This window comes from Mangrovibacter phragmitis (assembly GCF_001655675.1).
GTDB classification, from domain to species: Bacteria; Pseudomonadota; Gammaproteobacteria; order Enterobacterales; family Enterobacteriaceae; genus Mangrovibacter; species Mangrovibacter phragmitis.
On the sequence record NZ_LYRP01000012.1, the window covers coordinates 402401 to 517743 of the forward strand.

At 50.6% G+C, this 115343-nt stretch carries 104 protein-coding genes (1 of these 104 cut by a window edge); 58 read left to right on the forward strand and 46 right to left on the reverse strand.

The window, feature by feature from the left end:
- The 5 genes in view from A9B99_RS12060 to A9B99_RS12080 are tightly spaced (at most 54 nt apart) and all read right to left on the reverse strand, a layout consistent with a single transcriptional unit that may run on beyond the window.
- Positions 1-422: the beginning of an FAD-dependent oxidoreductase gene (locus A9B99_RS12060; protein WP_064597788.1), read on the reverse strand. 1666 nt of this gene lie to the left of the window's left edge; 422 of the gene's 2088 nt are visible here — the first part of the coding sequence; the start codon lies at positions 420-422; its stop codon lies beyond the left edge, outside the window.
- Positions 423-430: 8 nt separating this feature from the next.
- Entirely contained in the window at positions 431-1660 is a 1230-nt protein-coding gene (locus A9B99_RS12065) for an MFS transporter (RefSeq protein WP_082917866.1), read from the reverse strand.
- Between the two features lie 54 nt (positions 1661-1714).
- Complete coding sequence (locus A9B99_RS12070; protein WP_064597793.1) at positions 1715-2548, reverse strand: sugar phosphate isomerase/epimerase family protein; 834 nt, start codon at positions 2546-2548, stop codon at positions 1715-1717.
- A 9-nt stretch (positions 2549-2557) separates the two neighbouring features.
- Positions 2558-3709 (reverse strand): Gfo/Idh/MocA family protein, encoded by a 1152-nt coding sequence (locus A9B99_RS12075; RefSeq protein ID WP_064597795.1) that lies wholly within the window; start codon positions 3707-3709, stop codon positions 2558-2560.
- A gap of 15 nt (positions 3710-3724) precedes the next feature.
- Positions 3725-4513: a 3-ketoacyl-ACP reductase gene (locus A9B99_RS12080; protein ID WP_064597796.1), complete on the reverse strand. Its 789-nt coding sequence runs from the start codon at positions 4511-4513 to the stop codon at positions 3725-3727.
- 170 nt (positions 4514-4683) lie between these two features.
- On the opposite strand from A9B99_RS12080, the gene A9B99_RS12085 reads away from it, so the two are divergent.
- Positions 4684-5322 carry a TetR/AcrR family transcriptional regulator gene (locus tag A9B99_RS12085; RefSeq protein ID WP_231889175.1) on the forward strand — a complete coding sequence of 213 codons (639 nt, stop codon included), beginning with the start codon at positions 4684-4686 and terminating at the stop codon, positions 5320-5322.
- A 44-nt stretch (positions 5323-5366) separates the two neighbouring features.
- On the opposite strand, the gene A9B99_RS12090 is transcribed toward A9B99_RS12085, so the two are convergent.
- The 5 genes from A9B99_RS12090 to A9B99_RS12110 form a co-directional block, all read right to left on the reverse strand.
- Positions 5367-7661, reverse strand: coding sequence for an autotransporter family protein (locus tag A9B99_RS12090; RefSeq protein WP_064597800.1), 2295 nt, complete (start codon positions 7659-7661; stop codon positions 5367-5369).
- 26 nt (positions 7662-7687) lie between these two features.
- Complete coding sequence (locus tag A9B99_RS12095; RefSeq protein WP_197499271.1) at positions 7688-8455, reverse strand: alpha/beta hydrolase; 768 nt, start codon at positions 8453-8455, stop codon at positions 7688-7690.
- 327 nt (positions 8456-8782) lie between these two features.
- Complete coding sequence (locus A9B99_RS12100; RefSeq protein WP_064597802.1) at positions 8783-9235, reverse strand: GNAT family N-acetyltransferase; 453 nt, start codon at positions 9233-9235, stop codon at positions 8783-8785.
- Positions 9232-9969 carry a GNAT family N-acetyltransferase gene (locus tag A9B99_RS12105; protein ID WP_064597804.1) on the reverse strand — a complete coding sequence of 246 codons (738 nt, stop codon included), beginning with the start codon at positions 9967-9969 and terminating at the stop codon, positions 9232-9234. The genes A9B99_RS12100 and A9B99_RS12105 overlap by 4 nt, the downstream gene beginning before the upstream one ends.
- 63 nt (positions 9970-10032) lie before the next feature.
- Entirely contained in the window at positions 10033-10935 is a 903-nt protein-coding gene (locus tag A9B99_RS12110) for a LysR family transcriptional regulator (RefSeq protein ID WP_064597806.1), read from the reverse strand.
- A gap of 96 nt (positions 10936-11031) precedes the next feature.
- Between A9B99_RS12110 and A9B99_RS12115 the strand changes: the two genes are divergently transcribed.
- Entirely contained in the window at positions 11032-11565 is a 534-nt protein-coding gene (locus A9B99_RS12115) for a GNAT family N-acetyltransferase (RefSeq protein ID WP_064598065.1), read from the forward strand.
- On the opposite strand, the gene A9B99_RS12120 is transcribed toward A9B99_RS12115, so the two are convergent.
- The 6 genes from A9B99_RS12120 to A9B99_RS12145 are packed head-to-tail and all read right to left on the reverse strand — an operon-like array spanning position 11562 to position 16872.
- On the reverse strand, positions 11562-12398 hold the full coding sequence (locus A9B99_RS12120) for a VOC family protein (protein ID WP_064597808.1): 837 nt from the start codon (positions 12396-12398) through the stop codon (positions 11562-11564). The two genes, A9B99_RS12115 and A9B99_RS12120, sit on opposite strands and share 4 nt — an antisense overlap.
- A gap of 33 nt (positions 12399-12431) precedes the next feature.
- Positions 12432-13151, reverse strand: coding sequence for an ABC transporter ATP-binding protein (locus tag A9B99_RS12125; protein WP_064597810.1), 720 nt, complete (start codon positions 13149-13151; stop codon positions 12432-12434).
- Positions 13148-13927 carry an ABC transporter ATP-binding protein gene (locus A9B99_RS12130; protein WP_064597811.1) on the reverse strand — a complete coding sequence of 260 codons (780 nt, stop codon included), beginning with the start codon at positions 13925-13927 and terminating at the stop codon, positions 13148-13150. The genes A9B99_RS12125 and A9B99_RS12130 overlap by 4 nt, the downstream gene beginning before the upstream one ends.
- Positions 13924-14811, reverse strand: coding sequence for a branched-chain amino acid ABC transporter permease (locus A9B99_RS12135; RefSeq protein ID WP_064597813.1), 888 nt, complete (start codon positions 14809-14811; stop codon positions 13924-13926). Before A9B99_RS12135 ends, A9B99_RS12130 begins: the two co-directional genes overlap by 4 nt.
- Positions 14804-15697 (reverse strand): branched-chain amino acid ABC transporter permease, encoded by an 894-nt coding sequence (locus A9B99_RS12140; protein WP_064597815.1) that lies wholly within the window; start codon positions 15695-15697, stop codon positions 14804-14806. Before A9B99_RS12140 ends, A9B99_RS12135 begins: the two co-directional genes overlap by 8 nt.
- A gap of 47 nt (positions 15698-15744) precedes the next feature.
- Positions 15745-16872: an ABC transporter substrate-binding protein gene (locus A9B99_RS12145; protein ID WP_064597817.1), complete on the reverse strand. Its 1128-nt coding sequence runs from the start codon at positions 16870-16872 to the stop codon at positions 15745-15747.
- Positions 16873-17433: 561 nt separating this feature from the next.
- Between A9B99_RS12145 and A9B99_RS12150 the strand changes: the two genes are divergently transcribed.
- From A9B99_RS12150 to A9B99_RS12165, 4 genes are all read left to right on the forward strand, one after another.
- Complete coding sequence (locus A9B99_RS12150; protein ID WP_064597819.1) at positions 17434-18135, forward strand: GntR family transcriptional regulator; 702 nt, start codon at positions 17434-17436, stop codon at positions 18133-18135.
- A 115-nt stretch (positions 18136-18250) separates the two neighbouring features.
- Positions 18251-19429: a M20 aminoacylase family protein gene (locus A9B99_RS12155; RefSeq protein ID WP_064597821.1), complete on the forward strand. Its 1179-nt coding sequence runs from the start codon at positions 18251-18253 to the stop codon at positions 19427-19429.
- A 2-nt stretch (positions 19430-19431) separates the two neighbouring features.
- Complete coding sequence (locus A9B99_RS12160; protein ID WP_064597823.1) at positions 19432-20232, forward strand: pyrroline-5-carboxylate reductase family protein; 801 nt, start codon at positions 19432-19434, stop codon at positions 20230-20232.
- Between the two features lie 28 nt (positions 20233-20260).
- The gene (locus tag A9B99_RS12165) at positions 20261-20644 is read left to right on the forward strand and encodes a RidA family protein (RefSeq protein ID WP_064597825.1); all 384 of its coding nucleotides are present in this window, start codon (positions 20261-20263) and stop codon (positions 20642-20644) included.
- A 570-nt stretch (positions 20645-21214) separates the two neighbouring features.
- Here the strand turns inward: A9B99_RS12165 and A9B99_RS12170 are convergent.
- Entirely contained in the window at positions 21215-22009 is a 795-nt protein-coding gene (locus tag A9B99_RS12170) for an SDR family NAD(P)-dependent oxidoreductase (protein ID WP_064597827.1), read from the reverse strand.
- A gap of 681 nt (positions 22010-22690) precedes the next feature.
- Between A9B99_RS12170 and arnB the strand changes: the two genes are divergently transcribed.
- The 8 genes from arnB to A9B99_RS12210 all read left to right on the forward strand — a co-directional run bounded on the left by arnB (position 22691) and on the right by A9B99_RS12210 (position 31353).
- Positions 22691-23830, forward strand: a complete 1140-nt coding sequence (arnB, locus tag A9B99_RS12175) for a UDP-4-amino-4-deoxy-L-arabinose aminotransferase (RefSeq protein WP_064597829.1) — start codon at positions 22691-22693, stop codon at positions 23828-23830.
- 9 nt (positions 23831-23839) lie between these two features.
- On the forward strand, positions 23840-24814 hold the full coding sequence (gene arnC, locus A9B99_RS12180) for an undecaprenyl-phosphate 4-deoxy-4-formamido-L-arabinose transferase (protein ID WP_064597831.1): 975 nt from the start codon (positions 23840-23842) through the stop codon (positions 24812-24814).
- Positions 24811-26793: a bifunctional UDP-4-amino-4-deoxy-L-arabinose formyltransferase/UDP-glucuronic acid oxidase ArnA gene (gene arnA / locus A9B99_RS12185; protein ID WP_064597833.1), complete on the forward strand. Its 1983-nt coding sequence runs from the start codon at positions 24811-24813 to the stop codon at positions 26791-26793. The genes arnC and arnA overlap by 4 nt, the downstream gene beginning before the upstream one ends.
- Positions 26790-27680: a 4-deoxy-4-formamido-L-arabinose-phosphoundecaprenol deformylase gene (gene arnD / locus A9B99_RS12190; protein ID WP_064597835.1), complete on the forward strand. Its 891-nt coding sequence runs from the start codon at positions 26790-26792 to the stop codon at positions 27678-27680. The genes arnA and arnD overlap by 4 nt, the downstream gene beginning before the upstream one ends.
- A gap of 11 nt (positions 27681-27691) precedes the next feature.
- Complete coding sequence (arnT, locus tag A9B99_RS12195) at positions 27692-29341, forward strand: lipid IV(A) 4-amino-4-deoxy-L-arabinosyltransferase (protein WP_064598068.1); 1650 nt, start codon at positions 27692-27694, stop codon at positions 29339-29341.
- Positions 29341-29676, forward strand: a complete 336-nt coding sequence (gene arnE / locus A9B99_RS12200; protein ID WP_064597837.1) for a 4-amino-4-deoxy-L-arabinose-phosphoundecaprenol flippase subunit ArnE — start codon at positions 29341-29343, stop codon at positions 29674-29676. The genes arnT and arnE overlap by 1 nt, the downstream gene beginning before the upstream one ends.
- Positions 29676-30071 (forward strand): 4-amino-4-deoxy-L-arabinose-phosphoundecaprenol flippase subunit ArnF, encoded by a 396-nt coding sequence (gene arnF, locus A9B99_RS12205; RefSeq protein ID WP_064597838.1) that lies wholly within the window; start codon positions 29676-29678, stop codon positions 30069-30071. Before arnE ends, arnF begins: the two co-directional genes overlap by 1 nt.
- An 82-nt stretch (positions 30072-30153) precedes the next feature.
- Positions 30154-31353: an MFS transporter gene (locus A9B99_RS12210; protein WP_064597839.1), complete on the forward strand. Its 1200-nt coding sequence runs from the start codon at positions 30154-30156 to the stop codon at positions 31351-31353.
- A 10-nt stretch (positions 31354-31363) separates the two neighbouring features.
- Here the strand turns inward: A9B99_RS12210 and A9B99_RS12215 are convergent, their stop codons facing one another.
- Positions 31364-31924, reverse strand: a complete 561-nt coding sequence (locus tag A9B99_RS12215; RefSeq protein WP_064597840.1) for a DcrB family lipoprotein — start codon at positions 31922-31924, stop codon at positions 31364-31366.
- 72 nt (positions 31925-31996) lie between these two features.
- Positions 31997-32662, reverse strand: coding sequence for a 7-cyano-7-deazaguanine/7-aminomethyl-7-deazaguanine transporter (locus tag A9B99_RS12220; protein ID WP_064597842.1), 666 nt, complete (start codon positions 32660-32662; stop codon positions 31997-31999).
- A gap of 349 nt (positions 32663-33011) precedes the next feature.
- Between A9B99_RS12220 and tusA the strand changes: the two genes are divergently transcribed.
- On the forward strand, positions 33012-33257 hold the full coding sequence (gene tusA / locus A9B99_RS12225) for a sulfurtransferase TusA (protein WP_064597844.1): 246 nt from the start codon (positions 33012-33014) through the stop codon (positions 33255-33257).
- Positions 33258-33262: 5 nt separating this feature from the next.
- Here the strand turns inward: tusA and A9B99_RS12230 are convergent, their stop codons facing one another.
- Together A9B99_RS12230 and A9B99_RS12235 are read right to left on the reverse strand one after the other, a co-directional pair.
- Entirely contained in the window at positions 33263-35518 is a 2256-nt protein-coding gene (locus A9B99_RS12230; RefSeq protein WP_064597846.1) for a zinc/cadmium/mercury/lead-transporting ATPase, read from the reverse strand.
- A 132-nt stretch (positions 35519-35650) separates the two neighbouring features.
- A complete protein-coding gene (locus tag A9B99_RS12235; RefSeq protein WP_064597848.1) occupies positions 35651-36277 on the reverse strand; it encodes a lysoplasmalogenase in 627 nt (208 codons plus the stop codon).
- Between the two features lie 158 nt (positions 36278-36435).
- On the opposite strand from A9B99_RS12235, the gene A9B99_RS12240 reads away from it, so the two are divergent.
- On the forward strand, positions 36436-36795 hold the full coding sequence (locus A9B99_RS12240; RefSeq protein ID WP_064597849.1) for a DUF2500 domain-containing protein: 360 nt from the start codon (positions 36436-36438) through the stop codon (positions 36793-36795).
- A gap of 9 nt (positions 36796-36804) precedes the next feature.
- On the opposite strand, the gene A9B99_RS12245 is transcribed toward A9B99_RS12240, so the two are convergent.
- Together A9B99_RS12245 and rsmD are read right to left on the reverse strand one after the other, a co-directional pair.
- Positions 36805-37074, reverse strand: coding sequence for a DUF1145 family protein (locus A9B99_RS12245; RefSeq protein WP_036114227.1), 270 nt, complete (start codon positions 37072-37074; stop codon positions 36805-36807).
- Positions 37064-37660 carry a 16S rRNA (guanine(966)-N(2))-methyltransferase gene (gene rsmD / locus A9B99_RS12250; protein WP_064597850.1) on the reverse strand — a complete coding sequence of 199 codons (597 nt, stop codon included), beginning with the start codon at positions 37658-37660 and terminating at the stop codon, positions 37064-37066. The genes A9B99_RS12245 and rsmD overlap by 11 nt, the downstream gene beginning before the upstream one ends.
- Before the next feature lie 248 nt (positions 37661-37908).
- On the opposite strand from rsmD, the gene ftsY reads away from it, so the two are divergent.
- The 4 genes from ftsY (at position 37909) to rpoH (ending at position 42244) form a co-directional block, all read left to right on the forward strand.
- Positions 37909-39387 carry a signal recognition particle-docking protein FtsY gene (gene ftsY, locus A9B99_RS12255; RefSeq protein WP_064597851.1) on the forward strand — a complete coding sequence of 493 codons (1479 nt, stop codon included), beginning with the start codon at positions 37909-37911 and terminating at the stop codon, positions 39385-39387.
- 2 nt (positions 39388-39389) lie between these two features.
- Positions 39390-40058, forward strand: coding sequence for a cell division ATP-binding protein FtsE (gene ftsE, locus A9B99_RS12260; RefSeq protein WP_064597852.1), 669 nt, complete (start codon positions 39390-39392; stop codon positions 40056-40058).
- Positions 40036-41115: a permease-like cell division protein FtsX gene (ftsX, locus tag A9B99_RS12265; protein WP_369936959.1), complete on the forward strand. Its 1080-nt coding sequence runs from the start codon at positions 40036-40038 to the stop codon at positions 41113-41115. The genes ftsE and ftsX overlap by 23 nt, the downstream gene beginning before the upstream one ends.
- Before the next feature lie 271 nt (positions 41116-41386).
- Positions 41387-42244: an RNA polymerase sigma factor RpoH gene (gene rpoH, locus A9B99_RS12270; protein WP_064597856.1), complete on the forward strand. Its 858-nt coding sequence runs from the start codon at positions 41387-41389 to the stop codon at positions 42242-42244.
- Positions 42245-42307: 63 nt separating this feature from the next.
- On the opposite strand, the gene pdxR is transcribed toward rpoH, so the two are convergent.
- Positions 42308-43813, reverse strand: coding sequence for a MocR-like pyridoxine biosynthesis transcription factor PdxR (pdxR, locus tag A9B99_RS12275; protein ID WP_064597858.1), 1506 nt, complete (start codon positions 43811-43813; stop codon positions 42308-42310).
- Positions 43814-43942: 129 nt separating this feature from the next.
- Here pdxR and A9B99_RS12280 point away from each other — a divergent pair, with 129 nt between their 5' ends.
- The 4 genes from A9B99_RS12280 (at position 43943) to A9B99_RS12295 (ending at position 49339) form a co-directional block, all read left to right on the forward strand.
- Positions 43943-45223 (forward strand): 4-aminobutyrate--2-oxoglutarate transaminase, encoded by a 1281-nt coding sequence (locus tag A9B99_RS12280; RefSeq protein ID WP_064597860.1) that lies wholly within the window; start codon positions 43943-43945, stop codon positions 45221-45223.
- On the forward strand, positions 45220-46674 hold the full coding sequence (locus A9B99_RS12285; RefSeq protein WP_064597861.1) for an NAD-dependent succinate-semialdehyde dehydrogenase: 1455 nt from the start codon (positions 45220-45222) through the stop codon (positions 46672-46674). Before A9B99_RS12280 ends, A9B99_RS12285 begins: the two co-directional genes overlap by 4 nt.
- A 58-nt stretch (positions 46675-46732) precedes the next feature.
- Entirely contained in the window at positions 46733-47977 is a 1245-nt protein-coding gene (locus tag A9B99_RS12290; RefSeq protein WP_064597863.1) for an aromatic amino acid transport family protein, read from the forward strand.
- Positions 47978-48229: 252 nt separating this feature from the next.
- Positions 48230-49339, forward strand: coding sequence for a branched-chain amino acid ABC transporter substrate-binding protein (locus A9B99_RS12295; RefSeq protein WP_156519049.1), 1110 nt, complete (start codon positions 48230-48232; stop codon positions 49337-49339).
- Positions 49340-49409: 70 nt separating this feature from the next.
- Here A9B99_RS12295 and panM read toward each other — a convergent pair whose 3' ends face one another.
- Positions 49410-49796, reverse strand: coding sequence for an aspartate 1-decarboxylase autocleavage activator PanM (gene panM / locus A9B99_RS12300; RefSeq protein ID WP_064597865.1), 387 nt, complete (start codon positions 49794-49796; stop codon positions 49410-49412).
- 424 nt (positions 49797-50220) lie between these two features.
- Between panM and livK the strand changes: the two genes are divergently transcribed.
- The 10 genes from livK to ugpQ all read left to right on the forward strand — a co-directional run bounded on the left by livK (position 50221) and on the right by ugpQ (position 60415).
- Complete coding sequence (gene livK, locus A9B99_RS12305; protein WP_064597868.1) at positions 50221-51330, forward strand: high-affinity branched-chain amino acid ABC transporter substrate-binding protein LivK; 1110 nt, start codon at positions 50221-50223, stop codon at positions 51328-51330.
- Between the two features lie 62 nt (positions 51331-51392).
- Complete coding sequence (gene livH, locus A9B99_RS12310; protein ID WP_064597870.1) at positions 51393-52319, forward strand: high-affinity branched-chain amino acid ABC transporter permease LivH; 927 nt, start codon at positions 51393-51395, stop codon at positions 52317-52319.
- Complete coding sequence (locus A9B99_RS12315; protein ID WP_064597871.1) at positions 52316-53590, forward strand: high-affinity branched-chain amino acid ABC transporter permease LivM; 1275 nt, start codon at positions 52316-52318, stop codon at positions 53588-53590. The genes livH and A9B99_RS12315 overlap by 4 nt, the downstream gene beginning before the upstream one ends.
- Positions 53587-54354, forward strand: a complete 768-nt coding sequence (livG, locus tag A9B99_RS12320; RefSeq protein ID WP_064597873.1) for a high-affinity branched-chain amino acid ABC transporter ATP-binding protein LivG — start codon at positions 53587-53589, stop codon at positions 54352-54354. The genes A9B99_RS12315 and livG overlap by 4 nt, the downstream gene beginning before the upstream one ends.
- Before the next feature lies 1 nt (position 54355).
- Positions 54356-55069, forward strand: coding sequence for a high-affinity branched-chain amino acid ABC transporter ATP-binding protein LivF (gene livF / locus A9B99_RS12325; RefSeq protein WP_064597875.1), 714 nt, complete (start codon positions 54356-54358; stop codon positions 55067-55069).
- Positions 55070-55416: 347 nt separating this feature from the next.
- Positions 55417-56736 carry a sn-glycerol-3-phosphate ABC transporter substrate-binding protein UgpB gene (gene ugpB, locus A9B99_RS12330; protein WP_064597877.1) on the forward strand — a complete coding sequence of 440 codons (1320 nt, stop codon included), beginning with the start codon at positions 55417-55419 and terminating at the stop codon, positions 56734-56736.
- Positions 56737-56876: 140 nt separating this feature from the next.
- Positions 56877-57764 carry a sn-glycerol-3-phosphate ABC transporter permease UgpA gene (ugpA, locus tag A9B99_RS12335; RefSeq protein WP_064597880.1) on the forward strand — a complete coding sequence of 296 codons (888 nt, stop codon included), beginning with the start codon at positions 56877-56879 and terminating at the stop codon, positions 57762-57764.
- Positions 57761-58606, forward strand: coding sequence for a sn-glycerol-3-phosphate ABC transporter permease UgpE (gene ugpE, locus A9B99_RS12340; protein ID WP_064597882.1), 846 nt, complete (start codon positions 57761-57763; stop codon positions 58604-58606). Before ugpA ends, ugpE begins: the two co-directional genes overlap by 4 nt.
- A gap of 1 nt (position 58607) precedes the next feature.
- On the forward strand, positions 58608-59678 hold the full coding sequence (locus tag A9B99_RS12345) for a sn-glycerol-3-phosphate import ATP-binding protein UgpC (RefSeq protein ID WP_064597884.1): 1071 nt from the start codon (positions 58608-58610) through the stop codon (positions 59676-59678).
- The gene (gene ugpQ, locus A9B99_RS12350) at positions 59675-60415 is read left to right on the forward strand and encodes a glycerophosphodiester phosphodiesterase (protein ID WP_064597886.1); all 741 of its coding nucleotides are present in this window, start codon (positions 59675-59677) and stop codon (positions 60413-60415) included. The genes A9B99_RS12345 and ugpQ overlap by 4 nt, the downstream gene beginning before the upstream one ends.
- A 15-nt stretch (positions 60416-60430) precedes the next feature.
- On the opposite strand, the gene A9B99_RS12355 is transcribed toward ugpQ, so the two are convergent.
- Complete coding sequence (locus tag A9B99_RS12355; RefSeq protein WP_064597888.1) at positions 60431-60688, reverse strand: DUF2756 domain-containing protein; 258 nt, start codon at positions 60686-60688, stop codon at positions 60431-60433.
- Between the two features lie 76 nt (positions 60689-60764).
- A complete protein-coding gene (locus tag A9B99_RS12360) occupies positions 60765-61262 on the reverse strand; it encodes a GNAT family N-acetyltransferase (RefSeq protein ID WP_064597890.1) in 498 nt (165 codons plus the stop codon).
- Positions 61263-61680: 418 nt separating this feature from the next.
- Here A9B99_RS12360 and A9B99_RS12365 point away from each other — a divergent pair, with 418 nt between their 5' ends.
- From A9B99_RS12365 to gntU, 4 genes are all read left to right on the forward strand, one after another.
- On the forward strand, positions 61681-62376 hold the full coding sequence (locus tag A9B99_RS12365; RefSeq protein WP_064597892.1) for a pirin family protein: 696 nt from the start codon (positions 61681-61683) through the stop codon (positions 62374-62376).
- A 94-nt stretch (positions 62377-62470) separates the two neighbouring features.
- On the forward strand, positions 62471-63466 hold the full coding sequence (gene gntR, locus A9B99_RS12370; protein WP_064598072.1) for a gluconate operon transcriptional repressor GntR: 996 nt from the start codon (positions 62471-62473) through the stop codon (positions 63464-63466).
- 81 nt (positions 63467-63547) lie between these two features.
- Positions 63548-64138: a gluconokinase gene (gene gntK, locus A9B99_RS12375; RefSeq protein ID WP_369936970.1), complete on the forward strand. Its 591-nt coding sequence runs from the start codon at positions 63548-63550 to the stop codon at positions 64136-64138.
- Entirely contained in the window at positions 64135-65475 is a 1341-nt protein-coding gene (gene gntU / locus A9B99_RS12380; RefSeq protein WP_064597897.1) for a gluconate transporter, read from the forward strand. Before gntK ends, gntU begins: the two co-directional genes overlap by 4 nt.
- 106 nt (positions 65476-65581) lie before the next feature.
- Here gntU and A9B99_RS12385 read toward each other — a convergent pair whose 3' ends face one another.
- Positions 65582-66190, reverse strand: coding sequence for a YhgN family NAAT transporter (locus A9B99_RS12385; RefSeq protein WP_064597898.1), 609 nt, complete (start codon positions 66188-66190; stop codon positions 65582-65584).
- Between the two features lie 179 nt (positions 66191-66369).
- Here A9B99_RS12385 and asd point away from each other — a divergent pair, with 179 nt between their 5' ends.
- From asd to glgP, 6 genes are all read left to right on the forward strand, one after another.
- Complete coding sequence (gene asd / locus A9B99_RS12390; protein ID WP_064597900.1) at positions 66370-67476, forward strand: aspartate-semialdehyde dehydrogenase; 1107 nt, start codon at positions 66370-66372, stop codon at positions 67474-67476.
- A 262-nt stretch (positions 67477-67738) separates the two neighbouring features.
- Positions 67739-69940: a 1,4-alpha-glucan branching enzyme gene (gene glgB, locus A9B99_RS12395; RefSeq protein ID WP_064597902.1), complete on the forward strand. Its 2202-nt coding sequence runs from the start codon at positions 67739-67741 to the stop codon at positions 69938-69940.
- Complete coding sequence (gene glgX / locus A9B99_RS12400) at positions 69918-71894, forward strand: glycogen debranching protein GlgX (protein ID WP_064597904.1); 1977 nt, start codon at positions 69918-69920, stop codon at positions 71892-71894. Before glgB ends, glgX begins: the two co-directional genes overlap by 23 nt.
- 15 nt (positions 71895-71909) lie before the next feature.
- Positions 71910-73193, forward strand: coding sequence for a glucose-1-phosphate adenylyltransferase (gene glgC / locus A9B99_RS12405; protein WP_064597906.1), 1284 nt, complete (start codon positions 71910-71912; stop codon positions 73191-73193).
- Positions 73194-73248: 55 nt separating this feature from the next.
- Positions 73249-74682 carry a glycogen synthase GlgA gene (glgA, locus tag A9B99_RS12410; RefSeq protein ID WP_064597909.1) on the forward strand — a complete coding sequence of 478 codons (1434 nt, stop codon included), beginning with the start codon at positions 73249-73251 and terminating at the stop codon, positions 74680-74682.
- 18 nt (positions 74683-74700) lie between these two features.
- Positions 74701-77148, forward strand: a complete 2448-nt coding sequence (glgP, locus tag A9B99_RS12415) for a glycogen phosphorylase (protein ID WP_064597911.1) — start codon at positions 74701-74703, stop codon at positions 77146-77148.
- Positions 77149-77235: 87 nt separating this feature from the next.
- Here glgP and A9B99_RS12420 read toward each other — a convergent pair whose 3' ends face one another.
- The 3 genes from A9B99_RS12420 to glpD form a co-directional block, all read right to left on the reverse strand.
- Entirely contained in the window at positions 77236-77595 is a 360-nt protein-coding gene (locus A9B99_RS12420; protein WP_082917868.1) for a hypothetical protein, read from the reverse strand.
- Entirely contained in the window at positions 77592-78368 is a 777-nt protein-coding gene (locus A9B99_RS12425; protein WP_064597915.1) for a glycoside hydrolase family protein, read from the reverse strand. The genes A9B99_RS12420 and A9B99_RS12425 overlap by 4 nt, the downstream gene beginning before the upstream one ends.
- Positions 78369-78759: 391 nt before the next feature.
- Entirely contained in the window at positions 78760-80274 is a 1515-nt protein-coding gene (gene glpD / locus A9B99_RS12430) for a glycerol-3-phosphate dehydrogenase (RefSeq protein ID WP_064597916.1), read from the reverse strand.
- 225 nt (positions 80275-80499) lie between these two features.
- On the opposite strand from glpD, the gene glpE reads away from it, so the two are divergent.
- From glpE to A9B99_RS12445, 3 genes are all read left to right on the forward strand, one after another.
- On the forward strand, positions 80500-80829 hold the full coding sequence (glpE, locus tag A9B99_RS12435) for a thiosulfate sulfurtransferase GlpE (RefSeq protein ID WP_064597918.1): 330 nt from the start codon (positions 80500-80502) through the stop codon (positions 80827-80829).
- Between the two features lie 65 nt (positions 80830-80894).
- Positions 80895-81725 carry a rhomboid family intramembrane serine protease GlpG gene (gene glpG / locus A9B99_RS12440; RefSeq protein WP_064597920.1) on the forward strand — a complete coding sequence of 277 codons (831 nt, stop codon included), beginning with the start codon at positions 80895-80897 and terminating at the stop codon, positions 81723-81725.
- Positions 81726-81781: 56 nt separating this feature from the next.
- On the forward strand, positions 81782-82540 hold the full coding sequence (locus A9B99_RS12445; RefSeq protein WP_064597922.1) for a DeoR/GlpR family transcriptional regulator: 759 nt from the start codon (positions 81782-81784) through the stop codon (positions 82538-82540).
- Between the two features lie 47 nt (positions 82541-82587).
- Here A9B99_RS12445 and malT read toward each other — a convergent pair whose 3' ends face one another.
- A complete protein-coding gene (gene malT, locus A9B99_RS12450; protein WP_064597924.1) occupies positions 82588-85293 on the reverse strand; it encodes an HTH-type transcriptional regulator MalT in 2706 nt (901 codons plus the stop codon).
- A 547-nt stretch (positions 85294-85840) separates the two neighbouring features.
- On the opposite strand from malT, the gene malP reads away from it, so the two are divergent.
- Positions 85841-88243 carry a maltodextrin phosphorylase gene (gene malP, locus A9B99_RS12455; protein ID WP_064597926.1) on the forward strand — a complete coding sequence of 801 codons (2403 nt, stop codon included), beginning with the start codon at positions 85841-85843 and terminating at the stop codon, positions 88241-88243.
- Positions 88244-88268: 25 nt separating this feature from the next.
- On the forward strand, positions 88269-90365 hold the full coding sequence (gene malQ, locus A9B99_RS12460; RefSeq protein WP_064598074.1) for a 4-alpha-glucanotransferase: 2097 nt from the start codon (positions 88269-88271) through the stop codon (positions 90363-90365).
- 197 nt (positions 90366-90562) lie between these two features.
- Here the strand turns inward: malQ and A9B99_RS12465 are convergent, their stop codons facing one another.
- The 3 genes from A9B99_RS12465 to gntX all read right to left on the reverse strand — a co-directional run bounded on the left by A9B99_RS12465 (position 90563) and on the right by gntX (position 92397).
- Positions 90563-90775 carry a YdgH/BhsA/McbA family protein gene (locus A9B99_RS12465; RefSeq protein ID WP_064597928.1) on the reverse strand — a complete coding sequence of 71 codons (213 nt, stop codon included), beginning with the start codon at positions 90773-90775 and terminating at the stop codon, positions 90563-90565.
- A 304-nt stretch (positions 90776-91079) separates the two neighbouring features.
- On the reverse strand, positions 91080-91655 hold the full coding sequence (gene nfuA / locus A9B99_RS12470) for a Fe-S biogenesis protein NfuA (protein ID WP_064597930.1): 576 nt from the start codon (positions 91653-91655) through the stop codon (positions 91080-91082).
- Between the two features lie 58 nt (positions 91656-91713).
- On the reverse strand, positions 91714-92397 hold the full coding sequence (gntX, locus tag A9B99_RS12475) for a DNA utilization protein GntX (protein ID WP_074388800.1): 684 nt from the start codon (positions 92395-92397) through the stop codon (positions 91714-91716).
- A gap of 38 nt (positions 92398-92435) precedes the next feature.
- Here gntX and bioH point away from each other — a divergent pair, with 38 nt between their 5' ends.
- Positions 92436-93218: a pimeloyl-ACP methyl ester esterase BioH gene (gene bioH, locus A9B99_RS12480; protein ID WP_064597934.1), complete on the forward strand. Its 783-nt coding sequence runs from the start codon at positions 92436-92438 to the stop codon at positions 93216-93218.
- Positions 93219-93269: 51 nt separating this feature from the next.
- Here bioH and feoC read toward each other — a convergent pair whose 3' ends face one another.
- The 5 genes from feoC to greB form a co-directional block, all read right to left on the reverse strand.
- Positions 93270-93518 carry a [Fe-S]-dependent transcriptional repressor FeoC gene (gene feoC / locus A9B99_RS12485; protein ID WP_064597936.1) on the reverse strand — a complete coding sequence of 83 codons (249 nt, stop codon included), beginning with the start codon at positions 93516-93518 and terminating at the stop codon, positions 93270-93272.
- 24 nt (positions 93519-93542) lie between these two features.
- The gene (feoB, locus tag A9B99_RS12490) at positions 93543-95864 is read right to left on the reverse strand and encodes a Fe(2+) transporter permease subunit FeoB (RefSeq protein ID WP_064597938.1); all 2322 of its coding nucleotides are present in this window, start codon (positions 95862-95864) and stop codon (positions 93543-93545) included.
- 49 nt (positions 95865-95913) lie between these two features.
- The gene (gene feoA / locus A9B99_RS12495) at positions 95914-96138 is read right to left on the reverse strand and encodes a ferrous iron transporter A (protein ID WP_036111213.1); all 225 of its coding nucleotides are present in this window, start codon (positions 96136-96138) and stop codon (positions 95914-95916) included.
- A 537-nt stretch (positions 96139-96675) separates the two neighbouring features.
- Positions 96676-98997, reverse strand: a complete 2322-nt coding sequence (locus A9B99_RS12500; RefSeq protein WP_064597940.1) for a Tex family protein — start codon at positions 98995-98997, stop codon at positions 96676-96678.
- Positions 98998-99132: 135 nt separating this feature from the next.
- Positions 99133-99627: a transcription elongation factor GreB gene (gene greB / locus A9B99_RS12505; protein ID WP_064597942.1), complete on the reverse strand. Its 495-nt coding sequence runs from the start codon at positions 99625-99627 to the stop codon at positions 99133-99135.
- 221 nt (positions 99628-99848) lie between these two features.
- Between greB and ompR the strand changes: the two genes are divergently transcribed.
- Both ompR and envZ read left to right on the forward strand, forming a co-directional pair.
- Entirely contained in the window at positions 99849-100568 is a 720-nt protein-coding gene (gene ompR / locus A9B99_RS12510; RefSeq protein WP_036111203.1) for an osmolarity response regulator transcription factor OmpR, read from the forward strand.
- Positions 100565-101917 (forward strand): two-component system sensor histidine kinase EnvZ, encoded by a 1353-nt coding sequence (gene envZ, locus A9B99_RS12515; RefSeq protein WP_064597944.1) that lies wholly within the window; start codon positions 100565-100567, stop codon positions 101915-101917. The genes ompR and envZ overlap by 4 nt, the downstream gene beginning before the upstream one ends.
- A 96-nt stretch (positions 101918-102013) precedes the next feature.
- Here the strand turns inward: envZ and pckA are convergent, their stop codons facing one another.
- From pckA to A9B99_RS12540, 5 genes are all read right to left on the reverse strand, one after another.
- Positions 102014-103630, reverse strand: a complete 1617-nt coding sequence (pckA, locus tag A9B99_RS12520; RefSeq protein ID WP_064597945.1) for a phosphoenolpyruvate carboxykinase (ATP) — start codon at positions 103628-103630, stop codon at positions 102014-102016.
- A 329-nt stretch (positions 103631-103959) separates the two neighbouring features.
- Positions 103960-104838, reverse strand: coding sequence for an Hsp33 family molecular chaperone HslO (hslO, locus tag A9B99_RS12525; protein ID WP_064598075.1), 879 nt, complete (start codon positions 104836-104838; stop codon positions 103960-103962).
- A gap of 25 nt (positions 104839-104863) precedes the next feature.
- Positions 104864-105265 carry a ribosome-associated heat shock protein Hsp15 gene (hslR, locus tag A9B99_RS12530; protein ID WP_064597948.1) on the reverse strand — a complete coding sequence of 134 codons (402 nt, stop codon included), beginning with the start codon at positions 105263-105265 and terminating at the stop codon, positions 104864-104866.
- Between the two features lie 11 nt (positions 105266-105276).
- Complete coding sequence (yrfG, locus tag A9B99_RS12535) at positions 105277-105945, reverse strand: GMP/IMP nucleotidase (RefSeq protein ID WP_064597950.1); 669 nt, start codon at positions 105943-105945, stop codon at positions 105277-105279.
- A 58-nt stretch (positions 105946-106003) separates the two neighbouring features.
- Positions 106004-108139, reverse strand: a complete 2136-nt coding sequence (locus tag A9B99_RS12540) for an IgaA/UmoB family intracellular growth attenuator (RefSeq protein WP_064597952.1) — start codon at positions 108137-108139, stop codon at positions 106004-106006.
- Positions 108140-108474: 335 nt separating this feature from the next.
- Between A9B99_RS12540 and nudE the strand changes: the two genes are divergently transcribed.
- A complete protein-coding gene (gene nudE, locus A9B99_RS12545) occupies positions 108475-109035 on the forward strand; it encodes an ADP compounds hydrolase NudE (protein ID WP_064598076.1) in 561 nt (186 codons plus the stop codon).
- A 30-nt stretch (positions 109036-109065) separates the two neighbouring features.
- On the opposite strand, the gene mrcA is transcribed toward nudE, so the two are convergent.
- Positions 109066-111615 carry a peptidoglycan glycosyltransferase/peptidoglycan DD-transpeptidase MrcA gene (gene mrcA / locus A9B99_RS12550; RefSeq protein ID WP_064597954.1) on the reverse strand — a complete coding sequence of 850 codons (2550 nt, stop codon included), beginning with the start codon at positions 111613-111615 and terminating at the stop codon, positions 109066-109068.
- A gap of 117 nt (positions 111616-111732) precedes the next feature.
- On the opposite strand from mrcA, the gene A9B99_RS12555 reads away from it, so the two are divergent.
- The 5 genes from A9B99_RS12555 to A9B99_RS12575 are packed head-to-tail and all read left to right on the forward strand — an operon-like array spanning position 111733 to position 115098.
- Positions 111733-112554, forward strand: a complete 822-nt coding sequence (locus A9B99_RS12555) for a type IV pilus biogenesis protein PilM (RefSeq protein ID WP_064597956.1) — start codon at positions 111733-111735, stop codon at positions 112552-112554.
- Positions 112551-113096, forward strand: a complete 546-nt coding sequence (locus tag A9B99_RS12560; protein ID WP_064597958.1) for a PilN domain-containing protein — start codon at positions 112551-112553, stop codon at positions 113094-113096. The genes A9B99_RS12555 and A9B99_RS12560 overlap by 4 nt, the downstream gene beginning before the upstream one ends.
- Positions 113080-113610 carry a HofO family protein gene (locus tag A9B99_RS12565; protein ID WP_064597960.1) on the forward strand — a complete coding sequence of 177 codons (531 nt, stop codon included), beginning with the start codon at positions 113080-113082 and terminating at the stop codon, positions 113608-113610. The genes A9B99_RS12560 and A9B99_RS12565 overlap by 17 nt, the downstream gene beginning before the upstream one ends.
- Complete coding sequence (locus tag A9B99_RS12570; protein WP_082917869.1) at positions 113561-113884, forward strand: HofP DNA utilization family protein; 324 nt, start codon at positions 113561-113563, stop codon at positions 113882-113884. Before A9B99_RS12565 ends, A9B99_RS12570 begins: the two co-directional genes overlap by 50 nt.
- The gene (locus A9B99_RS12575) at positions 113881-115098 is read left to right on the forward strand and encodes a secretin N-terminal domain-containing protein (protein ID WP_064597963.1); all 1218 of its coding nucleotides are present in this window, start codon (positions 113881-113883) and stop codon (positions 115096-115098) included. Before A9B99_RS12570 ends, A9B99_RS12575 begins: the two co-directional genes overlap by 4 nt.
- Positions 115099-115343: the final 245 nt, after the last annotated feature.

Sequence of the window (115343 nt, forward strand, 5' to 3'; positions counted from 1 at the left end):
AATGGTAACCCAATGCTTTTCAAACCAATAAATGCTTCGATGGAACCAACCGCTTCGACATAAGCGGTATCTGCATCCATTGCACCACCCGCTCCTAACGCTCCCGCCAGCTTAACAAAGTCATCACCATGAAAACTGGTGGATGCCGTGTGCAGTGTCTGCTTATCTGAGCCCGAGCAGGCAGACGTTCCCCAAAACAAGGTTTGTGTGGCGACAACAACATCTGTTTTTCTGCGACGCAGTTCAACGGCGGCACGCAGGCCAGCCGCGCCACTGCCGATAACCAACGCCTCATGGCTATAAAGAGGAATGGAATAACCAGCAATATCCAGTGTGAGTGACGGGTTTGCTGCAGCCACATGCCGTGGCATCGTGACATCCGTTAAAGGTGTCAGGATGGATTGAGAGAGGGTCGTTGCCATATTTGCCTCTACTGTTTACTGGGGCTCAGACCAGGCTCTGCCGGGCTGGAATAAGCAGCCGGGGATTTTTGTACACCAAGCAACATGAGGGAGCTGAATACCATGACACAGGCAGCAACCCACCATACAGTACTTAAGGAATAGATATCAGCGAAGTACCCGGCTAACACAGGGGAAATACCACCGGCTGCCATGCCTATATTCATGACAAAGCCAATAGCCGAACCGCGTAATGCCTGCGGAACCAACTCAGCGGTAAAGGAAATCACCAGTGGCGTAACTGGGTAGCCTAAGAAGCCAAGCAAGAGAATGACTACTATCACGGCATATACAGGCATATTTAGCACCATTGCCGCCATGAGCAGGCTACTCAGTAAGGTGATACCAATCAGGATAGCGCGTTTACGGTTGAAGTTGCCTTTATCGCACAGGCGACCTGTCACAAGTCCCCCCAGGGCACCAGCAAGACCCAGCAGGCTGGCAATAGTGCCTGCGACACTTATCGATAAGTGCTTAACATTCATTAAAAATGTTGGTGCCCACAGCAGGACAATCCACCAGCCACTGAGTAACAGGAAGTAGTACAGTGCCATCAGTAAAACGGAAGGGTTGCGGAACAGCTGTTTGAGTGGCAACGACGCTCTATGTGCCTGGTGCGTTTTTTTCTCTGTCGGTTTTGGTTTTACCAATATGGCATAGGCCAGAGCGACCAGCAAACCCATGCCGCCCGCCACATAAAAAACCACTCGCCAGCCGAAGACAGGGCCAAGCATGGCGCCAAGCCAGGTACCCAAAAAACCGCCAATCGGGTAGCCCATCCAGTAGAGAGACATGACTGTGGTGCGTTGTTTCTCTGTGGTTACATTGGCCACTTCCAGAGAGGCGGCAGGCCAAAAGACACCTTCGCCTATCCCGGTCATCACCCGGTAAAAGAGGAGTGATGTCAGGCTACCTGCTATTCCGGTGCTCATCGTGGCAAGAGAGAAAATGACTAACCCCAGAATAAGAACCGGTTTGCCGCTGAGTTTGTCGGCGATAATGCCAGAAATAAACAAGAAGCCGATGAAGCCATAAAAAAAGGAGCTCATCAGAAAACCTGATTGTGCACGATCCAGATGAAAATCACTGGCCATAAGGCTGATGGCTGACGAAACTGTCATGCGATCAACGGAGTACATCATGTATCCCAGCCCACATAACACGGACACCAGGATCATTCTTTTTGTATCTGTGTGCATAATGCCCTCGACATATCGGATGTGACGAGAAATCAGATACCGCAAAAACTCTGATTAACAGTATTGCTGATGACGCTCCTTGCAGGTGGATAAGACGTCGTTAGGTTCCTGTTGCCACCAGTTCAGTTCCGAGAAAATTTCAACTTCATGTGCCCCCTGATAGCCCAGTGACTCAACGGCGAGACGGGCGCTACGAATATCGATAACACCATCTCCCATCATTCCCCGGTCAGAGAGCAAATCACGGGTTGGCACCAGCCAGTCGCAAATGTGGAATGCCAGAATGCGGTTACGCCCAGCACGTTCCAGTTGTGGGAAGAGCTTCGGATCCCACCAGGTGTGGTAGAGGTCAACGGCAATGCCCAGCCCTTTATCGCCCAGTTCATCGCACAAATCGTTAGCCTGCTCCAGCGTGTTCACACATGCGCGGTCGGCAGCATACATTGGGTGTAATGGTTCAATCGCCAATGGCATACCAACGTTACGTGAGTAATCAAGTAACCGGGATAGCCCGTCTTTGACTTGCTGACGGGCACCCGCGATATCTTTTGATGACCCGGGCAGGCCTCCCACGACCAGTACCAGGCAGGCTGCACCCAGCGCCAGCGCTTCATCCACTGCCCTGCGGTTATCATCACTCGCTACCTGTCTGGTAGCGTCATCGACACCCGGAAACATGCCGCCGCGACAGTAGCCGCTGACGGTTAACGCATTGCTACGGATTAACCGGGCTGTTTTCTCCAGCCCCAGCGCCTGTACTTGATCCCGCCATGGCGAGATCCCGCAGATCCCGTGGCGGGCACAACCATCAATTATTTTATCGAGTGTCCACTGTTTACGTACGGTTGCGGTATTAATGGAAAGCCGCCGTGGATCCGGGTGTTGCATATGCGCTCCTTATTTGATCAAAGACGGAACATCCAACCAGCGGCGTTCGCGCCAGCTTTGCAAAGCCAGTTCTACGAGTTGTACGCCTTTGGCGCCCTCAAGCAGATTCCAACGAAAATCGCTTTCACCGTGGACATGGCGTAAAAAACCTTCCCACTGCACTTTGAACGCGTTGTCATAGGTTGTGGTATCCGGTACCGGAACCCAGTCTTTGAAAAAGTCATGAGTCTGGCGCTCATCAGGATTCCAGACAGGTTTGGGGGTATTAACTCTGGCCTGGGTAAGGCAATCGGTCAGTCCGGCTACAGCGGAACCATTGACGCCATCGACCTGGAATGTCACCAGGTCGTCACGACGAACCCGCACACACCAGGAGCTGTTGATTTGTACGATGGTGCCATTATGCAGTTCGAAAGTGGCATACGCGGCATCATCTGCGGTTGCGGCGTAAGGATTACCTTGTTCATCGACACGTTGTGGGATATGGGTGGCACCAAGGCAACTAATACTCTTGATTTCGCCGAATAAATTGTCGATGACATAACGCCAGTGGCAGATCATGTCGAGAATGATGCCGCCACCCTCTTCCTGACGGTAGTTCCAGGATGGACGCTGCGCTGGCTGTAAATCACCTTCGAAGACCCAGTAGCCAAATTCACCTCGTACAGAAAGAACTTTGCCAAAAAAGCCAGACTCATTGAGAAGCTGTAATTTACGTAATCCGGGTAGCCATAATTTGTCCTGCACCACACCGTGGCAAACACCCTGTTGTTCTGCGTAGTGATAGAGTTCCATGGCTTCAGACAAACTCACCGCAACAGGTTTCTCACAATAAATATGTTTGCCTGCGGCAATCGCTTTTTTCAGTAAAGTGGGGCGTGCCTGAGTCGTTGCTGCATCAAAAAAGATAGTGTCGTTAGGATTTGCCAGTGCTGCGTCGAGGTCGGTTCCCCAACGTGCAATACCTGTTTCTTTAGCCAGAGCTGCGATTTTTTCTTCATTACGCCCAATCAAAATTGGGTCGGGCATCAGGTAATCGCCATTTGCCAGAGCAACGCCACCCTGATTACGGATAGCAACAATTGAACGAATCAAATGCTGATTTTTCCCCATACGGCCGGTGACGCCGTGCATGATAATGCCAAGAGAAATAGTGGCCATTGAAGTACCTCGTCTTCAAAAGTGGGATTTGTTCAGGCCACCATCAAGTTCGATGATCTGGCCAACAGTGAAAGGCAATTTACCGCTCGCCAGCGCATCAATAGCGACAGCGATGTCATCAGGTCGTCCCCAGCGTTTCATGGGAACTAACCCTTCTTCAATAAGCTGCGTATATTGGGGTTTAACGGTGCTGGTCATGTCTGTTGCGATAATGCCAGGTCGAACCTCATACACGCCAATACCGGATTCAGCGAGGCGCATGGCAAAAAGTTGTGTGACCATACTGGCAGCTGCTTTAGAGACGCAGTATTCACCACGAGAAATATTCAGGCTTTGGGCACTACAGGAAGTGACATTAATAATGGCGCGATGCTGATTACCTAATTGCCCTTGTTCAAGCATGATTTTTGCGCTTTTTTGGCAGAAGAAGAACATGGCGCGTGTATTTATATCCTGGCAATATTGATAATTCTCAGGCGTCACATCCAGTAAATCGCCGCGTTGTCTGGCTGCTGTTCCGGCATTGTTAACAACGCAATCAAGCCGCCCCCAGCGCGCGACCACAGCTTCCAGCATGGCAGACTGGCTCTCCAGTGCGGCAATATCACCGGGTACGGCCATGGCTTCTACGCCAAGGGTTTGGATCTGTGCAGCTATTACTTCTTGCCGTGTACGGCTTTCTTCGGTGTCGCGCCCATTGATGGCAACATTAAATCCGCTTTGTGCCAGTTGATATGCGCAGGCCTTGCCAATTCCACGCGTAGAACCGGTAACGAAAGCCACCGGACGTTGTGCACAAGTCATAATGCTGCTCCTTTTTTAATTTCAACCAACCAGTTGATTTAATATAAACAGTATAGGAAGGCGTAAAAAAGAAAAGGATGATCGACTTCTCAGATTCAACTAATTGGTTAATAATGATTGCAGTAAATTTAATTGAATGATTTTACGGGGGAAAAATGGTTAAGGAGAGTGTGTCTAAACGCCGGCATGATCCCGAACTGACTCAAAGACTGATCCTTAGTGCAGCTAAAACAGTCTTTGCAGATAAAGGATTTGATGGGGCCCGGGTAGACCAAATTGCCGCACTTGCTCAAGTGAATAAGCAACTGATTTATTATTATTTTGACAATAAAGATATGCTGTTCTCAAAGGTACTGGAAGCGGCATATCTGGACATTCGTACCAAAGAGGCTGCGCTTGATCTGGACGCATTACCTGCGCGCGATGCTGTATTAAGGCTGGTGGAGTTTACCTGGCATTATTATCTGGAAAATCCGGAGTTTATTCGCTTACTAAACAGTGAAAACCAATTACAGGCTCGTCACCTTAAAGCGTTGGATACTATTGTGCCCATTAACCGTAGCTGGTTGAGTATTACTGAAACTATCCTGTTGCGTGGTCAGCAAGATGGCAGTATTCGGCCTGGTATTGATGCGATGCAATTAAATATCAGTATCTCTGCTCTGGGTTTTTTCTACCTGATAAATCAATCAACGCTGTCGATTCTGTATCAAAAAGATTTAAAACAGGTCGCTGAGCTGGAGCAACGCCTGGTTGTTATGAAAGACACCATCTCATGCTGGCTTGCGCCACAGACGCCACCGGGGTGAACAGCCTGGTGTCATGTGCTGACACCAGGCCGGGTGCGTATTAATCAGAACAGCTGTTTGAACCGTAAGCTGACTGACTGGTTTGAATAGTGCGGTGCTGCACTAATATCGTAGTAGGCAGTAATGCTGGAGGTGCCAGAGTGAACCAGGGTAGCCCCAACGCTGAAATCACCGGTGTCTTTTTCTGGCGATGCGCCGCGGGTGGTAAATCCAGTTTCATCGATGGCCGCCGCATAGCTGGAGGAAATCTTCATCGGCTGGTTGTCATACTGGTGATACCAGAGCATTTGTAAGTAAGGTGTCAGCTCACCCACTGGTGTTGACGTGGTGACCTCAAATTTGGCACCAAGCCCGGACTTAATGGCATCTGAGTGGGCGGCATCTACCCGTAATGCAGCGCCATTACCGTTCGACTCGGTATAGCCATTTTGCTGCATAAAGCTATAGCTGAGATTGGCTAATGGCGTCACAGTGAATGCCTGAGTGACAGCTAAAGGGTAACCAAATTCGGCTTTTACCGCATACTGCTGTCCATCAAACTTGCCGTTGGCAATACCAGAATACCCGGTGAAATCTACGCTACGTTGTGTGTTGAAACGCTGAGTTGCAGCGGTTGCATACAGGTTTGTATACCAGTCCGGCGCGAGGTAACTGGCATAAGCCGTTAACCCCCAGGAATTTACATAGGCATTTGAACCGTTAAAGCTACTGTTGCCTTTAATATTGGTTGAGGTGTAGCTGAGCGCGCCACCTAAACGCCAGTTATCATTTATCGCGCGGTCGGCACCCAAAACCAGTCCACCATAAGTTGCCTTATAGCCGGACATTTCACTGGTGTTGCCCTGGTTGGCGCGCCCACCAAAAGTTTGCCCCCATACCGCGTTATTGAGTGATTCATCCCCGGCAGCAATACCACTTTGCCTGTTACGCCAGGCAAACTGCGTCGTGCTGATTCTTGAACCAATCACATTCAGCATGTCAAAAGTCGCGGTACTCGCCGCATTTGCTGCACTGGCATTCATGCCCGGAGAAAGCTGTTCTCCCACTCTATTGGCTTCACCAACAGAATTAATCGCTAACGAAGCATTGTATAAATTCAACAACCCTGCATTTGAAACACCAGTATAATTTTGCAGGCCATTTAAGGATGAAATGGCATTACCAATAGTGGGTTCCCAGGACGGCGTTGTCGGTGTCGTTGGGGTCGTTGGTGAGGTTGTTTGTGCCGCAGATAAATTCAGCACCAGCAATGCATCCCCTGAGCTGGCGTCTGTTGCTGCGCTGCCTTTTACGGTACCTGTAAAGCCTGATGCGTTATAATTCAGGGCTCCGGCATTGTATTGTGTGTTGGCTGCGTCTGAAGCATCGATAACCACATAACGCTGGCCTGCCGCAAACGCGTAACCCTGGCTGACCAGGTTGACAGATGATCCCGATGCCAGCGTAGCTGCCCCATTGACAATCAACCGGCCATACCCGGAATCGGAAGACAGGCTACCTGTAGTAACGGCATCACTGGCAACATTGAAATTCAGGGATGAACTGGCAGACTGGGTGTAGTTTCCAGTAATGGTGATGGGGTTGGAAATGTACAGATTAGCGCCGGTGTTCTTAAAAGAGCCCGATGAAAGCGTGACATTATCATTCAGCAGCATATTCCCGGAGCTGAGGGTCAAATCGCCGCTGGACAAATTAATCGCGCCAATTACGGGTGTGGATTCATCTGCAGTATAGCCAGTCAGCGTGCCGATGGTGCTGCCCGTGCCGCCAATAAAATCCAGACTACCTGATGAAGTGATATCGCCCTTAATCGTCCCGGTATTGGTGATGCTGCCAATCGTACCCGAATTATTCAGTACATTGGATGATGTGGTGCCAGCACTGAGTGTGCCTGAGTTGTTGATACTGTTGATGGTGCCATTGTTCAGGATAGTGTAACCCCATCCTGCGCTTATTGTTCCACTGTTATTCAACGCATCAATAGTACCCGTATTATAGAGGGCATAAGCGCGGTCAGAACTTATGGTCCCGAGATTATTGATAGTTCCAATATTTCCGCTTGAGCGGATACCGTAGTACCCGGCTCCCAGAAGGTTATTGTTGGTAATAGTGGTGATGGTACCGTTATTGTAGATTCCGTCGTTGGCTCCAGCAATTACACCGGTATCCGTCACTGTAATTGAGGTGTAGCTTTCACCGGATGAAACCTGAATATCACTGGATGTGTTTGAGATAACCAGTGTGTCGGTTGTCGCACCAGCAGAGCCAGCTACTGTCATGGCCGACAGCCCAGAAGCAATGGCCACTATCAGTGGTTTTACTTTAAATAACTTGTTCATACTTTACCCTGCTGATCTTATTCTGTTTATTTACCTCCCTTGCCACATTCAGGTTTCTGTTTGAGCAAGTGGAGCCACTGCGTTTCCCAGGGACCCTGATGCGTCATTCCGGGAACAAGAACAACGCGCGCACAACTATTACCCGTGTGCCGGATAAAGCGTAGAGCAACCTCTGGAGTAATCAATGTATCATGTGCACCACTAAAATGAATTTGAGGAATAAGCGCCAATTTATTCGCTTTATTGATGGGATTAAGCGAATCGGGCATCGGCGAAACATGGTGTAATTGGTTCACATATTCAATATCAAGATAACCCGCCACTGTGCGCAGGGATAATATATCTTTACGTTGTGCAGCTAATAATGCGGCAACCGCGCCGCCCCCAGAATAACCCACTAATTGAATTTTAGTTGCTGAGGTACTTTGTTTAATCTTGTCAATTGCTGCGGACATAGCGTTAATCACCTCTGCAGAGAATCGCCGGTTTGTCCAGTAAGGCACCTGGCAGGCGGGGTTGCTGCCCACACCAATGTACTGGCAGGGCCGGGCGATATACACCACATTACTTCCGGGATCCAGTGCCGCCAGCCGCAGTGCGACAGGATTTTTCGGCGTTGGGTCAGATGAGGGCTGGTAGCGTGAAATCCATGCCAGACCATCGCCTTCAATATAAATAGTAAGTGGTTGTGATGGTGCATTTATGCGTTGCCAGGTAAGAAAATTAAACTCAGGCGTCTCAATGATTTGTTCTGATAAATGTCCTTGTTTTGCTATATCCTGTGCAGTAGTCATTCGATTGGCAACACATCCGGTTGTCAATAATATAAAAAATACAATAAACAAACGTGTAATGGATATTGTAGTTTTAATAAAATACAGTTTTATTATCTTTGTAGTAATCATGAGTACTGCTCTGTGAAATGCATTAATGAAATTAGCCGGGAATGAAAAATAATTCTTTATCTTTCAGTTGTGCTAATGATGTTGAAATGATGCTTAACTAAGTGTTATCCGCTAAACCAGGTAATGCTAAAACATTTCCCGGAAAATTGAATCCTGAAAACCTGGCCTGCTAAAAACAATGCCAGGTTTGCATGCAGAAAACCACCCTATCAGGTATCAAGTATTTGTACCAATAGCTAACCGGTAACGCACATAATCATCGGCCTGAGTGAACTTGTCATACAATGCCCGGGCCGGGTTGCCTTCCCGGGTATGCCAGTAGAGCCTGGACCAGTTGTTTTGCTCAGCCAGATGGATAAGATCCTCGATCAGCGCCTGTCCCAGGCCCTGCCCGCGTACAGCAGGGTCAACAAATAAATCTTCGAGGTAACACACCGGGGTGGTGACCCATGAGCCTTCATGGAGCACATACAGGCTAAAACCAGCAACCTGTTCATTAAAAACTGCCAGCCGAATTCCGAATGGGGCTGCCGGGTCCAGAGCGCGTTGCCAGGTGTGGCGGGTAACCTGTTCAGGGATGTCACTGCCATAAAAGGTGGTGTAACCCTGCCATAAAACACGCCAGGCGGCTTCATCGTCCGGGCGGATGTCCCGAATTGTAGTGGTCACTTTTGTTGCTCCTGTGGGTTTTGCTGCCGGGCACGCAATACGCTCAGTGCCTGGCGTTGTTTCCCATGCTCATCAAAGTTACCCGGTGATAACCAGGCGCTCAGGGCATCACGAACTTGCGGCCACTCGCTATCAAGCAGCGAAAACCAGGCGGTATCCCGGTTGCGCCCTTTATAGACAATGGCCTGGCGGAAAATACCTTCAAAAGTGAAACCCAGCCGTTCCGCTGCCCGGCGGGAGGGGGCATTCAGGGAATCACACTTCCATTCATAGCGCCGGTAACCCAGCGTATCGAACACGTAATGCATCAGTAGCGCATGGGCTTCTGTAGCGGCGGTGGTATGTTGCAGGCGCGGTGAAAAAATAACGGAACCCACTTCGATAACGCCATTTTTCGGGTCGTGGCGCATTAACGCCAGGCTTCCCGTTGCTTCACCACTTGCGTTGTCAATCACCGCATAGTGCAGAGGATCCCGGCTTTCGGCAGCCTGAATAATAAATTGGTTAAATGAGGCGAAGTCTGCGAATGGCCCGGCGGGTAACCAGGTCCAGCCCCGGTCATCTTCTGCCTGAAGCCATGCGGCATAGAGTTGCTTACTGTGGCTCGCCGCATTCAGTGGGACCAGGTGGCAGTAATGGCCCTGCAGATTACAGTGTTGCGGTAACGGGCAGCCTTGCCAGCCAGTGAGTGGTGCGCCAACAGGTTGATTAAATTCATTAAGCAGCACAGTCATATTCAGCTTCAGTCCGGGGAACATTAAGCATAACCTAACGTGGTCATGCCCGGTTGTGAAGCTCTACACCGGGTTAACCGGCAGGACAGCGTTTTTTAGTGCGCTGAGCAGTGCATTCATACCGTGGTTCAGGGGCTTATCCTGGCGTAAGGCCAGCGCCAGCGTGCGCGAAAGCCGGGGCGTTAACGGCTGGCTGGTGATGCCGGGTTCTGGCTGAGTGATGGCCATCGCGGGAACAATGCTGTAACCCATACCAGCGCGCACCAGGCTTTTTATGGCCTCGATACTGCCTAATTCCATCACCGGCTGTAACCCGAAGCCTGCTTCGGAGAACCAGCCATCAATGCATTTGCGGGTACTGCTGCCTGGCTCGAAGATAATCAGTGGGTGTTGGCTCAGTGTTTCGGGCGTTAGCGGGGAAAGTACCCTGTCCCGAGCCTCTTCCGACGGGCCAATAGCGAAGAATTCATCGTCACATAATGGGGTCAGCGCTATGTTGCGGCTGTCGGCAGGGAGCGTCACTAATCCGGCATCCAGCCGGTTTTCTTCTACGGCGCGGATAATCTCCTGCGTATTACCGGTGCGGATACTGACGGTGAGTTGCGGGTGAGACTGGCGAAGTGCCTGCAGCACTGGCGGCATCAGGTGAATACAGGCGGTAGCCCCCATGCCCAGAGAGACAATGCCACGGGCAATACCACTACAATTGGCAACCTGAGCCTGAATATCGGCAACGATATGTTCCAGTTGTGGTGATAGCTCCAGTAAGACCTGGCCCGCGGGCGTAGGCTTCATACCTCTGGCAGTACGTTCAAGCAGGCGCGTGGCAAACCATTGCTCCAGTTGGCGAATTTGCTGGCTTACCGCAGGTTGAGACAACCCCAGAAGGTTGGCGGCTGAGGAAAAACTGCCGTAGCGGGCCACCAGGCAAAATGTATGCAGATGATCCAGATTAAGGGCGGTCATCAAAGGCTTCCTTATAGCGTGCATAAGCAATACAGGCTGTCTGGAATACCCGAAACATGGCACTCTGAAGGCCTGCATAATCCCTGTGAGCAAAACATGAAAATAATTCCCGCACAACAGCAACATGTTGCGCAAATTTGTGCAATTTACGCCTGGCATGTTGAACATGGTATCGCTTCATTTGAAACAACGCCGCCGGATGTTGCTGAAATGGCGGGCAGGCTGGCAAAAGTGCAGTCTCACGGTACACCCTGGCTGGTGGCACTGGAAGGTGAACAGGTGCTGGGTTATTGCTACCTGGCGCCATATCGCCCGCGCCACGCTTACCGTTTTACCCTGGAAGATTCTGTTTATATTCATCACCAACATGGTGGGCAGGGGCTTGGACGAGCGTTGTTATCTCATGCCATTAGCCTGGTAGAGCAGGCAGGTTACCGGCAGTTACTGGCGGTGATTGGTAATAGCGAAAATCAGGCATCTTTGCGCCTGCATCAGAGCCTGGGGTTTAACCTAGTTGGGACGCTGCAATCGGTAGGCTTTAAACATGGGCGCTGGGTAGATACCGTGTTAATGCAGCGCACACTGGGCGACGGTGCAACACTACCGCCCAGTGAAGCCACCAGGATTTAGAGATGGAAACGCATCGCCAGCCATTGCGCCTGCTGCTGCGTTACCAGCAGTGCGTTATCCTGCTCCTGCCACTGTATATCGCCCTGGGTAAGGCACTGCCTGAGTTGGTTCAATGAGGCAACCTGGAAACACAGCGCCACCATTTTAGCGGGGGCATTTTGCCCGGCTGGCGGCAGCGCAAATTCCCGGCCAGCCTGGTCATGGCTGATAACCCGCAGGCGGCAGGTGCCCGAATCAAGAACATAGCCACCCTGCGCATCCATACGAGGCACACAGTTAAACAACTGGCGGTATAACGCCAACGTTTGTACTGGCTGAGGTGCGGCAATCACAAACGCGGTCAGTGACTGCACCGTGTTTGGGTGAACCTGCCATGCGGGTTGCCACACGGCTTCAGGTGTTTGCTGTTCGCAGAAAAAACTGAAGCCATAATCCAGTGCACTGCCACGAATCCGGGTGATACAGAAGCGCGCTTCGGTGGTACTGCCGTCGGGCAGGGTAACTGGCCGGGAAAATGCTGTAGGAGGCTCTCCCTCCAGCCCGCATTGCTGCAAATGTTGCCATACGGCGTGGGCATCTGCCGTTTTCCAGACAAGGCCAGCAAGACCCGGAGCAACTTGCCACAAACCGCGCGACGAAGTTTGCCTGTCAGCTTCATAACCCAGCAGCTCCAGGTAGTTATCTTTGAAGATAGCCAGGTGGTTGCTGGAGCCCATAGAGTGATGGCCACGCTCACTGAGCTGGAAGCCCATCCGTTGAAACAAGTGTTGTGCCTGATTCAGTTCGTCATCGACATTGATTACTGCGTGGTCGATAACCGGGGTAATCGGCATGATGTATTCCTTCTGTTCTTGTTACTTTTCCTGTCAGGCGGCGCGGCCGCCAAAGTACAGTTCCCGCATCCGCGGATCGTTAAGCAGATCCCGGGCTTTACCCTGCATTGCCACTTTTCCCAACGCCAGCACATACGCCCGGTCAGAGATATGCAGCGCTTCCATGGCATTTTGCTCCACCATCAGAATAGTGACTTTCTCCTGACGGCGAATGGTTTGAATGGCGCTGAACACTTCGGTAAGCATTTTCGGTGACAATCCGGCTGAGGGCTCATCAAGCAGCAGCACGGAAGGCGATGGCATCAGTGCCCGGGCCAGTGCGAGAATTTGCCGTTCCCCACCAGAAAGCGCAGATGCCGGGGAGTGCCATTTCTTGTGCAACACCGGGTAATGTTCCGCCAGTTGTGCCATGCGCTGCCGACGCTGCCCTGGCGGTAAAAATTGCCCACCTGTTTGCAGGTTCTCTGCGACAGTGAGGTTATTGAAGACGTTATCCAGTTGCGGAACAAATCCCAGAGAACATTCGCGAATTTTGCGGTGTACCGGAATTTTTGCCGTTTCACGCCCTTCAATATCGACTCGTCCTTCGCGCGGCGAGACGAATCCCGCAATTGATTTCAGTAACGTAGACTTGCCGCAACCATTCGGTCCGAGCAGCGTGACAATTTCTGCCTGTGCAACATGTAATGAAATGCCGTGGAGAATATCGATACCTGGTGTGTAACCCGCCACCACGTTTTCCAGTGTTATCATACGGCCTCCTGCAGTGTCGCTGTGCTGCGCCCAAGATACGCATCCAGCACTTGCTGATTTTCCGCCAGTTCGTCCGGGCGGCAACTGGCGACAATCTGTCCTCTGTCCAGCACAATACAGCGCTGGCACAGGGTGTTGATAAAATGCATATCGTGTTCAATGACCAGTAAGGAAATCCCTTGCTGACTCAGGCGAACCAGGGTTTCTACCAGTTCCTGGCGCAGTTGTGGATGCACACCCGCCATCGGCTCGTCCAGCATCAGCAAAGCAGGGTTTCCCATCAGCGCGCAGGCAATCCCCAGCAGTTTTTTCTGCCCACCTGACAGCGCGGCGGCGGGAAGATCTTTGACTTTGGTCAGCAGTAAGGTATCGAGCAATTCACTGGCGCGGGCTTTGTCCTCCTGTTCAGCTTTGCGCCCGGAAGCCAGCCCCAGTAACCCGTTTATCAGCCCGTGTTGGCGGGTTCCTGCCGCCATCACCACTTCCATGACGCTCATCTTTTCTGGCATGACGGGCAACTGGAATGTCCGGGCAATCCCCGTCTGAATAATGCGGTGGCTTGCCATGCGGGCAATAGGGCGCCCATTAAACGTTATGCTTCCGCCATCTGGCCGGGTGAACCCGGAAATTGTGTTGAGCAGGGTGCTCTTCCCGGAGCCATTTGGCCCCAGCAGGCCGAGGATCTCACCTTTAACCACATTAAATGAGACAGACGACAGTACCTGGTTGCCTCCAAAGGCTTTGCTGACGCCAGCCACTTCGAGTAAATGCGTCATGACAGAATCCTTAACTTTTCGGGGAGCAGACCAGCAGGTCTGGTCAGCAGGCACAGTAGCAACGCAAGCCCTACCAGACCCAGGCGCAGCGCACCTGTTAAGTCCGGGCTAATGTGGAAATAATCTTTAGCAAAGGGAATGAAGTTATACAGGCCTTCCACTAACAGGACGCCCAGCAGAACACCACGGACATTGCCAATGCCACCAATCATCACCATGCTCCAGATAAGAAAGGTCTCTGAAGAGAGCAGGTAATCCGGGCTGACATAATCGGTGTACCAGGCCAGCAACATACCGGCGAGGCAGCACATAACTGCACTGCTCATCAACGCCCGGCATTTTAGCCAGGGCAGTGAATACCCCATGCACATGGCCAGCTGAGGTTGTTCGCGCATCAGGCGTAGGGCGCGGCCAAAGCGGCTGGAGCCGGTGCGCAGGCAGGCCAGTGTGGCGAGGATAACGGCCACCAGAATAATAACTGCGAAGATGCGGGTATCCACCACACTGTTACCGGTTGACCAGGGGGCAACCAGCCCACCGATGCCTTGCGCTCCGCCAGTCACGCTATCTTCGTTGACGATTGCGATGCGGATAATCTCCGCCAGCGCCAGAGTGGCTATTCCCCAGTAATCTGCGGTTAACTGGCGGCCCAACAGCGTCATCATGATGCTGATAACCATGGCGCACAGTATTCCGGCAGGCATCACTACCCACAATGGCAAACCAAACTGACTACCTAAGCCAATGGCATACGCACCAGTACCGACAAACACGATATGACCAAAGTTGAGCAACCCGGCATACCCCGCCTGTAAATTCAGCGCAAGTGCGACAATGGCATAGATGCCAGCCAGACAAAAAATATGCAGTAAAAACTCAGACACGGCGTACCTCGCGATTAAACAGGCCGTAAGGGCGTACCAACAGCGCCAGTAACAGAATGACAAACGAAGAGGCATTGACCCAGGTAACCGGAATAAACAGTAATTCCCCGCCGAACAGCCAGCTCCAGTCAATGTTAGTCACAAGGGTTTCGGTGCTGGCGATAAGTAACGCGCCGAAAATAGCTCCCATGGGGTTGCCCAGCCCACCCAGAATGGCAGCCGCCAGCACCGGCAGCATCAGGTCATTCCCCTGGTTGACCCAGGCACTGGCATTCATTGCCAGCATGCTTCCCCCCACGGCCGCCAGCATGCCTGCCACCAGGTTAACACTGTGGATAATGGCGCTGGCGTTTAATCCTGACGCTGCCGCCAGGTCGCGGTTGCTTGCCAGAGCGCGTATTGCGCGGCCTTGTGGTGTTTTGAACATCAGCACACTGAATACGGCAACCAGTACACCAGTGACCCCCAGGCTCCAGAGTTCATCTGAAGCGATGCGGGTATCACCAATTTGCCACAGTTCACCAATCGGCAGGGCGTAGTTGATTGGGGCTGATCCTTCGACCCCAAGCACCAGTGCAATCAGTACCATTGATACGGCCAGCGAACCAATCATGGCGTTAGCCGTACCGCCTTTTAACAATGGCTGAAATACCCAGTGATGCAACACCATGGAGAGCATGCCGCAAACGACCGCAGAAAAGACGATAGCCAGTGATAACGGCATACCCAGGTGAAGCCCGGCCGCTGTAATAAATGCGCCAACCATGGCGTATTGCATATGGGCGATGTTGGCAAACCGCACCAGCCCATACACCAGGCTTAATCCCAGCGCGACCAGTGATAAATCCGCTGTGCGAATCAATGTATCAATCAAAAACTGCAGCATGATTTCTCCCCAATGATGTAGCGTAAACAGGCATAAGAAACCGCCCGTTACCGGGGAACCGGTACGCCATTGCTGGCTTTAACTTTCAGGTATGGCTGGCTCTGGCGTTGGTTATCCGCATCCAGATCCAGTTTTCCGGTGATGCCGGTAAAACCGGGAGCTACCGCTTTCATGGCGGTAATCATTGCCGCCGGCTCAGCACTGTGTGCTTTGTTGATTGCAGCGGCGGCCAGCATGACGCTGTCCCAGGCATAACTGCCATATACTGATCGGGGTTTTTCATGGAATTTATTCTGGTAAAGCGTGGCGTAATTTACTCCGTTGCTGCCTGCCGCTTTCTGATCAATGCCCGCCACTTCCATTCCCATCTGGCCGTTAGTGTATTGTGCCGGAGAGCCGTCTATCGCCATGGTTAAATACATGCCGTACCAGGGGGTTTTATTCAGCCCCAGCTCCCAGGCTTCGCGGTTAAGCACAATGGCATCCTGGCCATAGCTGGTGTAAACGTAGGCTTGTGGGTGAGCGCGGGAAATTTGCTCCAGTTCGCGGCGATAAGAAGGCTGCCCACTGGTGTAAAGCACCTTAGCGACAACTTTGCCACCGGCTTTTTCAAATGCCTTAGTGAACTGTTCCGCCATACCCTGGCCATAAGCGCCATCCGGGGCAATAAAGGCCACTTTGTTGTAACCCAGTTGGTGCACGTCTTCAGCGGAGAAACGGGCTGAAAGGGAATCAAGGCCGATAACACTCCAGGAGGTTGCGCCAATGTTACGCACATCAGTGCTGGTGCCTGAAATATTGATATGCAGCAGGTGGTTTTTCACCAGGTATTGCCCAACAGGAATGGTGACACTGGAAGAAAAACTGCCAACCACCAAAGGGACGTGGTTAACCTGAGTCAGTTTACGTACGGCGTTAAGGCCGGTAACCGGGCTACCGGCAGAATCTTCAACGATAACGTGCAGCGGTTGCCCGTCCACGCCACCATGAGCGTTAATGTTTTCCACCGCCAGTTCAATGCCCCGGCGCTGGTCTTCACCAATACTGGCACTGGTACCGGTTAAGGGTAAAACTGCGCCAATATTCACATCAGCCAGTGCTGTGTGTGCCAAACCTAACAACGTCATGCCTGTTAATGCTGACAGAGTCATGCTCTGCCCAAAACGACTTTTCATGTTGGTTCTCCGGTTTATTGTTGCCGGCTCTTAAGGCCGGTGCTTTTCAGCCTTTGCAGCATTGCAAGGCTTCCCTGGTGAAGGCGAAAAGTAGTGCACCAAAAGTGAATGTAAAAGTGCATACACTTGTGTATTAAGCAAAGATAGTGCCAGGGAAGTTCATCACCGGATAACAGGCATGGTATTTTTATGGGTTCAGGAAGAAATTAATGAATAAATACAATGGAGAGAATGTAAATAATAAATTTTGGCACTTATGGTTTTTTACATTAGTGGTTAACTGGCAGGTAAAATATCTGTGTGCAAAAGTGAATACACTTTGAATCATTTTGGAGCAGTCTTGCTACAAAATGGTGCATGGTAATGATTTAACAAGGAAATAAAAATACAAAATGCTTAATAATCAAAGGTTATTAGGTTATGAATAAGTGTATTCAATTTTGTGTTGAGTTGTTTTTTTTGCTGTGCTATCAATAAAAATATTCGGTGAAATAACCTGTGCCGCTGGTTTATTTATTCACACGGTGTGCGGCTGCGTTAAGGGAAAAGTAAGGGGATAATGTGGTTACTATTAAAAAGAAATCCCGTAGCGCCGACAGCGTAGAAAAAGTCTACGAGAAAGTGAAAGGGCTGGCGATTGATTACCACTTTCGCCCGGGTGAGAGGGTGAATGAAGTTGAGCTTGCCGCACAACTGGGTGTGTCACGTACCCCGGTGAGGGAAGCACTGAACCGGCTGGCTAAAGATGGCTTCATGAACTTCGTCCCTAATAAAGGGTTCTATTCACGCGATCTGACACCTGAAGGCGTCAGAGAGTTGTACGAAGTGCGCATGGTCATCGAACAATCCACTTTTCGCTTTGCCTGCCAGCGGGCGACGGACGACGAGATTGCGGCGACAACGGCTATCTGGGAAGAAGTAAGCCAGCATCGCCCGCCACAAAATGACCAGGACTGGGCCAAAATTGCTGAAATTGATGAGCGCTTCCATATGGAAATCGCCCGTATTTCTCATAACAGCCGGTTATACGAAATGCTCGACAGCCTCAATTCATTGAGCCGCTTCTTTCGGCGCATTGATTTAGAAACTCCCGTGCGGCGCAATAACGCGTATGACGAGCATGTCGATATTATTGCCGCATTACGCCAGCGCGATATTGAAAAAGGCGTGGCACTGATTGAACAGCATATTTCATTGAGTGCTGAGCATGCCATTGAAGTAACCAAAGAAGGTCTGGCCCGGATTTATTTCGGCAAACCCTGATATCTGCAGGGAAATTTACTGACCTGATGATCGAGCGAATGGAGCATCTGTTCGCGACAGCGATTTTATTCCTGTGCAACGCGCTGGCGTTGTGCAGTGACAATGCAGAGGAAATATGCAGCCAATTCCCGAAGATATTATTCAGCAGGCGATTACCTGGCGGCGTGAAATTCATGCCTGCCCGGAAATCGGTCTGCAGGAGTTCCGTACTTCAGCCAAAATCAGTGAGTTGTTGGAAACCTTCGGGCTTGAAGTGCATACCGGTATGGCTGGCACCGGGATTATTGGGGTGTTGCGCAATGGCGAAGGACCGGTAATTGGTATTCGTGCCGATATCGACGCGCTTCCCATCCAGGAAAACAATACAGCGGCGTGGTGTTCGGCTTCCCCCGGAACCATGCATGCCTGTGGTCATGACGGGCACACAGCAATATTGCTGGGGGCTGCTCGTTATTTAAGCCAGACCCGGGCGTTTCAGGGAACTGTCTGTTTTATCTTTCAGCCAGCAGAAGAAAATGCCGGTGGCGGCCGCCTGATGGTGGAGGAAGGGTTGTTTGACCGCTTCCCGATGTCAGCCGTTTACGCATTGCATAACTGGCCCGGTTTGCCTGTGGGAGAAGTGGCGGTGAACCCTGGGCCAATGATGGCCTCACAGGATAACTTTTTTATTACTCTCACCGGTGTTGGGTGCCATGCCGCTATGCCAGAAAAAGGTGCCGACCCGGTGCTCGCCGGTGCGCACCTGATTACAGCGTTGCAAACTATTACCACGCGACGTCTTTCCCCGCTGGACAGCGCTGTAATAAGCGTGACACAACTCCAGGCAGGTGAAGCGATTAATGTCGTTCCACAAACGATGCAACTTTCCGGAACGCTGCGCTGCCTGAGCCAGCGTGCACGCGCGCGGTGCCAGGCACTGATGGCGGATTATGTGGAGCAGCTGGCCGGGCCGTTCGGGGTGCGTGGGGAAATTCACTGGGAATATGGCTACCCCGTTACTGTCAATCACGCGCAGCAGGCGGAAACCCTTGCCCGTGCAGCGCGCGGCACGCCAGGTATCACTCAGGTGCATACTCAACTTCCTCCTTCAATGGCTGCGGAAGATTTTGCCTACCTGCTCGAAGCCTGCCCGGGGGCTTACCTCTGGTTGGGGGCCGATGGCCCAACGCCCGGCGCTTCATTACATAACCCTTATTACGATTTTAATGACCAACTTATTGCCCCCGGTATTGGTCTTTGGGTATCGCTGGTTGAGCAGTCATTAAATCCTGTTGCTGTGAATTCAGAGGATTAACGATGAGCCAGATTCACTTTATTGGTGCCGGTCAGATGACCGAAGCTATTATTCGCGCGGCCCTGAAACGCGAAGCCGTCAACCCTGATGCAATTACGCTATCGGATATCGACCCTGAGCGGGTGGCAACGCTTAACGCACGCTATGGGTTAAGCAATACGCAGGCCTTGCCCGATGCGCTGGCAGCGGCAGATTACATCGTAATCGGCGTACGCCCACAGGATGATATCCCGGGTGTTGCTCAGTTGATTAACCAGCACGCAAGTCCTCGGGCAACCGTGGTATCGATTATCGCGGGTGTGACGCTGGCCCGCCTGGCATTACTACTGGGGGAAAACCGCCCTGTGGCGCGAATTATTCCTAACACGCTGACTGACACTGGTCTGGGATACAGCGGGGTGGCGTTTAACGCTCACGTTGACAGTGCGCCGTTAATGCCGTTTCTGGAAAGCTTTGGCAAGGTCATGTTGCTGGAAGAGCGCCTGATAGACACCTTTACCGGGTTCGCTGTCGCCGGGGTGAATTATGTTTATTACTTCGTTGAAGCACTGGCTGATGCAGGTGTGCTGGCCGGGTTAACCCGCGCCCAGTCAACGCAAGTGGTGTGGGAAAATCTGGTCGGCGCTGTATCCATGCTGAAATTAACGGGTTGCCACCCGCGCCAGTTAATGGATATCAACAATTCGCCAGCCGGAGTGGGTATTAATGGTTTATATGAACTGAATAAGAGCGATTTTGCCGCTGGTTTGCAAAGCAGTGTGCTGGCGGCGGTGCGCCGTACTACTGAACTCTCGGGTCAATAATAATCTCGTTTTTAACAAGGTCGTGAATATGTCAGCAATTTCAACGTCAAAGGCACCTGCCGCAATTGGGCCTTATGTTCAGGGTGTGGATCTTGGTTCACTGGTGATGACTTCCGGGCAAATCCCGCTTAACCCGCTAACAGGTGAGATGCCTGAAGATATACAGCAACAAACCCGCCAGTCTCTGGAAAATGTTCGGGCAATTGTTGAAGCCAGCGGTTTACAGGTGGCAGATATTATAAAAACAACTGTTTTTGTTAAGGATCTCAACCATTTTTCTTTAGTAAATGCAGAGTATGAATCCTTTTTTCGTGAGCATCAGGCACCTTTCCCGGCGCGCTCCTGTGTGGAAGTGGCCCGGTTACCGAAAGATGCGGGTGTGGAAATTGAAGCGATTGCAGTACGCCGCTAATGCACAAGCCATTAACGGTGGCGTTGAACTACACCTGTGCCTTTCCATAAACACACTTAAGGGACTGGGCGGGTAAAGGGCACACGCCTCACGTATTTCCAACTGGCCGTATTGGTACCGGTGAATAGCTGCGTGCTGGTGGATGCTGGTTTTCTGTCGTAGCCAGGGAAGGCTATGCTGGCGGGCTATATAACGAAAAAAGCCGCCCGCAGGCGACTTCTTCCGGCTGTTCCCTCAGCGACCATCTGGTGAGAGACAGGCCAGCCTGGCCTGACGTTAAAATTAAGAAGACTTATGCGTAAAACAGACAGGGTTGTTTTTTTTAACTCATACAAAAAAATTGATTAATTTGTGTGCAGGTTTTTTGTCTGTGATTTGTGAACCATCGGATAAATTCTGGTTGAAGTGATCATAATAAAATTTTATGGAAATGAAAATGACATTTATTTGAGATTAGCCCTCAATAATTTTGAATGGATTGCGGTGATGTGGCTCTGTGAGTTAGCAGGCACCCGAAAGTGCCTGTCAGTAGTTGCTGCGGGGGAACAGCGTGCTGTCCACGCTGTGCAATTACAGAATGTCGTCCACTACGCCGCCATCGACGCGCAGTGCGGCACCTGATGTGGCAGACGCCTGTTGCGAACAGATATACACCACCATATTAGCCACTTCTTCAACACTGGCTGCACGCTGAATCACGGAAGAAGGGCGGTGAGCCATGACAAACTCTTTCGCCAGTGTTTCCAGCGACTTGCCTGTCCGTTCAGCTTCATCTTTCATCATGGTGGCAAAGCCATCAGAAATCGTCGGCCCAGGCAGAACACTATTCACCGTAACGCCAGTACCGGCTACGTATTTTGCCAGCCCGCGCGCCAGAGCGAGTTGCGCGGTTTTGGTTACGCCATAATGAATCATGTCTGCCGGGATATTGCGGGATGATTCGGACGAAATAAACACCACTCGCCCCCAGCCTTGTTTTGTCATGGCCGGTAACAGCGCGCGTGACAGACGAACGCCAGACATCACATTGGTTTGCCAGTAATTTTCCCAGGTGGCGTCATCGGTTTCGTAAAAATCCTGCGGCCCGTAAATTCCTGCGTTATTCACCAAAATATCAACCGCGGGCAGTTGTTTCAGTAAGTTATCAACTCCGGTTGCATCCTGCAGATTAGCGGCCGCACCCTGTAATTTTGCACCAGGCACTGCATCCTGCAGCTTACGGGTAGCTTTCGCGACGCTCTCTTCACTGCGGCCATTCAGAATAACGGCTGCGCCGCTGGCAGCCAGTTCCCGGGCAATGGCAAAACCAATTCCACCTGTGGATGCGGTAACCAGTGCTGTTTTCCCCGAAAAATCAATTTTCATGGATTTATCTCCTGTGGTGAAAGTGCAGGGACGTTATGTCTGCAATGATGGTGCTGTTGCGCATGAGCGGGCATTGCGCGGGGCGGCATCGTGATAAAATCAATCTGGGATGTGGACGACGATGTGCGGGCCGGGCGTTTAATTGAGATTCTCCCTGGAGGGGAAATTTCTGCCGCACCGTTAAATGCCGTATATTTACACAGCCGCTTTTTAGCACCTTGCGTTAGGTTATTTGTTACTTTTTTTACTGAAAGAGTGTCAAAATTATCAAGATGGTAATTATGGTAGTGGAATGGCAAATTGATTAAATATCAATGATAAATGTGATGCCTGTCACGGTTTTTTTGCCATTCACCCCCGGGTTTTCAGTTAATTCTTTATATTTCCTTTAGTGTCATTTTATTACGTATGAAATATTTAAGAATACTCACAAATCATCTTGCAACTTTCTGATTTTTAATCAAACTTGATAGTGCTTGCATGCGGAGCTGGTCAGTTTGGTTGGTAGCCCTACCTTAAGTCTTTTCTAAGAAACAGCTGTTAGTTTACTCCTGTTGAGGTGTGGTTGATACACGGATGCGCTTTGTTATAGCGCCATTTATCTAACCTGGAACAAAATAATAACTACGCATGTCTAACAGCGCACTTCTTATTATTAGATGATAGTAAAGGAAACAATGCATGAGTGAGTTTCTGCCGTTCTCACGCCCGGCATTAGGCGAATCTGAACTGAGCGCAATTGCTGATGTACTTTCTTCGGGGTGGATTACCACTGGTCCGAAGAATGAGGCTCTGGAATCTGCTTTTTGCCGTTTGACAGGTAACCAACACGCGATTGCTGTCAGTTCGGCGACGGGTGGGATGCATGTCACCCTGATGGCTCTGGGTATTGGCCCGGGTGATGAAGTCATTACGCCTTCCCTCACCTGGGTGTCCACACTCAATATGATCTGCCTGTTGGGCGCTGAACCAGTAATGATTGATGTCGATAAAGACACATTGATGGTCACGCCTGAAGCGATAGAGGCTGCTCTGACTCCCCGTACCAAAGCGATTATTCCCGTGCATTATGCTGGTGCTCCGGCAGACCTTGACGCGATACGTGCATTGGGGAAAAAACATGGTGTTCCCGTGATTGAAGACGCGGCTCATGCGGCTGGCACATACTATCGGGGTGAACATGTTGGGCGCAGTGGTACGGCAATTTTCTCCTTCCACGCTATCAAAAACATGACCTGCGCGGAAGGTGGCCTGGTGGTCACCGATGACGAGCAACTCGCGCGGCAGATTCGCAGCCTGAAGTTTCACGGCCTGGGGGTCGATGCCTATGATCGCCAGACGCATGGGCGAGCTCCTCAGGCAGAGGTTATCAGCCCTGGTTACAAATACAATCTCACTGATATCAATGCGGCCATCGCTCTGGTTCAGCTTGACAAACTGCCGCAACTCAACCAGCGCCGCAAAGCCATTGCTGAACGTTACCGGCGTGAACTGGCGGATACACCGTATCAACCCCTGGCACTACCCGAATGGCCCCATGAACATGCCTGGCACTTGTTTATTTTGCGGGTGGATGAAGCACAGTGTGGGATTTCCCGTGATGCCTTAATGGCAGAGCTTAAAGCCCGCAATATTGGAACTGGTTTGCATTTCCGCGCCGCTCACACCCAGAAATATTACCGCGAACGCTTTCCAGAACTGGTGCTGCCAAATACCGAATGGAACAGTGCCCGTATTTGTTCTATCCCGTTATTCCCCGATATGACAGATGACGATGTCACCCGGGTGATTACTGCACTGCGCGACATTGCAGGTTGTTGAGGTTTAGTTATGTCCACAATACAAAAAGTCTCGGTGGTTATCCCAGTTTATAATGAACAGGAAAGCCTTCCCGAGCTTATCCAGCGCACAACAGCTGCCTGCCAGCAGTTGCCTTGCGACTGGGAAGTTTTATTAGTTGATGATGGTAGTAGTGATGACTCAGCCCGGTTAATGACCGAGGCCGCAAAGCAGCCCGGAAGCCATCTGGTGGCGGTATTACTCAACCGTAATTACGGCCAGCATTCCGCGATTATGGCCGGGTTCAGCCATGTGAGCGGTGATTTGATAATAACTCTGGATGCTGACTTGCAAAACCCACCGGAAGAGATTCCCCGCCTGGTAGCGAAAGCCAGCGAGGGTTATGACGTAGTGGGTACGGTACGGCAAAACCGCCAGGACAGCCTGTTCCGCAAAACGGCATCACGCATGATTAACCGTCTTATTCAGCGCGCTACCGGCAAAGCAATGGGGGATTACGGCTGCATGTTGCGTGCTTACCGCCGCCATATTATTGACGCCATGTTGCATTGCCACGAGCGCAGTACCTTCATTCCTATTCTTGCCAATACTTTTGCCCGCAAGACTGCGGAAATCCCGGTTCAGCACGCAGAACGCGAACACGGCGATTCTAAATACAGCTTTATGCGTCTTATTAACCTGATGTACGACCTGGTGACCTGCCTGACAACCACACCGTTACGTTTGCTGAGTGTGTTTGGCAGTGTTATTGCGTTGCTCGGTTTCCTGTTCGCTGTGCTGTTAGTAGCGCTGCGGCTGATCTTAGGCCCGGAATGGGGTGCAGAAGGGGTATTCCCGTTATTTGCCGTGTTGTTCATGTTTATTGGTGCCCAGTTTATTGGTATGGGGCTGTTAGGCGAATATATCGGGCGGATCTACAACGATGTCCGTGCCCGTCCCCGTTACTTTATTCAGCAAGTTGTGAGCAGTACTCATCAAGAATCTCAAGAGGATGAACAAGAATGAAAACCGTCGTGTTCGCGTACCATGATATGGGGTGTGTTGGGCTCAGCGCTCTGTTAGAGGCTGGCTATGAAGTCAGTGCTATTTTCACCCATCAGGACAACGCCGGAGAGAACCCGTTTTTTGGCTCTGTTGCGCGTATTGGCGCAGAGCGTGGCATCCCGGTATATGCGCCGGATGATGTGAACCATCCTCTGTGGGTTGACCGCATTCGGGCTTTGGCACCGGATGTGATTTTCTCATTCTATTACCGCAACCTGATTTGCCAGGACATTCTTGAATGTGCCCCGGCTGGCGCATTCAATTTACATGGTTCTTTATTGCCCAGGTACCGTGGGCGCGCGCCACTGAACTGGGTGCTGGTTAATGGCGAAACAGAAACCGGCGTGACACTGCACAAAATGATTAGCCGGGCTGATGCCGGGGACATTATTGCGCAGGCTGTTGTTGCCATTGCCCCAGAAGATAACGCACTGAGCCTGCATCACAAACTCACGGCTAAGGCTCGTGAGTTGTTGAACGATGTTCTGCCAAAAATTAGCGCGGGGAATGCACCTGGTCGCGCGCAGGATGACAGCCAGGCCAGTTATGTCGGTCGCCGCACACCGGAAGATGGCCGTCTGGACTGGAGCCGGGATGCCAAAGATTTACACAACCTGGTGCGTGCTGTTGCTCACCCCTGGCCCGGGGCATTCAGCTATGCCGGGATAACCCGCTTTGTGGTCTGGTCATCCCGTCTGGTTGATGGCTACCCTGCAGCGCGTGCGGGCAAGGTGTTATCTACCTCACCGCTGGTCGTCGCCTGTGGTTCCGGTGCACTGGAAATTGTCACCGGGCAGGCAGACAACGGGGTGTATATGCAAGGTGGGCAACTGGCCCAGACACTGGGTTTAGTTGAAGGCGCTATTTTAAGCCATGCGCCTGTCGTTGCTGCAAAACGTCGTACCCGGGTACTGATTCTTGGGGTTAACGGGTTTATTGGCAACCACCTGACTGAACGCCTGTTGCAGGATGAAAACTACGAAATCTTCGGGCTGGATATAGGTTCTGATGCTATCAGCCGCTTCCTCGATAACCCGCGTTTCCACTTTGTTGAAGGGGATATCAGTATTCATTCTGAGTGGATCGAGTACCACATTAAGAAGTGCGATGTTGTGCTGCCGCTGGTTGCAATTGCCACGCCAATTGAATATACCCGTAACCCACTGCGTGTATTTGAACTGGATTTTGAAGAGAACCTGAAAATTATCCGTGATTGCGTGAAATACAAAAAACGCATTATTTTCCCGTCTACTTCAGAAGTGTATGGCATGTGCACCGATCCGGTGTTCGATGAAGACCACTCGAACCTTATCGTTGGGCCAATTAACAAACAGCGCTGGATTTACTCTGTGTCCAAGCAATTACTCGACCGGGTGATTTGGGCTTACGGTGAGAAAGAAGGTCTGCGCTTTACCCTGTTCCGCCCGTTTAACTGGATGGGGCCACGTCTGGATAACCTGAATGCCGCGCGTATTGGTAGTTCTCGTGCTATCACACAGTTGATTCTGAACCTGGTTGAAGGCTCGCCTATCAAGCTTATTGATGGTGGTCGCCAGAAACGTTGTTTCACCGATATCAGCGATGGTATTGAGGCATTGTTCCGGATTATCCAGAACAAAGATGATAAATGTGACGGGCAGATTATCAACATTGGTAACCCGGAAAACGAAGCCAGTATTAAAGAACTGGCGGAGATGTTGCTGGCAAGCTTCGAGCGGAATCCACTGCGCAAACATTTCCCTCCATTTGCCGGTTTCCGTGAGGTAGAAAGCAGCACCTATTACGGTAAAGGCTACCAGGATGTTGAACACCGTAAACCCAGTATTCGTAACGCACAACGTCTGTTGGGGTGGACACCTGGCGTAGAAATGGAACGCACCATTGATGAAACGCTGGATTTCTTCCTGCGCACGGTGGAACTTCCGGAAGAGAAGGCATGAAACGCGTAGGTTTGCGAATTGATGTCGATACCCTGCGAGGAACCCGTGACGGGGTTCCTCGTCTACTGGAAAGCCTGGCCCGGTACCAAATACAGGCCAGTTTTTTCTTTAGCGTGGGGCCGGATAACATGGGCCGCCATTTGTGGCGGCTGGTAAAACCCAAATTTCTGTGGAAGATGCTGCGTTCACGCGCGGCTTCTTTGTATGGGCTGGATATCCTGCTGGCTGGTACCGCCTGGCCGGGAAAACTGATTGGTAAGGCTAACCAGCAAGTGATTCGTGAAACTGCCCGGCACCATGAAGTGGGTCTGCATGCGTGGGATCATTTTGCCTGGCAAACCTGGGCGGGTGTGTGGTCACAGGAAAAACTCGCAGACCATATTCGCCAGGGCAAAGACGCGCTGGAGCAGATTATTGGTGCGCCGGTTACCTGCTCCGCAGTGGCTGGCTGGCGTGCCGACCAGCGTGTAGTGGCCGCCAAACAACCGTTCGGCTTCCTCTACAACAGTGATTGCCGCGGTCGTATGCCGTTCACGCCAGTGCTGGATGATGGCTCCCGGGGGACAGTGCAAATCCCGGTCACCCTGCCAACCTGGGATGAAGTGGTTGGCCAGTCTGTTGATGCTTCAGGTTTTAACCGGTTTTTACTGGATAAAATTCACGCTGATAAAGGAGTGCCGGTTTACACCATTCATGCTGAGGTTGAAGGGATTATTTTTAACCCGCTCTTCGAACAACTTCTTGACCAGGCCCGGCGTGAGGGCATTGAGTTTTGCCCACTTTCCGCTTTATTGCCTGAAGATAGCTCGCTGTTACCTGCCGGGCAAATCTACCGAAATGAAATTGCTGGCCGTGAAGGCTGGCTGGGATGCCAACAACCTGTTTAACGGTAATCTTGATGAAATCAACAAAGACTCTGTTTGTGCTGCTGGCCTGCTACGCATTGTATTACCTGTTGCCCCTTGAGTTCCGCCTGTTATGGCAACCTGATGAAACGCGCTATGCCGAAATCAGCCGTGAACTGCTGGCGGCAGGAAACTGGGTGGATCCCCATTTTCTGGGAGTGCGTTATTTCGAAAAACCGATTGCCGGGTACTGGATCAATAACCTGAGCCAACTGTTATTTGGTCATAATAATTTTGCGGTGCGGTTTGGTTCGGTTTTTTCCATTACACTCAGTGCGCTGATGGTGGTCTGGCTGGCGAAACGAATCTGGAAAGATACCGCCACAGCCGTGATGTCCGGCGTTATTTTTCTCACCTGCTTTTTGGTGTATGGCATTGGGACCTATGCGGTTCTCGACCCAATGATAACGTTGTGGCTGACTGCGGCAATGTGCAGTTTCTGGATTGCCAGTGAAGCGCAGACCACCAGGGGAAAAATCGGTGGCTACCTGTTACTTGGCCTGACCTGTGGTATGGGCGTGATGACCAAAGGTTTCCTGGCACTGGCTGTGCCGGTGATAGGGGTTTTACCCTGGGTGGCTGTGCATAAACGCTGGAAAGAAGTGTTGATATTCGGACCGCTGGCAGTAATCAGCGCCACGTTAATTACACTGCCCTGGGCACTGGCCATCGCTCGTCTGGAGCCTGATTTTTGGCACTATTTCTTTTGGGTGGAACATATTCAGCGTTTTGCTGAGAGCAACGCCCAGCATAAAGCACCATTTTGGTACTATCTGCCTTTCATACTGGCCGGTACGCTGCCCTGGCTCGCTTATCTGCCAGGCGCACTGAAAGCCGGTTGGGTAAAGCGACACAGCCATTCTGGCGCGGTTTATTTGTTGGGCTGGGTGGTGATGCCGATTCTCTTTTTCAGTATCGCTAAAGGGAAATTGCCCACCTATATTCTCCCTTGCTTTGCCCCATTAGCCATTCTGCTGGCTCATTATGCCCAGGCGGCCTCGCCAGCTATTCGTCGTCTGAATGGCTGGATTAATATCGGCTTTGGGGGCGTGTGTGTGCTGGCGGTACTGGCAGTGCTGGCGCCTTTTGGTCTGGCAAAACACCCGCTCTACCAAACCACCGAGTTGTTTAAAGTGTTTTGTGCTGTGCTCGCCTTTGTATGTTGGGCGCTGGTTGGCTGGATTTCTTCCCGTGGCTGGCAACCACGCTGGCAACTGGCCGCATTATGCCCACTCGGGCTGGCGTTATTGATAGGTGCGGCGATCCCGGATCAGGTTATTGACTCTAAACAACCGCAAGCCTTTGTGGAAAATGTCCAAAGCGAACTGGCGGGAAGCCGCTATATTCTGAGTAATAATGTGGGAACGGCTTCTGCGATTGCCTGGAGCTTAAAGCGCAGTGATATCAATATGTATGGCTCTCCGGGTGAACTGCAGTATGGCATGAGCTACCCGGATGCCCAGGGGCGGTTGGTACAAACGGCGGACTTCCCCGCCTGGCTCAGCCAGCACCGCCAGCAAGGTAGTGTTGCACTGGTGATGCTGCTTTCGCGGCACGAAGTTGTTGGTGAGCAGGCTGTCCCCAAACCAGATGCGATTGTTCATCAGGGGCGCTTTGTCCTTTATCTGTATCACCAAAAATAATGGGTATTAGCGGAATAATTATTGCCAGCCTGCTCAGTTGCCTGGGGCAACTATGTCAAAAACAGGCAGCCTGTTTACCTTCAGGTTCAGCCGGGCGCCATCGTGCCTGGCTGTGGTTATTTATGGCGCTGGTCGCAATGGGGCTGGGGCTACTGGTGTGGCTGGTGGTACTGCAGTCAGTGCCGGTTGGCCTGGCTTACCCTATGATGAGCCTGAACTTTATCTGGGTTTCTTTGGCGGCACACTGGATCTGGGGCGAGCGTTTAACACCGCGGCACTGGCTGGGTATTGTACTGATTATTCTTGGAATTATTTTGCTGAGCGGTGGCGTGTAATGGGGTATTTGCTGGCTTTATGTAGCGTGTTATTAGTCACCGCGGCTCAACTGGCAATGAAGCTGGCTATGAGCCGTTTACCGGCCGTCTGGCCATTGCCTGATTTTCTTCTGGCTATGCTTCATATTGCACCAGGTAGCCTGTGGCTGGTGGCGGGGATTGGTGGCTATCTGGCTTCCATGGTGTGCTGGTATGGCGCACTGAAGAAACTGCCATTGAGTAAAGCCTATTCTCTGTTAAGCCTGAGCTACATATTAGTGTGGGCTGCGGCGATTTGGTTGCCCGGCTGGCACGATACCTTCTCCTGGCTCAATTTGCTGGGTGTGTTATCCATTATGGCAGGTGTTACGCTGGTTATCTGGCCGGGGAAAACTGTGGTGCGCCGCCAGCAGTAATTCACACCGAATAATCGAAGAAACCCATGTATTTTCAGGGTATAGTGAATTACCTGGTAACTTATATTTCCGGTAACCTGCCATGTCAGCCCCTGTTTCAGAAGCCCCGCTCAGTGGTGCGCGCCTGAATTTGCGCATCGGCTCCATCGTTATGTTCAACTTTGCCAGCTACCTTACAATTGGCCTGCCCCTGGCCGTGTTACCGGGCTATGTCCATGACGTTATGGGGTTCAGTGCTTTCTGGGCTGGCCTGGTTATCAGCCTGCAATATTTTGCGACCTTACTTAGCCGCCCGCACTCTGGCCGTTCGGCTGACCGCTTTGGCCCCAAACGCGTGGTTATTCTTGGGTTATGCGGTTGCCTGCTTAGTGGCGCATGTTACCTGCTGGCCGCTAATCTTGAACACCTGCCTGCCGTGAGCCTTGCCGCATTGTGCCTGGGGCGGGTTATTCTCGGCCTTGGGCAAAGTTTTGCCGGTACAGGGTCAACTTTGTGGGGCGTGGGGGTGGTTGGTTCTGCGCAAATAGGCAAAGTGATTTCGTGGAATGGTATTGCCACTTATGGCGCCATGGCGCTGGGGGCCCCGCTCGGTGTATGGATTTACCACTTGGGTGGGTTGTTTCTGCTGGCAGTGGTGATTATGGGCGTGGCATTGCTGGCAATCTTGCTGGCGCTTCCCCGTCCTCATGTGAAGGCCAGTAAGGGAAAACCGCTGCCTTTTCGCGCCGTGCTGGGCAAAGTATGGGTGTATGGTTTGGTTCTGGCACTGGGGTCGGCCGGTTTTGGGGTTATCGCCACTTTCATTACGCTGTTTTTTCAGGCGAAAGGGTGGTCTGATGCCGCCTTTGCTCTAACGTTGTTCAGCAGTGCATTTGTTGGGGCACGGTTGTTATTTCCCAATGCCATTAACCGCCGGGGTGGTGTGTTTGTCGCAATGTGCTGTCTGAGCATAGAGATTGTGGGTTTGGTGCTGGTAGGGTTCTCAATGTCCCCCTGGGTGGCGAACATGGGAGCTTTACTGGCGGGCGCCGGGTTCTCGCTGGTCTTTCCTTCATTGGGTGTGGTGGCGGTCAAAGCCGTGCCGCAACCAAATCAGGGGAGTGCGTTGGCGACCTATACCGTATTTATGGATATGTCTTTGGGGATTACCGGGCCACTTGCCGGATTAGTGATGGCATGGGCGGGTATTCCGGCTATCTACTTTGGTGCGGCCGGGCTTTCGGGAATCGGGTTGTTGCTAACCTGGCGAATGAAAAACCGGCCCGCATTACAGGCCGGCTAATCGTAAGGCGTTATTTCACTTCAACACTGCCGATAATATTATTCGCAACAACCTGCGATTGCTGCTGATTGTTTGCAGGCAGGGTTACTTGCATGGTGACCAGTTTATTGTCCACATTACCCAGCAGAACAGAAGACCAGGCTGTGTGGCCTTTTGCTGAGATAATGCTGTCGAGTTGCTGGAAAGTATGACCATGTAATTCTACAGACTTGTTGGCGATAACCTGTAGTTGCGGGTCGCGGTCACGTTGTTCATTTTCCAGGCGCTTGCCCAGTACATCCAGTGCATCCACACTCTTATCGCCCACAATCACAATGACTGCGGATTGCCCGGTTGGATCAGAGTACACATGCAAATTATTGGCCTGAGTGCCCAGTTTCCCGCTCTGGTCGCTCATATCCGCCGGTAAGGTGAAATTCAGCTTGCCTTCGAGTAACGAGACCGTGTTGCTCTGTGCTTTTTGACTCTGGGCAGCATTATTTGCTGTTGGCGTATTGCTGTCTTTATTGTCACAAGCTGCCAGCCCACAGACCAGCAGGCCAATACCGACATATTTTACCAGGTTGCGCATTGACATCTTCCTTTGAGTTAAACAGCCATGATGGCTATCCGCCCAGTTTACCACAAGAAAAAAGCGCGTCCCTTAATGGACTTGCAACACTGTTAAATCAGATTTGTCTGCCAGCTTTTTCAACACCACATTGAGCAGTACACCATAGGCGGGCAGGAAGAAGACCATACTGATAAGAACCTTGAAGCTGTAGTCTACCAGTGCAATTTCGACCCAGTGTTGTGCCATAAATGGATCCGGGCTGTGCCAAAACGCAATAAAGAAAAATGCCAGGGTATCGCTGATATTGCCTAAAAAGGTGGATGCCGTGGGTGCCAGCCACCAGTAATGGCTCTGGCGCAGGCGGTTAAAGACATGAACATCCAGAATTTGCCCCAGAGCGTAGGCCATAAAACTCGCGGCAGCAATACGGGCAACGAACAGATTGAAATGCCCCAGCGCACTAAACCCTTGCCAGGCACCATCGGCAAACAGCGAGGAGATAACATAGGAAATCAGTAATGAAGGAACCATTACAGCAAAAATAATCCGCCGGGCCAGTGGCGCGCCAAAAATACGCACGGTCAGGTCAGTTGCCAGAAAAATAAACGGGAAGGTGAAGGCACCCCAGGTGGTGTGAAAACCAAACACGGAAACCGGGAGCTGTACCAGGTAGTTGCTGGAGGTAATCACCAGCAGGTGGAACAACGAAAGCCAAAAAAGCGCATGCATGCGCTGGATTGCGGTAAAACGAATCATCAATGTCACCTTTTTGTTTGCTGGGGTGAGGGAACCCAGTCACTGGTTTGCCTGGCACAATATGCGCCATAGCGAGGAAAACCGCCGAATGATACGCAGTTGAGCAAGTTTTGCAATGGTTAATTTTAACGCAATCGTTCACGCTGCTTGCGCTGTTGCGTGCTCTGCGTAAACTAGAGCGCCTGAGACTTACAGGCAGAGACTCGCACGGTTTTGCTGTAAGGTGCATCGTAATAAATGGTAAATCAGAATCCTGATTTACCACTCTGTTCTTTTAAAAAACCATGATAGCTGGCTGGTATACTCTGGCTTATCAACTGCCTGGTTTTATGACTTTTTAGAGAAAACTATGTCAAATCTGTTTTCCAGCCCTGACCATACGCTTGATGCGCAAGGGCTGCGTTGCCCGGAACCGGTAATGATGGTGCGCAAAACGGTACGTGGTATGCAAACCGGTGAAACATTGCTGATCCTGGCCGACGACCCGGCAACCACTCGCGATATTCCCGGTTTTTGTCGGTTTATGGAGCACGAGCTGGTAGCCCAGAGCACAGAAACCCTGCCCTACCGCTACCTGCTGCGTAAACAACACTGATTCTGTTACCGGGCGCGCTGGCGTAACAGCCGCAAGGCATTTAATGTCACCAGCGCCGTAGCGCCGGAATCCGCCAGCACAGCCATCCACAACCCGGTAATACCCAATAAACTGGTGACCAGAAAGATACCCTTCAGGCCAAGGGCGAGGGTGATGTTCTGGCGGATATTGTTGTGCGCAGCGCGTGCCAGACGAATCATGTCGGGTAAAGCACTAAGGTTGCTGTGAGTTATGGCGGCATCAGCGGTTTCCAGCGCGACATCGGTTCCGTTCCCCATGGCAATGCCTGTCGTTGCGGCCTTCATTGCCGGAGCGTCATTGATACCATCTCCTACCATGGCGATGGTACCCTGTTCGCGCAGACGAGCTACCGCTGCCACTTTATCGGCGGGTAATAAACCAGCCTGAAATTCAAGCCCGGTTTCCTGGGCAATAGCGGCTGCGGCTCGTGGGTTATCGCCGGTTAACATCGTGCCACGGATCCCCATACTCTCCAGCCTGGCAATGGCATCACGGGCATCCTGGCGTAGGGTATCCTGCAGGGCAAAGTAGCCCAGTAATTGATGGGAAGTGAGTGCTACAACCAGAATCAATGTTCGCCCGGCTGTTTCCTGTGCAGTGATGGCTGCGCTGTGTTGTGGTGTGAGAACACCACCGGGTGCGGCATCTGGCGCGCACAGAAAATAATCTTCACCGTTAATCTGTGCCTGAATACCCTTGCCAGGAATGACCCGCTGATTGAGGGCTTCGGGAAGAACCAACTGTTGCTGTTGGGCGGCGGCTACAATCGCCTGTGCCAGTGGATGCGTGGCACCTTGTTCAACAGTTGCTGCCAGGCGCAATAATTCATTTTCACTGATTTCAGCGCAGATTTCAGTGTGAACAATTGATGGTTTGCCCAGGGTTAATGTTCCGGTTTTATCAAAGGCGATATGGCGTACGGTGCCCAGTTGCTCCAGTGCTGCGCCGCCTTTAATCAAAGCGCCAAAACGTGCACCTGCTGCCAACGCAGAGGTAATGGCCGCTGGAGTGGAAATGACCAGCGCGCAGGGGCAACCAATTAATAGCAAGGTCAGCCCTTTATAAATCCATTCCTGCCAGGGCGCTGCAAACAGCAAAGGCGGAAGTAATGTTGTCAGGAGTGCCAGCAGGATAACCAGCGGTGTGTAAACCCGACTGAAGCGGTCAATAAAACGCTCGACTGGCGCTTTACGGCTTTCCGCCTGTTCAATCAGGTTGAGAATTCGGTCGATGGCATTCTCTCCCGGGCGGGATACGACGGTGAGTGTTACCCGGTTCTCCACACTGGTACTCCCCGCAGGTACAACATCATGTTGCCGGTGAACGACAGGAACAGATTCGCCAGTAAGCGCACTTTCATCGAAGCTGGCGATATCATCATTTAATGTACCGTCTGCCGGAAGCCGCCCGCCTGCGGCGATTTCAATAATATCGCCTGGGCGCAACGATTCTGCCGGAACTGTCTCTCGCAGCCCATTTTGCAGGCGCGTGGCGGTATCGGGTTTTAACGCCATGAGCGCACTGACACCACTGCGGGCTCGTTGTGCGGCGTAACCTTCCAGGTGCTCGCCCAGCATAAATAGCAGCAGAACCATTGCAGCCTCAGCCGTGGCGCCAATAAATAACGCCCCAAGGGCAGCAACTGTCATCAGGGTTTCAATACTGAATGGACTGCCGGTTTTTATGGATTTAAACGCCTGGCGGGCAATTGGCCACAGGCCAACCAGCGTGGTCAGGATAAAGGCTACCTGTCCGGCTATGGGTGAAAATGCGCGAACAGCCCAACTACAGAGCATCATGGCGGTTAGCACAAACAATGGCAGATAATCGCGCCATGTGTGGGTTGACACGGCGGGACGGGTATTGCTGTGTAAACGGTAACCCGCGTTATTGACCACACGCTCAACCTGTTTGCGAATATCGCTATCGGCATCTACAACCAGTTTTTCACTGGAGAATACGACCTGCACCTGCTTTGCTTCACTGAGCTGGCGTACGGCCGTCTCAACTTTTCTGGCGCAGGCTGCGCAGTCCATTCCTTCCACTCGCCATTGAAAACGCTGGCTGGCTGCCTGCATTTTGCCGGCTTCGGATTCAGCATTTGCTGTTGCGGCACAACAGGCCGTTTTACCTTGGCAACAGGAGGATTGTTCTGCCGATGACGCAACAGGCTTAAGCCGGGCAGTACTCAATGACGGAACCTGGCGCTGGGATGAAGTGGGTGGCGGTGAAATACGCATACAGTCTCCGGTAAAAAAGCAGGGCCTGTATTAATGCTAAACTCTGGAGTCAACTCCAGAGTCAAGTAAAAAATGCGTTCACCTTTGCTAACGGAAAAGGGGAAAACTGTCTTACGCTTTCCCATTGCCATTTTACAGATAGAGCGAGCGAACAATTAAGAAATGCCCGGCGAAATAGAATGCCGCAGTTATTGCCCGGCCTGCAGTAAAACGCCGCCTGAAGTGGCTGAATAGCCAGATGCTATGGCTGATTAACAACAACGCTGTACCAACAAAGGCCGAAAAGCGGGTATCCACCGGGCGGGCAAAGTAGAGCTCTGCCGCCAGCCATACCATGACCAGTGTCATCCCCACAAACGCACAGACAGGCCAGCGCAGTTCTCCTAATTTGCTCCAGACAACTGCCAGTAACAGGGCACCCAAAACTGCCAGCACTACCGGCACTGGCCACCAAAAACTGAAGCTCATCTGGCTGGCGAACCAGACTGTATAGAGCAGGTGCGACAGAAAGAACGCACTAAGGGCATAAATAAAGCGCTGGGTGGGCAGCAGCAGTAAGGCATCTCCTGCCATAGAAGCCACCACTCCGGCCAGCACAAGGTAGCTCATTAAATTAAACATGGGAGCTTGCCAGGCCAGCAGTAGCAACAGTAACAACGTGACGGGTTTAAACAGCCAGCGTTGCCATCCAGGACCGCGGTAGGACGCATCAACATACAGCCAACCAGAAAAACACACTGCAATAAATGACCAAAGCATAGTCACTCTCCCTGTCTGGATTGATGGGCTAAAAAAAAAGGGCTGGCGCATATACCTGTGCGACCTTTCCTTGTTAAAGTCTGGGCGGCAAAGTGCCTGGCTGACAACGCCACTAAGCACAGAGTAGTCTGAAACTCGTTGTATCACTGGGGAAAGGTATGAGTAAACCGCCATTTTTTTTCGTTGCTGTTATTGCGGTAATCGTGGTTCTTGCTTCGTTACGTTACTTGCAGCAGCGCCGCCAGGATGCCGAAAATGACAGAGCGCCAGTCAGTCTTAAAACGATGGTGGTGTCCAGTAAGCGGGAAGTGCCGGTAACGAAACGGCGTTCACGCGAACAACAAGTTTCCTCGCCTGCGGATACTGTGCGCTATGAGATGGGGTTTCGTGCGCCGCAGGGTGGTGTGGAAATGCGCTTTCGGGTAACGGCGCAGCAATACCACGCCGTGTCCGTTGGCGACCATGGTACGTTGCATTACCAGGGCACCCGGTTTCTGGAATTTACGCCAGCCCCATGAATACAGGCATCATGGTTTTTTTTGTTGTTTCTTTTGCCAGGCCAGCAATTCGAATACGCCGAACAAAAAGATGCGTGTTTGCTGCAATGTGCCGATTTTTGGGGAGTCTTTACCCTGGCTTGCTTTCAACAAAGTGACTTGCAGGCCATGCATAAAAAACGTGAAAACCATCGCCACATTCATAAAGTAGTTCAGCGGCTTAGGAAAGGGGTGGATCAAGTTCAATACCATAAACCCCCACACGCCGAGCATCAGCAGGCGGCCCAGATTAATCAGCATTCTGTTCTCCTTGTGCTTTGCGCAAGTAAAGGCGATAGGCCACTTGCCCGGCCGTTTTTTCGCGGTGTAATTCCCAGTTACCAGGCACTGCGGGTAACCCATGCTCTGATTCGCTCTCAATATAAATCACTGCATCTGGGGCCAACCAGTTATTGTGTTCCAGTAATTGCAATGTCTCTTCCAGCAGCCCTTTACGAAACGGAGGGTCGACAAACACGATATTGTGCGGTGAACCGGGTTGTGCAAGGTGTGCCAGTGTATTGGCCGCCAGCACTTTACCGTTACTGGCATTGAGTGTTGCCAGGTTTTTTTGCAACTGTGTAGCTACGCTGCGTTCCAGTTCAAGCAATGTCGCACTGGCCGCGTAGCGGGATAACGCTTCAAGACCCAGTGCGCCACTTCCGGCAAAACAATCGAGGCAGTGCGCATCAACAATATAGGGTGCCAGCCAGTTAAACACTGTCTCCCGCACCCGGTCTGTGGTGGGACGCAGGCCGGGGCTGTCTGGCACCGGGAGTTTACGCCCCCGCCATTGCCCGCCAATAATACGTATCTGGCCGGCGCCGTTAGTTTGTTTTTTCTTCATAAATCGCACTGAGCTTAAGGATGTTGCGGCTATTCTAGCGGCGAGCGCGCAATGGGGAAACCTCCATCCATTCCGGCTATGTGATTAACCTGCTGCATTTTGCAGCCAGCCTTGCGGGATAGCATCTGCCGGAGTGCTCACTTGACGGGAAAGTGATAGACTGTCTCATTCAATTATTTCCATTTTGGGTCCCTGCTGAAGGCATGCGGGGCATCGCCATGAATCAGCAGCGAGGAGTGTGGTCGCCGATGGCAAAAGAAAAAAAACGTGGCTTGTTTTCCTGGCTGGGCTTTGGCCAGAAGGCTGCGGAAGAAGAACAAAAACAGGATGTTGCTGAGCAGGACGTAACCCCCCGGGAAGACGACGCAGCGGCTGCGCTACAGGGCAGTGACAGTGTGGTGGGCGCAGAGCAGGCGGCAGAGCCTGAAGCGGCTGCACCCGCTGAAGATGCACATGCGCGCAATGTGGCAGAACTGGCTACAGAAAGTGAAACCGGCGTATCTGCTGAACTGACGTCATCGCCCGATAATGCCAGTGAAGAACACCTTGTTGAAGAAAAGGTTGTTGAAGACGAGGCTGTTGAAAAGGATGCGGAAGATGCTGGTGTTGAGCATTCAACGCCAGTAACAACCGCTGAGGCAGTGGAAGATACCGACAACATGGTTGCTGCCGGTGTAGTTGAGCAGGTTGCGGAAGCCGCACAGCTTCCTGCAGAAGCAGAAGCAGAAGCAGAAGCAGAAGCAGAAGCAGAAGCAGAAGCAGAAGCAGAAGTACCCTCTGAACCCATTGAGCAGGAAAAACCCACTAAAGAAGGTTTCTTTGCCCGCCTGAAACGTAGCCTGGTTAAAACGCGCCAGAATCTGGGTTCCGGATTTATCTCCTTGTTCCGCGGCAAAAAAATCGATGATGATTTGTTCGAGGAACTGGAAGAACAACTGCTCATCGCGGATGTTGGGGTGGAAACCACTCGTAAAATTATCACCAACCTTACGGAAGGCGCTTCCCGGAAACAACTGCGTGATGCAGAAGCCCTGTACGGGTTACTGAAAGAAGAGATGGCGGAAATCCTGGTAAAAGTAGACCAGCCGCTGGATATCGAAGGGAAAACACCGTTTGTTATTCTGATGGTTGGGGTGAATGGCGTAGGCAAGACCACCACCATTGGTAAACTGGCGCGCCAGTTCCAGCAGCAGGGCAAATCAGTGATGCTGGCGGCAGGGGATACTTTCCGTGCGGCGGCTGTAGAGCAGTTGCAGGTTTGGGGTCAGCGTAATGATATTCCGGTGATTGCACAACACACGGGCGCGGATTCCGCTTCGGTGATTTTTGATGCCATTCAGGCAGCGAAGGCTCGTCATGTTGATGTGCTGATAGCCGACACCGCCGGTCGCTTACAGAATAAAGCGCACCTGATGGAAGAGCTGAAAAAGATTGTCCGGGTGATGAAAAAGCTCGATGAAAGTGCACCCCATGAAGTGATGCTGACAATTGATGCCAGTACCGGGCAAAATGCAGTCAGCCAGACGAAGCTGTTCCATGAAGCAGTAGGTCTGAGTGGCATCACGCTCACGAAGCTTGATGGTACTGCGAAAGGGGGAGTTATCTTCTCGGTTGCTGACCAGTACAGCATTCCAATTCGCTATATTGGGGTGGGTGAACGTATTGAAGACCTGCGTCCGTTTAAAGCGGACGATTTTATTGAGGCATTATTTGCCCGAGAGGATTAAAGATGATTCGCTTTGAACATGTCAGCAAAGCTTATCTCGGAGGAAGACAGGCGTTGCAGGGCGTATCGCTCCATATGCAACCAGGCGAGATGGCATTTCTGACCGGGCACTCTGGCGCCGGGAAGAGTACATTGCTCAAGCTCATTTGTGGCATTGAACGCCCGAGTGCGGGAAAGATCTGGTTTAGCGGGCATGAGATCAGCAGGCTGAAAAATCGGGAAATCCCGTTTCTGCGCCGCCAGATTGGCATGATCTTCCAGGATCACCACCTGCTCATGGACCGCACTGTGTTTGACAACGTCGCTATCCCGCTGATTATCGCTGGAGCCGGGGTGGAAGATATCCGCAGGCGGGTTAGTGCAGCGCTGGATAAAGTCGGTCTGCTGGACAAAGCGAAAAATTTCCCTATCCAGTTATCTGGTGGTGAACAGCAGCGCGTCGGTATTGCCCGGGCGGTGGTGAATAAGCCTGCCGTTTTGCTGGCGGACGAACCCACCGGTAACCTGGATAATGCATTGTCGGAAGGCATTCTGCGTCTGTTCGAAGAATTTAACCGCGTTGGGGTGACGGTATTGATGGCAACCCATGATACGGCGTTGATTGACAGCCGCCCTTACCGGGTGCTGACACTTAGTGACGGGCATTTGCATGGAGGCGTTGCGGGTGAATAAGCATGATGCGCTGAAGCGTATACGTCGCTTCGGCAATAAATTGCAGGACTTTAAGGACCGGGCGGCCAAAAGCGCAACACCGGCTTCCCGTAATGTGAAAGCCCGCCATAAAGGGGGCAATAAACGAGGGAAGCCGGGTAACCGTAATGTATTTAATGAACAGGTGCGTTACGCCTGGCAGGGGGCACTGGCTGACCTGCGCAGTAAACCTTTTGCCACATTTCTGACGGTAATGGTGATTGCCATTTCACTGACGTTACCCAGTGTATGCTATATCATTTACAAAAATGTCAGTGAAGCAGCAAGCCAGTATTACCCTTCGCCACAAATTACTGTGTATTTCGAGAAAACACTCGACGATAACGCGGCACAGCAAGTGGTGGGGCAAATCCAGGCAGAGCCTGGCGTCGATAAAGTCAACTATCTGACGCGCGATGAAGCGCTGGGTGAGTTCCGTAACTGGTCTGGTTTTGGTGGCGCGCTGGATATGCTAGAAGAAAACCCACTGCCAGCAGTGGCTGTTGTGGTGCCCAAAATTGATTTTCAGAATACGCAATCTCTGACTACGCTTAAAGACCGTATTTCCCGTATCCATGGTATAGATGAAGTGCGTATGGATGACGGGTGGTTTACACGCCTGGTCGCTATTACCCAGTTGGTAGGCAATGTTTCGGCCATGATTGGTATTCTGATGGTTGCGGCAGTCTTCCTGGTGATTGGTAACAGTGTGCGCCTCAGTATCTTTGCCCGGAGAGATACTATCAATGTACAAAAATTGATTGGTGCAACTGATGGTTTTATTCTGCGACCATTTTTGTATGGTGGTGCCTTGCTGGGCTTCAGTGGCGCATTTTTATCGCTGATACTGTCTGAGGTATTAGTGTTGCGTCTTGCGTCTGCTGCCGGAGATGTGGCGAAAGTATTTGGCACGACATTCAGTATCAGCGGGTTTTCCTTTGATGAAGCCCTGTTGTTATTGTTGGTGGCAGCAATGATCGGGTGGGCAGCGGCATGGCTGGCAACAGTTCAGCATTTACGCCACTTTACGCCCGATTAAAAAAATTCTGGTATACTCTCCCATTGCCTGCGAGAAATCGCAGCCGGGAGAGAGACGTAATGAATAACCCGGCGTCACTTTTCCGGATGTTCATACCTGTGTCACACTTTGTGTGTAAAATATTCACAAATCATATGTGAACTTGTGGATAACTTTATTGTCATAGCTAAGGTGTGAATGATAGTCTCGTTATTCAACACGCTTTGGTAAAAGCATGACTGCCTGACAGGGGTATGCTCAATACCAGGCGACAGGTGATGTGAGGATTTGAATGACCAAAGAAATGCAAAATTTAGCTTTAGCCCCGGTAGGCAATCTGGAATCGTATATCCGGGCGGCCAATACCTGGCCGATGTTATCGGCAGATGAAGAACGGGAGCTGGCTGAACGGCTGCATTACCAGGGTGATCTGGAAGCAGCTAAAAAGCTGATTCTGTCGCACCTGCGCTTTGTTGTTCATATTGCGCGCAACTATTCCGGTTATGGTCTGCCACAGGCTGACCTCATTCAGGAAGGCAATATCGGGCTGATGAAAGCGGTGCGCCGCTTTAACCCGGATGTAGGTGTGCGCCTGGTATCATTTGCAGTGCACTGGATCAAAGCTGAGATCCATGAATATGTGCTGCGCAACTGGCGTATCGTGAAAGTAGCAACAACCAAAGCGCAACGTAAACTGTTCTTTAACCTGCGTAAAACGAAACAGCGTTTAGGCTGGTTTAACCAGGATGAAGTCGAAATGGTTGCCCGCGAACTGGGCGTTACCAGTAAAGATGTGCGTGAAATGGAATCACGTATGGCAGCCCAGGATATGACCTTCGATATGCCAGGCGATGATGATTCTCATGACAGCCAGCCAATGGCTCCGGTCCTCTACCTGCAGGATAAATCTTCAAACTTTGCCGATGGCATTGAAGATGATAATTGGGAATCACATGCCGCCGATAAACTCACTCTGGCGCTGGAAGGCCTGGATGAGCGTAGCCAGCAAATTATTCGGGCTCGTTGGCTGGATGAAGACAACAAGAGCACATTGCAGGAACTGGCAGATCAGTATGGTGTCTCTGCTGAGCGTGTTCGCCAGCTTGAAAAGAACGCCATGAAAAAACTGCGAGCAGCTATCGAAGCCTGATTGGCACCGAACACAATCACCCCGTTTGCTACCCGGCAGACGGGGTTTTTTTATGCCGGTCATTCAGCCCCTGGTGGGTAATTCCAGTTCCGGACAAGCCCGGTGTATGCAGGGCAGTAACTTCAGAAATGCGCGTTCCATTTCCTCTTCGGGCACACAGGCAAACCCCATCAACAGCCCCTTATGTACCCGTGTTCCGAAGTAATAACGGGATAGCGGCCGCACCAGAATCCCCTGCGCGCTGGCGGCCTGGGCAATCGCCACGTCATCGGCCGTTAAAGGCAGGTTTAAAATCAGGTGCAACCCGGCATTATTGTTGAAATCCCCCAGTGCCGGTTCACCTAAATAGCGAGTAATCAGCCCTGCCAGAAAAGCCCGCCTGCGTGCGTACAGTAAGCGCATCCGGCGAATATGAGCTGTGTAGTGCCCCTGGGTAATAAACTGCGCCAGCGCATTTTGTGCCAGCAAATGCCCCCCGCGGTACAATTCCCCGTGTGCGGTTTTTAATGCACTGGCAATGGCTTTGGGAAGCACCACATAGCCAAGCCGCAAGGCCGGGTAGAGGGTTTTACTGAATGTTCCAATGTAAATAACGGGCGGGTCACGAACCAGACCCTGAAGGGCGGGAATCGGCTGCCCCGAAAAGCGAAACTCACTGTCGTAATCATCTTCCACAATCCAGCTGCCACTGTAGCGCGCCAGAGCCAGTAAGCGCTGGCGGCGTTCCAGGCTCATGACTGACCCCAACGGATATTGGTGGGATGGCGTTACGAAAATCAGGCGTGGTGGCCTGCCTGTGAGTGGTGGGTCTGGTGGGTTCATGCCGTACTGGTCAACACTGACAGGCGTAATCCGGACATCATTCATCCGCAAAATATTGCGAATTCCCCAGTAAGCGGGCTCTTCAATCCAGGCATTGTCGCCGGGATTGCACAGCATGCGGCTGATTAAATCAAACGCCTGATGTATTCCTTCAGTAATCAGGATCTGGTCTGGGGAGCAGTGCACTGAGCGTGCGACACGTAAATAATCCGCCAGGGCGAGTTGCAGGTCGGGGCTGCCTCCCTGGCAACTGTAAGTCAGTTGTTGGGCACCAGGGCGGCGGCTGATCCTGGCCTGGATTTTACTGAATAGTGCATGGGGAAATGCGGTTACATCCGGTACCCCAGGAATAAACGCTCCCCACTGCTGTGGGCTTGCACTACTGTGGTTCAGTAAGGTCTGACCACGCAATGAGAAGGCCTGAGACAGATCAGAGTCTTCTTCTGAGTTAAGTATTTCTGGAGAGGAAAAAAAAGTGTCTGGCAGGGTTTGTGCGATAAAAGTACCACTTCCCTGGCGGGAAACGATATATCCCTCGGCAAGTAATTGTTCATAAACTGTTAAAATAGTGTTGCGAGAAAAGCCAAGTTGCTGTGCCAAATCCCTGGATGGGGGCAAACGGCTCATTGGTACCAGACTACCATCAAGAATAGTCAGGCGTATCGCGTTGTAGAGCTGCTTATGCAGCTTATCTTCTGGCTGTTCTGCCAAACGTATTTGCAGTAAATCACCAATCAACGAGCGCAATTGGATCCCTCAATTTTTCTTAACTGGTACTAGATTATAGGGCCATACCCTGTGTAAATAAACGTCACTGTATAAGTTTTGTTGCACATACGTGAAAGGCTACCAGCCTCAGTGACAGGAGAATTCAGGGTGAAAAATCAGCAATTAGATAAACGTCGTCAGGATGCCACACCGCGTGGCGTAGGTGTTATGTGTGGTTTTTATGCCGAAAAAGCCGAAAACGCCACACTGTGGGATGTTGAAGGTAATGAATATATTGATTTCTCCGCCGGTATCGCGGTGCTGAATACCGGCCACCGTCATCCAAAAGTGATTGCCGCAGTAGAACGCCAGCTCCAGTCATTTACCCATACGGCCTACCAGGTGGTGCCTTATGAAAGCTATGTTTCCCTGGCCGAACGTATTAACGAGCGGGTACCTGTAGAGAAACCAGCAAAAACCACTTTCTTCTCTACCGGGGCAGAAGCGGTAGAAAATGCCGTAAAAATTGCCCGCGCTTACACACGCCGCCCGGGCATTATTACCTTTTGTGGTGGGTTCCATGGGCGTACTTTCATGACGATGGCGCTGACCGGCAAAGTGGCCCCCTACAAAATTGGTTTTGGCCCGTTCCCCGGTTCTGTATTCCATGCGCAATATCCAAATGCACTGCACGGTGTGAGTGTGCAGGATGCGATGGACAGCATTGAGCGCCTGTTTAAATCCGACATCGAGCCAACCCAGGTGGCAGCCATTCTTCTGGAACCGGTCCAGGGCGAAGGCGGTTTTATCCCTGCCCCTGCTGAATTTATGCAGGCGTTACGCACACTGTGTGATGAGCATGGCATTTTGCTGATTGCCGATGAAGTGCAGTCTGGTTTTGCCCGCACTGGCAAGTTGTTCTCCATGGAACATCACAGTGTTAAACCAGATCTGATGACTATGGCAAAAAGCCTGGCTGGTGGATTCCCGCTGTCCGGAGTCGCCGGACGCGCGGAAGTGATGGATGCGCCAGGACCGGGTGGGCTTGGTGGCACTTATGCCGGTAACCCGCTGTCTGTTGCCGCCGCTCACGCTGTGCTGGATGTGATAGATGAAGAACAATTGTGCCAGCGTGCCAGTCAACTTGGCCAGCACCTGGTAGAAGTACTGACTAAAGCCCGCGAAACCTGCCCGCACATTGCTGAAATCCGTGCACAGGGCTCCATGGTTGCCGTGGAATTCCTGGATCCCCAAACCGGTAAACCGTCTGCTGATTTCACTCGGGGTGTAATGCAGCGTGCAATGAAAGAAGGCTTGCTGTTGTTGAGCTGTGGTGTGTACGGCAACGTGATTCGTTTCCTCTACCCGTTAACAATTCCTCAAACACAATTCAGTAAAGCGCTGGATATTCTGAGCCGCGCTCTGCAACAGGAGGCCGCGGCACAATGAAACTGAATAATCCTGGCTTACTTTGCCAGCAGGCACTGGTCAATGGTCAGTGGTGCAACGCGCAGGATGGGAAAACAGAGGCTGTCACGAACCCGGCAACGGGCGAAGTGATAGCACATGTTCCCCAACTGAGTACGACTGAAACGGAGCGGGCCATTACTGCTTCTCAACAGGCACAGGCGGAGTGGAAAGCGCTGACTGCCAAACAACGTGCCGGTTATATGCAGGCCTGGGCCACCGCTATTCTTGAGGCTCAGGAAGACCTGGCGCAGTTAATGACAGCAGAGCAAGGCAAGCCGCTGGCGGAATCTCGTGGTGAAGTGGCCTATGCGGCATCGTTCATCACCTGGTTTGCTGAAGAAGCAAAACGGGTAGATGGCAGTGTATTGCAGGCTCCTCAGGCCACCCAGCGCCTGGTGGTTATTAAGCAACCCGTTGGTGTGTGCGCGGCGATTACACCATGGAACTTCCCGGCCGCCATGATCACTCGCAAGGCGGCACCCGCGCTGGCCGCAGGTTGCAGCATGATTGTCAAACCCGCAGAGCAGACACCACTTACTGCACTGGCTCTGGGTAAACTGGCGCAGGATGCTGGTATTCCGGATGGCGTGTTGCAAATCGTCACGGGCGATGCAGCCCAGGTTGGCAAAGTGCTGTGCGACAGCCCAGTAGTACGCAAGCTGAGCTTCACGGGTTCCACGGAAGTGGGCCGTATTCTGATGGCTCAATGCGCGCCGACCATTAAGAAATTGTCGCTGGAGCTGGGAGGTAATGCACCCATCATCGTATTTGACGATGCGGATATTGATAACGCCGTGGCTGGCATTATGGCGTCTAAATTCCGTAACAGCGGGCAAACCTGTGTATGCGCCAACCGTGTTTATGTGCAGGACGGGGTCTATGACCAGGTTATGGACAAGCTGGTGCAGCAAGTTGAAAAGCTGACTGTGGGCGAAGGCACCAAACCGGGTACCACTCAGGGGCCGCTGATTGATAGTCAGGCTATCGACAAGGTGCAACAACACATTGCCGATGCCGTGAGTAAAGGCGCACAGGTGGTGACTGGCGGGAAACCCCATGTACTTGGCGGAACCTTTTTTGAGCCGACGGTGGTGCGCGATGTGAACAAAACCATGCGGTTTGCCACTGAAGAAACATTCGGCCCTGTCGCGCCTGTATTCCGGTTTACCACTGAAGCGGAAGTGGTGCAGATGGCGAACGACACTATTTTTGGCCTTGCAGCCTACTTTTTTACCCGCGATGCCTCGCGCCAGTGGCGTGTTTCTGAAGCGCTGGAATACGGCATGGTCGGCGTGAATACCGGTCTTATCTCAAATGAAGTCGCACCTTTTGGCGGCGTCAAACAATCTGGGCTCGGACGCGAAGGATCGCGCTACGGAATTGAGGAATATCTGGAGCTTAAGTACCTGTGTATCGATGTGAGCTGTTAATCACCATTAAAACAACCTGGACCGGTGGGGGATGCCACCGGTTATTTAAGGAAGAACTATGTCTGAGAATACTTCTTTCTCCCGGGCCTGGTCGGCTCGAGAGCGGGTTTCTGCACCCTCCAAACCCTTAAGTTTCCTCGAAGGCGTCGCCATGATTGTTGGGACCAACATCGGCGCAGGCGTCCTGTCCATCGCTTATGCATCCAGCAAAGCTGGATTCCTTTCTCTCTTGTTCTGGCTGGTTATTGTGGGCGTGTTAACCACGATTACTATGCTCTATGTTGCTGAATCTACGTTACGTACTCGTGCCCATCTCCAGCTAAGCGGCCTGGCAAAACGCTATGTCGGTGGCGTGGGTTCCTGGTTGATGTTCCTCTCTGTGTGTGTCAACAGTGTCGGGGCATTAACTGCCTATATGACCGGCAGTGGTAAACTCTTGCATTCCCTGTTAGGGGTATCACCAGCGGTGGGCAGTTTGTGTTTCTTCTTGCCTGCTGCGGGTGTGCTTTGGCTGGGGCTGAAGGCGATAGGTCGTGGTGAAAAGTTTATCAGTGTCGGTATGGTTGTGATGATAACGGTGCTGGTGGCGGCTACGTTCCTGAAAGACACCACTCAAATGCGTTTTCTGTTGGAAGGTGACTGGCGCTATATGGTGCCGGTATTTAACGTGATCGCATTCTGCTTTTCTGCGCAATATATCGTGCCGGAAATGGCCCGTGGGTTCAGCGATAAACCCGCTCAGTTGCCCAAAGCCATTATGGTGGGAATGGGGCTGACATTCGTGTTATTAACGGTGGTGCCACTTTCAGTTATTTCACTAAATGGTCTGGATGCTGTCAGCGATGTTGCCACCATTTCCTGGGGTAAGGCATTGGGGGAATGGGCTTTCTTCTCTGCCAATATCTTTGCGTTATGCGCCATGCTCACTTCGTATTGGGGGTTGGGTGGTAGCTTTCTGACTAATATCTTCGACAAATTTTCACTTGGCAGTGATACCCAGTCACTCCGTCGGTTTGGCGTAATGCTGCTGGTGGTGGTTCCGCCGTTTATTCTGGCGTACAGCGGTATGGTGTCTTTTGTTAATGCACTTTATTTTGCCGGGGTATTCAGTGGCGTTATTTTGTCGATTATGCCGATTCTTATCCTCAAAGGTGCCCGGGAGAAAGGGGATATTACCCCGGCCTGGCAGTGTGCTGATGTGATTACACACCCGGTACTCAAAGGTGTAATTGTTCTGATGTACATACTAAGCGCTCTCTACGCTATCGTTTCGGCATTAGGTTATTTACCCGCAGGTTGGTGATTTTCCACTCTCCCACTTGCTGTGTAGTGCTGGCAAGTGGGCTTTTTGCATCACAAAAGTGTTGCAGTCTGTTGAAAAATGTTATTCCAAATCCACCAAAATAAGGTATGTTCAGGCAGAGTATGCTGCATGGGCACGGGCAGCCTTACCGACAATAAAACAAATGGTGTGACAGGCGCACTTAAGCTGGCCGTTACAAAAAAGTGCCAAATACAACAAACTGCAATCACAACAAGAATGGGGAAACTCAGGATGAATATGAAGGGTAAAGCGTTACTGGCAGGGTGTATTGCTCTGGCGATGAGCGGCGTGGCAGTGGCTAAGGATATTAAAGTCGCTGTTGTGGGTGCCATGTCCGGGCCGGTAGCGCAGTATGGTGACCAGGAGTTTACCGGTGCGCGCCAGGCTATTGCAGATATTAACGCAAAAGGCGGGATTAAAGGCGACAAGCTGGTTGCCGTGGAATACGACGATGCCTGTGACCCGAAACAAGCGGTAGCCGTGGCGAACAAAGTGGTTAACGATGGCATTAAATATGTTATTGGCCACCTGTGTTCTTCTTCAACTCAGCCCGCATCTGATATCTATGAAGATGAAGGTGTGCTGATGATTACGCCTGCTGCAACAGCGCCAGAACTGACTGCTCGTGGTTATAAACTGATTCTGCGTACCACTGGTCTGGATTCTGACCAGGGGCCAACTGCGGTGAAATACATTCTGGACCACGTTAAGCCAAAACGCATTGCGGTGATCCATGACAAACAACAGTACGGTGAAGGTCTGGCCACATCAGTTCGTGATGGCCTGAAAAAAGCCGGGGCCAATGTGGTGTTTTTTGATGGTATCACTGCTGGTGAGAAAGATTTCTCCACATTGGTTGACCGTCTGAAGAAAGAAGACATCGATTTTGTTTACTATGGTGGTTATCACCCGGAAATGGGCCAAATCCTGCGTCAGTCTAAAGCTGCCGGGCTGAAAATTCAGTTTATGGGCCCGGAAGGCGTGGCGAACGTTTCTCTGTCCAATATTGCAGGCCAGGCGGCAGAAGGCATACTGGTTACCAAACCGAAGAACTACGACCAGTTGCCGGCAAACAAACCGATTGTTGCCGCTATCAAAGCCAAAAAACAGGATCCAAGTGGTGCGTTTGTATGGACCACCTACGCTGCTGTTCAGTCTCTGGCTACCGCGCTGGAAAATACCGGTGGTGGCGATACTGAAGCTATGGCTGATTACCTGAAAGCCCACGGTGCAAATACGGTCATGGGGCCGTTGTCATGGGACCAAAAAGGCGACCTGAAAGGCTTTGAATTCGGCGTGTTTACCTGGCATGCCAACGGTACAGCAACAGACGCTAAATAACGGTTGTCAGTAAAAGCGCCCTCTGTGTGAGGGCCTTGTGGGCAGGGGCAGGTTATGCACCTGCCCATTTTTATTCGGGGATGTGCCAGCCGCCTTCACGTTCGGCAAAACCCTGCGCCTGCATGAACGCATTCATTGCTTCGTAGTTTTCCACACCAACATCCGTTACCCACCAGTCGGAAACTTCCGGTAGTGCATTCAGAACTTCTTCCAGCATATATTTCCCGACACCGCGGCGACGGGTGACATCTCTGACCCGAAACGAATCCATGGTTCCCTGTGTTCCGCTGAGCGTGACCCGTGTTGCACCGAGCAGGCGTTCATTAAAACGCGCGGCGTAGACACGGTTATTGTCATCAACATTCAGTGAGGCTTCGGAATATTCAGGCCAAATTTTTGCAAGATCGATTTTATCCTGTTCACTAAATGTCTCAAGACGAATGATAGTGAGTTTCATAAGCTGCATTTCCTGGAACGAAACAGTGAGTATGTAACGCTATTTTACTGGCAACCTCTCAACATCAAAGCAGAATGCGTTCAGTTGATTCATTTGTTGAATTCTTACTGAGCGGTTTTTAAACCGTGACAATAGAAATAATCCAGTCTATATCTCTGTAATGTGCGTTATTTTGCAACTTTTTATATCAGTATTTTGTGCTGTCGTATATGGTTTTTTTTGTTTATCTCGGCCGTAATACAGAATAAAATCTCCGGTTAATCACCTGAAATATAGAGTATTTGGTGGTGTTTTAAGAAAAAATACCCCTAACTCATTACAGGGACAGGTAAAAATAGCATCGTTTATAAAAATGACAGGTCTGTTTTTAACCATAACAAAACAAAATATTCACACACAACATCACGAATGGGGATTATAAAGGATGAAAATCAACGCGAAGACACTGCTCGCCGGCATGGTTGCGCTGGCGATGTCTCACGCGGCGCTGGCGAAAGAGATAAAAATTGCGGTAATTGGCGCGATGTCCGGGCCAGTGGCGCAATGGGGCGATATGGAATTCAATGGTGCCCGCCAGGCGGTTAAAGATATTAATGCAAAAGGCGGTATTAACGGCGATAAGCTGGTTGCGGTGGAATATGACGATGCCTGTGACCCGAAACAAGCCGTTGCTGTGGCGAATAAAGTGGTTAACGAAGGCATCAAGTATGTCATTGGTCACCTCTGCTCTTCTTCCACCCAGCCTGCATCTGATATTTATGAAGATGAAGGCATTCTGATGATTACTCCCGGGGCAACAAACCCGGAGCTCACGGCGCGTGGCTACCACACTATCATGCGTACTGCCGGTCTGGATTCCTCTCAGGCGCCAACCGCTGTCAGGTATATTGTCGATAAGGTGAAACCAACACGTATTGCGGTTATCCATGATAAACAACAATACGGTGAAGGCCTGGCAACTTCAGTGCGTGATGGCCTGAAAAAAGCCGGGGCCAATGTGGTTTTCTTTGACGGCATTACCGCTGGTGAGAAAGATTTCTCCACGCTGGTGGCTCGCCTGCAAAAAGAAAATATCGATTTTGTTTACTACGGTGGTTACTACCCGGAAATGGGGCAGATCCTGAGACAGGCAAGGGCATCCGGGCTGACCACGCAGTTTATGGGCCCGGAAGGCGTGGGCAACGCTTCATTGTCTAATATTGCAGGTAAGGCGGCAGAAGGCATGCTGGTGACTATGCCGAAACGCTATGACCAGGCCCCGGCAAACCAGGCGATCGTGGCAGCGCTAAAAGCGGAGAAAAAAGACCCTTCTGGCCCCTATGTCTGGATTACCTATGCCGCCGTACAGTCGCTGGCGAACGCACTGGCTCATGCTGGCAGTGAAGAACCGCTGGAACTGGCAAACTACCTGAAATCACACGGTGCTGACACCGTAATTGGGCCGCTGAATTGGGATGAAAAAGGCGATCTGAAGGGATTCGAATTCGGTGTTTTCCGCTGGCATGCTGATGGTTCGTCCTCCGTGGCGAAGTAAGGCTGACTGTAATCCCACCTTGCAGCTGAATTGCAGCTACAAGGACAGAAAAAGGCTATGTTATGTCTGAGCAGTTTCTCTATTTTTTACAGCAAATGTTTAATGGCGTGACACTGGGCAGCACTTATGCCCTTATCGCTATTGGCTACACAATGGTTTACGGCATTATCGGCATGATCAACTTTGCCCATGGTGAAGTGTATATGATTGGCAGTTATGTCTCGTTCATGATAATCGCCGCTCTGATGATGATGGGTATTGATACCAGCTGGATGTTGATTGGTGCCGGTTTTGTTGGTGCCATTGTCATTGCCAGTGCGTACGGCTGGTCCATTGAAAAAGTGGCGTATAAACCCGTGCGTAACTCCAAGCGACTGATTGCGCTGATTTCCGCTATCGGGATGTCTATCTTCCTGCAAAACTACGTCAGCCTGACTCAGGGGTCTCGTGATGTAGCGTTGCCCAGTCTGATTAACGGGCAATGGATTATAGGTGCTGGCGAGAATTTCTCGGCATCTGTTACCACCATGCAACTGGTGATTTGGGTGGTGACCTTTATTGCGATGCTGGCCTTGTCCTTATTCATTCGTTATTCCCGCATGGGGCGGGCCTGTCGTGCCTGTGCCGAAGATTTGAAAATGGCGAGCCTGCTGGGTATTAACACTGACCGCGTAATTGCACTGACCTTTGTTATTGGTGCTGCGATGGCTGCGGTTGCCGGTGTTCTGCTGGGCCAGTTCTATGGGGTAATTAACCCATTTATTGGCTTTATGGCCGGGATGAAAGCCTTTACCGCTGCGGTTTTAGGTGGAATAGGGAGTATTCCAGGTGCGATGATTGGCGGACTTATCCTTGGAATATCCGAAGCGCTGACGTCCGCTTACCTGAGTACTGAATATAAAGACGTGGTTTCTTTTGCCTTGTTAATCGTGGTGTTGCTGGTTATGCCTACCGGTATCCTTGGCCGCCCGGAGGTAGAAAAAGTATGAAACCAGTTACGTTTTTCTTTGCCATTTTGTCTGCCGCGATTTTCTTTGTGCTGGCGTCGGTCTTTATGGGCGTGCAACTGAATTTGAGTGGAACACGTCTGGTTGTTGGGAGTGCGGCAAATATCCGTTGGGAGTGGATCTATATTGGTACTGGGGTAGTCTTCCTGTTCCAAATCTTACGGCCATTGTTCCAGCAAGCGATGAAAAAGGTTGCCGGTCCACGCCTGACAATGCCTGCCATTGACGGTTCCAGTGCGAAACAGAAGTTGTTGCTTGGTGCCATTCTGGTGATTGCTGTTGTCTGGCCGTTCCTGGTTTCTCGCGGTACGGTGGACATTGCCACCATGACCATGATTTATATCATTCTCGGTCTGGGGTTGAACGTGGTGGTTGGTCTGTCTGGTCTGTTGGTTCTGGGTTATGGCGGCTTTTATGCTATTGGTGCCTACACCTTCGCATTGCTGAGCCACTACTACGGTTTAGGTTTCTGGGTTTGCCTGCCGTTATCTGGCCTGGTCGCCGCACTGTCGGGTTTCCTGTTAGGCTTCCCGGTTCTGCGCCTGCGTGGGGATTATCTGGCTATCGTCACCCTGGGGTTCGGTGAAATTGTGCGTATCCTGTTACTGAACAATACCTCAATCACTGGTGGACCAAATGGGATAAGCCAGATTCCCAAGCCGACACTGTTTGGCCTGGAGTTCAACCGCTCTCCACGCGAAGGCGGCTGGGATACGTTCAGCCACTTCTTTCATGTGAAATATGATCCCAGTGATCGCATTATTTTCCTCTACCTGGTCGCTTTACTGTTAGTGGTACTGACGGTATTCATTATTAACCGCCTGTTACGTATGCCACTTGGGCGTGCATGGGAAGCGCTGCGTGATGATGAAATTGCCTGCCGTTCTTTGGGCCTGAGCCCAACACGTATCAAACTGACAGCATTCACTATTAGTGCTGCTTTTGCCGGGTTTGCTGGCACGCTGTTCGCTGCCCGTCAGGGGTTTATCAGCCCGGAATCTTTCACTTTTGCTGAGTCAGCCTTTGTACTGGCGATTGTGGTGCTGGGTGGAATGGGCTCGCAACTCGCCGTTATTCTGGCAGCCATTTTGCTGGTTGTGTCTCGCGAACTGATGCGTGATTTCAATGAATACAGCATGTTAATGCTTGGTGCGCTAATGGTCCTGATGATGATCTGGCGCCCGCAGGGGTTATTACCTGTGACCCGTGCTCAGGTTAAATTGAAAAAGCGCAGTGAAGGAGAGCAGGCATGAGTCAGCCATTATTATCTGTCAGCGGCCTGATGATGCGTTTTGGCGGCTTGCTGGCGGTTAACGATGTTTCCCTGGAATTACATCCCCAGGAAATTGTTTCTTTGATTGGCCCTAACGGGGCAGGGAAAACCACGGTATTTAACTGCCTGACTGGTTTTTATCGCCCAACGGGTGGGCAGATCTTATTACGGGATAAACACCTGGAAGGCCTGCCAGGCCAGGAAATCGCCCGGCTGGGTGTGGTGCGTACTTTTCAGCATGTTCGCCTGTTCCGTGAAATGACGGTGATTGAAAACTTGTTGGTGGCACAACACCAGCACATGAAAAGTGGCTTGTTTTCCGGATTGTTGAAAACACCAGCATTCCGTAAATCGGAAAGTGCGGCACTGGACCGCGCTGCCGCCTGGCTTGAACGCATTGGCTTGCTGGAGCATGCGAACCGTCTTGCGGGTAACCTGGCCTACGGCCAGCAGCGCCGCCTGGAAATTGCCCGGTGCATGGTTACTCAACCAGAAATTTTGATGCTGGATGAACCCGCTGCAGGTCTTAACCCCAATGAAACCCATGAACTCGATGAGTTGATTATGGAGTTACGTAACCACCATAACACCACGGTATTGCTGATAGAACATGATATGAAACTGGTAATGGGTATTTCTGATCGTATCTATGTAGTAAACCAGGGTACCCCGCTGGCTAATGGTACACCAGAGCAGATTCGTAATAACCCGGATGTGATTCGGGCCTACCTGGGAGAAGCATAATATGGGCAATGTAATGTTATCTTTCGACCAGGTCAGTGCGCACTATGGGAAAATTCAGGCGCTGCATGAAGTCTCTTTGCACATCAACCAGGGGGAGATAGTTACCCTGATTGGGGCAAATGGCGCAGGGAAAACTACGTTGCTGGGAACCTTGTGTGGCGATCCGCGAGCCACTCAGGGAACCATTACCTTTGATGGTAAAGATATTACCCACTGGCATACCGCGAAAATCATGCGTGAAGCGGTGGCGATTGTACCGGAAGGGCGCCGGGTTTTTTCCCGCATGACGGTAGAAGAAAACCTGGCAATGGGTGGTTTCTTTGCGGACCGGCAACAGTACCAGGAACGTATTGAACGGGTTTATGACCTGTTTCCTCGCCTGAAAGAGCGCCGAATCCAGCGCGCCGGAACCATGTCTGGTGGTGAACAACAGATGCTGGCCATTGGCCGGGCATTGATGAGCCAGCCTCGTTTATTGTTGCTTGATGAACCGTCTCTGGGCCTCGCACCTATCATAATTCTGCAAATCTTCGATACCATTGAGCAGTTGCGTGAAGAAGGCATGACAATCTTCCTGGTAGAACAAAACGCTAATCAGGCGCTGAAACTGGCCGACCGTGGTTATGTTCTGGAAAACGGCCATGTGGTGCTGGAAGACTCCGGGGATGCTCTGTTGGCAAATGAAGCAGTGCGTAGCGCTTATTTGGGCGGCTAACATTTTTTTCTTGTTTGTCAGCACAGAACGAGAGTATGTCATCCAATAAAAAACCAGGAAAATCAATTCATTGATTTTCGCCCGCTAACTAAAAAGAAGGGAAAACCACGCTTTTCCCTTCTTTTTCATCACGCTGAGGGGGGCATTCTGGCCCCTTTTCATTTTCTCTCTTGTTTTACATGTCCTTTCACTAAAGTGTCTTGTTACTGAAATCCCGTTATCACTCGTTCGTCATAATTACGTCACGTAAAAGTTATTTTTCTGTCATATGGGCATGTCATGTTACTTCGCGAGCAAAAAACGCGTGATATCGCGCATTTCCCCATGGACACAAGAGAGATAACGGCATGAACGCTTTGCTACGACACACAGCTTTGGGCATTACGCTTGGTCTGGCTTTCAGCACCCAGGCGATGGCCGTCACAACTATTCAGTTTTGGCATTCCATGGAAGGTCAGTTGGGTAAAGAAGTGGATTCGTTAGCCCAGCGCTTTAACCAGACCCACCCGGATTACAAAATTGAGCCGGTGTATAAAGGCAACTACGAACAAAGCCTGGCAGCCGGGATTGCCGCATTCCGCACGGGAAATGCACCCGCCATTTTGCAGGTATATGAAGTGGGCACGGCAACCATGATGGCCTCTAAAGCTATCAAGCCGGTTTACCAGGTATTTAAAGAAGCTGGTATTCCCTATGATGAATCACAATTTGTGCCGACCGTTTCGGGTTACTACTCCGACTCAAAAACCGGGCACCTGTTGTCCCAGCCTTTTAACAGCTCCACACCAGTGCTGTATTACAACAAAGACGCCTTTAAAAAAGCAGGCCTGAACCCGGATCAGCCGCCAAAAACCTGGCAGGAACTGGCAATAGACGCAGAGAAAGTTCGTGCGGCAGGTATGCAGTGTGGGTACGCCAGTGGCTGGCAGGGTTGGATCCAACTGGAAAACTTCAGTGCCTGGCACGGCCTGCCGTTTGCCACTGAAAACAATGGTTTTGATGGCACTGATGCCAAACTGGAATTTAACCAGCCAGTGCAGGTGCGCCATATTGCCATGCTGGAAGAGATGCACAAGAAAGGGACATTTAGCTATTTTGGCCGCAAAGACGAGTCAACAGAGAAGTTCTATAACGGTGACTGCGCTATGACCACGGCATCTTCCGGCTCGCTGGCTGATATTCGCCACTATGCGAAGTTTAATTACGGTGTGGGCATGATGCCGTACGACGATACCGTGCCAAATGCACCGCAAAACGCCATTATCGGTGGTGCCAGCTTATGGGTGATGCAGGGTAAAGACAAGGCGACCTATAAAGGTGTGGCTGAGTTTATGAAGTTCCTGATGAAGCCAGAAATTGCCGCTGAATGGCACCAGAAAACGGGCTACCTGCCGATTACTAAAGCCGCTTACGAGCTGACACGCAAAGATGGCTTCTACGACAAAAACCCAGGGGCTGATATTGCCACGCGCCAGATGCTGAACAAGCCGCCATTGCCGTTCACCAAAGGGTTACGTCTGGGCAATATGCCACAGATTCGTACCGTTATTGATGAAGAGCTGGAAAGTGTCTGGACAGGTAAGAAAACGCCTAAACAGGCGCTGGATGCTGCCGTTGAACGTGGTAACCAGTTACTGCGCCGCTTTGAACAGTCTACGAAGTCCTGATTGCCCTGAAAACTGGCGCGCATAGTCGTGCCAGTTTTTCTCCTGGTGCAGTGAAGCTGCCCGGGAGTGGGATATGCGGCCTGTTTACTCTTTCACTGCCCGGATGGCAGTGAAGCATATTATCCTTGCCAGGTAATGCTATGTCATCATCACGCCCGGTTTTTCGCACTTCGTGGTTACCTTATGTACTGGTACTGCCACAAGTGGTTATCACCATTATTTTTTTCATCTGGCCTGCCGGTGAAGCTTTGTGGTATTCGGTCCAGAACGTCGACCCTTTCGGTTTATCCAGCACTTTTGCCGGGATGAGCAACTTCATTCAACTGGCACACGACAGTTATTACCTTGATGCTTTCTGGACCACTATCAAGTTCAGTGCTCTGGTGACTGGCTGTGGGCTGGTTATCTCTTTGTTTTTCGCCGCCCTGGTGAATCATGTTGTGAGGGGAAGCCGCCTCTACCAAACCCTGTTATTACTGCCTTATGCCGTTGCACCTGCAATTGCGGCTGTGTTGTGGATCTTCCTGTTCAACCCGGGGCGCGGGTTGTTGGTATGGGCGCTGGAACAACTGGGGTACCACTGGAATCATGCACAAAATAGTGGGCAGGCTATGTTTTTGGTGGTATTTGCCTCTGTCTGGCAACAAATAAGTTATAACTTCTTGTTTTTCTTCGCCGCACTTCAGTCTATTCCCCGTTCCCTGATGGAAGCTGCCGCCATTGATGGCGCCGGGCCTGTCAGGCGTTTTTTCCGAGTGTCACTGCCACTGATTACTCCGGTCAGTTTTTTCCTGTTGGTGGTTAACATTGTTTATGCCTTTTTTGACACATTCCCGGTGATTGACGCAGCAACAGGCGGTGGGCCGGTTCAGGCCACGACGACGCTGATTTACAAAATCTATCGGGAAGGCTTTGCCGGGCTGGATTTATCGGCTTCTGCCGCGCAGTCCGTGGTACTTATGGTACTGGTCATTATTCTGACGGTGATTCAGTTCCGCTACGTGGAAAACAAGGTGCGTTACCAATGATAGAGAACCGACGCGGGCTGGATATTTTCAGCCATATTATGCTGATGGCGGGAATCGTCGTTATTTTATTCCCACTGTATGTTGCATTTGTGGCCGCCACACTCGACAACAAAGCGGTGTTCAATACCCCAATGACCCTGTTACCTGGCGGACATTTGTGGGAAAACCTGTCGCTTATTTGGCACCAGGGCGTGGGGGGCAACACTGCGCCATTTGGGGTGTTATTACTGAATAGTTTTGTGATGGCACTGGGCATTACTGTGGGCAAAATCTCGGTGTCCATGCTTTCCGCTTTCGCCATTGTCTGGTTTCGTTTCCCACTGCGTAACCTGTGCTTCTGGATGATCTTTATCACGCTGATGTTACCGGTGGAAGTGCGTATTTTCCCTACCGTTGAAGTGATTGCCAACCTGAAAATGCTCGACAGCTACACCGGGCTGACACTGCCATTGATGGCCTCTGCGACGGCAACATTTCTGTTTCGCCAGTTTTTTATGACATTACCGGACGAGTTGCTGGAAGCGGCACGCATTGATGGTGCTTCTCCGCTGCGCTTTTTCCGCGACATCGTATTACCGCTTTCGCGCACTAACCTGGCTGCACTGTTCGTTATCACCTTTATTTATGGCTGGAACCAGTATCTGTGGCCGATTTTGATTACCAGTAAAGCGGATATGGGCACTGCTGTGGCCGGCATTAAAAGCATGATTTCAACCGGCGATGGAACCACCCAGTGGAATCAGGTGATGGCGGCGATGTTACTGACACTGGCACCGCCTTTAGTGGTGGTACTGGTGATGCAAAGAGCGTTTGTTCGTGGTCTGGTGGATAGTGAGAAATAACATGTCAGGATTAAAACTACAGGCCGTCAGCAAAAGCTGGGACGGCAAAACGCAGGTTATCCGGCCCTTGACGCTGGATGTCGCAGACGGCGAATTTATTGTGATGGTTGGCCCTTCTGGTTGTGGTAAATCCACTTTGTTACGCATGGTGGCTGGTCTTGAAAGGGTGACCAGCGGCGATATCTGGATTGACCGCCAGCGTGTGACAGAACTGGAACCCAGTGAGCGTGGTATTGCTATGGTGTTCCAGAATTATGCGCTTTACCCGCACATGACAGTGGAAGAGAACATGGCATGGGGCCTGAAAATACGTGGCATGGGTAAACAACATATTGCCCATAAAGTGCAGGAAGCAGCACGGATTCTGGAGTTGGATACGTTGTTAAAACGGCGCCCGCGTGAGCTGTCTGGCGGGCAACGCCAGCGGGTTGCCATGGGGCGGGCAATTGTGCGCGATCCGGCGGTCTTTTTGTTCGATGAACCCCTTTCTAACCTGGATGCCAAGTTACGGGTGCAGATGCGTCTTGAACTTCAGCAATTACACCGACGGTTAAATACCACCAGTTTGTATGTGACCCATGACCAGGTTGAAGCAATGACCCTTGCACAGCGGGTGATGGTGCTCAATAAAGGCATTGCTGAGCAAATCGGCACGCCAGTAGAGGTCTATGAAAAACCGGCCAGCCGCTTTGTCGCCAGTTTTATTGGCTCACCAGCCATGAACCTGCTGGAAGGGCAGGTCAGCAACGATGGATACCGTTTTGAGTTACCGGGAGGCATGGCTGTTCCTGTAGGTCGCAACCTGGCCTCACTTGCAGGTAAACCGCTGACACTGGGTATTCGCCCTGAGCATATTGCGTTAAGCTCTCAGGCTGAAGGTGGTCTGCCATTAGTCATGGATACGCTGGAAATGCTGGGCGCTGATAACCTGGCTCACGGGCGCTGGGGGGAGCAAAAAATGATAATCCGCCTGGATCACCAAAACCGGCCGCAGCGAGGTTCTATGTTGTGGCTACACCTGCCGGAAGACCGGCTGCATTTCTTTGATGGCGAAACAGGACAACGGTTATGAGTCACTGGCCTTATCCCCGCATTGTCGCACACCGTGGTGGGGGAAAACTGGCTCCAGAAAATACACTGGCGGCGATTGATTTGGGCATTGCTCACGGGTTCAAAATGTTTGAGTGTGATGCCAAGTTGTCTCACGACAGTGAAATTTTCCTGCTGCATGACGACACACTTGAGCGCACCAGTAACGCCTGGGGGGTTGCCGGGGAGATGAACTGGGATGTACTGAGTAAGGTTGATGCCGGGAGCTGGTTTGGTAAAGCATTTGCCGGAGAACCGCTGGCTCGTCTGAGTGACGTCGCGGAGCGTTGCCGCCAGCACTCTGTGATGGTTAATATCGAAATAAAACCGACCACTGGAGTGGAAACCCGGACAGGTAAAGAGGTTGCTTTGGCGGTACAACAACTGTGGTCGGGTATGGCGACACCGTTGCTTTCCTCATTCTCTGTTGAAGCGCTGGCTGCGGCTCAGCTTGCCGCACCGGAATTACCACGCGGGTTATTACTGGATGAATGGGAAGATAACTGGCAGGAACTGACTTCTCGCCTCGGATGTGTTTCCATTCACCTCAACCATAAATTGTTAAATAAAGAACGTGTTACCGCCCTGAAAGCCGCCGGGTTGCGTATTCTTGTTTACACTGTAAACCGCCCGGAACGTGCCAAAACCCTGATGCAATGGGGTGTGGATTGCATCTGTACCGATAACCTGGAACAAATTGGCCCAGGCTTTGGAGCCTGAGCCAGGTAATACAAATTAACGCGGTTGTTGCTGGGTGCGTTGCTGCGCTCCGTTTAATTGCTGGCGCAGTTTTTGTTGCTGCTGTTGCTGCTGGGCTGTTGCAGCCTGGTTTAACTGGCTTTTCTGCAGCATCTGCTGGGTACGCATTTCTTGTTGTACCCGTTGCTGGCTGGGGTTCACATACCCCGGCTGGTTAGGGTTATTTGTGGTGTTCAGCGGAACTGCCATTGCAGTAACAGGCAACAACAGCGCCAGAATCAGATAGCGTTTCATGGTGATTTCTCCTGAAAACAGACTATAAGTTTATCCTTTTCCTGGCCCGGACGCTGGTTTTTCCGTGTTATCTGAACTATGCCGGTTTATTGCGTGCCATGAATAATGCGTCAACATAAATGCCGTTACGCAACCCGAAGTTTTTCGCCCGGCCTTCCTGTTCAAACCCCACTCTTTGGTAGGCCCGAATAGCTGGCTGGTTATCGGCAAATACTGTCAATTCGATACGGGTGACACGCAGCCAGTTATCGCATAACCCTACGGCTTCCTGCATCAGTGCTCTGCCAATACCTTGCTGGCGAAAGCCGGGGTCAACGCACAGCCCTAATGTAGCGACATGGCTGCGCCGTGGGTTGGGGTTTACAGTGAGCCCCATATGCCCCACAACCTGGTTATCGACCAGGGCCACCAGGTGCCTTTGCCCCGGCTGAGGGTGGGTAATGCGCTCCAGCCAGTAAGCTGTGGAGGGGTGAGGAAGCTGAAGCAGGTTTTCATACACCTCTGGTTGGCGGTAAATGCCCAGTAATGCTGCTACGTCAGTGGGTTCAGCCTGGCGTATTTCTGGCCCGTTCATCTTGTTCCTCTCCATTGTTAGTTGATTTTCGTTAGCATTATTGTGATTTCCTGTGAGGTCAACTGCCATTTTTTGCAAAAAAAACTGGACAGATGCAAATGATAATGATTATTATTGCGTTGCGTTCAGGGGACACCTCGATGAAACCTGAAGCACGACATTGCTCACATTGCTTCCAGTATTACTTTAGCCAGCCGGGTGCTGGCTTTTTTTTATCCTGTTTTCACCTTCCGACCGTTTTTCACTGCTTCAGCAAAATTGATGACACTCAGCGATCCTGACGCCATTTATAACGGCTATCATCATGCCTCAAAGGGATTGTATTATTCATTTTTTTTGAACAGAGGCGTCAATTTTCACCCTCTATCTTCCCCGGCGGTTGCCCCCTAAACTGAATGCAACTGATGAGGAGGGCAACATGATCTATTTACGTAAAGCACAGGACCGTGGGCATGCAAACCATGGTTGGCTGGATTCCTGGCACACATTTTCGTTCGCAAATTACTACGATCCTGATTTTATGGGGTTCTCTGCTTTGCGGGTGATTAACGAAGACGTTATCGATGAAGGCCAGGGCTTTGGTACCCATCCCCACAAAGATATGGAAATTCTGACCTATGTCCTGGAAGGTGCAGTTGAACACCAGGACAGTATGGGCAACAAAGAACAAGTACCGGCAGGTGAGTTCCAGATTATGAGTGCGGGTACCGGTATTCGCCATTCTGAATACAACCCGAGTGCGACTGAAGCGCTGCGTTTGTACCAGATTTGGATTATTCCGGAAGTAACGGGAATTACTCCACGTTACGAGCAGCGCCGCTTTGATGCCGCTCAGGGCCGCCAGTTGGTGTTATCGCCGGATGCCCGTGACGGGTCGTTGAAAGTGTACCAGGATATGGAACTATGGCGCTGGGCGCTGGTGAAAGATGAGCAATCCGTGTTTCAGATTGCCGCTGACCGCCGTATCTGGATTCAGGTTGTAAAAGGTGAAGTCTCTATTAATGGCACTAAAGCGGTAACCAGTGACGGGCTGGCAATTTGGGATGAACAGGCACTTTCTGTTCATGCCAGCGAAGGCAGTGAAATTCTGTTGTTTGATTTGCCGCCAGTCTGAATCTGATTCGTGTTTTTTGGCCCGCCCTGTTTACGCAAGGCGGGCCTTTTTCATGGTAAACTTTACTGTCAATAACAAATTGTGTGCACAGGACATGAAAAAGAAAAGACCGGTACTACAGGATGTGGCAGATAAAGTCGGCGTGACCAAAATGACGGTCAGCCGTTTTTTACGCAACCCGGAACAGGTTTCTGCAGCGTTACGCGTCAAAATTGCCGCAGCGCTGGATGAACTGGGGTATATACCCAACCGGGCACCGGATATCCTTTCGAATTCAACCAGCCGTGCCATTGGTGTGATGCTGCCTTCATTAACCAACCAGGTGTTTGCGGAAGTCTTACGCGGTATCGAAAGTGTGATTGATGCCCATGGCTACCAAACGATGCTGGCACACTATGGGTATAAAGCCGAACTGGAAGAGGAACGCCTGGAATCCATGCTGTCGTGGAATATTGACGGCCTGATTCTGACTGAGCGCACACACACTCCACGTACACTGAAAATGATTGAAGTGGCTGGCATTCCTGTGGTGGAAATGATGGACAGCATCAGTCCTTGTCTCGATATCGCAGTAGGGTTTGATAACTTTGAAGCAGCGCGCCAGATGACGGCGGCGATTATTCAGCGCGGTCATCAACATGTGGCTTACCTCGGGGCAAGGCTTGATGAACGTACTTTAATGAAGCAGCGTGGTTATGAGCAGGCCATGCAGGATGCCGGCCTGGTGCCTTACTGCGTCATGGTTGAGCAATCTTCTTCGTATTCCACCGGGAGTGAGTTATTGCGCCAGGCGCGGCGCGAATACCCGAAGCTGGACAGTATTTTTTGTACTAACGATGACCTGGCAGTAGGGGCGGCATTTGAATGCCAGCGCCTTGGCCTGCGTATTCCTGAAGATATGGCTATTGCTGGTTTTCACGGTCATGATATTGGCCAGGTGATGGAACCACGTCTGGCCAGTGTGCTAACTCCGCGTGAACGCATGGGACGGATTGGTGCCGAGCGCCTGTTAGCTCGAATTCGTGGCGAAATAGTGTCGCCAAGGATGCTGGATCTGGGCTTTACCTTATCTCCTGGTGGATCAATCTGAAAAAATCAATATTTGATGTAGCTCACACTTATTAGCTTTCACTGATTGTGGTTATTGCTTATTGAGCAGCCAGAGCTGAAAATGTTACCGATAACAGTTACCCGTAACATTTTAGTCTGTGCCAGTCGGAGTTACGCTATGAGCACTATTGATCCTGAAAACCGTGTCTATGTCCTGATGGGCGTTTCTGGCAGTGGTAAATCCGCCGTTGCCAGTGAAGTTGCCCATAAATTGCAGGCTGCCTTTCTTGATGGCGACTTTCTGCATCCACGCCGCAATATCCTGAAAATGGCCTCTGGCGAGCCATTGAATGACGATGACCGTACCCCATGGTTGCAAGCGCTTAATGACGCAGCTTTCGCAATGCAGCGAACCAATGCTGTTTCACTGATTGTTTGTTCTGCTCTGAAAAAACGCTACCGCGATATTTTGCGCGAAGGTAACCCAAACCTGGCGTTTATTTACCTCAAAGGGGATTACCAACTGATCGAAAGTCGTTTAAAAGCGCGCAAAGGTCATTTCTTCAAACCCCAAATGCTGGTGACTCAATTCGAAGCTCTGGAAGAGCCTCATGCCGAAGAACGCGATGTGCTGGTGGTTGATATCGATCAGCCACTGGATGGAGTAGTAGCCAGCACAATTGCACAAATCAATAAAGGCAGTGCCAAGTGAGTACATTAACACTCGTTTTAACCGCGGTGGGCGCGGTTCTTTTGCTTTTGTTCCTGGTTATGAAAGCGCGTATGCACGCGTTTTTGGCATTGATGGTTGTGTCTGTGGGCGCTGGCCTGTGTTCGGGTATGCCGCTGGATAAAATTGCGGCTACCATGGAGAAAGGGATGGGCGGTACCCTCGGGTTCCTGGCGGTTGTCGTTGCGCTGGGGGCGATGTTTGGGAAAATTTTGTTTGAAACCGGTGCGGTTGACCAGATTGCCGTCAAGATGTTGAAGTCGTTTGGTCATAACCGTGCGCATTTTGCTATCGGCCTGGCGGGCCTGGTTTGTGCGTTACCCCTCTTTTTTGAAGTCGCTATTGTTTTGTTAATCAGTGTGGCGTTTTCTATGGCACGCCATACTGGCACTAACCTGGTTAAGCTGGTTATTCCGCTGTTCGCTGGTGTGGCTGCCGCTGCGGCATTTCTGGTGCCGGGGCCTGCGCCTATGCTGCTGGCGTCCCAGATGCATGCTGATTTTGGCTGGATGATCCTGATTGGCTTGTGTGCGGCTGTTCCGGGGATGCTGATCGCCGGGCCACTTTGGGGTAACTTCATCAGCCGTTATGTTGAGTTGAAAGTGCCCGATGATGTCTCTGAGCCACACCTGGGGGAAGGTAAACTGCCCTCCTTTGGTTTCAGTCTGGCTTTGATTCTGTTACCGCTGGTGCTGGTAGGCCTGAAAACCATTGCCGCACATTTTGTGGCGCAGGGGTCAACTGCCTATGAGTGGTTCGAATTTATTGGCCATCCGTTCACCGCGATTCTGGTTGCGTGCCTGGTTGCCATTTATGGCCTGGCTGTACGCCAGGGGATGCCGAAAGAGAAGGTTATGGATATCTGTGGCCAGGCCCTGCAGCCTGCCGGGATTATCCTGCTGGTTATTGGTGCCGGTGGTGTCTTTAAACAGGTACTGGTGGATTCAGGCGTTGGCCCGGCTCTGGGTGAAGCGCTGACCGGGATGGGGCTGCCCATTGCGGTAACCTGTTTTATTCTGGCAGCAGCAGTGCGTATTATCCAGGGCTCCGCGACAGTTGCCTGCCTGACAACAGTCGGCCTGGTAATGCCGGTTATCGGTCAGTTGAATTTTTCTGGAGCACAACTGGCCGCCCTGTCGATTTGTATTGCGGGTGGATCTATTGTGGTCAGTCATGTAAACGACGCAGGCTTCTGGTTATTTGGCCGGTTTACCGGTGCATCTGAAGCGCAAACCCTGAAAACCTGGACCATGATGGAAACCATTCTGGGAACCACTGGCGCGATTGTTGGTGCCATTGCTTTTACTTTGCTGTCGTAACGTGGTGCGCGGTATGGTTGTCAGCCAGCATTGACTGGTTTATTTGAAAAAAAGGGCCTTCTTTGAAGGCCCTTTTTCATAGAGATAATGACATCAACTACCTGTATTACCCATGCACCGGTATACCCTGCATCCAGGTGCGAATACCGTCCAGAAACATCTGAGTGGCGATCATCACCAAAATAAGCCCCATTAACCTTTCCAGCGCATTAACGCCTTTTTCACCCAACAGCCGTAAAAAGAGTGAAGACTGCAGCAAAATGATGAAGGTTCCTCCCCATGCAACCAACAGGGCGATAACTAAATGCCCCATTTGGTTGGGATACTGGTGAGAAAGCAGCATCAGTGTTGCCAGTAGCGATGGTCCGGCAACCAGCGGAATCGCCAGTGGTACAATAAAGGGTTCTTCACCAACTGGCAGGCCACTGGAGCTTCCAGCGGGGGCTGGGAAAATCATTCGAATGGCTATCAGGAATAAAATGATGCCACCAGAAATAGAAACAGTTTCAGCGTGTAAATTAAGTAAGGACAGAATTTTCTCACCTGCAAATAAGAAAATTAGCATAAACAGCAGCGCAATTAATAGTTCCCTTATCATTATCCTGCGACGCCGTTTTGGCTCAGTATGTTTTAGTACGGACATGAAAATGGGTAAATTTCCGAGAGGATCCATAATCAGGATCAACAAAACTGCTGCGGAAATGATTTCATTCATAAATAAATTTCCATAATAATGAATTCGGAATTTCTGCTAAATAAGTCGTACTTCTGATGAGATTGTCATCATTGATTAATTTCACTTGCGACTTTAGCTGCTTTTTGTAAGGTGAAAGGATAAACCGGTTCCCTCACGGGTACACAAAAACGCACACATCTTCGCAGGAAAGATAAGTTATGAAAAATGTTGGTTTTATCGGATGGCGTGGCATGGTTGGTTCCGTGCTCATGCAGCGCATGGTTGAAGAGCGCGATTTTGACGCCATTAACCCCATCTTCTTCTCTACCTCTCAAACCGGGCAGGCTGCACCTGCGTTCGCCGGGAAACCTGCTGGCACTTTGCAGGATGCCTGGAACCTGGACGCACTGAAGGCTCTGGATATTATCGTGACCTGCCAGGGCGGCGATTATACCAATGAAATCTATCCAAAGCTGCGGGAAAGCGGCTGGAAAGGCTACTGGATAGATGCCGCGTCTTCCCTGCGAATGAAAGACGATGCCATTATCATTCTGGACCCGGTAAACCAGAAAGTTATTGATGATGGCCTGAATAAAGGCATTAACACATTTGTTGGCGGTAACTGTACTGTCAGCCTGATGCTGATGTCCCTGGGTGGTTTGTTTGCCAATGACCTGGTTGAGTGGGCATCTGTTGCTACTTACCAGGCTGCTTCCGGTGGTGGCGCCCGTCATATGCGCGAACTGCTGGTACAAATGGGGCAGTTGCATCATGAAGTGGCGGCAGAACTGGCGGACCCGGCATCAGCTATTCTGGATATCGAGCGCAAAGTAACCGCGCTGACACGCAGTGGTGCATTACCGGTCGATAATTTTGGTGTGCCGCTGGCTGGTAGCCTGATCCCCTGGATTGATAAACAACTCGATAACGGTCAGAGCCGTGAAGAGTGGAAAGGCCAGGCGGAAACTAACAAAATTCTCGGAACCACATCAACGATTCCTGTTGATGGCTTGTGTGTGCGTATTGGCGCATTACGTTGTCATAGCCAGGCTTTCACGCTGAAACTGAAAAAAGACGTTTCAATTGCGACTATCGAGTCGATGCTGGCGGCACACAACGACTGGGTGAAAGTGGTACCGAATGATCGTGAAATCAGTATGCGTGATCTGACGCCTGCTGCGGTAACCGGTACATTGTCTACGCCGGTTGGACGCCTGCGTAAACTCAACATGGGCCCGGAATACCTTTCTGCTTTCACTGTAGGCGACCAGTTGCTGTGGGGCGCAGCGGAACCGCTGCGTCGTATGCTGCGCCAACTGGCCTGATTAGCATTTTATGCTTCGTGGGAGGGGATTCCCTCCCGTTTTCTTGCGCACTACATGGAGTAAACGCGATGTTCATTTTTTTCTCGGGAGTCAGCTAAACCATTGACTATGCTTAAAGAGAGCGTGCTTGCCACGTTTCTGCTTTTTGTGTGACAGAGTGGCAGGGAGAATGACTGCACTGTCAGGTTGATAAAATAAGTGGGCATGCCTGCGCACATGCGTAAATCGGACAGGTATGACACATAAAAACAGGATGCTTACCATGTCTGTGTGTATTGATAAGGACGTGATAACTGCGCTTTTTGCTGGCCAGAATTCGGATCCGTTTTCCGTGCTGGGTATGCATAAGACCGATGCCGGGCTGGAAGTTCGCGCATTGTTACCTGACGCCACGGAAGTGTGGGTGATTGAACCGAAAACTGGCCGGAAAGTTGGCCAGCTTACATGTCTTGATTCTCGTGGCTTTTTCGCCGCGGTGTTGCCTCGCAGAAAAAATCCTTTCCGTTACCAACTGGCTGTGTCCTGGCATGGGCAACAGAACCTGATAGATGACCCCTATCGTTTTGGCCCTTTATTGCCGGAAATGGACGGTTGGTTATTGTCGGAAGGTACTCATATGCGCCCTTATGAAGTGATGGGCGCGCATGCTGCAACCATGGATGGTGTGACGGGTACCCGGTTTACTGTCTGGGCACCAAATGCCCGCCGGGTTTCGGTGGTTGGGGAGTTCAACTTCTGGGATGGGCGACGCCACCCTATGCGCTTACGTCGTGAGTCGGGGATTTGGGAAATCTTTATTCCAGGAGCTCACAATGGGCAGCTCTACAAATTCGAGTTGCTGGACTGCCAGGGTAATTTACGCATTAAATCAGACCCGTATGCGTTTGAGGCGCAAATGCGACCGGATACGGCATCGATGATCTGCGGGTTGCCACCAAAACAGGTGATGAGTGAATCACGCCAGCGTGCGAACGATTTCGACGCGCCTGTTTCGATTTATGAAGTACACCTCGGCTCCTGGCGTCGCCATACTGATAATAACTTCTGGTTAAGTTATCGGGAGCTTGCTGAACAGCTTGTGCCCTATGTGAAAAGTATGGGGTTTACCCATATCGAACTGTTACCCATCAATGAGCACCCTTTTGATGGTAGTTGGGGTTACCAGCCCCAGGGGTTATATGCGCCAACACGGCGCTTTGGGACGCGTGATGATTTTCGCTACTTTGTTGACGCGGCCCATGCTGCCGGGCTGAACGTAATTCTTGACTGGGTGCCGGGGCATTTCCCGGTGGACGATGCTGGTTTGGCGCGTTTTGACGGTACTGCGTTATATGAACACCAGGATCCTCGCGAAGGTTACCACCAGGACTGGAATACCCTGATTTATAACTTTGGCCGCCGTGAAGTGCAGAACTTCCTGGTGGGTAATGCTCTGTACTGGATGGAGCGCTTTGGTATTGATGGCTTACGAGTGGATGCTGTGGCCTCAATGGTGTATCGCGATTACAGCCGTGCTCAAGGTGAGTGGATCCCCAACGAGTTTGGCGGGCGTGAAAACCTCGAGGCCATTTCGTTCTTACGCCAGACCAACCAGATAATTGGTAAGGAAGTGCCTGGTGCCGTCACGATGGCAGAAGAATCAACGGATTTTCCCGGCGTTTCCCGGCCCGATGGCCTCGCATTCTGGTTTAAATGGAACATGGGCTGGATGCACGACACGCTGAATTACATGAAACTGGATCCTGTTCACCGGCAGTATCACCACGACCAGATGACGTTCGGCATGCTGTATAACTACAGCGAAAACTTTGTACTCCCCCTGTCCCATGATGAAGTGGTTCACGGGAAACGGTCTATTCTTGATCGTATGCCCGGAGACGCCTGGCAAAAGTTTGCCAACTTACGCGCTTATTACGCCTGGATGTGGGCCTTCCCAGGTAAGAAATTGTTATTCATGGGAAATGAGTTCGCTCAGGGGCGTGAGTGGAACCATGACACCAGCCTGGACTGGCACTTACTGGAAGGTAAAGATAACTGGCATCACGGCGTACAGCGCCTGGTGCGCGACCTGAACCACACCTATCGCCACCATAAAGCATTACATCAACTAGACTTTGACTCTTATGGGTTTGAATGGCTGGTTGTCGACGATAAGGCCAACTCAGTATTCGCGTTTATCCGGCGTGACAAGCAAGGCAATGAAATTATCGTGGTGAGCAATTTCACTCCGGTTCCGCGCGAGCACTACCGGGTAGGGGTTAACCAGCCAGGACGCTGGCAAGAGGCCGTTAATACCGATTCTCAGTACTACCATGGCAGTAATATGGGCAATGGCGGCACTATCCAAAGTGATGCTATCCGAAGTCATGGGCGTGAACACTCATTGTGTTTAACCGTGCCGCCGTTGGCGACAATTTGGCTGGTACGTGAGGGAGATATCGATGACGCAACTACAGGCGGGTAATGCTTCGCCCCTTGGCGCGGCATTCGATGGTCATGGCGTGAACTTCACTTTGTTCTCGGCTAATGCAGAGCAGGTTGTGTTGTGCCTGTTTGACGAGGATGGCAACGAAGAGCGTCATTTATTACCTTCCCGTACTGGCGATATCTGGCATGGTTACCTGCCCGGTGCCCGCCCTGGTTTGCAGTATGGTTACCGCGTGCATGGTCCCTGGTCTCCGGCACTGGGGCACCGATTCAATCCGGAAAAATTGCTTCTCGACCCGTGTGCTCGTCAGGTCACTGGTGAGGTTCCCGATCACGCGTTGTTCCATGGTGGCCTGGATAACCCCGACCACCGGGATAACAGCAGTGTAATGCTGCGCTGCGTAGTTGCTTACTCTCATTTTGATTGGGAAGACGATGAACCGTTGCGTACTCCCTGGGGGGAAACGGTGATTTATGAAGCGCATGTACGCGGCCTTACGCGCCTTCACCCTGATATACCTGCGGAGTTGCGCGGCACGTATCTTGCGCTGGCTCACCCAGTCATGCTCGATTATTTCAGGCAACTGGGGATTACCGCGCTGGAGTTAATGCCAGTGATTCAGTTTGCAACAGAACCACGTTTGCAGCAGATGGGGCTCAGTAATTATTGGGGTTACAACCCTCTGGCGATGTATTGTCCGGAGCCTGGTTATGCCTCGCGGCCTGAAGCAGCCCGGGTTGAGTTGTGTACTGCGGTGAAAGCTTTACACCAGGCAGGGATCGAAGTGGTGCTGGATATTGTGCTTAATCACACGGCAGAAACCGATCTTTATGGGCCAACCTTCAGTTGGCGAGGAATCGATAATGCCAGTTATTACTGGCTACAGGACAACGGGGATTATCACAACTGGACGGGGTGTGGAAACACACTGAATCTGAGCCATCCGGCAGTGGTAGATATGGTGGTGGATAATCTGCGTTACTGGGTGTCGGAATTTCATGTTGATGGTTTCCGCTTTGATTTAGCGAGTGTGATGGGGCGTACTCCTGAGTTTCGCCAGGATGCTCCGTTGTTTGAAGCGATTCGCCAGGACCCGTTGTTATCACAGGTAAAACTGATTGCTGAACCCTGGGATATTGGTCCGGGTGGTTATCAGGTCGGGAATTTCCCACCACTGTTTGCCGAATGGAATGACCATTTCCGTGATGGTATGCGGCGCTTTTGGCTGAGTAGCGATTCAAATCCTGGCGAGTTTGCCTGCCGCTTTGCCGCTTCCAGCGATGTATTTCGTCACCAGGGGCGTAACCCTTCAGCCAGCATTAACCTGGTGACATCACATGATGGCTTTACGCTGCGCGATTGTGTCAGTTTCAACCATAAGCATAACGAGGCTAACGGTGAAGAAAACCGTGATGGCACCAATGCGAATTTCAGTAACAACCATGGTGAGGAAGGCCCAACAGGCAATATTCATATTCAGGAACGCCGTCGCCATTCAGTTCATGGCTTACTGACGGCACTATTGCTTGCTCAGGGGACGCCTATGTTGCTGGCTGGTGATGAGCACGGGCACACCCAGCACGGCAATAATAATGCCTACTGCCAGGACAACGAGCTGACCTGGCTGGACTGGGCCAATAAGAATGAAGGGTTGACGGCGTTTACCACCGAATTAATCAAACTCAGAAAGCAAATCCCTGCACTGGTCAATGATCAGTGGTGGGAAGAGGGCGATGGCAGTGTTGTCTGGCTTAACAGTCAGGCCAGTCCACTCAGTCCTGAAGCATGGCAGTCTGAGATAAAACAGTTGCAGGTGCTGCTTTCAGGGCACTGGCTTATCACACTGAATGCCACGCAGTCTGTGAGTGAATTTGTTTTACCTGAAGGGGAATGGCGTGCTGTCCCCCCATTTGCCGGAGAGGATAACCCGGTTGTAATGGCTGTATGGCATGGGCCTGCGCACGGAGTGTGCGTTTTTTACCGGTCATAAATAAAGGAGTCAGTCATGATAAAATTCGAGAAGAACGATTCGTTGATGTTGGCACGCGAGCTGCCAATGAAGTCTGTTGCCCTGATTCTTGCCGGGGGGCGAGGCACACGCTTAAAAGATTTAACCTCAACACGCGCCAAGCCTGCCGTTCACTTCGGCGGTAAATTTCGCATTATTGATTTTGCCTTGTCTAATTGTATCAATTCCGGTATTCGCCGCATTGGTGTGATTACGCAATATCAGTCGCATACACTGGTTCAGCATATTCAGCGCGGCTGGTCATTTTTCAATGAAGAAATGAATGAATTCGTTGATTTACTCCCCGCGCAGCAACGTGTTCATGGTGAAAACTGGTATCGTGGTACGGCCGATGCCGTAACGCAGAACCTGGATATTATCCGGCGCTATAAGGCCAGCTATGTGGTGATCCTCGCCGGTGATCATATCTACAAGCAGGATTATTCGCGCATGTTGATTGACCATGTTGAGAAAGGTGCCAAATGCACCGTTGCCTGCCTGCCAGTTCCTGTTGAAGAAGCCCGCGCGTTTGGGGTCATGGCTGTCGACGCCGAAGAACGCATTATTGATTTTGTTGAAAAACCAGAAAAACCGCCAGCGATGCCGAACGACGCGACAAAAGCACTGGCGAGCATGGGGATTTACGTGTTTGACGCGGATTATCTTTATCAGTTGCTGGAAGAAGACGATAAAGATGAGCAATCGAGCCATGATTTTGGTAAAGACATCATCCCCAAAATTACTAAAGCTGGTGAAGCATTTGCTCACCCTTTCCCGTTGTCCTGCGTGCAATCAGACCCGGAGTCTGAACCTTACTGGCGCGATGTGGGTACGCTGGAGGCTTACTGGAAAGCGAACCTTGATTTGGCCTCAGTAACCCCTGAACTGGATATGTATGACCAGAAATGGCCGATTCGCACCCATATGGAACCCCTTCCACCCGCTAAGTTTGTACAGGATCGTTCTGGTAGCCATGGCATGACACTGAACTCGCTGGTGTCTGGTGGTTGCATTATCTCGGGGTCAGTGGTGGTGCAGTCCGTGTTGTTTCCCCGAGTGCGAATAAACTCTTTTTGTAATATTGATTCCGCAGTGCTTTTGCCTGATGTGTGGATTGGCCGTTCGTGCCGTTTACGGCGCTGTATTATTGACAGGGCCTGTGTCATTCCTGAAGGAATGGTCATTGGTGAGAATGCCGAAGAGGATGCCCGTCGTTTTTATCGCTCCGAAGAAGGCATTGTTCTGGTAACGCGTAAAATGCTGGCCCGCCTGGAGGCCTGAACAACAGGGAGCCTTCACTGAGTCAGTGTGGGCCAAACATTGAACGGGAGCGACAATGCAGGTTTTACATGTATGTTCTGAAATGTTTCCGCTGCTGAAAACGGGTGGCCTTGCGGATGTTATCGGTGCACTACCGGCGGCACAAATTGCGGGTGGCGTGGATACGCGTGTTCTGTTGCCTTCTTTTCCGGATATTCGCAGGGGGATCGCTGACGCGCAGGTAGTAACCCGGCGGGATACCTTTGCTGGCCCTATAACATTGCTGTATGGGCATTTTAATGGCGTGGGCATCTACTTGATTGATGCGCCTCATCTGTATGAGCGCCCGGGCAGCCCTTATCACGATACCAATTTGCATGCCTATACCGATAACGTGCTACGGTTTGCCCTGTTAGGCTGGGTGGGAAGTGAGCTGGCTTGTGGTCTGGACTTATTCTGGCAACCAGATGTGGTTCATGCCCATGACTGGCATGCAGGCCTGGCACCGGCATACCTCGCCGCGCGTGGACGGCCTGCTAAATCCGTCTTTACTGTCCATAATCTGGCTTATCAGGGATTGTTCTACGCCAAACACATGGCAGAGATCCAGTTACCGGGTGAGTTTTTCAATATGCACGGTCTGGAATTTAACGGACAGATTTCTTTCCTGAAAGCGGGTCTCTATTATGCTGATCACATTACTGCTGTGAGCCCTACCTATGCTCGCGAAATAACCGAGTCACAGTATGGCTATGGTATGGAAGGTTTGTTAACGCAGCGGCACAGAGAAGGACGATTGAGTGGGATCCTTAACGGTGTGGATGAAAAAATTTGGGATCCGGCCCATGATTTATTACTTACCGCCGCTTATGACCGTGATTCTGTGGAAGCGAAAGCGGAAAACAAACGACAGCTCCAGATAGCCATGGGGTTAAAGGTGAATGACAAAGTACCGTTGTTTGCCGTTGTCAGCCGCCTGACCAGCCAGAAAGGCCTGGATTTGGTGCTTGAAGCGCTACCAGGATTACTGGAGCAAGGTGGCCAACTGGCGTTACTCGGCGCAGGTGACCCGGTATTGCAGGAGGGTTTTCTGGCCGCTGCCGCAGAGCATCCCGGGCAGGTTGGGGTACAGATAGGTTATCACGAGGCGTTCTCTCACCGAATTATGGGCGGTGCAGATGTGATTCTGGTGCCGAGCCGGTTTGAACCTTGTGGGTTAACGCAATTGTATGGGTTGAAATATGGCACGTTGCCGCTGGTGCGACGTACAGGAGGTTTGGCGGATACAGTTTCTGATTGTTCGTTAGAGAATCTGGCTGATGGTCTCGCCAGTGGTTTTGTCTTCGAAGACAGTAATGCCCTCTCGCTTCTTCGGGCAATTCGTCGGGCTTTTGTGTTGTGGTCACGCCCATCGTTATGGCGCTATGTCCAGCGTCAGGCGATGAGTATGGACTTTAGCTGGCAGGTAGCGGCGCAGTCCTACCGCGAACTTTATCAACGCTTGATTTAGTCTCCAGGAATCACTGTTATGAACGCACCCTTTAGCTATGCATCACCTACACTCAGCGTCGAGGCGTTGAAGTATTCCATTGCCTATAAACTGATGTTTACCATCGGTAAAGACCCGGCTATCGCCAATAAACATGAGTGGTTGAATGCTACGTTGTTTGCCGTAAGGGACAGAATGGTCGAACGCTGGCTTCGTTCCAACCGGGCACAGCTCTCCCAGGAAGTTCGCCAGGTATATTACTTGTCGATGGAATTTCTTATTGGCCGCACACTGTCAAATGCACTGTTGTCTTTGGGAATTTATGAAGACATTGACGGGGCATTGAAAGAGATGGGGCTCTCTCTTGAAGAGCTTATCGAAGAAGAAAATGATCCAGGCCTGGGTAATGGTGGGTTGGGTCGCCTTGCAGCATGTTTTCTGGACTCATTGGCAACACTTGGGTTGCCAGGCCGCGGTTACGGCATTCGTTATGACTATGGCATGTTCAAACAAAACATAGTCGATGGCCGCCAGAAAGAATCGCCGGATTACTGGCTGGAATACGGTAACCCATGGGAGTTCCGCCGCCACAATACGCGTTATAAGGTGCGGTTTGGTGGGCGCATTCAGCAAGAAGGTAAGAAAACCCATTGGGTTGAAACCGAAGAGATTTTGGCGGTTGCCACCGACCAAATCATTCCCGGCTATGATACAGACGCAACCAATACCTTACGGTTGTGGACTGCTCAGGCCAGTAGTGAAATTAACCTGGGTAAATTTAACCAGGGCGATTATTTTGCTGCAGTGGAAGATAAAAACCATTCAGAAAACGTGTGTCGTGTGCTCTACCCGGATGACTCCACCTATTCAGGCCGGGAGCTGCGTTTGCGCCAGGAATATTTCCTGGTGTCAGCCACTATTCAGGATATTCTGAGCCGCCACTGGCAAATGCATAAAACCTTCGACAATCTGGCTGATAAAATTGCCATTCATCTGAATGATACGCACCCGGTCTTGTCTATTCCTGAGTTGATGCGTCTGTTAATCGATGAACACGGTTATAACTGGGATGATGCTTTTGAGGTAACCTGCCAGGTCTTCTCTTATACCAATCACACGTTGATGAGCGAAGCACTGGAAACCTGGAATGTGGATATGCTGGGCAAGATTTTGCCTCGTCATTTGCAGATTATCTTTGAAATAAATGACTATTTCCTGAAAACGTTGCAGGAGCAATACCCTGAAGATGTGGGGCTGTTGAGCCGCGCTTCAATTATTGATGAATCCAATGGGCGCCGTGTGCGCATGGCCTGGCTTGCGGTGGTGGTCAGCCATAAAGTGAACGGTGTTTCTGAATTGCATTCAAATCTAATGGTGCAATCGCTGTTTGCTGATTTTGCGTCCATCTTCCCGATGCGTTTTTGTAATAAAACCAATGGAATTACTCCCCGGCGCTGGCTGGCGCTGGCAAACCCTGGTTTGTCTAAGGTGCTGGACGATAACATCGACCATAACTGGCGTACTGATCTGAGCCTGCTGCGTGAACTGAAGGAACACATTGATTATCCATCGGTAAACAATGATATTCAGCACGCCAAGCTGGAAAATAAAAAACGCCTTGCCGGCTGGGTTGCCCAGCAAATGGGGATTGTTCTGAATCCCCATTCGTTGTTTGATGTGCAGATAAAACGTATCCATGAATACAAACGCCAGTTGATGAATGTATTGCATGTGATTACGCGCTATAACCAGATTAAAGCAAACCCGGACGCTGACTGGGTACCACGGGTCAATATTTTTGCCGGTAAAGCGGCTTCTGCCTATTACATGGCTAAGCACATTATTCATCTGATAAATGATGTTGCAGCGGTCATTAATAATGATCCTCAGGTAAAAGATCTGCTGAAGGTGGTCTTTATTCCTAACTACAGTGTTAGCCTGGCACAGGTGATTATTCCTGCGGCTGATCTTTCGGAACAAATTTCACTGGCAGGTACCGAAGCATCGGGTACCAGTAATATGAAGTTTGCTCTGAATGGTGCACTGACTATTGGTACGCTGGATGGTGCAAATGTGGAGATGCTGGAACATGTGGGCGAAGATAACATCTTTATTTTCGGCAACACAGCAGAACAAGTGGAAGCACTGCGCCGCAAGGGATATAACCCGCGTGAGTATTACGAGAAAGACAAAGCGTTGTATCAGGTGTTGACGCAAATCGCGACTGGGGTGTTCAGCCCACAGGAGCCCGGGCGTTACCGGGATCTGGTTGATTCACTGATAAACTTCGGCGACCACTACCAGGTGCTGGCTGATTACCGTAGCTATGTGGATTGCCAGAAACGAGTGGACGAGCTTTATCGGACACCAGAAGAATGGACCACAAGGGCAATGCACAATATTGCCAATATGGGGTATTTCTCCTCTGACCGCACCATTCAGGAGTATGCCGATGAAATTTGGCATATAAAACCGGTAAGGCTTTAAATGATGATATGGGAAAGGGCACTCAATAGCCCTTTCCCTGTTTCTGAATGCTGGTGGCATTTAATGAAAGGATAAAGTTACAGATTTTCAGTTCTCTACACCTTTCTCCTGGAGTAACGTTTTATCACCCTTTATGACATAAAGCGACCAGGTATCGTCTTCTTCAGGGCGAAGTCTGTATAAATATTCTCCATTACTGAAGTCATATCCTCTAAAGTCCTCTGATTGTCCGATATTAATCGTATGGCCGCTCAATGTTAGTTCAGTGTGATTCTTTTTATTCACTGAATGATATGTAACATCATTACAGGCAATCTCACCTTCCTCACAATTATCTGTGATAGTTATCTGGTAGTTTTTAGTAGTGATAGATAATGTATCATTTTTATTTTGAGCAAATGATGATGCTGTTGTTAAAAGTAAAAGTGCAGTTAGTATTTTTTTCATAATTTTATGTACACACCTTCATTATATACTTTTAGTTCCGACATACGCCTTTTCAACAGCCCGCCAGACTCTTTTCCTCTAGATATATCATAAGCAGTCCAGGCTGAGTATAAATCTGCATTACTTTCTCCATTAACGATAGCTAATACAGATGACCAGTATAAACCTTTGTGTTTATGACTTCTTGGCGAACCAGGTCCGATATTGAAGGCGAGAATAAAAATTGCATCAAACTCATTTTGAGTAAGATCTACTTTTATATACTTTCTTACATCTTCTAAAATCCAGTAACTGTCTTTTTTGAAAATACTATCGGCTTGTTGATCCGTTATTCCATCTCTGTATTGGTTGAATTCTTCTGGGGTGTTAATAAGATGTCCATATCCAATTGTTGCTGTCTCATCCCACTTTGTGAGTTTCGTTTTGTGTTGCTTTGGATCTTTATCTGAATATGGATAGTTTATTTTTTGTTCATATTTTTTTAACAAATTATAAGCATTTATGCTTGGGTTCATATATCTAGAGTTTGATTTTTTTCCATTGGGGTTAGTACAAGTTGCTCCATCAGCTTTATTCAATGAATTGGACCTTGTGTTTTTATCTCCGGTGAGAAGTTGGAATGTCTTCTTGCCTGGTGATATAACACCATCTGGATAATGATAAAAGTGTTTTTGGTAAGTCAGAATGGCTTTTATAGTGTTTGGCCCGCAAATTCCATCTATATTTAGACTTGGGAAACCATTCTCTCTTAATAATTTTTGTATCTCTTTCACATCATTATAATTGTTTGTACCACCTTTCCCAACTGAGTTTTTATACTATTCATTTGTACATCTCAACTATTTTTATTCTTTATTTGTTTCAGACCATTTCCATTTATTTCAGATGGAATAAATGGAGTATTGCTGATAGGTCAATGAGTTAAGCATCGCATGCTACTCAGAAAATTAGAATCAAAAAGCAGAAAAATCTTAATATTTTTTGGTTGTCGAAACGGCTCTTACTGACGAGGTTGCGGTGTGCTCAGCAATTAACTTATGTAGTCAGGTATGAACAACACATCCGTTGGTTGGGAAATATGGTTTTTCAGGGAAATAATTATGGTGAATAGCTATGTTCAGGCACTTTTATGTGGGGGAAAGTGCCTGAACATCAGGGAAGCAATCAGGATGCCAGTGAAAGCCTGCTGTCTGACGATTGTTGGTGCTCAGACAACCACTGTGCAACACGGGCTTGTTGGGCTTCAGTTAACCACATACCTTGTTTGGTACGGCGCCAGATAGCATCGTCCAGTTCACGTACCCACTCGTGAGCGACCAAATAATGCAGTTCAGCCTCATAAAATTCATGGCCAAAATCTTCACCTAAATCTGCCACGCTGCTGGCATTACCAATGATTTTCTCACTGTTGCTGCCATATGTGCGGGCGAGATGGCGGGCGAGGGATTCAGTCAGGAAACTGAATTTACGCCGTAACTGCGCTGCATAATCATCCCGGTCACCAGAGAAATGGCCGCCAGGCAGGACTGCGCCTTTGGTCCAGGCGGGTTTAATATTGGGGTAATAGTGGCTGAGCTTATCCATTGCGTGTTCGCCCAGTTTCCGGTAAGTAGTCAGTTTGCCACCAAATACCGATAGCAACGGCGCTTTGCCTTGCTCGTCGTGAATATCCAGCGTGTAATCACGCGTAATGGCTTGTGGTGAATCAGATTCATCATCACACAACGGACGTACCCCTGAATAACTCCAGACAATATCTTCTTGTGTGAGTGTCTTTTTAAAGTGTTCGTTATAGGCATTCAGCAAGTAGCGAATTTCGTTGTCGTCAATCTGAACGCTTTTAGGGTCGCCTTTATATTCAACATCAGTAGTACCAATAATAGAAAACTCATCCATCCAGGGAATAACAAACACAATGCGTTTGTCTTCGTTTTGCAGAATATAGGCCTGCTTTTGTGTATGTACACGGGGCACCACTATATGGCTGCCTTTGATTAAGCGGATTCCGTAAGGTGATGGTAAGTGTAAGCCGTCATCAAAGAAATGTTTCACCCAGGGACCGGTTGCATTGACCAGCCCACGCGCTTGCCAGGTATGGCGCTTGCCGGTATCAGTGTCTTCAGCTTCAACCACCCACAAGCCATTTTCGCGGCGTGCAGAGGTGACACGAGTGCGGGTGAGAACCTGTCCCCCTTTTTCTTCCACCATTTGTGCGTTAGCCAGCACAAGCCTTGCATCATCCACCCAGCAGTCGGAATATTCGAAACCGCGCACAATCTCAGGTTTAAGCACGGAGTCTGCACCAAAACGCAAACCGCCAGAACCTGGCAGACTGGTGCGTTTACCCAGGTGATCATACATAAACAGACCAATGCGGATCATCCAGGCCGGACGCAAATGCGGGCGGTGAGGTAAGCGGAAGCGCATAGGGAAGGCGATGTGCGGTGCCATTTTTAACAGCACTTCACGTTCAGCCAGTGCTTCACTGACCAGACGGAATTCGTAGTGTTCAAGGTATCTCAGCCCGCCATGAATCAGTTTTGAACTGGCCGATGATGTGGCGCAGGCTAAGTCCTGAGCTTCTAATAACAGTACAGACAAGCCTCTCCCGGCAGCGTCTACAGCGATGCCAGCACCATTGATGCCACCACCAATCACAATCAGATCTTTGGTTTCCATTATGCCCCCACGCATTTTCGTTAAAGCTCAAAAATGTTCGATATCGCTCATAATAGCAAGAGAACGCGCTTTTGGTAACAAGAAAAAAACAATTTCGCGTGATATGCATAACACAATGGCGCATTAACGCGCAGCCACGTACACTGGGAGCCAGAGAATCAGGCCCCATGTTCCTTACCAGGAAACGGGTTTTATCCCCTATACAGAAAAGAGTAAGCGCAGATAATGGATAACTTTGAATGTATTAATGTTGAACAGGCCCACCAGAAATTACACCTTGATGGTGCGGTGTTAGTGGATATTCGTGATCCACAAAGTTATACCCTGGCGCATACCCCCGGTGCGTTTCACCTGACCAATGCATCTTTACCGACATTTATGCAGAATACGGATTTTGATACACCCGTATTGGTGATGTGTTATCACGGCAACAGCAGCAAAGGTGCGGCGCAGTACCTGCTGCAACAAGGCTATGATGAGGTTTACAGCATTGATGGTGGTTTTGAGGCCTGGCATCGCCAGTTCCCGACTGAAGTCGCTCAGGGTGAAGAGTAATTTTTGCCAATATCATTTAACCAGTATACTGCTATGACTATTATGGATAAGCAGGTTGTTACCCTATGTTGATGGTTGCCTCATTTGAAAACCCGCGTATGGCTCAGGCGTTTGTTGATTACATGGCAACTCAGGGTGTACACCTGAGCTTGCAACACCGGGTGAATATAGATATCTGGCTGGAGGATGAAAGTCAGGAGTCGCAAGTCAGAGAAGCGCTGGAACACTTCCTGGCAAACCCCAATGATCCTCGTTATCTCGCCGCCAGTTGGTCCACAGGCCATACTGGTAGTGGGTTGCATTATCGCCGTTATCCTTTTTTTGCGACACTACGCAGCAAAGCAGGCCCATTGACACTGGGTATGCTGGTCTTGTGTGTGGCCGTATATATTTTGATGCAGATAGTCGGTGATCAGCAGGTAATGCTGTGGCTGGCCTGGCCATTTGATCCCTCGCTCAAATTCCAGGTATGGCGTTATTTTTCGCATATCCTGTTGCACTTTTCGCTGCTACATATCGCATTTAACCTGGTGTGGTGGTGGTATTTGGGCGGCCCGGTCGAAAAGCGCCTTGGCAGTGGTAAATTGCTAACTATCACCCTGATTTCCGCCTTACTCAGTGGCTTTATGCAGCACTATTTTGGTGGGCCATGGTTTGGTGGTTTGTCGGGAGTGGTATATGCCTTAATGGGCTATGTGTGGTTGCGGGGCGAACGTGATCCAGCTTGCGGTGTGATGTTACCCCGTGGGTTGATGGTGTTTGCACTGCTCTGGCTGGTGATTGGCTGGTTTAATGTTATGGGGATGTCCATTGCCAATAGCGCACACCTGACTGGTTTGCTGGTAGGGTTGGCTATGGCGCTGGTTGACAGCAGCCAGACGCGAAAACGCGCATAACCGCTTTGGTCGCAAAGCGGCTCTTGTGACGCAAACAATAACAACAGGAGAGCAGGGTGAAGCAAACACAGCGGCATGATGCCATTATTGAACTGGTCAAAAAGCAAGGTTATGTCAGTACCGAAGAGTTGGTGGAACATTTTTCTGTTAGTCCGCAGACTATTCGTCGTGACCTGAATGACCTGGCTGACCAGAATATAATTATGCGCCACCATGGTGGTGCTGCTATTCCATCAAGCTCAGTCAACACGTCATGGCACGACCGGCGTGCGACGCTGGCTTCAGAGAAAGCGCGTATTGCGCAAAAAGTTGCCAGCCAGATCCCTGATGGGGCCACGCTGTTCATTGATATTGGCACTACACCGGAAGCCGTCGCTCATGCCTTGTTAGACCACAACCATTTGCGGGTGGTGACCAATAACCTGAATGTGGCAAACACCCTGATGGTAAAAGATGATTTTCGGATAATCCTGGCGGGTGGTGAGTTACGCAGCCGCGATGGTGGGATTATTGGCGAAGCAACGCTGGATTTTATTTCACAGTTTCGCCTGGATTTCGGCATCCTGGGGATTAGTGGCATCGACAGTGATGGCTCTTTACTGGAGTTTGACTACCACGAAGTACGCACCAAACGGGCAATAATTGATAATTCACGCCATGTGATGTTAGTGGTGGATCACACGAAATTTGGCCGTAATGCCATGGTTAATCTGGGTAGTATTGGCCTGGTCGATGCGTTGTATACGGACATTATGCCACCAGCCAGTGTCATGCAGGTGATTGCCGAAAATAACGTGCAGTTAGAGTTATGCTAAACCCGGCCAGCCTGGCCGGTTCTTAGCCAGGCTGGTAAACACAAGGCTTACACGCCGTACCCCATCATTTTTAATAATTCCTGTGCCTGTTGTACGGCTTCCCGGCGGTGCGCCACACCCATTTTCTGGTACAGGTTACGAATGTGGGTTTTGATTGTGGTTGCGGCGACATCCAGTTCTCCGGCTATCTGGTCGTTACTGTAGCCAGAGTAAATCAACCCAAGCACCTGCCATTCGCGTTGCGTTAGCGGGCTGGTACGGATTAATTCCGGTACATCCGGGTGGTTCAACAAGCGGTGTACAAAACTTTCATCAAAGTGAGCAAATTTATGCCGGTGATGCTGGTTTATCTCTTTGAGAATGCGTTGCGCGCGATGTTGCTCCAGTTCTGGCAACGTTGCCAGTTGGATTAACTGGCGTAACTGTTGCGCCATTGGCTCACCTTCAATAACAAAGTGGCTGATAAAGCCGGTACGGTTTGCCAGGGAAAGCGCTTCAACCAGTACCTGAAGGGCATCGCTCTTACGGTCTGCCTGCCAGTAAAGTTGGTTGAGCAGTAACAAGTTACGGTTCAAATCACTCATCAGGTGAAGTCGCCGCGCGTTCTCGTTCAGCTCTTCCAGAATCGTTTCTGCCGTGCCAAACTCTTCCAGCAGAATTTGAGCCCGGGCAATGTTACGCCACTGGCTTTGCAGGAAATGATTGCTCACTGTCGCCGGGCGCGGAGTCTGGCGTAACCAGTTTTCTGCCGCCTGCTTATCATTATTCATTTGCCAGTAAATGACGCGTACTTTGTCGGCATTGCTGACCCAGTCGATGTGATAGGAACCGTTGCCCAGCAAGTTTTCCAGGCGGTTGAGTAAACCGCGTGCATTATCTAAATCGCCCCGGGCCAGTGAGTTTTGAATCACTAATGACAGACACTGAAGTTGCTGCTGTGGCTGATAGTTAACCAGCACATCCATCCCCTGGCGGGCTGCCGCTTCGGATTCATCCAGCCGGGCCCACGCCCAAAGTAACTGCGAGCGGATACGTAGCAAAAATTCATGTAGTGGTAATTGTTCCAGGTGCTGAGCCTGAATCAGCTGGAAGGCTTTTTCCTGAATTTCCCATGCAGACTGCAGGAATCCCTGGGCAAATAAAATTTCGCTTTGTTGAATTTGGCTCCACAACACGTAGTGCCAGACTTCATTGACTTGCGCCATCTGCTCAGTTTGTTGCATTAAGGCCAGTGAGTGGTTCAGTTCGCCTTTGCAGTGCAGCACTTCCCCATGTACAGAGGTGGCGACAATGCGCCCGTAAAAACTGGAGAACGGCAAAGTTTCCAGCGCCAGCATCGCAAGGCGTTCTGCTTCTTCCGGGTTACCAGCGTTGATAGCTACCTGTGCCCTCAGAGCGTTGAACTCACCATGTAGCGATTCATCCGGCTCACGCGTCATCTCTTCTTCTGCACGGGCCAGCAGGGTGTTAACCTCCTGAAAACGGTGCTGGCTTTGCATCAGCCAGGCTTTCAGTAAAAGCAGGCGTGGGTTATCTAACAATACAGCCCAGGGCAGAGCGTTGAGGGATTCTTCCAACAGCGCCAGTTCGCTCTGGTTAAATAAATCCCAGGCGTGCTGATGCAGGATATCACGCAATAAAGCGGTATCGCCCGCCGCCACACCGTGGTGGATAGCTTCAGCAGGGTAGCCCTGTGCCATCCAGCCTTCTGCGGCTGCCCGGTGAATGGCTGGCAATTCAGTTGCCATTTCCCACTGGCAACGCTGGCGCAGGAAATTGCCAAATAGTGGATGGTAGTTGAACCACTCACCGTCGTCATCCATACGCTGTATAAACAACCCCTGGCGCTCCAGATCCTCCAGCCACATTTGCCCGTTTTCTTCTCCTGTCACTCGCACTATTAACGCATCATTCATTGAACGCAATAAAGACGTTTTCAGCAGGAACAGGCGCGTTGCTGGTGTAACAGTATCAAGCACTTCATCAACCAGGTAATCCGATAAATGGCTGGCGTTGATGCCGGCCAACCGGCGGGCAGAGTGTTGAGTAGCGGTATTTTTTTGCCGGGCAGACAAGGCGATTAGCTGTAATGCTGTAACCCAACCGGCGACATCTTCACAGATCTGGTAGCTTTCCTGTTCATCCAGAGGTGAACTTAACCGGCAGTCAAAAAATTGTTTTGTTTCCCGCTGGGTAAAGGCCAGTTGATGACTGCCTACTTCCAGTAGTTGATCCCGAACGCGCAGATTGGCTATCCCTAACTGTGGCAGATTACGGGACAGAACGACCAGCGTGAGATTATCGGGCTGGTGGCGCAGGAAAAAACGCATGGCGTCATGAATCACCGGGTTGGTGATGAGGTGATAGTCATCAATGACTAACTTGAAAGCATGCTGGCATTCAGCCAGTTCAATAAACAGTTGCCCAAACAGTGAAATCAGGCTGGCATACTGCCTTTTCTGCACCATCATTTCGGTGGTGACGCAATGCTTGCCGGTGGCCTGCTGAATAGCGGCTATCAGGTAACTGGCAAAACGCTCAGGCTGGTTATCTCCTTCATCCAGTGAAAACCAGCCTAAATGGGGTTGGCTGGCGGCCCATTGGGCAACCAGTGTTGTTTTTCCGTAGCCTGCCGGGCTGGTAACCAGAACCAGACGGTAATTTTTGGCCGAGGATAATTTTGCCAACAGGCGATCGCGCACGACTGTATTGTCGAGCCTCACCGGACGGCTAAGTTTGGATGGAATTAACATAGTCATTCACTTCACTGTGTCGAAACTACGGGATTACGAATTTTTTCGCGCTTCGTAATTAATTCTTAAGATAAATTCGGACAGATTAGTCTTTAATGCAAGTTAACCCCGTATAAAAGACCTTTAAAGGTGCACCTGGTCACATTTCTGAAACTTATTGGATGATTTGGGGGCGTAGCCAGGGTTAGTCGTCCTCCTTTGTTTCACTCCTTTGACCTCCACACCATTCTTCTCTTTCAAGTAAAAACAAAGGGTTTAGTTTTATTTTTACATAACGCACAGATAGTGTGTCTGTCTTTATTTGCATCTAATAGTAATTATTTCAATTAATTAAAGTGTTTCATCGTTTGAAGTTTCACCTGTTTCATTAAAATTTCACATTATGCTTTTACGTGGTTTACGGCTAATTTGAGTGTCATGGATCACAGTTTCTCCTACTCCCCGCTACTCCTCCCTGCCTAATCCAGGGCGGGATGAGGTATCAGCCGGGGGGCCCAGGCACACTAATGTAAACTTTGTCTAATTACTTGAAGGACACCGATTACCTATGTCACAGCCTACATTCGATAAAGCACAATTTCAGGCTGCCCTGACACGTCAGTGGCAGCATTTTGGATTACATGCTGCCGCAGAAATGACGCAACACCAGTGGTGGCAGGCTGTTAGCGGGGCGCTGGCGGAACTTTTGGCAGCACAGCCTCTGGCAAAGCCAGAAAAAAAACAACGCCATGTAAACTACATCTCAATGGAATTTCTGATTGGCCGCCTGACAGGTAATAACTTATTGAATATGGGTTGGTATCAGTTGGTGAGTGATACGCTGGCCGATTACAACATTGTGCTGAGTGATTTACTTGAGCAAGAAACCGACCCGGCGCTGGGAAATGGTGGATTGGGGCGGCTTGCCGCCTGTTTCCTGGATTCCATGGCAACCGTTGGGCAGTCTGCAACCGGTTATGGCCTGAATTACCAGTACGGCTTATTCCGCCAGTCGTTTGTTGATGGTCAGCAGCATGAAGCCCCGGATGACTGGTTGCGTGGCAGTTACCCATGGTTCCGCCATAACAGTGCCCTGGATGTGCAGGTTGGCATCGGTGGTAAAGTGGTGACTGTCGAGGGTAAACCGCACTGGGAACCCGCTTTTGTAATGCAAGGGGAAGCCTGGGACTTACCGGTTATTGGTTACCGAAATGGCGTTTCGCAACCTTTGCGTTTATGGCAGGCGAAACACGCTCATCCTTTCGATTTGGGCAAGTTTAACGACGGTGATTTTCTGCGTGCCGAGAAACAGGGTATTGATGCAGAAAAACTGACCAAAGTGCTGTATCCCAATGACAACCATCTGGCGGGGAAAAAGCTGCGCCTGATGCAGCAATATTTCCAGTGTGCCTGTTCCGTTGCTGATATTTTGCGTCGCCACCACCAGGCTGGCCGAAAACTGGCGCAATTACCTGATTTTGAAGTTATTCAGTTGAACGACACTCACCCTACTATAGCCATTCCGGAATTACTGCGAGTGTTGATTGATGAACACCAGTTGAGCTGGGATGACGCCTGGGCGATTACCAGCCGCACTTTTGCTTACACCAACCATACCCTGATGCCTGAAGCACTGGAGTGCTGGGATGAGCGCTTAGTAAGAACATTGCTGCCACGCCATATGCAATTAATCAAAGAGATTAATGCCCGCTTTAAGAAGCTGGTTGAAGCGACCTGGCCGGGCGATGGCGCCGTGTGGGCGAAACTCGCTGTGGTACATGATAACCAGGTACGTATGGCGAATCTGTGCGTGGTAAGTGGCTTCGCAGTAAATGGTGTGGCGGCACTGCACTCTGAGCTGGTTGTGAAGGATCTGTTCCCGGAATACCACCAGTTATGGCCGAACAAGTTCCATAATGTGACCAACGGCATTACTCCCCGTCGTTGGATAAAGCAGTGCAATCCGGCTCTGGCTGCATTGTTAGATAAGACATTGAAAAAAGAGTGGGCAAACGACCTGGATGTCCTCGAAGGTATCGAAAAATATGCTGACGATGCCAAATTCCGCAAGGCTTACCGGGAAATTAAACAGCAGAACAAAGTTCGCCTGGCGGAGTTTGTTAAGCAACGTACCGGGATTGAGATCAACCCCAATGCTTTGTTTGATATCCAAATTAAACGTCTGCACGAATATAAGCGCCAGCATTTGAATCTGTTACATATTCTGGCGCTTTACAAAGAGATTCGCGAAAACCCGAAAGCAGACAGAGTTCCACGCGTATTCTTGTTTGGGGCAAAAGCCGCACCTGGCTATTACCTGGCTAAAAATATTATCTTTGCCATTAACAAGGTGGCTGAGGTTATCAACGCTGACCCGGCGATTGGCGACAAACTGAAAGTTGTCTTCCTGCCAGATTACTGTGTGTCTGCTGCAGAAGTAATGATCCCGGCAGCAGATGTCTCCGAGCAAATCTCAACGGCCGGGAAAGAGGCTTCAGGTACCGGGAATATGAAGCTGGCGCTGAATGGTGCACTGACTGTCGGCACACTGGACGGTGCGAATGTTGAAATTGCTGAGAAGGTTGGTGCGGAGAATATCTTTATTTTTGGCCATACCGTGGAACAAGTGAAAGCGCTGAAAGCCGCTGGTTATGAACCGCAAAAATGGCGTAAAAAAGACAAACTGCTGGATGCCGTTATGAAAGAGCTGGAACAGGGTAAATACAGCAACGGCGATAAACATGCGTTCGACCAAATGCTGCACAGTTTGGGGAAACAGGGAGGCGACCCATATCTGGTCATGGCAGATTTTCATGCTTATGTTGAAGCACAGAAACAGGTCGATGAACTGTACCGCGATCAGGAAGCCTGGACGCGTGCGGCGATTCTGAATACAGCACGTTGCGGTATGTTCAGTTCGGACCGTTCTATTCGCGATTACCAGGCTCGTATTTGGCAGGCAAAGCGCTAAGGACATCAAGGTAGGTGAAAGGATGATGGACAAAAAACGTCTTGAACAGGCCGCCCTGGAAGCGGGGATCGCATCGAGTTATATCAATGCGCATGGTAAACCTGAAAGCATTGGTATGGACACCCGCCAGCAGTTGCTGGCGGCAATGGGTGATGCTCCGGCACTGGCATACCAACACAGCCAGCGCGTAGTACCTCCTGTACATGTGCTGGTTTCTGGTAAACGCCTGTCTGTGCCTGTAAAAGGGGAAGGTCGTTTCCAGTGGTTGCTGACAACAGAAACTGGCGAATTACACCATGGCACAATCCAGGGCGGCAAGCCCATGCGTTTGCCTGTTAGCCTGCAACCCGGATATCACTCACTGACTCTCACTCAGGATGAACAGCGCTGGCACTGCCAGGTGATTGTTGCACCGCCTCGTTGTTATGAACCTGCAGCCCTCTTACAAGGGGAGAAGCTCTGGGGGGCTTGCGTACAGTTGTACACATTGCGCTCAGCAACCAACTGGGGTATCGGTGATTTTGGTGACCTGAAACGTATGCTGCCAGAAATTGCCGCACGGGGTGGGGCTTTTATTGGCCTGAACCCGGTTCATGCGCTGTACCCGGCGATTCCTGAAAGTGCCAGCCCGTACAGTCCGTCATCACGTCGCTGGCTGAATGTTTTATATATTGATGTTCCCGCTGTGGCTGATTTTGCTGCCAGCGATGCCGCGCAACACTGGTGGGAAAAAAAGACGACACAGCAAGCGATAGCCCAGGCCAGAAGTGCCGGGCGGGTGGATTACACCACGGTAACGGAACTTAAAATTGCTGCATTGCGCCTGGCCTGGGATACCTTCTGCGCCCGGCCTCATGATGATGATACGGTTGCATTGTTTGATGCCTTTGTGCGTGATGGTGGAGAGAGCCTTTACTGGCAAGGCGCTTATGATGCAGTGCATCACCATTTGCTGGCGCAAGATGCTCAGCATTGGGGGTGGCCGGCCTGGCCTGAAGCCTGGCGTGATCCGCAAAGCGCTGTCGTCCTGGCGTTTTGTGAAGAAAATGCTCAGGAGGTCCGCTTTTGGATGTGGTTACAATGGCTGGCAGCCACACAGTTCTCGGCTTGCTGGGACGAGTGCCTGAAAGCGGAAATGCCAGTGGGGCTGTATCGTGATTTGGCTGTTGGCGTGGCAGAAGGTGGAGCCGAAACCTGGAGTGATCGTGCACTGTACAGCCTGCGGGCTTCTGTGGGCGCTCCGCCAGATATTCTGGGCCCTCTCGGGCAAAACTGGGGATTACCACCGATTAACCCTCATGTAATGTTTGAGCGCGCCTATGAGCCGTTTGTTGATTTATTGCGAGCCAACATGACGCATTGTGGCGCATTGCGTATTGACCATGTGATGTCGCTACTGCGTTTATGGTGGATCCCATATGGCGAAACGGCAGATAAAGGCGCGTATGTTCACTACCCGGTAGACGACCTGCTGGCCATTTTGGCACTGGAAAGCCAGCGCCACCAGTGCATGGTGATTGGCGAGGACCTGGGGACTGTTCCGGCAGAAATTGTAGGGAAACTGCGTAGCAGTGGAGTGTATTCGTACAAAGTGCTTTATTTTGAGCATGACAGCGAAAAGCAGTTTAAAGCCCCTGATATCTGGCCGGAACAATCTATGGCTGTCGCCACTACCCATGACCTGCCAACTCTACGGGGATACTGGGAATGCGGGGATCTGACGCTTGGCGAATCTTTAGGGTTATATCCTGACAAGGTGATTCTGAAAGGTTTATATCAGGAACGTGAAGCGGCGAAACAAGGGTTACTCAATAGTTTGCACCAGTATGGTTGTGTACCGAAACGTACCGGAAAGCAGGCGCGTCTTATGCATATGTCACCTGTTCTTAACCGGGGATTGCAGCGTTACATTGCTGACTCAAACAGTGCGTTGCTCGGTTTACAACCGGAAGACTGGTTGGATATGGCAGAGCCAGTGAATGTCCCTGGCACCAGTACACAGTATCCCAACTGGCGGCGCAAACTGAATCGCGAAATAGAAGCAATCTTTGCGGATGATGATATTAACCGGTTACTGAAGGATTTAACTGCCAGGCGTAAAAAAGCGGGCCAGTATAAATAATCCGGACGAACTAAAGCTGAAACAACGCCCTGTACTCGGTAGTACAGGGCGTTTTTTTATTGCAAGGCCGTTACTGGGGGGCAAACAAAAAAAGGCGACAGATAACTGTCGCCGAATCAGAGTCAGAGTTCAAGCAAGTGTGTTGGCATGGGCAGTAAATGGCAATACATCAAAGAGCGATTATGGCCTGTTGCGGTTTATTTATTCAGTTCCGCAGTCATATGAACCTGGTTACCGCTGAATGCTTCTGTGATGTTGTAAGAAGATGCCCCGGCTTGTTTTGCCTGTACTGCGATTTTTGCTTCGGCACCATCGAGTGTGGATGCTGTTGCGCTAACTGTTTGAGCAAATGCGCCAAATGAAGCCAGGGAAAGAGCAGTGACTACAACTAAATATTTGATGGATTTCATGGTCGTATTCCTTAATGGTTTTGGTCTTTTTAAAGGCTTTCGCCTTCGATGAAGTAATAATAGGCTGGGGGTGGAAGAAGTAAAAGCTGAAGGATTTGCTTGTATTGGTCAAATTATTTGAATAATAAAATGGCGTAAACAGGCAGGCAGCATATTCCTGAACCGGTTTTGCTTTGCCTGGCTGGCACCTGATGTTTTCGGGAAAAGTAATCGGGAGATGAAAGAAGAAAACAGAAAGGCCTGCGGTTTATAAACCGCAGGCCTTTACAAAAACACCAGGGCAGAAAGAGTGCGCCTGCTGTTTTTAATAGTACGAGTGTTCGCCGCGCTGGTGTTCCGTGAGGTCACGCACACCTTTAAGTTCGGTAAACTCGGCTAAGAGCTGTTTCTCAATCCCTTCTTTAAGGGTGTAATCCACCATGGAACAACCGTTACAGCCACCACCAAATTGCAGAATAGCGTAACCTTCTTCAGTGATTTCCATCAGGGAAACGCGCCCGCCATGACCAGCCAGTTGCGGGTTGACCTGGGACTGCAGGAAGTATTCCACGCGTTCAATTAATGGTGCGTCATCTGCCACCTTGCGCATTTTCGCGTTGGGTGCTTTAAGGGTTAACTGTGAGCCTAACTGATCAGTAACGAAATCAATTTCAGCATCTTCCAGGTACGGTGCGCTCAGTTCATCAACGTAGGCGGTCAGTTGCTCAAACACAAGAGCTGTGTCCGTAGCCTCAACAGCATCAGGCGGGCAGTATGAAACACCGCACTCAGCATTTGGCGTGCCGGGATTAATAACGAACACGCGAATCTGTGTCCCTTCCTCCTGATTTGCCAGCAGTTTGGCAAAGTGTGCTTGCGCAGCATCGGAAATACGGATCATAACAAAGGCCTAATAGTTGACTATTTTAGTCGGTTATTATACGCCCATCATCGAGGCTCTACAAGGTTCGACACAGGCACCAGATCTGAATGCTTGCAGCACCAGCTTTGTTAAGCTGGCGGGCAATTTCACCGGCAGTGCTGCCAGTAGTTACGACATCATCCACTATAGCGATGTGGCGTTGCTTTACCGGAATTTCAAGCGTAAACGCATTATTGAGATTGTGCCTGCGTAACCGCGCTGAAAGCCGGTGTTGAGTTACTGTCGGAATTCTTCTCTGCAATCCTGCCGGTTCCCAGACACATTTTAGCCAGTGTGCCAGCGGGCGGGCCAGCAGGTCACTTTGGTTAAACCCCCGTAACCAGTGCCGCCGTTGAAATAACGGCACACTGAGTATTGTGTCAGGTAATTGCCAGTTCGTTGTGTACTTCTGTGCCTGTAAACGCAGGAACAGTAAACGTGCCAGCCCCTCACTCAGCGCCGGCGTATTATGAAACTTCCAACGCTGGATGAGTTTATCAAGGGGAGGGCAGTAATCACTGACAAATATCATACTCTGCCAGGGGGGCGGTTTTTGCAGGCAGCGGCCACACAGGCAGTCTGCCTGCCCGGCGGGCAAACCACAGCACGGGCAACAAACAGGTGGCCGGGGCAGGCTGGCGGTACAACAGGAGCAAAAACCCCAATGAGGCAGAGTAAGTGGCATTTTGCATAGCCAACAATGTCCGGGGATTGATAGCATACAGCCTCCTTGCTGGATAAATCAGAGAACTATAACCGATGACGGATTTGTGGTGGCAAACATGTGGTGAAGGAAAAACACATCTTGTGCTGTTGCACGGATGGGGATTGAATGCGGCTGTCTGGCAAGGCATTACCGCCCAGCTTAGCCCGCATTTTACCCTGCACCTGGTAGACTTACCGGGGTTTGGGCGCAGCCAGGGCTATGGTGCGATGAAACTTGAGGACATGGCTGATGTGGTTTTACAACAGGCACCCGAACGCGCAGTATGGTTGGGCTGGAGCCTTGGCGGGCTGGTTGCCAGCCAGGTAACACTGGCTGCACCTTCCCGGGTGGACGCTCTGGTTACAGTGGCCTCTTCGCCTTGTTTTCAGGCGAATGAACATGAAGGGTGGCCTGGCATCAAAGGGTCAGTGTTGCAGGGGTTTCAGCAGCAACTGAGCGAAGAATTCCGGCGAACCGTTGAGCGTTTTCTGGCATTACAGACACTGGGTACAGAAAGTGCCCGGCAGGATGCACGGGTACTCAAAGACGTTGTGTTGTCGCAACCGTTCCCGACACCAGAGGTGCTCAATGGTGGGCTGGCTATTCTGGAACAAGTGGATTTGCGAGCAGCACTGGATAACCTGGATGTACCATTCTGGCGGCTCTATGGCTACCTTGATGGGCTGGTGCCGCGCAAAGCCGCACAGATTCTGGACAGCCGCTGGCAGCGCAGTGCTTCGGTTGTATTCCCAAAAGCCGCACATGCACCATTCATTTCTCACCCTGATTTGTTCTGTGAACAATTATTGGCTCTGACCAGCGGGTTACGCCTGTAACCTGAAAGGTGCCCGGTAAACCCACTGGCGCAGTTCACCGGGTTTGTTCTCTTACGCTGGCTGGCTAAGGCTCCACACTTCTCTCAGGCAGGCTGTTTTACCCTCCGGGCAGCTTTTGCACCCTCCGCCCAGGCAGTGGCTGGTGTCTTCTGTGCGACGCTGTGCTTTGCCCATCGCTTCCAGACGGGCCAGCATAGCGTTGACCAGTGGAAGCGGTGTGGCTAGTTGCTGGCTGAGCTGCGAGGCATCCATGGTACCTCGCAGCGCCAGTAGATCACGGATCTGAATCAGGCTTGCCATAGCTTGGTTGCCTCCTGTTATGTCTTAGTGGCAGTCACTGGTGCCTGCAGACTGGCAACAGGAAGCGACACTGCCTGGTTTGGCAACCAGGTGTACTTCCACCCGACTACGCGCACGGCGTAAAGCGCCCAACAGCACCACATTGAACAGCACCACCGCCAGAATACAGACCAGACTGTATTGAGGATGGCTGTGGAAAGAGACCACTTGGTAGTACACCGTAGCCAACGAGTAAGCAATGTTCAGACCCCACAGAATGGAAAACGTCATCCATCCTCGACCCGCTTCACGAGCGATGGCGCCCATCACCGAGATACAAGGGATGTAAAGCAATACAAAGATTAAGTAGCTGTATGCCGCAGACTCACTACCAAACTTACTGCTCATGACGCCCATGGCACCGGTCGCCATTTCGCCATCACCTTTACTGGCTTCAATGGGGTTAGCCAGTACGCTGAGACTGAATGTGTCTTTCAGGCTTCTCCAGGTATCCTGAAGCGCCCCCTGAAGTTCACTCAATAAGTTGAAGGATGCCGGATCAAACGCTTCATTATGAATATCCTCGGCGGTATACAACGTATTGAGTGTGCCAACAACCACTTCTTTCGCCATAGCACCGGTAAACAACCCTACAGTTGCTTGCCAGTTATCCTGGTGAACGCCTATGGGTTGCAACAGCGGAGTCAGAACGCGACTGACGGACGCCAGGGCTGAATCGTTAATGTTATCTGCCGCTTTCCCGGTGAGTGTGAAACTGTTCAGGGCGCCGATAAAAATACTCACCAGAACAATCACTTTTCCGGCACGGATCACGAACCCTTTCAGGCGTTGCCAGGTTTGAATTAACAGGCTTTTCAGGTGCGGGACGTGGTAAACCGGCAACTCCATGACAAATGGAGTGGCTTCACCACGCATAATAGTGTGCTTCAGCATCAGGCCGGTAAGTATTGCCATCACAATGCCCAGCAGGTAGAGCGAAAAAACAATCAATGCCCCTTGTTGCCCAAAGAATGCCGCGGAGAAAACAGCGAATATAGCAAGGCGTGCACCGCAGGACATAAATGGCGCCATCATGATGGTTGTCAGCCGCTCACGGGGTGCGTCAAGGGTACGTGAACCCATCACTGAAGGTACGTTACAACCAAAACCAACAATCAGCGGGACAAATGACTTACCAGGCAACCCCAGAGATTGCATCAGGCGGTCCATAACAAAGGCTGCCCGAGCCATGTAACCCGAATCTTCAAGGAAAGAGAGAAACAGGTACATCATGCCGATTTGCGGTACCAGTGGTAATACGGTGTTGATCCCACCGCCAATGCCCTGGGCAAGCAATAACGTCAGCCAGTCCGGGAAATGTAACGTTGCGCCAACCCACTGCAGACCGTGGATAAAGATGGCGACGGAACCGGCGTCAAAAATAGGTTGCAATGCACCACCAATGTTAATGGCCAGCAGAAACATCAGGTACATTACAAACAGAAAAATGGGTAAACCGAGGAAGCGGTTCAGGACGATTTTATCTACCTGCGCAGTGAGCTTGTTCGGCTCAACAGTAATGCTGTTACTGACTGATTCACAGATGGTGGCAATGGTCTGATAACGCGCGTCAGCAATATATAACGCCGGGTCATCAATTTTTTCACTCAGCCCGGCTTTTACTGCATTGAGTTGGTTGCTTGCATCTCCAGCGTAGGCAAGGCTATAGATATCCCCTTCCAGCATTTGTATGCCCAGCCAGCGGCGGTGGTCCGCCGGTAATGTATCGGGCATGGACTCAGCCAGTTGTTGCGCGCTGTCAATAATGGGTTGCGGGTAATGAACGAACTCTTGTTTACTGTTTTTTTGGTGAATGTCCAGAGCGCGTTTCAGGTTGTCGATACCCCGCCCACGAGTGGAAACCAGTGGCACGACCGGGCAGCCAAGCCGGGCAGAAAGCGCATCAATATCAATACGCAGGTGCTGTTTCTCTGCAATATCCAGCATGTTCAGGGCGACAACACAAGGAATACCGAGTTCAAGAAGCTGCAATGTTAAATAAAGATTGCGTTCAAGATTGCTGGCATCAACAACGTTAATCAGTAAATCTGCATCACCGCTCAGAATGTAGTGGCAGGCAATTTGTTCATCGAGGGAGGTTTGTGCAGAAATAGTGGTCAGGGAATACGTACCAGGCAGGTCAACAAGTGTAACCTGATGTTCTGGTGTCGCAAACAGCCCTTCTTTACGTTCAACCGTTACGCCCGCCCAATTCCCTACACGCTGGCGGGCACCTGTTAATTGGTTAAATAATGTTGTTTTCCCGGAATTGGGATTACCAATCAAACCAACAGTAATTGTTTTCATTTTATGACCCACTTTCTTGCATTGCCATGACCTAACAACTGAGCGTAACTCAGCGTATTTCCTCGACATTTAATAGCGCCAGGTCTTTTTTACGCACGACCAGGTTAACGCGACGGGTTTCAATATGAATAGGATCGCCCAGTGGTGCCACACGTACCACATTGAATGACGAACCTGGCAACATGCCTAAAGAGAGAAGCTTTTGGCGGTATGCCGGGCTGATTTCTCCGGAGAACCCAATGATTTTCCATGAGCTGGATGGTAAGAATTGCATAATGCCTGCCAGAACTTACAAGTGAACGTTTACCAAGAGAACAGCCTGAAATGAGATTCAGAGGAGCCTCGCCAGAAAAATAGAACAGAATAAAACAAGTAATACAATGATAATGAGAATGGTTTTCGTAATCAACTCGATTTAACACAAATGAATCTTATTTCACACTTTATTCGTACTAAGGTTAATCTGTGTCATAAAGAGGGTATTTAGCATGAGTGGTGGGGTATTTCAAATAACTACAAATGGTTAATTTTGTTAAATTAAAGGTTAGATTTTAAATATTTTGGTGAAGTGTATTTTATTTATATTAAAAAATAATTATTTGCTAAATTCCAGCCCGCTAACAATTAACTTTTATATATGCGCTGGTGTGCGGAACCGGCGAATTTTACAGGACTATTTCAGTATCACTGGGGCAGCTTTGTTACAAGGTGAAACTGAGCAGGTGACAGGCGGAGAACGATTTTTTTTCTGATTTTTTGTGATTTTTTTTGCCAGCCCGGGTAAACAGGCTGGCAATTTTCATATCACGGATTAACGCTTTTTACCAAATGCGGCAGTCAGTGCGTCGCTCATGGCACTGTTACCTGAGCTGGTTGTTTCACGCTGGTGCTGACGTGACTGTTGTTGAGGGCGCTGTTGCGTGTTGCCACCTTTTGCCCGACGAGGCTGGCTCTCCCCTGGTTGTTCGTCAAGACGCATAGACAACGCAATGCGCTTGCGGGCCAAATCCACTTCCATCACTTTGACTTTAACGATATCACCGGTTTTCACCACCTTGTGTGGGTCCTCAACGAATTTATCTGCTAAAGAAGAGATATGCACCAGTCCATCCTGATGCACGCCAATATCTACGAATGCGCCGAAGTTAGTGACGTTGGTGACAGCACCTTCCAGGATCATGCCCGGCTGGAGATCGTTGAGTGTTTCCACTCCATCAGCAAATTGCGCCGTTTTAAACTCAGGTCGCGGGTCGCGCCCGGGCTTTTCCAGCTCTTTGATAATGTCCGTAACAGTAGGAACACCAAAACGTTCATCAGTGAAGTCGATCGCTTTCAGGTTACGTAGTGCGCCATCATCACCCATCAAGTCCCGTAAGGCTTTATGGGTTGCGGCAAGAATCCGCTCAACAACAGGGTAGGCTTCAGGGTGAACAGTTGATGCATCCAGCGGGTTATCCCCGTGGTTGATACGCAAAAAGCCGGCACATTGTTCAAAAGCTTTCGGCCCCAGACGGCTAACTTTCAGCAGTTGCTGGCGGTTCTGGAACTGTCCATTCTGGTCGCGCCAGTCGACAATATTCTGCGCCATCATACGTGTCAGACCTGCCACACGGGTTAATAACGGCACCGATGCGGTGTTTAAATCCACACCCACGGCGTTTACGCAGTCTTCGACTACGGCATCGAGTTTTTTCGCCAGTTGATTTTGGCTGACATCGTGCTGGTACTGGCCTACTCCGATAGATTTCGGGTCTATTTTCACCAGCTCAGCGAGCGGATCCTGCAGGCGGCGGGCAATGGAGACCGCGCCACGCAAAGAAACATCAAGTGATGGAAATTCTTGTGCCGCCAGTTCCGAAGCGGAATAGACTGATGCCCCGGCTTCGCTGACAATCACTTTCTGTGCTTTAAGGTGAGGATACTGTTTTAGCACATCCAGCCAGAAACGTTCTGTCTCGCGCGATGCTGTACCGTTACCGATAGCGACCAGTTCGACATGGTGTTTTTCACACAATGCTGCCAGCACAACCGCCGCTTTAGCTGCCTGCCCGGTATGCGGGTAAATGGTATCAGTAGCAACCAGTTTCCCGGTGGCGTCCACAACGGCAACTTTAACCCCGGTACGCAAACCCGGATCCAGCCCCATTGTGGCACGCATTCCCGCAGGTGCCGCCATCAGCAAATCATGCAGGTTACGGGCAAAGACATTGATTGCTTCATCTTCCGCGCGTTCGCGCAGGGTAGACATTAGCTCTGTTTCCAGGTGCATTAACACCTTGATACGCCAGGTCCAGGAAACAACCGCACGCCGCCAGTTATCTGCTGGCGCGTTGTTCAGGCGTAGCCCAAGGTGGTCAATAATCAGTTGTTCACAGTAACTTTCTTTGGGGGGCTCATCAAACTGGGGATCCGGGTTAACGGCTAACTGAAGCACACCTTCGTTACGGCCACGGAACATGGCCAGAGCACGGTGTGAAGGCACACCAGAAATGGCTTCATGGTGGGCAAAATAGTCACGGAATTTCGCGCCTTCTTCTTCCTTACCTGGTACCACGGTGGAAGCCAGATGGGCATTACGCCACAGGTAGTCACGCACTTTTGCCAGCAAGGCCGCATCTTCAGCGAAGCGTTCCATCAAAATATAGCGCGCGCCATCCAGCACTGCTTTGGTGTCGGGCAGGCCTTTGTCTGCGTCAATATACTGCTCTGCTTCCTGTTCTGGTGTGCGGGAGGCATCCTGCCAGAGCAGATCCGCAAGCGGCTCTAACCCTGCTTCAATGGCGATTTGCCCACGAGTGCGGCGTTTAGGTTTGTACGGGAGATATAAGTCTTCAAGCTCCGTTTTGCTCAGTGTTGAATTAATGGCTCCAGCCAGTTCATCACTCAGCTTCCCTTGCTCGCTAATCGACTTCAGAATGGCCTGGCGGCGCTCTTCCAGTTCACGCAGATAACCCAGACGGACTTCAAGTTGACGCAATTGGGTGTCATCCAGCCCACCTGTGATCTCTTTACGATAACGTGCGATAAATGGCACGGTGTTCCCTTCATCAAGCAAACGGATAGCCGCTTCAACCTGCTCATTCCGTGCCTTGAGTTCACTGGCAATAATGCCGTTAAGCGAATTGTTCATCATGGCTTTTGTTGTCTGTCTGTCGCGATAAAAAGTGAAGCACAGTTATACGGAGTCCGGAAATAAAATGCCAGTTATGGCGACCTTTCAGCCTGCTTTTTCAGTTTGTTCTTTAAATCTTGTGAACAGTGCAGAGGCTCAGGCTTCTTTGGACCAGTCCGGTCTTGTATAGCTGATACTGTTTACATACCAGGTTGCGATACCAGATGGTGTGATAACGGTGGCAACATCACCTTCTTCTTTTTTGAGCAACGCCCGGGCCACAGGAGCATCAATAGAGATGTAGTCATTGCGGCCAAAAATTTCGTCGTAGCCGACAATGCGAAACCGCCTGATATCCCCGTCGTCGTTTTCAATTTCCACCCAGGCGCCAAAAAACACTTTGCCATCCTGCTGTGGTGAGTGGTCAACAATGCGTAAACTCTCAAGGCATTTAGTGAGATAGCGAACACGCCGGTCAATTTCACGCAGGCGTTTCTTGTTGTACTGATAGTCGGCGTTTTCGCTACGGTCGCCAAGGCTTGCCGCCCAGGTAACTTTTTTGGTGACTTCAGGACGTTCTTCACGCCATAAATAATCCAGCTCTTTTTTTAGTTTTTCGTAACCCTCTCGGGTAATCAAGGGCGTTTTCATGCAATGTACCTGTTAGTTCTGTCAAATGGTGAAGCAGGCCTGTTTTACAATAACTTGCCTGTCGCTTTATGCACCAGTTTGTGATGTATTGTACAGATAAGTCGCTGTTAAATATGCTTTGTAACAATTTTGACTAGAATATATACCAGTTTTATCTGGTCGTTGGCGCACACTTTTCTAGAATAGCCATCGTACAATTCGAGCCTTTGGGAGTTAACAGTATGCAAGAGAATTATAAAATTCTGGTTGTTGATGACGATATGCGGTTGCGTGCACTGCTTGAGCGTTATCTCACCGAACAAGGCTTCCAGGTTCGTAGCGTTGCTAACGCTGAACAAATGGATCGCCTGCTGACACGTGAGTCTTTCCACTTAATGGTTCTGGATTTAATGCTGCCGGGAGAAGATGGTTTGTCCATTTGCCGCCGTCTGCGTAGCCAGAGTAACCCGATGCCCATCATTATGGTAACGGCGAAAGGTGAAGAAGTGGATCGTATTGTTGGGCTGGAAATTGGTGCTGATGACTATATTCCCAAACCCTTTAACCCGCGTGAATTGTTGGCTCGTATTCGTGCAGTGTTGCGCCGCCAGGCAAATGAGTTACCCGGCGCACCGTCCCAGGAAGAAGCTGTTATTGCTTTTGGCAAATTTAAACTGAACCTGGGAACCCGTGAAATGTTCCGTGATGACGAACCGATGCCTTTAACCAGTGGTGAATTCGCTGTGTTGAAAGCCCTGGTCAGCCACCCGCGTGAACCATTATCCCGCGATAAACTGATGAACCTCGCGCGTGGCCGTGAATACAGTGCGATGGAACGTTCTATTGATGTTCAGATCTCCCGCCTGCGTCGCATGGTGGAAGAGGACCCGGCACATCCCCGTTATATTCAGACGGTATGGGGCCTGGGTTATGTGTTTGTGCCGGATGGCGCTAAAGCATGAGGCGACTGCGCTTCTCGCCAAGAAGTTCATTTGCCCGCACCTTGTTACTGATTGTCACCTTGCTGTTTGCCAGCCTGGTGACAACCTACCTTGTCGTGCTGAACTTTGCGATTTTGCCGAGCCTCCAGCAGTTTAATAAAGTACTGGCTTACGAAGTTCGTATGCTGATGACAGATAAACTGCAACTGGAGGACGGTACTCAACTGGTTGTACCGCCTGCGTTTCGTCGCGAGATTTATCGTGAACTCGGGATATCGCTTTATTCCGATGAAGCAGCGGAAGAGGCTGGCCTGCGTTGGGCGCAGCATTACGAATTTTTGAGCCAGCAAATGGCGCAACAACTCGGTGGACCAACGGAAGTTCGTGTTGAGGTCAATAAAAGCTCGCCGGTTGTTTGGCTGAAAACCTGGCTGTCTCCCAATATTTGGGTACGGGTACCGCTGACTGAAATTCATCAGGGCGATTTCTCACCGTTGTTCCGCTATACCCTGGCGATTATGTTGCTGGCCATTGGTGGGGCGTGGTTGTTTATTCGTATTCAAAACCGCCCCCTGGTCGACCTTGAGCATGCTGCGTTGCAGGTGGGTAAAGGGATTATCCCTCCGCCGTTACGAGAATATGGTGCTTCAGAGGTACGCTCGGTGACCCGGGCGTTCAACCATATGGCGTCGGGGGTGAAGCAACTGGCGGACGACCGCACCTTGCTGATGGCCGGAGTCAGTCATGATCTGCGCACGCCTCTCACTCGTATCCGTCTGGCGACCGAGATGATGAGTGAGCAGGATGGTTATCTTGCGGAGTCAATCAATAAAGATATCGAAGAGTGCAATGCCATTATTGAGCAGTTTATTGACTACCTGCGAACGGGCCAGGAAATGCCACTGGAAACGGCAGATCTTAACGGTGTGCTCGGGGAAGTGATTGCTGCGGAAAGTGGTTATGAGCGCGAGATTAATACCTGTCTGCAGCCGGGTGAGATTACTGTCAATATTCATCCGCTTTCTATCAAGCGCGCTGTGGCCAATATGGTGGTTAATGCGGCGCGTTACGGTAATGGGTGGATAAAAGTCAGTAGTGGCACAGAGCCGGGTAAGGCCTGGTTTCAGGTGGAAGATGACGGGCCGGGCATCCCGCCTGAACAACTGAAACATTTACTGCAGCCTTTCGTGCGTGGAGACAGCGCGCGCAGTACCAGTGGTACCGGTCTGGGCCTTGCGATTGTGCAACGTATTATAGATAACCATAATGGTCTGCTGGACATTGGCAGCAGTGAGCGCGGTGGGTTGCGCATTCGGGCCTGGCTGCCCATTATGCCTGGGTTACTGGCTGAGAAGGCGAAAGAGAGTTAACCGGACGCTGGTAACTCCACCAGACAGGTGATACAAAGCAAAGCCCGTGTATTCCAGAATACACGGGCTTTCTGCTACTCAGACTCAGGGAGTTGGTTACCGGGTTTGTGGCCCGGCACTGACCAGCGCGGCACCCGCGGGAGTATCGGTATATTTCTCGAAGTTATCCACAAACAGTGTGGCGAGATGCTGCGCTTTCTCTTCCCATTGTGCGGCAGTGGCCCATGTATTGCGTGGGTCAAGTATCCTGGCGTTCACTCCCGTTAATGCAACTGGTACGGCGAGGTTAAAGACCGGTAGCGTGGTGGTTTCAGCGTTATCCAGTTCTCCACTAATAATGGCATCGATGATTGCGCGCGTATCTTTAATGGAAATACGTTTACCAGAACCGTTCCAGCCCGTATTCACCAGATAGGCCTGGGCACCGGCAGCCTGCATCCGTTTCACCAGCACTTCTGCATACTGCGTGGGGTGCAGCGTGAGGAAGGCGGCGCCAAAGCAGGCAGAGAATGTAGGCGTTGGTTCGTCCACACCACATTCTGTACCAGCCAGTTTTGCGGTGAAACCTGAAAGGAAGTGGTATTGCGTTTGTTCGGCTGTCAGGCGTGAAACAGGTGGCAGCACTCCAAATGCGTCTGCGGTGAGGAAAATCACCTTAGTGGCATGGCCTGCTTTGGATACTGGTTTAACAATATTATCAATGTGATAAATAGGGTAAGACACGCGGGTATTTTCAGTTTTGCTGCTGTCGTCGAAATCAATGGTGCCATCGGTAGCGACGGTGACATTTTCCAGCAAAGCATCACGGCGAATAGCCCGGTAAATATCTGGCTCTGCTGCTTCTGATAAACGGATGGTTTTCGCGTAACAACCCCCTTCGAAGTTGAATACGCCGTCGTCATCCCAGCCGTGCTCGTCATCGCCAATCAGGCGGCGTTTCGGATCAGTGGAGAGAGTGGTTTTACCGGTTCCGGATAAACCGAAGAAGACCGCTACATCGCCTTTTTCACCAACATTGGCGGAACAGTGCATGGAGGCAATGTTTTTCAGTGGCAGCAGGTAGTTCATAATGGCGAACATCCCTTTCTTCATTTCGCCGCCATACCAGGTGCCACCAATTAACTGCATGCGTTCTGTCAGGTTAAAGGCAACAAAGTTTTCTGAATTCAGGCCTTGTGCCTGCCAGTTTGGATTGGTGCATTTTGCCCCATTCATTACGATGAAGTCAGGTTCAAAATCAACGAGTTCTTCATCATTGGGCCGAATGAACATGTTCTTGACGAAATGTGCCTGCCAGGCCACTTCGGTAATGAAGCGTACACACAAGCGGCTGTCCGGGTTAGCACCGCAAAAAGCATCAACCACAAACAGACGTTTTCCCGAAAGCTCTTCAGTGACGAGGTTTTTCAGGTCTTGCCATATTTCAGGGGTGAGCGGGTGATTGTCATTCTTTCCGCTGCCGTTATCAGCCCACCATAATGTATCGCGGGTTGTATCATCACGAACGATATATTTATCTTTTGGTGAGCGACCAGTGAAAACACCGGTATCAACAGCGACGGCACCCAGATTTGTCAGTACGCCACGTTCAAACCCTTCCAGGGTTGGGTCAAGCTCTTCACGATACAATCTATCGTAATCAGGGTTATACACCACTTCCAGTACGTCATGAATACCATAAGCCTTCAGTTCTTGCGGGGTTAAAACGCGCATGTCACTTCTCCTTAGCCAGGAACTATTACTATAAATTGTAGGGTTATTAGCCGAATGTTGACCGCGACCCGCTTCATAGATTTACGTATCAAAAGATTTGTTCGCAAATCAACAGAAGCAGGGCAGGTCTCGCTGCGGGGAACATTATCGCAGGATTTTTTTATTAATGAATATAAGTGTTTTGCAAATGTTATTGAAAAGTAGAAAAAAAAGCCTTTTTGAGATTGTAAACGCATACATAATGTTGCGACGGTGTAGTTCTCGACAAAACAGTGTGGTGGCTGACGGAAGGGAAAAGAAGCCCTGGTGATGACCAGGGCCTGTAGTACTTAATGAATGTGCGGATCCGCTGGATCGGCATTGGTCCGTATTTCTGCGATATCCATAGCATTAAACAGGTAGTGGCTACCGCAATAATCACAATGCATATCTATCTCACCATCTTCTTCAAGGATGGTGTTGATTTCTTCTTGTGGCAGAGTTTTCAGGGCTGCAGCACAGCGCTCACGTGAACAACTGCAAGAGAAACTGACATCCTGAGGTTCATACAGAGTGACTTCTTCTTCGTGGTACAGGCGCCATAGCACTTCCTGGGCAGGCAGTGTCAGTAGTTCTTCGGCTTTGATGGTTTCTGTCAACGTGGCAAGGTGAGTAAAATCATCAGCCTGGGTATCCTGAGCAGGTAAGACTTGCAGGAACATACCTCCTGCTGCAGGTTTACCTTCTGACTCACCAAGGCGAATAAACAGGCGGGTTGGCAATTGTTCTGAACGCACAAAGTAATCTTCCAGACACTCTGCGATGGTTTCACCTTCCAGACCAACCACACCCTGGTAGCGCTCACCTTCTTTCGGACTGATGGTGATAACCAGATAGCCATTACCCACCATTTCTTTCAGTGTGGCACTGGCTGGGAACTCTTCGCTAAAACGCGCAACACCACGCAGTTGCTGCTGGTTATTACCGTTGATAACAGCCAGGGACAACGGACCATCACCCTGCAACTGAACGGTAATATCACCTTCAAATTTCAATGTGGCAGTGAGCAGTGATGTGGCCACGAGCATTTCACCCAACAGGTTTTTCACCGGTTGCGGGTAATCGTGGTTGGCCAGCACTTGCTGCCAGGTGTCAGATACCGTTACCAGTTCGCCGCGAACAGCGAAATTTTCAAACAGATAACGGTGCAATTGGTCGTGTTGAACCATACTTTCTCTCTCTTGCGGGCGGTGATTATTCATTGCCGCCGTATTTAAATTTCATCAAATCACGCCGCTCTTTTTTGTCAGGGCGACGTTCAGGATGCGGCATTGTCAGTGAATTCATTTTACGAGCCAGTGCGATATTCTCGCGCTTCTCAATACTGTCCGGTGTTTCTTCATACAGCGTAGCAGCTTGTATTGCGGGACCACGTTTGTCGGTGATGCCTTTAATAATAACCGTACGCTGGTCATTACCCTGACGAATCACCAGACAGGCATCCAGTTCGACGATTTTGCTCGGTTTACTTCGCTGGCTGTTGTAGTGCACCTTCCCGCCTTCAACCATTTCTCTCGCAATGGCCCGGGTTTTATAAAAACGGGCAGCCCACAGCCATTTATCCAGCCGCACACCTTCTGCGATTTTCTCTTTCATCTCACCTCCTTTCAGGATAGTGCCTGGAGCAGCCCCCGGTAGTCACCTGTTGCCGGATGGCGGTGCCAGATTTTATCGGGTTGCCCGGAGTCCGGGTTAGTGACCCCGAGACAATAGCGAATGCCGAATTGTTTTGCGGCATCAAGAATAGGTTCGCTGTCGTCAATGAACAATGTGCGAGCCGGATCAAACCCGGTTTGCTCCTGAACAGCCAGCCACAGACGCCTGTCTTCTTTGGGATAACCAAATGTATGGGTGGAAAGTAATAAATCAAGCCAGTTGCCTAAACCAGTATGTTCCAGTTTGACAGAAAGGTTATACGGGTGCGCATTAGTCAGCAGGACTCGCCGCTTCCCGGCCTGTTTCAGAGCAGATAAAAATGGCGCGGTATCAGCCCGCAAGGCTGCCCGTGGCCCCATCTCCCGGGTCATACCACGAATATCCAGGCCGAGTTCATTACCCCAGTAATCGAGACAATACCAGTTTAGCGTATGTTGTACGGCATGGTATTTCTGGCGAATCAGGGTATGTGCGTCCTCGAGGGGAATGCCCCGCTGTTTGCTGAGCGTTTCTGGCACCAGATGCAGCCAAAAATAGTTGTCAAATGCGAGGTCGAGTAAGGTGCCGTCCATATCCAGCAGAACGGTGTCGATATGTTGCCAGTCAATGTCGACGTGCATGAGAGCTCCCGGGTGTTCACAATGTGCCACAGGTTATCACAACCTGCGGCATGAATACTCAGAACAAATGGGGAACGCCCGGCCCAGGGATCAGTTTCGGATTGAGGCAGTTTTCGTACCATGCCTGAATTTGTGCCAGGCGACGGCGGTGCCGGTAGTAACGGATAGCTGCCATGCTGCCATTATACAGGGTGCTAAGCACCATCGCGGCCAGCAGCAATGACGTGAAGATATAACGCCACAAACTGGCGCTGTCTGGAACGCTGTGCAGCATGATGTGTACCGTTCCATTCGCGTCGGTGGACAACCCGGTTATAATGCCTTCCGCATGGAATGGCGTATGGGTCAGAGTTTCGGCAAGGTGCCGGAAAACAGCCCATTGCTCTTGCGGCGGATAATCATAGAGTGAAACAGGCGGATAAGGCTGGTCAACCAGTTCAGCGCCCTCGTCACTGATAATCAAAAAACCCCCTGGTGACGGGCTGTTCAGTGACATAGCAGCACGGGATGTTTCGCGCATGAAGAAAGGAGCAGTCGATGTTGCCACCAGATTAGACAGTGACTCCGCGCTGACCGGGCGGAGCAGAACATTAATTCCATCCAGTTTTCCGCTATCTGCGCGCTTAACCAGTGTTTCCCAGTCCTTGGTATTCCCCAGATTCACCAGGGCATTTTTGAGGCGAATACAATCATCGTTCGAGGTACATAACGCCTGGGTTTTTTGCACGATATCTGCAAAGTCATCCACCAACACCATGCCTGATTTTTGAATAGCGGAAGCCAGTTGCGGGTTCACCTTTGTATCATCGCCATCCTGTGGATGTAGCTGGCGATTGACTGTTTGCACCAGGGCACTGGCTTTAGTGACGATATCGGATTCCGGCGCTGGCAACGGGGTAGCGTTGTTCCAGAAAATCTGTGAACAATCAAAGGGCCGGAAAGGGGTGTTATGCTGAGCTGACCAGTTGTCCGTAGCCGAAATACTGCACATCCCGGACCCGGAGAGTTGCACGGTATCACCAACACGCAAATTGGCACTTTCCAGTTGAGACAATGTTGTCGCTTCAATACTTTGCGCGCCTTTAAGCCAGGAGATAGTGAGCTTTATCGGCATATCAAGAGGCACCCAGACAACCAACATCACCAGTACGACAAGGGCGCTGGCACTAATTATCAGGCTGCGCAGCCAGTGCTGCAAAGGAAAGTTTTTTACTTCATCATGTAAAGACAGAAAACGTCCCTGGCGAACAACATGGCGATCCAGATAAATATCAATGTCTGTTTTATGTCCCAGGTCCTGGTTAATAAAAGGCTGCCAGTGAGAGGGGTAAACCAGGTCAATGACACCAAGAGATATATTATTTTGTTCCTGGTCTGATTCGCCAAACAGCCCCCAGCGTTTTGGGGTACCGCGCAAACAGTGGATTTCCCGTAAGTTGCTTTTTGCCGGTGGGATGCAGATACCATATAACCCACCCAGTAACAGAAGCGTGGCACATCCGGCAAGCCATGGGATAAACATTGATGGAATAAGCAGGCACAGATAGTACAGTAAAAAAGCAGCACTGATCAGCAGGGCATCTCGCAGGTTATCCTGATGCGACAATGTGTATTCTTCACGCGTCTCTTCGCGAATATTTAACAATTCAATTTGTTCACTTTCTTCGCCACGAATCGATGCAGTGCTGCCAGAGAATTGATGTACCGCTCCGCGGGTTTCCTGGTGATAGTTTTTCAGTGTATGGCCATTGAGGCCAATCACCAGTGGGAGTGAGTCGGTAATCACTAAGTCAACGTTGTTATCATCACTGATGTACTGCTCCCAAAAAGGCGGTAAATGGACTTCAACAGAATCCAGATAATAGCGCCACTTGTTAGGATCATCGGCAGTAAGCCCATAGCGGGTAATTGAACGTACGACTGAATAAACGATGCGGCTTTTAGGGCTGAGCGACAGGGTAACTGGGCCTGCACTGGCACCACTGGGGCCAGGCAGTTGCTGATTACGTGCAAGTGAAGAAAGATAGTGCTCAATAGCCGAGCGTTCTTCTTCGCTAAGCTGGCGTGTCGTCGCGCCAGCTAATGCCTGCAACCAGGGGTAGCGCGAGTGCTGACGCTGCTTGTACCCGTACACCAACCCGGCAATAGCCAGGCAGCCCAGTACTGCAGTGAAAAAAATCAACAAGGTGCTCATGCTATCCCCATCAAACCTTCATTTTTTGAATCAAGTACAGCAAACGGCGACCCTTCACTGATGATTTTAGTTAAGTGAATGATAATCGGCATTATTGATTTCTTTCTTTAGCTTTTTGGGTAGACATGCCGAAGGTAACTAAATGTTAGCAAAGCTATATAAAGAGAAGTATCAGCAAATTCCTGGAAAGAATGCAATGCCTTGACATCAGTCAAATTGTCATGATTCGTGCTTGTTTCGTTGCACAATTGTGAAAAACAGGCAATTGGCAATTGCTCAAACATTGCCGTGTGTCGCAAAATAGCATCAGGATCCCATAAATGAAGCGCAGATTCATGAATAAGCCACTAAAAAAACCACAAATACTGAATGTTGAAACCGTTGCCCGCTCCCGTTTGTTTAATGTTGAGTCGGTTGATTTGGCATTCAGTAACGGGGTTCATCGTGTCTATGAACGTATGCGTCCGTCTGAACGGGAAGCTGTGATGATAGTCCCTCTCCTGGGCGATAAACTTGTTCTGATACGTGAATATGCTGTTGGCACAGAGTCTTACGAGCTGGGGTTTCCAAAGGGATTAATTGATCCCGGCGAGTTGCCTTTTGATGCGGCGAACCGGGAGTTGCAGGAAGAAGTGGGGTTTGGTGCGCAAAAACTGAGCTTTCTAAAAAAAGTGACAATGGCACCTTCTTATTTTTCCAGCAAAATGAATATTATTTTGGCTGAAGACTTATATGAATCATCGTTGGAAGGTGATGAGCCGGAACCCCTGATACAGGAACACTGGCCGCTGGCGACCATGATGGATTTGCTGAAAGAGCCTGACTTTAGCGAGGCACGTAATATCAGTGCGCTGTTTTTAGTGCGTGAATGGCTGAATCAGCAGGGTCGGCTGTAATAGCCCCTTCCACAGGAAGGGGCTGGCTTATCAGAAGAGTTCGTGAGTTTCACCGTTATCAATGACAGTTGTCCCCACTTCATGTACAGCCTGATGAGTGGGTTGTGTGCCATCAATAAAATACTCATCCCGGCTATTGCCGCCGCTGGCAAGTTGACCTGTGGCACGGTCAATACGCACGGTAACAATACCGGGTGGCGGCGTGAGTGGTTGCTCCGGAACACCGTCTAATGCCGCTTTCATGTAATCATCCCAGGCTGGTTGAGCACTTTTAGCACCACCCTCGTAACCAGAGATCTGATCCTTAATCACACCTGATAACGTAGTACGCCCAAGATCCCGACGATGATCGTCAAAGCCTATCCACACCGACGTGACGACACCCGGGCCATAACCAGAGAACCACGCATCTTTTGAACTATTGGTTGTTCCGGTTTTGCCGCCGATATCATTACGCTTCAGGTCCCGTGCCGCGCGCCAGCCGGTACCCATCCAGCCTGGTTCACCGAAGATATTCGAGTTCAGTGCGCTCTTGATAAGGAAGGAGAGTGGTGTGCTGATAACATGAGGTGCATAAGCCTGAGACTGCATGGCAGGCACTTGCCCATTCACTTTTTCAAGTTCAGGCATGGGCACTGTGGCATTTTGCTGCTGAGCAGAAGTAGCGACATCTTCCATGTTCTGATTTTCCAGAACATTCGACTTCGGTGTTTCGCCATAAATAACCGGCAGATTGCAATCGGCGCAGGCAACCTGTGGTTTGGCCTCAAAAATCGTGTTGCCCTGTTCATCGTCGATCTTACTAATGAAGTAAGGATCAACCAGGAAGCCGCCATTTGCCAACACAGCATAGCCACGAACCACCTGCAAAGGTGTGAAGGAAGCGGAACCCAGCGCCAGTGATTCTGTGCGCACAATATTCTGTGACGGGAAGCCAAAGCGTTGCAGGTAATCGGCAGCGTAGTCCACACCCATCGCCCGCATAGCGCGAACCATGACCACGTTTTTCGACTGCCCCAGGCCCTGACGCAGGCGAATCGGACCATCATAAGTTGGTGGGGAGTTTTTCGGACTCCAGTCGGAACCTGCACCAGCGTCCCAACGCGAAATAGGTACATCGTTCAAAATACTGGCTAATGTCAGGCCCTTATCCATAGCGGCGGTGTACAGGAATGGCTTAATGTTAGAACCGACCTGACGCAGAGCTTGTGTGGCGCGGTTGAACTTACTTTGGTAGAAATCAAACCCACCCACCAGCGCCATTACCGCACCATCGTGTGGGTTAAGCGAAACCAGAGCCGAGTTCACTGCTGGTATCTGAGCCAGCCACCAGTTGTTGTCTTGCTGGCGAACCCAGATTTGCTGTCCCGCCTGAAGAACATCGGTTACTTTGCGCGGAGTGGCACCCTGCTGAGTATCTGAACGCCATGGCCGTGCCCAGCGAACACCATCCAGCGTTAAGCGCACCGAACTCCCGTCAGCGAGCATCGCTACTGCTTCTGTTGGGGTGGCACTGTTCACGATAGCCGGATGTAACGGGCCATAATTAGGCAGGGTGCGTAACAGGGTAATCTCTTTTTGGGTATTCCATGGCATTTCACCAATACGCCACAACACCGTTTCCGGGCCTCGATAGCCATGGCGCATATCGTAATTAATTACATTGGTACGCAGAGCATCCTGAGCGGCTTGCTGTAAACGACGGCTCACCGTGGTATAGACTTTGTAGCCATCGGTATAAGCGTTATCGCCATAGCGGCTAACCATTTCCTGGCGAACCATCTCAGCCAAATAAGGTGCTGAAAAGACTATTTGCGGGCCATGGTAATTCGCTTCTATCGGCTGAGTGACCGCATCATTATATTGCGCCTGTGTAATATAGCCCTCGCTGAGCATGCGGCTCAAAACCACATTGCGGCGGGCCGTTGCCCGGTCGACAGAGTAAATCGGGTTGAATGTGGAAGGTGCTTTCGGCAACCCCGCAATTACCGCCATTTCACTTAATGTTAGCTGGCTGACATCTTTACCAAAGTAGACCTGAGCGGCTGCTCCCACTCCGTAAGCACGGTACCCGAGATAAATTTTGTTGAGATAAAGTTCAAGAATTTCATCTTTACTCAGCAATTGCTCAATACGTATCGCCAAAAACGCTTCTTTAATTTTACGGTCGAGCGTTTTTTCGGGACTCAGGAAGAAGTTACGCGCGAGTTGTTGTGTAATTGTACTGGCACCCTGGGTAGCATGCCCGGAAAATAGCGCTACGCTGGCCGCACGAAAAATCCCCACAGGATCAATACCATGGTGTTCATAAAAGCGGCTGTCTTCAGTCGCAATAAACGCTTTCACTAACTCAGGCGGAATTTGATTCAGGTGCAACGGTATCCGCCGCTTTTCACCAAATTGTGCAATCAATTCACCATCGGCGCTGTAGACCTGCATAGGCGTCTGGAGTTTGACATCTTTGAGCGTCGCAACATCGGGTAACTGCGGCTCTATGTATTTGTATAAGCCATAAATCGAGCCAGCACCCAATAAAATGCAAGCAATAACAAAGAACAATAAATACTTTACGAACTTCACTGAGCTTTTCTCATCTGGTTTCTGTTGGGCAGTTTATAAACAACCGGGCAGTAGTATAAAGGCATCAAGAGCGCTTTGATATGCCATTTTTACTTTTAGGTCAGGGAGGAAGATGAGATGTGTCCAGCAGCACAGTGGCAGGTGGGGGTTGATATTCAGCGTGACAGGCTCCGGGCGGTGGCTGTTCAACACCGGCGTTATGGGTGGCAATTACGCGGCTGGTGGGAATGGCCGGTGTCTCATCATTCACCAGACGATACGCAACAGCCTTCACACGCTGATGTCGTTTCAGCTCTGGCGGCGTTAAGGCTCTCACTGCCTTACGGGTATCGTATTCGGGTGGGGATCCCTACCGGGCGTACGCTTCAACAACAAATGTCATTACCTGCTATGGCTATGACCGAGACTGATACCTGTCGTTATATCGGTCAAATGGCTGCACAACAACTGGATATACCTGTCAGTCAATTGTGTTGGGACTATGTTGCCCGTACTGCTACTGATTCTGGCAGCAAGAGTGTCAGTGTTGCTACTGCTCCGGCGGATGTAGTGGCACGTTTGCAAGAGTATTTTACCCAAAGCAAGTGCCACCTGCGTGCAATTACCCCTGATGCGCTGGCACTGGCTCCTTATCAGGCTCTTCTGGGAGGTAGTTCCTGGGTTATATATCGCAGCCAACATGACTGGTTATGGTATGGCCCCCAACAATGGGGGGCAACACGGGTTTCCGATGTGCCGGAAGTGCCTGCTTTATTGGAACGGTTGGGATGTAAAAGTGAACATATTCATTTTTGTGGACCACAGGAGGTGCTAACGGAACAACCACAAGAGAGGCTGGATCCATATCGCTTGCTACATCTGGTTGCACCTCCTTTACCTGAAAACATCGACCCATTTGTCATTGCATTGGGGTTGGCGCTTGGGGGTTATCCGGCATGAATGAATCGCTGAATTTTTTGCCGTGGCGGGACCAACGGCGTAAATCTTTGTTCTGGTTGTGGGGGCGGCGCTCATTCATTGCACTGTGTTGCGTTGGTATAACCCTGGTACTTGTTGTTCTGCCTTTGCATACCTGCTTACGTGTCAATATGAATGTGGCTTCCACATTCCCTGCTTTATATAACCACCAGCAACTTGCGGTAGTCGGGCTGGAAACAAAGCTTACCCGGTTAGCTCAGATACGCCAGGCCAATGACACTATGAAAAAGCGCCAACAACGATTACACCGTTGGCGGCAGAGCCTGGTCTACCTCAGTCAGCAGTTACCGGAAGATACCTGGATTACCCGTCTGGTTGTACAACATAACACCTTGTCAGTTGAAGGGGTTGGGTTATCGGCTGAGGGTACACTGGCCTGCGAAACGGTACTGGCGGCCTTGCCAGGGGTTGACCAACTAAAAGTTAACCATATCACCCGGCGTAACGGCGAGATTCACTTTGGATTTACCCTGCAAGGTGAGAAGGATGATGTTGATAGTTGAACACTGGCTGGCACTTTCCGGCCCCAGAAAGGCCGTGCTTTTGCTTGCGCTGATGGCAGTCTGTACAGGTATTGGCTGGTTGGTTTGGGTGATGCCAGTAAAACAACAGGTTGCTGATTCCGTTATGCAATTGAATATGCAGCGTACTCAATGGCAACAACAACAGGCCAACTGGTTACAATTACGCCAGCAAGTAGCAGAACTGGAACAACAGTATTTATGTATCAGCCAGCCAGTCACGGTATTTTCTGCCCAGCGTTTTACCCGAGATGTGGGAGGGAAATTATTACGCTGGGGGATGCCGGGAGGTGAGCGTAAAGGTGAACTGAGTTTGTCCTTGCCCTGGGAGGGTGTTTTGCAGTTATTTCCGGCATTGGCTGGTGAACCTGTCGAATTGCCAGGGTTCCAGTTGCAGGCGGACGAGGGTGAGCAGGTTAGCGTGAGGCTGGATCTGGAGATTATGGATGCGTCAGATAATGTTGTTGATGTTATGGGTACCTGCGCTGGTCTGTAGTGAATTGCGAAATCCATTTATTCCACTGGCAACAACCTGTTCATCAGGTGTACCGGATGAATGGCGTTTTATGGGGGTAGTACGTCAGGGAGCGATGCTACAAGGCATTATTCGTACCGGCAGTGGGCAGTGGTTGCGTGTGATAGAGGGCGATGAGCTTGGTGATAGTTGGCGTGTTGGCCCAGTTTCTGAACACCAAATGATAGTACGCCGGGTAGCAGCATGTTCGGCGCAGGAGCATATTTTACTACCCTCAGGGAGGAACGAAACATGAAAGTATGGCTGGTGAACCTGGTATTTTTGTGGTCAACATGGTGTGGCGCCAAACCAGTTTCCCTGGTGGTTGACCATGTGCCGGTGGCACAGGTGTTACAGGCACTTGCTGAGGGCCGGAAGCTTAATGTTGTGATTGCACAAGGGGGCGATCGGCTGGTGTCATTACGGTTGGTGGATGTTCCCTGGGAGCAGGCGCTTTCCGTGGTGCTTGAAATTGCGGAACTGGAAGGGAAGGTGCAGGGCAATATTTTGCGCATCAGTACGCGTGAATGGGCCAGTCAACAGCGCCAGGCTCAGCGGGAAGAAAAAGCGCAACAACAGGCTCGCCTGCCGCAAAAACAGGCTGTTATTGTTGTACAGCATGCTGATGTCGAACGGGTAGCGGCTGCCATTCGTGAACTGGGTGATAATGGTCTGTCAGGCTCCGGGTCTATGGTGGTTGATAAGCGTACCAGCAGGCTGATGTTAAATGATACGCAACCAGCACTGGCGCGCATACAGGCATTGGTTGAGTTACTGGATTTACCATTAGGCCAGGTTGAGCTGGCGGCCCATATTGTGACGATTAATCAGCAAAGTTTGCAGGAACTGGGCGTGAAGTGGCAAGGTAACTCACGGCAGGTTTCAGGCTCTGCAGAGTTAGGTGTTACGGGCAGCAGCACTACCAGCCTTGGGTTCAATATTGGTCGGGTCGACAGTAATTTATTGGCGCTGGAACTGTCAGCCCTCGAACAACGCCAGCAACTGGATATTATTGCCCGCCCACGCCTGATTACCGCACATCAGCAACCAGCCAGTATTAAGCAAGGGAGTGAAATTCCCTACCAGACCTCAGGTACGGATTCTTCGGCTGCTACTATTGAATTTAAAGAAGCTGTTTTGGGGCTTGAGGTAACGCCTGTGGTTCTGCCGGATAAACGAGTCCGCCTGAATTTACGTATCACTCAGAATGCCCCTGGGCAGGTTTTACAGCGTGCTGAGGGCGACGTTATGGCTATAGATAAACAGGAAATAGAAACCCGAATTGATGTACGCCATGGCGATACCATCGTTCTTGGTGGTATTTTTCAGCATAAACAACGTGATGGTGTGGCTCAGGTTCCTTTTCTTGGATCCATTCCATTGATTGGCGGTTTATTCCGTCATCAAATAAAAGAAGATGAGCGTCGGGAGCTGGTTGTTTTTATCACCACCCATCTGGCAGAAATCTGACAAATAAAAGATGTATACAAATAAGTTTAGTTAAACCCGTCATGGTGTTTGACCTGAGGCTGGAATTATCATACAAGATGTACCGGTTTTAGGTGGGGCAGGGCCGCTTCAGGCTCAGTGCTTGTTCTGGGGATATCCGCGAAGTAGTAATTTATTCGGTTGCCAAACCACCTTGAGTGTTGAGATAATTTTTAGTCTGACTCTCGCACTATCGCATAAGAGGTTTCAGTTCATTTCCTGCCATG

Coding starts and splice junctions, on each gene's coding strand:
- A9B99_RS12065 (WP_082917866.1), bottom strand. CDS start 1,660: ATGCACACAGATACAAAAAGAATGATCCTGGTGTCCGTGTTATGTGGG.
- A9B99_RS12070 (WP_064597793.1), bottom strand. CDS start 2,548: ATGCAACACCCGGATCCACGGCGGCTTTCCATTAATACCGCAACCGTA.
- A9B99_RS12075 (WP_064597795.1), bottom strand. CDS start 3,709: ATGGCCACTATTTCTCTTGGCATTATCATGCACGGCGTCACCGGCCGT.
- A9B99_RS12080 (WP_064597796.1), bottom strand. CDS start 4,513: ATGACTTGTGCACAACGTCCGGTGGCTTTCGTTACCGGTTCTACGCGT.
- A9B99_RS12090 (WP_064597800.1), bottom strand. CDS start 7,661: ATGAACAAGTTATTTAAAGTAAAACCACTGATAGTGGCCATTGCTTCT.
- A9B99_RS12095 (WP_197499271.1), bottom strand. CDS start 8,455: ATGACTACTGCACAGGATATAGCAAAACAAGGACATTTATCAGAACAA.
- A9B99_RS12105 (WP_064597804.1), bottom strand. CDS start 9,969: ATGACTGTGCTGCTTAATGAATTTAATCAACCTGTTGGCGCACCACTC.
- A9B99_RS12110 (WP_064597806.1), bottom strand. CDS start 10,935: ATGACCGCCCTTAATCTGGATCATCTGCATACATTTTGCCTGGTGGCC.
- A9B99_RS12115 (WP_064598065.1), top strand. CDS start 11,032: ATGAAAATAATTCCCGCACAACAGCAACATGTTGCGCAAATTTGTGCA.
- A9B99_RS12120 (WP_064597808.1), bottom strand. CDS start 12,398: ATGCCGATTACCCCGGTTATCGACCACGCAGTAATCAATGTCGATGAC.
- A9B99_RS12125 (WP_064597810.1), bottom strand. CDS start 13,151: ATGATAACACTGGAAAACGTGGTGGCGGGTTACACACCAGGTATCGAT.
- A9B99_RS12130 (WP_064597811.1), bottom strand. CDS start 13,927: ATGACGCATTTACTCGAAGTGGCTGGCGTCAGCAAAGCCTTTGGAGGC.
- A9B99_RS12140 (WP_064597815.1), bottom strand. CDS start 15,697: ATGCTGCAGTTTTTGATTGATACATTGATTCGCACAGCGGATTTATCA.
- A9B99_RS12145 (WP_064597817.1), bottom strand. CDS start 16,872: ATGAAAAGTCGTTTTGGGCAGAGCATGACTCTGTCAGCATTAACAGGC.
- A9B99_RS12155 (WP_064597821.1), top strand. CDS start 18,251: ATGCAGCCAATTCCCGAAGATATTATTCAGCAGGCGATTACCTGGCGG.
- A9B99_RS12160 (WP_064597823.1), top strand. CDS start 19,432: ATGAGCCAGATTCACTTTATTGGTGCCGGTCAGATGACCGAAGCTATT.
- A9B99_RS12165 (WP_064597825.1), top strand. CDS start 20,261: ATGTCAGCAATTTCAACGTCAAAGGCACCTGCCGCAATTGGGCCTTAT.
- A9B99_RS12170 (WP_064597827.1), bottom strand. CDS start 22,009: ATGAAAATTGATTTTTCGGGGAAAACAGCACTGGTTACCGCATCCACA.
- arnB (WP_064597829.1), top strand. CDS start 22,691: ATGAGTGAGTTTCTGCCGTTCTCACGCCCGGCATTAGGCGAATCTGAA.
- arnC (WP_064597831.1), top strand. CDS start 23,840: ATGTCCACAATACAAAAAGTCTCGGTGGTTATCCCAGTTTATAATGAA.
- arnA (WP_064597833.1), top strand. CDS start 24,811: ATGAAAACCGTCGTGTTCGCGTACCATGATATGGGGTGTGTTGGGCTC.
- arnD (WP_064597835.1), top strand. CDS start 26,790: ATGAAACGCGTAGGTTTGCGAATTGATGTCGATACCCTGCGAGGAACC.
- arnT (WP_064598068.1), top strand. CDS start 27,692: ATGAAATCAACAAAGACTCTGTTTGTGCTGCTGGCCTGCTACGCATTG.
- arnE (WP_064597837.1), top strand. CDS start 29,341: ATGGGTATTAGCGGAATAATTATTGCCAGCCTGCTCAGTTGCCTGGGG.
- arnF (WP_064597838.1), top strand. CDS start 29,676: ATGGGGTATTTGCTGGCTTTATGTAGCGTGTTATTAGTCACCGCGGCT.
- A9B99_RS12210 (WP_064597839.1), top strand. CDS start 30,154: ATGTCAGCCCCTGTTTCAGAAGCCCCGCTCAGTGGTGCGCGCCTGAAT.
- A9B99_RS12215 (WP_064597840.1), bottom strand. CDS start 31,924: ATGCGCAACCTGGTAAAATATGTCGGTATTGGCCTGCTGGTCTGTGGG.
- A9B99_RS12220 (WP_064597842.1), bottom strand. CDS start 32,662: ATGATTCGTTTTACCGCAATCCAGCGCATGCATGCGCTTTTTTGGCTT.
- tusA (WP_064597844.1), top strand. CDS start 33,012: ATGTCAAATCTGTTTTCCAGCCCTGACCATACGCTTGATGCGCAAGGG.
- A9B99_RS12230 (WP_064597846.1), bottom strand. CDS start 35,518: ATGCGTATTTCACCGCCACCCACTTCATCCCAGCGCCAGGTTCCGTCA.
- A9B99_RS12235 (WP_064597848.1), bottom strand. CDS start 36,277: ATGCTTTGGTCATTTATTGCAGTGTGTTTTTCTGGTTGGCTGTATGTT.
- A9B99_RS12240 (WP_064597849.1), top strand. CDS start 36,436: ATGAGTAAACCGCCATTTTTTTTCGTTGCTGTTATTGCGGTAATCGTG.
- A9B99_RS12245 (WP_036114227.1), bottom strand. CDS start 37,074: ATGCTGATTAATCTGGGCCGCCTGCTGATGCTCGGCGTGTGGGGGTTT.
- rsmD (WP_064597850.1), bottom strand. CDS start 37,660: ATGAAGAAAAAACAAACTAACGGCGCCGGCCAGATACGTATTATTGGC.
- ftsY (WP_064597851.1), top strand. CDS start 37,909: ATGGCAAAAGAAAAAAAACGTGGCTTGTTTTCCTGGCTGGGCTTTGGC.
- ftsE (WP_064597852.1), top strand. CDS start 39,390: ATGATTCGCTTTGAACATGTCAGCAAAGCTTATCTCGGAGGAAGACAG.
- ftsX (WP_369936959.1), top strand. CDS start 40,036: ATGGAGGCGTTGCGGGTGAATAAGCATGATGCGCTGAAGCGTATACGT.
- rpoH (WP_064597856.1), top strand. CDS start 41,387: ATGACCAAAGAAATGCAAAATTTAGCTTTAGCCCCGGTAGGCAATCTG.
- A9B99_RS12285 (WP_064597861.1), top strand. CDS start 45,220: ATGAAACTGAATAATCCTGGCTTACTTTGCCAGCAGGCACTGGTCAAT.
- A9B99_RS12290 (WP_064597863.1), top strand. CDS start 46,733: ATGTCTGAGAATACTTCTTTCTCCCGGGCCTGGTCGGCTCGAGAGCGG.
- A9B99_RS12295 (WP_156519049.1), top strand. CDS start 48,230: ATGAATATGAAGGGTAAAGCGTTACTGGCAGGGTGTATTGCTCTGGCG.
- panM (WP_064597865.1), bottom strand. CDS start 49,796: ATGAAACTCACTATCATTCGTCTTGAGACATTTAGTGAACAGGATAAA.
- livK (WP_064597868.1), top strand. CDS start 50,221: ATGAAAATCAACGCGAAGACACTGCTCGCCGGCATGGTTGCGCTGGCG.
- livH (WP_064597870.1), top strand. CDS start 51,393: ATGTCTGAGCAGTTTCTCTATTTTTTACAGCAAATGTTTAATGGCGTG.
- A9B99_RS12315 (WP_064597871.1), top strand. CDS start 52,316: ATGAAACCAGTTACGTTTTTCTTTGCCATTTTGTCTGCCGCGATTTTC.
- livG (WP_064597873.1), top strand. CDS start 53,587: ATGAGTCAGCCATTATTATCTGTCAGCGGCCTGATGATGCGTTTTGGC.
- livF (WP_064597875.1), top strand. CDS start 54,356: ATGGGCAATGTAATGTTATCTTTCGACCAGGTCAGTGCGCACTATGGG.
- ugpB (WP_064597877.1), top strand. CDS start 55,417: ATGAACGCTTTGCTACGACACACAGCTTTGGGCATTACGCTTGGTCTG.
- ugpA (WP_064597880.1), top strand. CDS start 56,877: ATGTCATCATCACGCCCGGTTTTTCGCACTTCGTGGTTACCTTATGTA.
- ugpE (WP_064597882.1), top strand. CDS start 57,761: ATGATAGAGAACCGACGCGGGCTGGATATTTTCAGCCATATTATGCTG.
- A9B99_RS12345 (WP_064597884.1), top strand. CDS start 58,608: ATGTCAGGATTAAAACTACAGGCCGTCAGCAAAAGCTGGGACGGCAAA.
- ugpQ (WP_064597886.1), top strand. CDS start 59,675: ATGAGTCACTGGCCTTATCCCCGCATTGTCGCACACCGTGGTGGGGGA.
- A9B99_RS12355 (WP_064597888.1), bottom strand. CDS start 60,688: ATGAAACGCTATCTGATTCTGGCGCTGTTGTTGCCTGTTACTGCAATG.
- A9B99_RS12360 (WP_064597890.1), bottom strand. CDS start 61,262: ATGAACGGGCCAGAAATACGCCAGGCTGAACCCACTGACGTAGCAGCA.
- A9B99_RS12365 (WP_064597892.1), top strand. CDS start 61,681: ATGATCTATTTACGTAAAGCACAGGACCGTGGGCATGCAAACCATGGT.
- gntR (WP_064598072.1), top strand. CDS start 62,471: ATGAAAAAGAAAAGACCGGTACTACAGGATGTGGCAGATAAAGTCGGC.
- gntK (WP_369936970.1), top strand. CDS start 63,548: ATGTTACCGATAACAGTTACCCGTAACATTTTAGTCTGTGCCAGTCGG.
- A9B99_RS12385 (WP_064597898.1), bottom strand. CDS start 66,190: ATGAATGAAATCATTTCCGCAGCAGTTTTGTTGATCCTGATTATGGAT.
- asd (WP_064597900.1), top strand. CDS start 66,370: ATGAAAAATGTTGGTTTTATCGGATGGCGTGGCATGGTTGGTTCCGTG.
- glgB (WP_064597902.1), top strand. CDS start 67,739: ATGTCTGTGTGTATTGATAAGGACGTGATAACTGCGCTTTTTGCTGGC.
- glgX (WP_064597904.1), top strand. CDS start 69,918: ATGACGCAACTACAGGCGGGTAATGCTTCGCCCCTTGGCGCGGCATTC.
- glgC (WP_064597906.1), top strand. CDS start 71,910: ATGATAAAATTCGAGAAGAACGATTCGTTGATGTTGGCACGCGAGCTG.
- glgA (WP_064597909.1), top strand. CDS start 73,249: ATGCAGGTTTTACATGTATGTTCTGAAATGTTTCCGCTGCTGAAAACG.
- glgP (WP_064597911.1), top strand. CDS start 74,701: ATGAACGCACCCTTTAGCTATGCATCACCTACACTCAGCGTCGAGGCG.
- A9B99_RS12420 (WP_082917868.1), bottom strand. CDS start 77,595: ATGAAAAAAATACTAACTGCACTTTTACTTTTAACAACAGCATCATCA.
- glpD (WP_064597916.1), bottom strand. CDS start 80,274: ATGGAAACCAAAGATCTGATTGTGATTGGTGGTGGCATCAATGGTGCT.
- glpE (WP_064597918.1), top strand. CDS start 80,500: ATGGATAACTTTGAATGTATTAATGTTGAACAGGCCCACCAGAAATTA.
- glpG (WP_064597920.1), top strand. CDS start 80,895: ATGTTGATGGTTGCCTCATTTGAAAACCCGCGTATGGCTCAGGCGTTT.
- malT (WP_064597924.1), bottom strand. CDS start 85,293: ATGTTAATTCCATCCAAACTTAGCCGTCCGGTGAGGCTCGACAATACA.
- malP (WP_064597926.1), top strand. CDS start 85,841: ATGTCACAGCCTACATTCGATAAAGCACAATTTCAGGCTGCCCTGACA.
- malQ (WP_064598074.1), top strand. CDS start 88,269: ATGGACAAAAAACGTCTTGAACAGGCCGCCCTGGAAGCGGGGATCGCA.
- A9B99_RS12465 (WP_064597928.1), bottom strand. CDS start 90,775: ATGAAATCCATCAAATATTTAGTTGTAGTCACTGCTCTTTCCCTGGCT.
- nfuA (WP_064597930.1), bottom strand. CDS start 91,655: ATGATCCGTATTTCCGATGCTGCGCAAGCACACTTTGCCAAACTGCTG.
- gntX (WP_074388800.1), bottom strand. CDS start 92,397: ATGCTATCAATCCCCGGACATTGTTGGCTATGCAAAATGCCACTTACT.
- bioH (WP_064597934.1), top strand. CDS start 92,436: ATGACGGATTTGTGGTGGCAAACATGTGGTGAAGGAAAAACACATCTT.
- feoC (WP_064597936.1), bottom strand. CDS start 93,518: ATGGCAAGCCTGATTCAGATCCGTGATCTACTGGCGCTGCGAGGTACC.
- feoB (WP_064597938.1), bottom strand. CDS start 95,864: ATGAAAACAATTACTGTTGGTTTGATTGGTAATCCCAATTCCGGGAAA.
- feoA (WP_036111213.1), bottom strand. CDS start 96,138: ATGCAATTCTTACCATCCAGCTCATGGAAAATCATTGGGTTCTCCGGA.
- A9B99_RS12500 (WP_064597940.1), bottom strand. CDS start 98,997: ATGATGAACAATTCGCTTAACGGCATTATTGCCAGTGAACTCAAGGCA.
- greB (WP_064597942.1), bottom strand. CDS start 99,627: ATGAAAACGCCCTTGATTACCCGAGAGGGTTACGAAAAACTAAAAAAA.
- ompR (WP_036111203.1), top strand. CDS start 99,849: ATGCAAGAGAATTATAAAATTCTGGTTGTTGATGACGATATGCGGTTG.
- envZ (WP_064597944.1), top strand. CDS start 100,565: ATGAGGCGACTGCGCTTCTCGCCAAGAAGTTCATTTGCCCGCACCTTG.
- pckA (WP_064597945.1), bottom strand. CDS start 103,630: ATGCGCGTTTTAACCCCGCAAGAACTGAAGGCTTATGGTATTCATGAC.
- hslO (WP_064598075.1), bottom strand. CDS start 104,838: ATGGTTCAACACGACCAATTGCACCGTTATCTGTTTGAAAATTTCGCT.
- hslR (WP_064597948.1), bottom strand. CDS start 105,265: ATGAAAGAGAAAATCGCAGAAGGTGTGCGGCTGGATAAATGGCTGTGG.
- yrfG (WP_064597950.1), bottom strand. CDS start 105,945: ATGCACGTCGACATTGACTGGCAACATATCGACACCGTTCTGCTGGAT.
- A9B99_RS12540 (WP_064597952.1), bottom strand. CDS start 108,139: ATGAGCACCTTGTTGATTTTTTTCACTGCAGTACTGGGCTGCCTGGCT.
- nudE (WP_064598076.1), top strand. CDS start 108,475: ATGAATAAGCCACTAAAAAAACCACAAATACTGAATGTTGAAACCGTT.
- A9B99_RS12555 (WP_064597956.1), top strand. CDS start 111,733: ATGTGTCCAGCAGCACAGTGGCAGGTGGGGGTTGATATTCAGCGTGAC.
- A9B99_RS12560 (WP_064597958.1), top strand. CDS start 112,551: ATGAATGAATCGCTGAATTTTTTGCCGTGGCGGGACCAACGGCGTAAA.
- A9B99_RS12565 (WP_064597960.1), top strand. CDS start 113,080: ATGATGTTGATAGTTGAACACTGGCTGGCACTTTCCGGCCCCAGAAAG.
- A9B99_RS12570 (WP_082917869.1), top strand. CDS start 113,561: ATGCGTCAGATAATGTTGTTGATGTTATGGGTACCTGCGCTGGTCTGT.
- A9B99_RS12575 (WP_064597963.1), top strand. CDS start 113,881: ATGAAAGTATGGCTGGTGAACCTGGTATTTTTGTGGTCAACATGGTGT.